118 protein-coding genes, 3 pseudogenes and 2 riboswitches (1 of these 123 running past the window's edge) are annotated in these 115,343 nt (G+C 36.9%); of the genes and pseudogenes, 94 read left to right on the top strand and 27 right to left on the bottom strand.

The window, feature by feature from the left end:
* The 3 genes from ACIP9W_RS10645 to ACIP9W_RS10635 form a co-directional block, all read left to right on the top strand.
* Nucleotides 1-37: the final stretch of a hypothetical protein gene (locus ACIP9W_RS10645; RefSeq protein ID WP_400788997.1), read on the top strand. 413 nt of this gene lie to the left of the window's left edge; 37 of the gene's 450 nt are visible here — the last part of the coding sequence; the start codon falls outside the window, past its left edge; it ends in the stop codon at nt 35-37.
* Nucleotides 38-92: 55 nt separating this feature from the next.
* On the top strand, nt 93-620 hold the full coding sequence (locus ACIP9W_RS10640) for a hypothetical protein (protein ID WP_400788994.1): 528 nt from the start codon (nt 93-95) through the stop codon (nt 618-620).
* 255 nt (nt 621-875) lie between these two features.
* On the top strand, nt 876-1,715 hold the full coding sequence (locus ACIP9W_RS10635) for a hypothetical protein (RefSeq protein WP_400788992.1): 840 nt from the start codon (nt 876-878) through the stop codon (nt 1,713-1,715).
* Between the two features lie 99 nt (nt 1,716-1,814).
* On the opposite strand, the gene ACIP9W_RS10630 is transcribed toward ACIP9W_RS10635, so the two are convergent.
* Together ACIP9W_RS10630 and ACIP9W_RS10625 are read right to left on the bottom strand one after the other, a co-directional pair.
* Nucleotides 1,815-2,267 (bottom strand): SRPBCC family protein, encoded by a 453-nt coding sequence (locus ACIP9W_RS10630; RefSeq protein ID WP_400788990.1) that lies wholly within the window; start codon nt 2,265-2,267, stop codon nt 1,815-1,817.
* Nucleotides 2,264-2,608 (bottom strand): MerR family transcriptional regulator, encoded by a 345-nt coding sequence (locus ACIP9W_RS10625; RefSeq protein WP_400788987.1) that lies wholly within the window; start codon nt 2,606-2,608, stop codon nt 2,264-2,266. Before ACIP9W_RS10625 ends, ACIP9W_RS10630 begins: the two co-directional genes overlap by 4 nt.
* 134 nt (nt 2,609-2,742) lie before the next feature.
* Here ACIP9W_RS10625 and ACIP9W_RS10620 point away from each other — a divergent pair, with 134 nt between their 5' ends.
* The 3 genes from ACIP9W_RS10620 to ACIP9W_RS10610 are packed head-to-tail and all read left to right on the top strand — an operon-like array spanning nt 2,743 to nt 3,546.
* The gene (locus tag ACIP9W_RS10620) at nt 2,743-2,991 is read left to right on the top strand and encodes a DUF6429 family protein (protein WP_400788985.1); all 249 of its coding nucleotides are present in this window, start codon (nt 2,743-2,745) and stop codon (nt 2,989-2,991) included.
* Nucleotides 2,984-3,376 (top strand): hypothetical protein, encoded by a 393-nt coding sequence (locus tag ACIP9W_RS10615; protein WP_400788983.1) that lies wholly within the window; start codon nt 2,984-2,986, stop codon nt 3,374-3,376. The genes ACIP9W_RS10620 and ACIP9W_RS10615 overlap by 8 nt, the downstream gene beginning before the upstream one ends.
* Nucleotides 3,377-3,381: 5 nt before the next feature.
* Nucleotides 3,382-3,546, top strand: coding sequence for a hypothetical protein (locus ACIP9W_RS10610; RefSeq protein ID WP_400788980.1), 165 nt, complete (start codon nt 3,382-3,384; stop codon nt 3,544-3,546).
* Nucleotides 3,547-3,697: 151 nt separating this feature from the next.
* Here the strand turns inward: ACIP9W_RS10610 and ACIP9W_RS10605 are convergent, their stop codons facing one another.
* Nucleotides 3,698-4,567 (bottom strand): LysR family transcriptional regulator, encoded by an 870-nt coding sequence (locus ACIP9W_RS10605; RefSeq protein ID WP_400788977.1) that lies wholly within the window; start codon nt 4,565-4,567, stop codon nt 3,698-3,700.
* 120 nt (nt 4,568-4,687) lie between these two features.
* Here ACIP9W_RS10605 and ACIP9W_RS10600 point away from each other — a divergent pair, with 120 nt between their 5' ends.
* The 18 genes from ACIP9W_RS10600 (at nt 4,688) to ACIP9W_RS10515 (ending at nt 24,610) form a co-directional block, all read left to right on the top strand.
* Nucleotides 4,688-5,569, top strand: coding sequence for a DMT family transporter (locus ACIP9W_RS10600; protein ID WP_400788975.1), 882 nt, complete (start codon nt 4,688-4,690; stop codon nt 5,567-5,569).
* An 88-nt stretch (nt 5,570-5,657) separates the two neighbouring features.
* Nucleotides 5,658-6,386, top strand: coding sequence for an alpha/beta hydrolase (locus ACIP9W_RS10595; RefSeq protein WP_400788972.1), 729 nt, complete (start codon nt 5,658-5,660; stop codon nt 6,384-6,386).
* A gap of 27 nt (nt 6,387-6,413) precedes the next feature.
* Nucleotides 6,414-7,802, top strand: a complete 1,389-nt coding sequence (locus ACIP9W_RS10590) for an aminotransferase-like domain-containing protein (RefSeq protein ID WP_400788970.1) — start codon at nt 6,414-6,416, stop codon at nt 7,800-7,802.
* Nucleotides 7,803-8,049: 247 nt separating this feature from the next.
* The gene (locus ACIP9W_RS10585; protein WP_400788968.1) at nt 8,050-9,270 is read left to right on the top strand and encodes an aminotransferase-like domain-containing protein; all 1,221 of its coding nucleotides are present in this window, start codon (nt 8,050-8,052) and stop codon (nt 9,268-9,270) included.
* An 88-nt stretch (nt 9,271-9,358) separates the two neighbouring features.
* Nucleotides 9,359-10,669, top strand: coding sequence for an MFS transporter (locus ACIP9W_RS10580; RefSeq protein WP_400788966.1), 1,311 nt, complete (start codon nt 9,359-9,361; stop codon nt 10,667-10,669).
* 127 nt (nt 10,670-10,796) lie between these two features.
* Nucleotides 10,797-11,027 (top strand): glutaredoxin family protein, encoded by a 231-nt coding sequence (locus ACIP9W_RS10575; RefSeq protein ID WP_282241823.1) that lies wholly within the window; start codon nt 10,797-10,799, stop codon nt 11,025-11,027.
* 157 nt (nt 11,028-11,184) lie between these two features.
* Complete coding sequence (locus ACIP9W_RS10570; protein WP_400788964.1) at nt 11,185-12,282, top strand: flavin monoamine oxidase family protein; 1,098 nt, start codon at nt 11,185-11,187, stop codon at nt 12,280-12,282.
* 332 nt (nt 12,283-12,614) lie between these two features.
* Nucleotides 12,615-13,754, top strand: a complete 1,140-nt coding sequence (locus ACIP9W_RS10565) for a YibE/F family protein (RefSeq protein ID WP_400788961.1) — start codon at nt 12,615-12,617, stop codon at nt 13,752-13,754.
* On the top strand, nt 13,751-14,524 hold the full coding sequence (locus tag ACIP9W_RS10560) for a YibE/F family protein (RefSeq protein ID WP_400788959.1): 774 nt from the start codon (nt 13,751-13,753) through the stop codon (nt 14,522-14,524). Before ACIP9W_RS10565 ends, ACIP9W_RS10560 begins: the two co-directional genes overlap by 4 nt.
* Before the next feature lie 240 nt (nt 14,525-14,764).
* Nucleotides 14,765-16,006, top strand: a complete 1,242-nt coding sequence (gene sstT, locus ACIP9W_RS10555) for a serine/threonine transporter SstT (protein WP_400788957.1) — start codon at nt 14,765-14,767, stop codon at nt 16,004-16,006.
* 354 nt (nt 16,007-16,360) lie between these two features.
* Entirely contained in the window at nt 16,361-17,539 is a 1,179-nt protein-coding gene (locus ACIP9W_RS10550; RefSeq protein ID WP_400788954.1) for a NupC/NupG family nucleoside CNT transporter, read from the top strand.
* Nucleotides 17,540-17,664: 125 nt separating this feature from the next.
* On the top strand, nt 17,665-19,266 hold the full coding sequence (locus ACIP9W_RS10545) for an ATP-binding protein (RefSeq protein WP_400788952.1): 1,602 nt from the start codon (nt 17,665-17,667) through the stop codon (nt 19,264-19,266).
* Nucleotides 19,267-19,284: 18 nt separating this feature from the next.
* Nucleotides 19,285-19,959 carry a response regulator gene (locus ACIP9W_RS10540; RefSeq protein WP_400788950.1) on the top strand — a complete coding sequence of 225 codons (675 nt, stop codon included), beginning with the start codon at nt 19,285-19,287 and terminating at the stop codon, nt 19,957-19,959.
* A 45-nt stretch (nt 19,960-20,004) separates the two neighbouring features.
* On the top strand, nt 20,005-20,973 hold the full coding sequence (locus ACIP9W_RS10535) for a tripartite tricarboxylate transporter substrate binding protein (RefSeq protein ID WP_400788948.1): 969 nt from the start codon (nt 20,005-20,007) through the stop codon (nt 20,971-20,973).
* A gap of 183 nt (nt 20,974-21,156) precedes the next feature.
* The gene (locus tag ACIP9W_RS10530; RefSeq protein ID WP_282241815.1) at nt 21,157-21,315 is read left to right on the top strand and encodes a hypothetical protein; all 159 of its coding nucleotides are present in this window, start codon (nt 21,157-21,159) and stop codon (nt 21,313-21,315) included.
* Nucleotides 21,316-21,460: 145 nt separating this feature from the next.
* A complete protein-coding gene (locus ACIP9W_RS10525) occupies nt 21,461-22,582 on the top strand; it encodes an AbrB family transcriptional regulator (protein WP_400788946.1) in 1,122 nt (373 codons plus the stop codon).
* A gap of 286 nt (nt 22,583-22,868) precedes the next feature.
* Nucleotides 22,869-24,176, top strand: coding sequence for a CitMHS family transporter (locus tag ACIP9W_RS10520; protein ID WP_400788943.1), 1,308 nt, complete (start codon nt 22,869-22,871; stop codon nt 24,174-24,176).
* A gap of 224 nt (nt 24,177-24,400) precedes the next feature.
* Nucleotides 24,401-24,610, top strand: coding sequence for a hypothetical protein (locus ACIP9W_RS10515; protein WP_400788940.1), 210 nt, complete (start codon nt 24,401-24,403; stop codon nt 24,608-24,610).
* A 396-nt stretch (nt 24,611-25,006) separates the two neighbouring features.
* Here the strand turns inward: ACIP9W_RS10515 and ACIP9W_RS10510 are convergent, their stop codons facing one another.
* Nucleotides 25,007-25,483, bottom strand: coding sequence for an Hsp20/alpha crystallin family protein (locus tag ACIP9W_RS10510; RefSeq protein ID WP_400788938.1), 477 nt, complete (start codon nt 25,481-25,483; stop codon nt 25,007-25,009).
* Nucleotides 25,484-25,946: 463 nt separating this feature from the next.
* Between ACIP9W_RS10510 and rpmG the strand changes: the two genes are divergently transcribed.
* From rpmG to cntE, 4 genes and pseudogenes are all read left to right on the top strand, one after another.
* Nucleotides 25,947-26,096, top strand: coding sequence for a 50S ribosomal protein L33 (gene rpmG, locus ACIP9W_RS10505; protein WP_142540081.1), 150 nt, complete (start codon nt 25,947-25,949; stop codon nt 26,094-26,096).
* Nucleotides 26,097-26,114: 18 nt separating this feature from the next.
* A complete protein-coding gene (rpsN, locus tag ACIP9W_RS10500; protein ID WP_400788935.1) occupies nt 26,115-26,384 on the top strand; it encodes a 30S ribosomal protein S14 in 270 nt (89 codons plus the stop codon).
* Between the two features lie 96 nt (nt 26,385-26,480).
* Entirely contained in the window at nt 26,481-26,822 is a 342-nt protein-coding gene (locus ACIP9W_RS10495; protein ID WP_400788933.1) for a hypothetical protein, read from the top strand.
* Between the two features lie 17 nt (nt 26,823-26,839).
* Nucleotides 26,840-27,388, top strand: a pseudogene (gene cntE, locus ACIP9W_RS10490) (staphylopine family metallophore export MFS transporter CntE); the annotation flags it as partial.
* 117 nt (nt 27,389-27,505) lie between these two features.
* On the opposite strand, the gene ACIP9W_RS10485 reads toward cntE, so the two are convergent.
* The 3 genes and pseudogenes from ACIP9W_RS10485 to ACIP9W_RS10475 form a co-directional block, all read right to left on the bottom strand.
* Nucleotides 27,506-28,435: a TIGR03943 family putative permease subunit gene (locus ACIP9W_RS10485; RefSeq protein WP_400788931.1), complete on the bottom strand. Its 930-nt coding sequence runs from the start codon at nt 28,433-28,435 to the stop codon at nt 27,506-27,508.
* A 9-nt stretch (nt 28,436-28,444) separates the two neighbouring features.
* Nucleotides 28,445-29,377: pseudogene (locus tag ACIP9W_RS10480) on the bottom strand (permease).
* A 107-nt stretch (nt 29,378-29,484) separates the two neighbouring features.
* Nucleotides 29,485-30,462, bottom strand: coding sequence for a CobW family GTP-binding protein (locus ACIP9W_RS10475; RefSeq protein WP_400788929.1), 978 nt, complete (start codon nt 30,460-30,462; stop codon nt 29,485-29,487).
* 398 nt (nt 30,463-30,860) lie between these two features.
* On the opposite strand from ACIP9W_RS10475, the pseudogene ACIP9W_RS10470 reads away from it, so the two are divergent.
* From ACIP9W_RS10470 to ACIP9W_RS10450, 5 genes and pseudogenes are all read left to right on the top strand, one after another.
* Nucleotides 30,861-31,787: pseudogene (locus ACIP9W_RS10470) on the top strand (Rpn family recombination-promoting nuclease/putative transposase).
* 75 nt (nt 31,788-31,862) lie between these two features.
* Nucleotides 31,863-32,414 (top strand): hypothetical protein, encoded by a 552-nt coding sequence (locus tag ACIP9W_RS10465; protein WP_400788927.1) that lies wholly within the window; start codon nt 31,863-31,865, stop codon nt 32,412-32,414.
* Between the two features lie 300 nt (nt 32,415-32,714).
* A complete protein-coding gene (locus ACIP9W_RS10460) occupies nt 32,715-32,918 on the top strand; it encodes a helix-turn-helix transcriptional regulator (RefSeq protein WP_400788925.1) in 204 nt (67 codons plus the stop codon).
* The gene (locus ACIP9W_RS10455) at nt 32,919-33,596 is read left to right on the top strand and encodes a DUF3169 family protein (protein WP_400788922.1); all 678 of its coding nucleotides are present in this window, start codon (nt 32,919-32,921) and stop codon (nt 33,594-33,596) included. It begins immediately after the preceding gene.
* A 39-nt stretch (nt 33,597-33,635) separates the two neighbouring features.
* Nucleotides 33,636-33,779, top strand: coding sequence for a hypothetical protein (locus ACIP9W_RS10450; protein ID WP_400788921.1), 144 nt, complete (start codon nt 33,636-33,638; stop codon nt 33,777-33,779).
* Between the two features lie 127 nt (nt 33,780-33,906).
* Here ACIP9W_RS10450 and ACIP9W_RS10445 read toward each other — a convergent pair whose 3' ends face one another.
* The 4 genes from ACIP9W_RS10445 to ACIP9W_RS10430 all read right to left on the bottom strand — a co-directional run bounded on the left by ACIP9W_RS10445 (nt 33,907) and on the right by ACIP9W_RS10430 (nt 37,922).
* A complete protein-coding gene (locus ACIP9W_RS10445; protein WP_400788918.1) occupies nt 33,907-34,191 on the bottom strand; it encodes a spore coat protein in 285 nt (94 codons plus the stop codon).
* A 19-nt stretch (nt 34,192-34,210) separates the two neighbouring features.
* Nucleotides 34,211-34,414 (bottom strand): hypothetical protein, encoded by a 204-nt coding sequence (locus tag ACIP9W_RS10440; protein WP_142540085.1) that lies wholly within the window; start codon nt 34,412-34,414, stop codon nt 34,211-34,213.
* 88 nt (nt 34,415-34,502) lie between these two features.
* On the bottom strand, nt 34,503-34,733 hold the full coding sequence (locus tag ACIP9W_RS10435; protein ID WP_400788916.1) for a hypothetical protein: 231 nt from the start codon (nt 34,731-34,733) through the stop codon (nt 34,503-34,505).
* A 156-nt stretch (nt 34,734-34,889) separates the two neighbouring features.
* Nucleotides 34,890-37,922, bottom strand: coding sequence for an efflux RND transporter permease subunit (locus tag ACIP9W_RS10430; protein ID WP_400788914.1), 3,033 nt, complete (start codon nt 37,920-37,922; stop codon nt 34,890-34,892).
* Nucleotides 37,923-38,268: 346 nt separating this feature from the next.
* Here ACIP9W_RS10430 and ACIP9W_RS10425 point away from each other — a divergent pair, with 346 nt between their 5' ends.
* The 9 genes from ACIP9W_RS10425 to ACIP9W_RS10385 all read left to right on the top strand — a co-directional run bounded on the left by ACIP9W_RS10425 (nt 38,269) and on the right by ACIP9W_RS10385 (nt 47,222).
* Nucleotides 38,269-38,745, top strand: coding sequence for an MgtC/SapB family protein (locus ACIP9W_RS10425; protein ID WP_400788912.1), 477 nt, complete (start codon nt 38,269-38,271; stop codon nt 38,743-38,745).
* 112 nt (nt 38,746-38,857) lie between these two features.
* On the top strand, nt 38,858-39,829 hold the full coding sequence (locus ACIP9W_RS10420) for a glutaminase (RefSeq protein WP_400789347.1): 972 nt from the start codon (nt 38,858-38,860) through the stop codon (nt 39,827-39,829).
* Between the two features lie 279 nt (nt 39,830-40,108).
* On the top strand, nt 40,109-41,722 hold the full coding sequence (locus ACIP9W_RS10415) for an ABC transporter substrate-binding protein (RefSeq protein ID WP_400788910.1): 1,614 nt from the start codon (nt 40,109-40,111) through the stop codon (nt 41,720-41,722).
* 11 nt (nt 41,723-41,733) lie between these two features.
* Nucleotides 41,734-42,726 (top strand): ABC transporter permease, encoded by a 993-nt coding sequence (locus tag ACIP9W_RS10410; RefSeq protein ID WP_400789345.1) that lies wholly within the window; start codon nt 41,734-41,736, stop codon nt 42,724-42,726.
* Entirely contained in the window at nt 42,723-43,586 is an 864-nt protein-coding gene (locus tag ACIP9W_RS10405) for an ABC transporter permease (RefSeq protein ID WP_400788908.1), read from the top strand. The genes ACIP9W_RS10410 and ACIP9W_RS10405 overlap by 4 nt, the downstream gene beginning before the upstream one ends.
* 18 nt (nt 43,587-43,604) lie before the next feature.
* Complete coding sequence (locus tag ACIP9W_RS10400; RefSeq protein ID WP_400788906.1) at nt 43,605-44,528, top strand: ABC transporter ATP-binding protein; 924 nt, start codon at nt 43,605-43,607, stop codon at nt 44,526-44,528.
* A complete protein-coding gene (locus ACIP9W_RS10395; protein ID WP_400788904.1) occupies nt 44,518-45,111 on the top strand; it encodes an ABC transporter ATP-binding protein in 594 nt (197 codons plus the stop codon). Before ACIP9W_RS10400 ends, ACIP9W_RS10395 begins: the two co-directional genes overlap by 11 nt.
* A gap of 616 nt (nt 45,112-45,727) precedes the next feature.
* Entirely contained in the window at nt 45,728-46,672 is a 945-nt protein-coding gene (locus ACIP9W_RS10390; RefSeq protein ID WP_400788902.1) for an NAD-dependent epimerase/dehydratase family protein, read from the top strand.
* Nucleotides 46,644-47,222, top strand: coding sequence for a GNAT family N-acetyltransferase (locus ACIP9W_RS10385; RefSeq protein ID WP_400788900.1), 579 nt, complete (start codon nt 46,644-46,646; stop codon nt 47,220-47,222). The genes ACIP9W_RS10390 and ACIP9W_RS10385 overlap by 29 nt, the downstream gene beginning before the upstream one ends.
* A gap of 44 nt (nt 47,223-47,266) precedes the next feature.
* Here ACIP9W_RS10385 and ACIP9W_RS10380 read toward each other — a convergent pair whose 3' ends face one another.
* Nucleotides 47,267-48,481 (bottom strand): NAD(P)/FAD-dependent oxidoreductase, encoded by a 1,215-nt coding sequence (locus ACIP9W_RS10380; RefSeq protein ID WP_400788897.1) that lies wholly within the window; start codon nt 48,479-48,481, stop codon nt 47,267-47,269.
* A 106-nt stretch (nt 48,482-48,587) separates the two neighbouring features.
* Here ACIP9W_RS10380 and ACIP9W_RS10375 point away from each other — a divergent pair, with 106 nt between their 5' ends.
* The 3 genes from ACIP9W_RS10375 (at nt 48,588) to ACIP9W_RS10365 (ending at nt 51,831) form a co-directional block, all read left to right on the top strand.
* Nucleotides 48,588-49,463, top strand: a complete 876-nt coding sequence (locus ACIP9W_RS10375) for a 5'-3' exonuclease (protein WP_400788895.1) — start codon at nt 48,588-48,590, stop codon at nt 49,461-49,463.
* Nucleotides 49,464-49,675: 212 nt separating this feature from the next.
* The gene (locus tag ACIP9W_RS10370; RefSeq protein WP_400788893.1) at nt 49,676-50,932 is read left to right on the top strand and encodes a GNAT family N-acetyltransferase; all 1,257 of its coding nucleotides are present in this window, start codon (nt 49,676-49,678) and stop codon (nt 50,930-50,932) included.
* A gap of 23 nt (nt 50,933-50,955) precedes the next feature.
* Nucleotides 50,956-51,831, top strand: a complete 876-nt coding sequence (locus ACIP9W_RS10365) for a GNAT family N-acetyltransferase (RefSeq protein WP_400788891.1) — start codon at nt 50,956-50,958, stop codon at nt 51,829-51,831.
* Nucleotides 51,832-51,878: 47 nt separating this feature from the next.
* Here the strand turns inward: ACIP9W_RS10365 and ACIP9W_RS10360 are convergent, their stop codons facing one another.
* Entirely contained in the window at nt 51,879-52,421 is a 543-nt protein-coding gene (locus ACIP9W_RS10360) for a C39 family peptidase (RefSeq protein ID WP_400788888.1), read from the bottom strand.
* 256 nt (nt 52,422-52,677) lie between these two features.
* Between ACIP9W_RS10360 and ACIP9W_RS10355 the strand changes: the two genes are divergently transcribed.
* The gene (locus ACIP9W_RS10355; protein ID WP_400788886.1) at nt 52,678-53,667 is read left to right on the top strand and encodes a 2-hydroxyacid dehydrogenase; all 990 of its coding nucleotides are present in this window, start codon (nt 52,678-52,680) and stop codon (nt 53,665-53,667) included.
* Nucleotides 53,668-53,821: 154 nt separating this feature from the next.
* On the opposite strand, the gene ACIP9W_RS10350 is transcribed toward ACIP9W_RS10355, so the two are convergent.
* A complete protein-coding gene (locus ACIP9W_RS10350) occupies nt 53,822-54,139 on the bottom strand; it encodes a thioredoxin family protein (protein ID WP_142540102.1) in 318 nt (105 codons plus the stop codon).
* A gap of 293 nt (nt 54,140-54,432) precedes the next feature.
* Here ACIP9W_RS10350 and ACIP9W_RS10345 point away from each other — a divergent pair, with 293 nt between their 5' ends.
* From ACIP9W_RS10345 to ACIP9W_RS10235, 24 genes are all read left to right on the top strand, one after another.
* Nucleotides 54,433-56,838, top strand: a complete 2,406-nt coding sequence (locus ACIP9W_RS10345) for a 3-hydroxyacyl-CoA dehydrogenase/enoyl-CoA hydratase family protein (RefSeq protein ID WP_400788883.1) — start codon at nt 54,433-54,435, stop codon at nt 56,836-56,838.
* 30 nt (nt 56,839-56,868) lie between these two features.
* On the top strand, nt 56,869-58,044 hold the full coding sequence (locus ACIP9W_RS10340) for an acetyl-CoA C-acetyltransferase (RefSeq protein WP_400788881.1): 1,176 nt from the start codon (nt 56,869-56,871) through the stop codon (nt 58,042-58,044).
* Between the two features lie 26 nt (nt 58,045-58,070).
* Complete coding sequence (locus tag ACIP9W_RS10335; RefSeq protein WP_400788879.1) at nt 58,071-59,852, top strand: acyl-CoA dehydrogenase family protein; 1,782 nt, start codon at nt 58,071-58,073, stop codon at nt 59,850-59,852.
* An 83-nt stretch (nt 59,853-59,935) separates the two neighbouring features.
* On the top strand, nt 59,936-60,298 hold the full coding sequence (locus ACIP9W_RS10330; RefSeq protein ID WP_400788877.1) for an arsenate reductase family protein: 363 nt from the start codon (nt 59,936-59,938) through the stop codon (nt 60,296-60,298).
* A 75-nt stretch (nt 60,299-60,373) separates the two neighbouring features.
* A complete protein-coding gene (gcvH, locus tag ACIP9W_RS10325; RefSeq protein ID WP_400788875.1) occupies nt 60,374-60,754 on the top strand; it encodes a glycine cleavage system protein GcvH in 381 nt (126 codons plus the stop codon).
* 76 nt (nt 60,755-60,830) lie between these two features.
* Nucleotides 60,831-61,181 (top strand): toprim domain-containing protein, encoded by a 351-nt coding sequence (locus ACIP9W_RS10320; protein WP_093269848.1) that lies wholly within the window; start codon nt 60,831-60,833, stop codon nt 61,179-61,181.
* 11 nt (nt 61,182-61,192) lie between these two features.
* A complete protein-coding gene (locus ACIP9W_RS10315) occupies nt 61,193-61,513 on the top strand; it encodes a thioredoxin family protein (protein WP_400788872.1) in 321 nt (106 codons plus the stop codon).
* A gap of 41 nt (nt 61,514-61,554) precedes the next feature.
* Nucleotides 61,555-61,659, top strand: a riboswitch (SAM riboswitch).
* An 89-nt stretch (nt 61,660-61,748) separates the two neighbouring features.
* Complete coding sequence (locus tag ACIP9W_RS10310; RefSeq protein WP_400788870.1) at nt 61,749-62,774, top strand: methionine ABC transporter ATP-binding protein; 1,026 nt, start codon at nt 61,749-61,751, stop codon at nt 62,772-62,774.
* Nucleotides 62,767-63,435 (top strand): methionine ABC transporter permease, encoded by a 669-nt coding sequence (locus ACIP9W_RS10305; protein WP_400788868.1) that lies wholly within the window; start codon nt 62,767-62,769, stop codon nt 63,433-63,435. The genes ACIP9W_RS10310 and ACIP9W_RS10305 overlap by 8 nt, the downstream gene beginning before the upstream one ends.
* Before the next feature lie 60 nt (nt 63,436-63,495).
* Nucleotides 63,496-64,305 (top strand): MetQ/NlpA family ABC transporter substrate-binding protein, encoded by an 810-nt coding sequence (locus tag ACIP9W_RS10300; RefSeq protein WP_400788866.1) that lies wholly within the window; start codon nt 63,496-63,498, stop codon nt 64,303-64,305.
* Between the two features lie 147 nt (nt 64,306-64,452).
* Entirely contained in the window at nt 64,453-65,412 is a 960-nt protein-coding gene (locus ACIP9W_RS10295) for a nuclease-related domain-containing protein (protein WP_400788864.1), read from the top strand.
* Nucleotides 65,413-66,233: 821 nt separating this feature from the next.
* Nucleotides 66,234-66,389 (top strand): YuzK family famiily protein, encoded by a 156-nt coding sequence (locus ACIP9W_RS22445; RefSeq protein WP_211356420.1) that lies wholly within the window; start codon nt 66,234-66,236, stop codon nt 66,387-66,389.
* Nucleotides 66,390-66,675: 286 nt separating this feature from the next.
* Nucleotides 66,676-67,455: a Fe-S cluster assembly ATPase SufC gene (gene sufC, locus ACIP9W_RS10290; protein WP_400788861.1), complete on the top strand. Its 780-nt coding sequence runs from the start codon at nt 66,676-66,678 to the stop codon at nt 67,453-67,455.
* Between the two features lie 18 nt (nt 67,456-67,473).
* Nucleotides 67,474-68,781: a Fe-S cluster assembly protein SufD gene (gene sufD / locus ACIP9W_RS10285; RefSeq protein WP_400788858.1), complete on the top strand. Its 1,308-nt coding sequence runs from the start codon at nt 67,474-67,476 to the stop codon at nt 68,779-68,781.
* Entirely contained in the window at nt 68,781-70,010 is a 1,230-nt protein-coding gene (locus ACIP9W_RS10280; protein ID WP_282241759.1) for a cysteine desulfurase, read from the top strand. Before sufD ends, ACIP9W_RS10280 begins: the two co-directional genes overlap by 1 nt.
* Entirely contained in the window at nt 70,000-70,434 is a 435-nt protein-coding gene (gene sufU, locus ACIP9W_RS10275) for a Fe-S cluster assembly sulfur transfer protein SufU (protein ID WP_142540116.1), read from the top strand. The genes ACIP9W_RS10280 and sufU overlap by 11 nt, the downstream gene beginning before the upstream one ends.
* A gap of 21 nt (nt 70,435-70,455) precedes the next feature.
* Nucleotides 70,456-71,853, top strand: coding sequence for a Fe-S cluster assembly protein SufB (gene sufB / locus ACIP9W_RS10270; protein ID WP_282241757.1), 1,398 nt, complete (start codon nt 70,456-70,458; stop codon nt 71,851-71,853).
* Nucleotides 71,854-71,976: 123 nt separating this feature from the next.
* The gene (locus tag ACIP9W_RS10265; protein WP_400788854.1) at nt 71,977-72,828 is read left to right on the top strand and encodes a DUF72 domain-containing protein; all 852 of its coding nucleotides are present in this window, start codon (nt 71,977-71,979) and stop codon (nt 72,826-72,828) included.
* On the top strand, nt 72,828-73,646 hold the full coding sequence (locus ACIP9W_RS10260; protein ID WP_400788851.1) for a sulfite exporter TauE/SafE family protein: 819 nt from the start codon (nt 72,828-72,830) through the stop codon (nt 73,644-73,646). The genes ACIP9W_RS10265 and ACIP9W_RS10260 overlap by 1 nt, the downstream gene beginning before the upstream one ends.
* A 69-nt stretch (nt 73,647-73,715) precedes the next feature.
* A complete protein-coding gene (locus ACIP9W_RS10255; RefSeq protein WP_400788848.1) occupies nt 73,716-75,083 on the top strand; it encodes a bifunctional metallophosphatase/5'-nucleotidase in 1,368 nt (455 codons plus the stop codon).
* Between the two features lie 39 nt (nt 75,084-75,122).
* Nucleotides 75,123-75,899 carry a sporulation protein YunB gene (gene yunB, locus ACIP9W_RS10250; RefSeq protein ID WP_282241752.1) on the top strand — a complete coding sequence of 259 codons (777 nt, stop codon included), beginning with the start codon at nt 75,123-75,125 and terminating at the stop codon, nt 75,897-75,899.
* A 47-nt stretch (nt 75,900-75,946) separates the two neighbouring features.
* Nucleotides 75,947-76,129, top strand: a riboswitch (Lysine riboswitch).
* A gap of 92 nt (nt 76,130-76,221) precedes the next feature.
* Nucleotides 76,222-77,790, top strand: a complete 1,569-nt coding sequence (locus tag ACIP9W_RS10245; protein ID WP_400788846.1) for a Na+/H+ antiporter NhaC family protein — start codon at nt 76,222-76,224, stop codon at nt 77,788-77,790.
* A 107-nt stretch (nt 77,791-77,897) separates the two neighbouring features.
* On the top strand, nt 77,898-78,833 hold the full coding sequence (lipA, locus tag ACIP9W_RS10240) for a lipoyl synthase (protein ID WP_142540122.1): 936 nt from the start codon (nt 77,898-77,900) through the stop codon (nt 78,831-78,833).
* A gap of 14 nt (nt 78,834-78,847) precedes the next feature.
* On the top strand, nt 78,848-79,189 hold the full coding sequence (locus tag ACIP9W_RS10235; RefSeq protein ID WP_400788843.1) for a YutD family protein: 342 nt from the start codon (nt 78,848-78,850) through the stop codon (nt 79,187-79,189).
* Between the two features lie 234 nt (nt 79,190-79,423).
* Here ACIP9W_RS10235 and ACIP9W_RS10230 read toward each other — a convergent pair whose 3' ends face one another.
* Nucleotides 79,424-79,690 (bottom strand): DUF3055 domain-containing protein, encoded by a 267-nt coding sequence (locus ACIP9W_RS10230; protein ID WP_093269763.1) that lies wholly within the window; start codon nt 79,688-79,690, stop codon nt 79,424-79,426.
* A gap of 85 nt (nt 79,691-79,775) precedes the next feature.
* Here ACIP9W_RS10230 and ACIP9W_RS10225 point away from each other — a divergent pair, with 85 nt between their 5' ends.
* Complete coding sequence (locus ACIP9W_RS10225; RefSeq protein ID WP_400788840.1) at nt 79,776-80,237, top strand: DUF86 domain-containing protein; 462 nt, start codon at nt 79,776-79,778, stop codon at nt 80,235-80,237.
* Nucleotides 80,224-80,988 (top strand): TIGR01457 family HAD-type hydrolase, encoded by a 765-nt coding sequence (locus tag ACIP9W_RS10220; protein WP_400788838.1) that lies wholly within the window; start codon nt 80,224-80,226, stop codon nt 80,986-80,988. The genes ACIP9W_RS10225 and ACIP9W_RS10220 overlap by 14 nt, the downstream gene beginning before the upstream one ends.
* Nucleotides 80,989-81,008: 20 nt before the next feature.
* Here the strand turns inward: ACIP9W_RS10220 and ACIP9W_RS10215 are convergent, their stop codons facing one another.
* Nucleotides 81,009-81,245, bottom strand: coding sequence for a YuzB family protein (locus ACIP9W_RS10215; RefSeq protein WP_142540127.1), 237 nt, complete (start codon nt 81,243-81,245; stop codon nt 81,009-81,011).
* 127 nt (nt 81,246-81,372) lie between these two features.
* Here ACIP9W_RS10215 and ACIP9W_RS10210 point away from each other — a divergent pair, with 127 nt between their 5' ends.
* The 3 genes from ACIP9W_RS10210 (at nt 81,373) to ACIP9W_RS10200 (ending at nt 85,854) form a co-directional block, all read left to right on the top strand.
* Nucleotides 81,373-82,440 carry an NAD(P)/FAD-dependent oxidoreductase gene (locus ACIP9W_RS10210; RefSeq protein WP_400788835.1) on the top strand — a complete coding sequence of 356 codons (1,068 nt, stop codon included), beginning with the start codon at nt 81,373-81,375 and terminating at the stop codon, nt 82,438-82,440.
* A gap of 948 nt (nt 82,441-83,388) precedes the next feature.
* A complete protein-coding gene (locus ACIP9W_RS10205) occupies nt 83,389-84,432 on the top strand; it encodes a hypothetical protein (RefSeq protein WP_400788833.1) in 1,044 nt (347 codons plus the stop codon).
* A gap of 30 nt (nt 84,433-84,462) precedes the next feature.
* Nucleotides 84,463-85,854 (top strand): putative sodium/potassium/calcium exchanger, encoded by a 1,392-nt coding sequence (locus ACIP9W_RS10200; protein WP_400788831.1) that lies wholly within the window; start codon nt 84,463-84,465, stop codon nt 85,852-85,854.
* Between the two features lie 210 nt (nt 85,855-86,064).
* Here the strand turns inward: ACIP9W_RS10200 and ACIP9W_RS10195 are convergent, their stop codons facing one another.
* Complete coding sequence (locus tag ACIP9W_RS10195; RefSeq protein WP_400788828.1) at nt 86,065-86,400, bottom strand: YuzD family protein; 336 nt, start codon at nt 86,398-86,400, stop codon at nt 86,065-86,067.
* 80 nt (nt 86,401-86,480) lie between these two features.
* Here ACIP9W_RS10195 and ACIP9W_RS10190 point away from each other — a divergent pair, with 80 nt between their 5' ends.
* Entirely contained in the window at nt 86,481-86,714 is a 234-nt protein-coding gene (locus tag ACIP9W_RS10190) for a NifU family protein (RefSeq protein WP_100353777.1), read from the top strand.
* Nucleotides 86,715-86,868: 154 nt separating this feature from the next.
* On the opposite strand, the gene ACIP9W_RS10185 is transcribed toward ACIP9W_RS10190, so the two are convergent.
* A complete protein-coding gene (locus ACIP9W_RS10185) occupies nt 86,869-87,564 on the bottom strand; it encodes a DUF2225 domain-containing protein (protein WP_400788825.1) in 696 nt (231 codons plus the stop codon).
* Between the two features lie 168 nt (nt 87,565-87,732).
* Between ACIP9W_RS10185 and ACIP9W_RS10180 the strand changes: the two genes are divergently transcribed.
* The 5 genes from ACIP9W_RS10180 (at nt 87,733) to ACIP9W_RS10160 (ending at nt 91,112) form a co-directional block, all read left to right on the top strand.
* Nucleotides 87,733-88,095, top strand: a complete 363-nt coding sequence (locus ACIP9W_RS10180) for a HesB/IscA family protein (protein ID WP_282241734.1) — start codon at nt 87,733-87,735, stop codon at nt 88,093-88,095.
* 230 nt (nt 88,096-88,325) lie between these two features.
* Nucleotides 88,326-89,537, top strand: a complete 1,212-nt coding sequence (locus ACIP9W_RS10175) for an NAD(P)/FAD-dependent oxidoreductase (RefSeq protein WP_400788822.1) — start codon at nt 88,326-88,328, stop codon at nt 89,535-89,537.
* Between the two features lie 68 nt (nt 89,538-89,605).
* Entirely contained in the window at nt 89,606-90,100 is a 495-nt protein-coding gene (locus tag ACIP9W_RS10170) for an NUDIX domain-containing protein (RefSeq protein ID WP_400788820.1), read from the top strand.
* A 464-nt stretch (nt 90,101-90,564) separates the two neighbouring features.
* Nucleotides 90,565-90,690: a YuiA family protein gene (locus ACIP9W_RS10165; RefSeq protein WP_282241731.1), complete on the top strand. Its 126-nt coding sequence runs from the start codon at nt 90,565-90,567 to the stop codon at nt 90,688-90,690.
* Between the two features lie 95 nt (nt 90,691-90,785).
* A complete protein-coding gene (locus ACIP9W_RS10160) occupies nt 90,786-91,112 on the top strand; it encodes a YuiB family protein (protein ID WP_188713353.1) in 327 nt (108 codons plus the stop codon).
* 31 nt (nt 91,113-91,143) lie between these two features.
* Here ACIP9W_RS10160 and ACIP9W_RS10155 read toward each other — a convergent pair whose 3' ends face one another.
* Nucleotides 91,144-91,620, bottom strand: a complete 477-nt coding sequence (locus ACIP9W_RS10155; RefSeq protein ID WP_400788818.1) for a divergent PAP2 family protein — start codon at nt 91,618-91,620, stop codon at nt 91,144-91,146.
* Nucleotides 91,621-91,740: 120 nt separating this feature from the next.
* Here ACIP9W_RS10155 and ACIP9W_RS10150 point away from each other — a divergent pair, with 120 nt between their 5' ends.
* The 3 genes from ACIP9W_RS10150 to ACIP9W_RS10140 all read left to right on the top strand — a co-directional run bounded on the left by ACIP9W_RS10150 (nt 91,741) and on the right by ACIP9W_RS10140 (nt 94,263).
* Nucleotides 91,741-93,243, top strand: coding sequence for a leucyl aminopeptidase (locus tag ACIP9W_RS10150; protein ID WP_400788816.1), 1,503 nt, complete (start codon nt 91,741-91,743; stop codon nt 93,241-93,243).
* 59 nt (nt 93,244-93,302) lie between these two features.
* Nucleotides 93,303-93,521 carry a hypothetical protein gene (locus ACIP9W_RS10145; RefSeq protein ID WP_400788814.1) on the top strand — a complete coding sequence of 73 codons (219 nt, stop codon included), beginning with the start codon at nt 93,303-93,305 and terminating at the stop codon, nt 93,519-93,521.
* 181 nt (nt 93,522-93,702) lie between these two features.
* Nucleotides 93,703-94,263 carry a DUF5366 family protein gene (locus tag ACIP9W_RS10140; protein ID WP_400788813.1) on the top strand — a complete coding sequence of 187 codons (561 nt, stop codon included), beginning with the start codon at nt 93,703-93,705 and terminating at the stop codon, nt 94,261-94,263.
* Between the two features lie 109 nt (nt 94,264-94,372).
* Here ACIP9W_RS10140 and ACIP9W_RS10135 read toward each other — a convergent pair whose 3' ends face one another.
* Nucleotides 94,373-96,232 (bottom strand): transglycosylase domain-containing protein, encoded by a 1,860-nt coding sequence (locus ACIP9W_RS10135; RefSeq protein ID WP_400788812.1) that lies wholly within the window; start codon nt 96,230-96,232, stop codon nt 94,373-94,375.
* A gap of 129 nt (nt 96,233-96,361) precedes the next feature.
* Entirely contained in the window at nt 96,362-97,597 is a 1,236-nt protein-coding gene (locus ACIP9W_RS10130) for an MFS transporter (RefSeq protein ID WP_400788811.1), read from the bottom strand.
* A gap of 286 nt (nt 97,598-97,883) precedes the next feature.
* On the opposite strand from ACIP9W_RS10130, the gene ACIP9W_RS10125 reads away from it, so the two are divergent.
* The gene (locus tag ACIP9W_RS10125; RefSeq protein ID WP_400789343.1) at nt 97,884-98,477 is read left to right on the top strand and encodes a peptidylprolyl isomerase; all 594 of its coding nucleotides are present in this window, start codon (nt 97,884-97,886) and stop codon (nt 98,475-98,477) included.
* Between the two features lie 16 nt (nt 98,478-98,493).
* Nucleotides 98,494-98,718 (top strand): hypothetical protein, encoded by a 225-nt coding sequence (locus tag ACIP9W_RS10120; protein ID WP_400788809.1) that lies wholly within the window; start codon nt 98,494-98,496, stop codon nt 98,716-98,718.
* Nucleotides 98,719-99,651: 933 nt separating this feature from the next.
* On the opposite strand, the gene ACIP9W_RS10115 is transcribed toward ACIP9W_RS10120, so the two are convergent.
* Nucleotides 99,652-100,818: a MalY/PatB family protein gene (locus ACIP9W_RS10115; RefSeq protein WP_400788807.1), complete on the bottom strand. Its 1,167-nt coding sequence runs from the start codon at nt 100,816-100,818 to the stop codon at nt 99,652-99,654.
* Between the two features lie 75 nt (nt 100,819-100,893).
* On the opposite strand from ACIP9W_RS10115, the gene ACIP9W_RS10110 reads away from it, so the two are divergent.
* Nucleotides 100,894-101,154 carry a DUF1871 family protein gene (locus ACIP9W_RS10110; RefSeq protein WP_282241722.1) on the top strand — a complete coding sequence of 87 codons (261 nt, stop codon included), beginning with the start codon at nt 100,894-100,896 and terminating at the stop codon, nt 101,152-101,154.
* 45 nt (nt 101,155-101,199) lie between these two features.
* Here the strand turns inward: ACIP9W_RS10110 and ACIP9W_RS10105 are convergent, their stop codons facing one another.
* Entirely contained in the window at nt 101,200-101,412 is a 213-nt protein-coding gene (locus ACIP9W_RS10105; protein ID WP_093269693.1) for a helix-turn-helix domain-containing protein, read from the bottom strand.
* 498 nt (nt 101,413-101,910) lie between these two features.
* Nucleotides 101,911-103,248 (bottom strand): sodium-dependent transporter, encoded by a 1,338-nt coding sequence (locus ACIP9W_RS10100; RefSeq protein WP_400788803.1) that lies wholly within the window; start codon nt 103,246-103,248, stop codon nt 101,911-101,913.
* A gap of 130 nt (nt 103,249-103,378) precedes the next feature.
* On the opposite strand from ACIP9W_RS10100, the gene ACIP9W_RS10095 reads away from it, so the two are divergent.
* From ACIP9W_RS10095 to yugI, 3 genes are all read left to right on the top strand, one after another.
* Nucleotides 103,379-103,936, top strand: a complete 558-nt coding sequence (locus ACIP9W_RS10095; RefSeq protein WP_400788801.1) for an RNA polymerase sigma factor — start codon at nt 103,379-103,381, stop codon at nt 103,934-103,936.
* Nucleotides 103,926-105,548 (top strand): hypothetical protein, encoded by a 1,623-nt coding sequence (locus tag ACIP9W_RS10090; RefSeq protein ID WP_400788799.1) that lies wholly within the window; start codon nt 103,926-103,928, stop codon nt 105,546-105,548. Before ACIP9W_RS10095 ends, ACIP9W_RS10090 begins: the two co-directional genes overlap by 11 nt.
* A gap of 77 nt (nt 105,549-105,625) precedes the next feature.
* Complete coding sequence (yugI, locus tag ACIP9W_RS10085; RefSeq protein ID WP_400788796.1) at nt 105,626-105,997, top strand: S1 domain-containing post-transcriptional regulator GSP13; 372 nt, start codon at nt 105,626-105,628, stop codon at nt 105,995-105,997.
* Between the two features lie 31 nt (nt 105,998-106,028).
* Here the strand turns inward: yugI and ACIP9W_RS10080 are convergent, their stop codons facing one another.
* Nucleotides 106,029-107,351: an AAA-type ATPase lid domain-containing protein gene (locus ACIP9W_RS10080; RefSeq protein ID WP_400788794.1), complete on the bottom strand. Its 1,323-nt coding sequence runs from the start codon at nt 107,349-107,351 to the stop codon at nt 106,029-106,031.
* Nucleotides 107,352-107,487: 136 nt separating this feature from the next.
* On the opposite strand from ACIP9W_RS10080, the gene pruA reads away from it, so the two are divergent.
* The 4 genes from pruA to ACIP9W_RS10060 all read left to right on the top strand — a co-directional run bounded on the left by pruA (nt 107,488) and on the right by ACIP9W_RS10060 (nt 112,984).
* Nucleotides 107,488-109,032, top strand: coding sequence for an L-glutamate gamma-semialdehyde dehydrogenase (pruA, locus tag ACIP9W_RS10075; RefSeq protein WP_400788791.1), 1,545 nt, complete (start codon nt 107,488-107,490; stop codon nt 109,030-109,032).
* A 180-nt stretch (nt 109,033-109,212) separates the two neighbouring features.
* Nucleotides 109,213-110,409, top strand: coding sequence for an ornithine--oxo-acid transaminase (locus ACIP9W_RS10070; RefSeq protein ID WP_282241714.1), 1,197 nt, complete (start codon nt 109,213-109,215; stop codon nt 110,407-110,409).
* Nucleotides 110,410-110,488: 79 nt separating this feature from the next.
* The gene (locus ACIP9W_RS10065) at nt 110,489-111,733 is read left to right on the top strand and encodes a Glu/Leu/Phe/Val family dehydrogenase (protein WP_400788788.1); all 1,245 of its coding nucleotides are present in this window, start codon (nt 110,489-110,491) and stop codon (nt 111,731-111,733) included.
* Between the two features lie 87 nt (nt 111,734-111,820).
* On the top strand, nt 111,821-112,984 hold the full coding sequence (locus ACIP9W_RS10060) for an iron-containing alcohol dehydrogenase (RefSeq protein WP_400788785.1): 1,164 nt from the start codon (nt 111,821-111,823) through the stop codon (nt 112,982-112,984).
* A 73-nt stretch (nt 112,985-113,057) separates the two neighbouring features.
* On the opposite strand, the gene ACIP9W_RS10055 is transcribed toward ACIP9W_RS10060, so the two are convergent.
* On the bottom strand, nt 113,058-114,047 hold the full coding sequence (locus ACIP9W_RS10055; protein WP_400788782.1) for a cation diffusion facilitator family transporter: 990 nt from the start codon (nt 114,045-114,047) through the stop codon (nt 113,058-113,060).
* 17 nt (nt 114,048-114,064) lie between these two features.
* Nucleotides 114,065-114,784: an MgtC/SapB family protein gene (locus tag ACIP9W_RS10050; RefSeq protein WP_282241711.1), complete on the bottom strand. Its 720-nt coding sequence runs from the start codon at nt 114,782-114,784 to the stop codon at nt 114,065-114,067.
* Between the last annotated feature and the right edge of the window lie 559 nt (nt 114,785-115,343).

Genomic DNA, 115,343 nt, shown 5'->3' with positions numbered 1-115,343 from the left:
CTTGAAAATACTACGGATACTTATGAAAAGAAATTAACGATTGTTTAATGCGCTGTAATGATTTGTCACCCCTTATAGAAAGGCTTAATAAAATGAAAAAAACAAATGAATATAAATCTCCTATCGCTGCTTTATTTTGGTCAGTCACGATGATTGGTTTCGGCCAAATTTATAATGGTCAATATATTTTTGGAGCATTCCTTGTTTTGTTTGAAATTTCTACGAACGGACTTTCTAGTTTAAATACGTCTATTGTCCATTCATTCCATGGCGATCACCAACTAGCACACGATGTGTTCAATCATCAATGGGGTTTATTCTATCCATCTGTTTATGGTTTTTCTATGTGGCAGGCTTATAACAAAGCAATCGTTATTAATTGTCAACGAGAGAAGAAAGATTATCCTAAAGAGACATATTTAACTGGTTTTTTTATATTATTTGTTATGGGAATGAATTTAGGAGTTTACTACCATGACTGTTTTTTAAATGGAAATCACTTTTTTTCATTTTTATCTAGTCCGATATTTAACGGATTATGCTGGGGGATTATCTTTGGTTTTGCTGGTCACTTAGCGGAGAAGTATATAAAGTCAAAAAGAAAAAAATTTAAAGAATAAGTTACATCTAATAAACTTTTTCCTAACTCTCAATTTTTCTTCTATCATATAGCAGAAGTTTCTAATGTGGTAATATTAGAAATTATAATAAAAAATGATGGAATAGAAATATAGAAAGAGTTAAAACACGACCTACCGTATGTTAGAAGGAACTTTACTCCAATCTGACGATTCGCATTATTCCGCATGAAAAAAAACTGTATTCTATATGTTTTTCAGATATAATATACTGTTTAACGAAAGGAGTGGTTAGGGTTGTTCAAAAGAATAAGTAAGGTAGTTCTGATAACTGTTTTTGCGTTGGGTATTATAAGCTTTAGTAACATACAAGTAGACGCATCCACTAACAAAGTTATGTGGGGTAAAACAGCATTAAAACAAGGACAAATTGGTAAGGTAACCATTCTAGCAGATACGAATTTAGTGAAAATAGGTTCAAATGGATCACTCAATAAAGTACGCACTTTGAAAAAAGGCGAAGAATATAGAGTTTATACGTATAAAGGAACAAATGGGGGTTTATATGGTTTAGGAGCAAGTAGCTACGTACAAAAAGGTGCTCAAGTGAAATATGAAACTCCATCTAAAAGCAAGCTTGCATTGCTTAATAAAGAAGTAATTGGTGATCTTACTCCAAAGGCTGGGATGAAACTTGAGTATTCCCCTAGCTTTACTGAGAATACACAAAAGGAATTTACTACGAATACTTCATATGATTCTGTATATGATATAACGAGAGCTTCTTTAATTTATAAAGGTAATTCCATAGATGGTTTTACTTATATTGAGTTAAAGGATCGTCTAGTATTTGGTGTAAGTCATACCGATTGGATATTACTCGATATTGCTTATCCATTGACGGAAGGAAAACAAACAAAGGAGTATTATCCAGTAGGTGACAACGGTGAAGCTTTTTATAAGGTAAATGTAGAAAGTACAACTAGCACAATTAAAGTAAAAGCGGGAACATTCGACAACGTGGTAGTTGTTCGTATTCAGAATGGGGATACGTATTACCTAGCACCAGGAATCGGTATTATCAAGCTTGTCGATAAAAACGGTACACTTAAAGCAGAATTATTATCTTTCAAATAAAGCAAAAACCAGACTACAAGCGATAAGCTAAGTCTGGTTTTCTTTTATGAATTTGTAACTTTGGATGCATTTTATTCCTCTCCTGTAGCTGTTTATGTTTTAAAGCTCCAATGCTTCTCGTTCCACTTTTTCCATAAATTCTTGGACCACTTTATTATTACTTTTTTCACTGCCCAATTTTAGCATCGCTCGCCCTACAAAATTCACTCCTTTATTTTGCCCCTCGTAAACGAATTTCGTCTGATTGTCGTCTATTTTATACAAGGTAAAACTAAACGTAATTTCAAAAGCTTTACCTAATACAAAGCTCACTTTTTTGTGTTTTTTCTCTGGTAGGTCTTCATAAGCTAATGTTTCCACGATATATGTCTCTACCCGTTTTCCTTCTCGGTAACTTTGCCGGTGTTTTGCACCTACCTCATTTTCCTGCTTTTCTATAAGCACGTGATCTTCTACTTTGTCCATAATTTTATAAATGTTTTTATCCAGAAATAAGCTCCATACTTTTTCAATATTAGCTTCTATTATTGTTTCTTCTTTCCACTTGATCAATCTGCATTCTCCCTTCCTGATTCAAGAAATTCATCTAGCTCTTCTAATTTCGTTGTTAGTTCATTTATTTGAAGTGTTATAGCATTTCTTTTTTGTTGCAACAGTTTCTCTAGATTAGCAAAAGACTCATCTTCCATTACTGAAATCATTTCTTGTATCGTAAATCCAAAGCCTTTCAGTTTCACTAAAAGCACAGCTAGAAAATAGCTACCATCATCGTAGTAGCGGTATTTGTTAACTGGATCAATGTAAGCTGGTTCCAGTAATTTTACTTCTGCATAGTATCGTAAGGTCTCCTTGCTTAGCCCTGTTAGCTCTGCAAATTCACTAATTTTATACATTCTGTGCCTCCCGTTTTTATTATAAACTGTGGGGTGCACCACAGAGTCAATCCATTTTGCTAAAATATATCTCATTGTATAATAGATATAGTAAATAAATCAGAGTACTTATTAAAGGTAGGTGTATGGAAAAAATGAAAAAAGAAATCGAAGAATTGACATTACTTCTACTGTATTTAACTTCTTGGAAGGAAGAAGATATTCCGGAAACAATGCGAAGAAGCTGGAAGGGCTATTCATTCGAAGCACTCGATCAATTAAAGGTTCAAGATTATTTACGTGGCGGCACCAAGTCAAAATCTGTTTATTTAACAGAAGCAGGGATAGAAGAAGCAAAGCAACTGATGGAAAAATATTTAGGGGGAGAGAGAAACAGTGAATAATTTAATCGTATTTAGTGAATTGCATCAATATTTTTCAAACTTTGACATGAGATTGACGATTGCTGAAAAGAACTTAATTATAGGTTATAAACCCTTTTCATATGCTGGTATGCAGCCGAAGTTCGCTACATTACATGGAAGTAAAAATTACCAGTGTTTAATCCTTCATGTAGCGCCAGGGGACAAAGAGACTGATTTAGGTGAACAACTTCAGCAGCAAATTCAGGAGCAGCTAGCTTTTGATATTGCCAAGCTAAGAAAGTTCAAATTGAAAAATAATGAATTATATATTCCTCTGGAAGTAGTGGACACGAAGGAAAAAATGAACATTTTAAAAGAGTTCATACTACAATGCTTTGAAGCAAGAAAAAAAAATGGAGGATGATGCTCATGAAATGCGGAGCAAGATGCTTTACTGTTCAAGCTGAAATAAATGGCAAGCTACAATCCATACCAGTGACGGCAAGGACCTCTGTTCAAGCACGGAAAGTAGCACGGCTAGAGTATGGAGAGCAGTTGAACATTATATCGGTGAAGGCTGATCCAGTAAATTAAAGATTATCTATTGTAGTAATCCTATGGGAAAGGGGGAGCCAGTAGCGGAATTCGAGGTTTTAAAAGTATCAATTATATCATTAAGCCATAAAAAATAACCCATACTTGAGTGCAGAGCTCAGATGGGTTAGAAATAAGGGATAAACACAAATCATTCTCTCCTTCGAAAGGATAAATATTCTAAAAATCGCTTAGCCGCAAGTGAAAGTGATTTTTGTTCTCTCATCCCAATACCGATATTTCGGTAAGCAGGCACTTCCAGCTCTTTTGCGATTATTTGGTATGGAATACGCTGTAAAATCAATTCTGGTAATATGCTGATTCCTAGTCCGTTTTCTACCATCGACATAATGGCATAGTCATCCCAAGTCGTAAAATGAATTTGTGGTGTGATTTCGTGTTGCGCAAAAATCTCGGAGATCTCCGCTTTTGCTCCCTTTTCCAATAGCATAAATGGACTGTTCGATAACTCTTTTATTGGAAACTTATCGCAATCCACGAGAGGATGATCTTCGGGAATTACTACTAACAAACGGTCTTGCTCCACAAAAATAGTTTCCATTTCCCCTTTTGTCGGGAGTCGTAAAAATCCAAAGTTGACCCGCCCTTCGATAATCCAATTTTCGATTTCTGTATAATCCCCTAATAATAATTCAAAATCAATCCCCGGATAATCTTTCCTAAAAATTTTAATGATGTTAGGTAACCAATGTGTCGCTACGCTTGAAAAGGTTCCAATCCGAATGATTCCAGTTTGTATATCGTGTAATTCCTCAATCTGTATCTGGAGCATTTCATGTTCGTTACAAACTCGTTTTAACTGAGGTAATAACTTTAAGCCATCAGACGTTAGAGTGATACCTCCGCGTCCTCTTTCAAATAGTAAAATTCCCCATTCTGATTCTAAATCGTTAATCATTCGACTGATCCCAGACTGCGTATAGTTTAATTCTTGAGCAGCTCTTGTAAAGCTCCCATATTCAACGGCTTTCACAAAGGCCATATATTTTTGGATATTCATATTCTTCACTCCTTTCCATGCGATTTTGTTATGTATAACATGACAAACATTTGATTTTGGAATACTTGTTAATATGCTAATCTACTACTACTAGAAAATCAAGTTGGAAAGAGGGAGCGTATGAAATCTAAGATTCAGTTTATATTATCGATGATAATTTTTGGCACCATTGGTTTAGTAGTTCGGTACATTGATCTATCGGCAAGTGAAAGAGCTTTACTAAGTAGTTTTTTAGGATGTTTATTTTTGCTACTAATCTTCATCCTAATGAAGAAAAAAATAGTCTGGACTGCAGTAAAATCGAATGCATTATTTTTAATTTTTTCTAGTATTGCATTAGGAGGAAATTGGATTTTTCTTTATCAATCATACGACCATACGACACTTGCCAATGCAACACTAGGTTATTACTTTGCTCCTGTATTTGTAATGATTCTTTCGCCACTTGTACTTCGGGAACCATTATCCATGAAAAAAATTGTGTGTATTCTCGTTGCAATTATAGGAATGGTACTAATTGTGGGGGAAGGGCTGAGTGCACCCGATTCAGAGGATCTTCTTGGACTTTCCTTTGGATTAATCGCTGCTGCATTTTATGCGGCGTTATTGCTTCTAAATAAATTTATTAAAGAGATAGGGAAGTTAGAGTTGACCATTATTCAGCTTGGAACGACTTCTTTACTATTACTACCATATGTTTTATTGACGGAAGGCTTTGGAATTTTTGCATTATCCAGTTCTTCGATTCCTTTTATCTTCCTATTAGGGATTGTCAATACAGGTATTGGATTTCTGTTGTTTTTCTCTGGTATGGAAAATTTAAAAGGGCAAAGCATTGCGATGCTAAGTTATGTAGATCCGTTTGTAGCTATCATGATTTCTGCACTTATTCTGCAAGAGCAAATGACAATCGTTCAAATATTCGGTGGTGTATTGTTACTAGGCTCCACATTTATTAGCGAAATTGGATTCAGTCGCTTTTCCAAACAAGTTATAAAGTGAATAGCGATAGACAATAATTTAAAATTTCTTCTTTAGATTTAGAATTAGTATAAAATAAAGAAAAGATATAGACATACGGGAGGTTAAAATGAAAATTCTACCAGCAAAAGAACTTTTTCTACAAGGAAATGAATCAGCGATATTGTTTTTACATTCTTACACAAGTCATACACGTGATATGAAAAAATTAGCTGAATATCTCAACGAACGTATTGGTTGCACATGTTATATCCCGCTATACAAAGGACACGGAGTGGAACCAGAAGCTCTGCTCAATTGTGATATTAATGATTGGTGGAAAGATGTACAAAAAGCTTACGATTTTCTACAGAAACACGGCGCAAAAAGGATTTCTGTTATAGGAATATCAGTAGGTGGTATCTTTGCATTAAAATTAGCTCAGGAAAAACCAATTGAACGACTTGTTGTAATGTCTGTCCCAAAAGAGCGGACACCAGAACGATTAAAACAACGACTCGTTGATTATGCAAAAGGATACAAGCAGCTCGAAGGGAAAACAGCTGAGGAGATTATAAATGAACTGTTGTCTTTTCAGGAAATGTCCCTACATTCTTTTGAGCTATTCCAACAGTTTATTCATCATACAATGGAGCAGAATTCTCTTATTACCGCTCCAATAGCAGTCTATTATGGAAATAGAGACGACTCTTTATATGAAAAAAGCGCAAATTTTATAGTGGAAAATGTCTCTTCAGTTAAAAAGAGAATAAAAGCTTTTCCAAATTCCACGCATTTAATGACTTTAGGGAAAGACAAGGATTCAATTTATGAAGAAGTGTTTTCTTTTTTAGTATAGAATAATTATAAAAAAGGGTTGAGTATCATGCCGGTTAATTCTTTTGAAGACTATCCAATGAGCTGGAAGCCATCGATCGATAAAACTAAAAAGCCGATTTATCAAGCACTCGCTGACCAATTGGAGCAAGATATTTTAAATGGGGTTTTACTACCTGGAACAAAACTTCCTCCACAACGAGAACTTGCGGATTATTTGGATTTAAATTTAAGCACCATTTCAAAAGCCTTTAAAGAGTGTGTGTTAAAGGGCTTGTTAAGTACATCTGTCGGAAGTGGCACCTTTGTATCGTATGATGCGTTATCGAATGCATATTTACTGGAAGATGCGAAGCCGAAGCATCTAATTGAAATGGGGGCAACACTACCAGATAATGCTTCTTTCGAGCCACTATTTCTCCAGTTGAAAAGTATGCTACAAGAGACAGATTACGAAAAATGGTTTAGTTATGGCCGAGCAGGAGAAAGCCTTTGGCAAAAGGATGCGGCTATAAAGCTAATTCGAAGAGGTGGGTTTGAAACAACGGTTGATCACATTTTATTTGCAAACGGGGGACAAAATGCCATGGCTGCCACATTGGCTAGTCTTTGTCAGCCAGGAGATCGCATTGGGGTTGATCAACATACTTACCCGGGATTGAAAACAGCTGCAGCAATGCTCAGTGTGAAAATAGTACCGATAAAATCAGAGAACAATGAAATGAGTCCAGCTGCCTTTGAATATGCTTGTAAAAATGAGCATATTAAAGGGATTTTCTTAATACCAGATTATCATAATCCGACAGCTAGCTGTATGTCTGTAGAAAATCGAAGAAAGATTGCTTCAATTGCCAAAAAGTATAATCAGTTCATTATTGAAGATGCTACGTATCATCTCCATAACAAAAAACCACTTCCGGCAATCGCATCCTTTGCACCGGAACGAGTCATACATATTGCAAGTTTATCCAAATCAATAGCTCCAGGGTTACGATTAGCCTATGTAGCGGTGCCGAGTCAATTTAAGGAGCTAATTTCAAAGGCACTTTATAATATAAATATATCAGTTTCCCCATTACTAGCAGAATTAGCAGCACGTACTATTGTATCGAATCAATTTGAGGTCTTAATTGAACGGCATCGGGAAGAAACAATTCGCAGAAACCAAGTCGTCAATCGATACTTGGAAGACTATACATGTTTAGGCCATGATGCTGGCATCTTTCGTTGGCTGTTATTACCAGGCACTATCACAGGAGCTGAGTTTGAAAAGTTAGCCGCCGAGCGCGGGGTACAAGTGTATGCGGCTGAACGATTTGTAGTTGGAAACAGTAGTCCAGAACGCGCTGTAAGGGTTGCTGTCTGTGCACCAGAATCACTTGAAGAGCTTGAGCAAGGATTGACTATACTTAAATGTTTACTAAATGATTTTATCTAATGTTGTGTTGCTATAATCAAGAAAATTATAATCGGAATTTTATGATAATATTGTTTGCCATACAATTTTAATATTGTTTGCCATACAATTTTAATGTTGTATGGCTTTTTTGTGCATGTTATCATGATTCAAATCTAGTAGGTGGATTAAAAGAAATGGATAAGGATACAGGCAGTTAGCTGATCATTAATTCTTCGGAAAAACAAAAGTAGCTATCCATATAATCATAAAAAAGGAAGGTTTATAAATGGAAAACAAATTTGCAAAGAGAACGCATTTAATAAAATCCTCGGAGACTCGTGAAATATTGAAAGTAACCGCAAGACCTGAAGTTATCTCTTTTGCGGGAGGACTACCTGCTCCAGAGTTGTTTCCTGTTGAAGCTCTTAAGGAAGCATGCAATGCCGTATTGAATGAAGCAGGTGCGGCTTCTCTTCAATATAGTACAACTGAAGGATATGTCCCTTTAAGAAAAGCTATTTGTGAAATGATGAAAGATATTGGTGTTAACTCTACTATTGAAAATGTTCTTATCACATCGGGATCCCAACAAGCAATCGATCTTACCGGAAGATTATTCATCGACGAGGGAGATACTATAATTTGTGAAAGTCCGACCTATCTTGCAGCGATTAATGTATTTAAGTCATACAATGCCAAATTCGTAGAAGTTGGTATGGATGAGAATGGCATGATGATGGAAGAGTTAGAGATAAAACTGCAAGAGCATCCTACAACAAAATTTATTTATACGATTCCTGATTTTCAAAATCCTACAGGCCGCACATTAAAGTTGGAAAGACGAAAAAGAATGATTGAGCTTGCCAATCAATATGATGTACTGATTATAGAGGATAATCCGTATGGAGCTATTAGGTTTGCTGGAGAGGAACTTCCCCCTTTGAAACATTTCGATACTGAAGGCAGAGTAATCTATTTAAGCACTTTCTCTAAAATCTTTGCTCCAGGACTTCGACTGGGATGGATTTGTGCAGATGATTCTTTAATTGAAAAGTATGTTGCTCTAAAACAAATAGCTGATTTACATACAGATAGTTTTGCTCAAAGAATTACAGCTAAGTATATGGAACTCTTTGATATCGCAGATCACATTCATAACATCAAAGCTGTTTATAAAGAAAGATGTACAACTATGCTCTCTTGTATCGAAGAACTTTTTCCCAAAAATATTTCTTATAGTAAGCCAGAAGGAGGATTATTTATATGGGTTGAGCTTCCTGAGGAGCTGGATGCAGCGCATGTATTTTCAGAGTGCTTAAGAAATAATGTTGCCTGTGTTCCCGGAACTCCTTTTTTTCCAAACGGTACAGAAAAAAATACATTACGCCTAAATTACTCCAATATGTCGAACGAGAAAATTAGGGAAGGTATGAAGCGTATGGGAGAAGTATTGCATCGTGAATTAGAAAAAGAAACAACCCTTCTTGATTCCAAGCTGACTGTCTGACCGGGATTAACATTAAGGTCAAATATGAAGTGGTACAAAACTAAAGGTTTATGCTTTTAAACAAAATTGGAGGAAGAAGGTATTCATTATGGTTAGTAAAATGAAAGACACAGCAGAAACGTACTTAAATAATCCAGAAAAACAAAAACAATTATATAAACGGACATTGCTGATTATCGTAATCTCCCAAATGTTCGGCGGAGCGGGATTGGCTGCCGGAATAACAGTTGGAGCATTGCTTGCAGCACAAATGCTTGGCACGGGAGCATTTGCAGGTATTCCTGCTGCTTTATTTACGTTAGGTTCGGCAGGAGCAGCATTAGTAGTAGGAAGACTTTCTAATCGTTATGGAAGACGCAGGGGTCTTTCCACAGGATTTATAGTAGGTGGACTTGGAGCAATAGGTGTTGTAATTGCCGCTGTCTTAAACAGTGTGATTTTATTATTCGCTTCCCTGCTCGTATATGGGGCAGGTACTGCTACAAATTTACAAGCACGTTATGCCGGTACTGATTTAGCAACCAAAAAGCAAAGGGGAACTGCAGTAAGTATAGCAATGGTTTCGACGACAATTGGAGCAGTTGCAGGTCCAAATTTAGTCGAGGTGATGGGAAGTGTGGCTCACTCTATCGGTGTTCCAGAACTCGCAGGTCCCTTCATTTTATCCGCAGCAGCATTTATATCCGCAGGGATTTTTCTCTTTATTTTTTTACGTCCTGATCCGTTCAAGATTGCATTACAAATAAATGCACATAAAGAAAATATGGAAACTAGCGAAGTTCCGGAACAGAATCCACTAAATAAAAAAGGAATTGCAGTTGGAGCTATCATTATGGTGCTTAGTCAAATTGTGATGATTTCCATTATGACGATGACGCCAATTCATATGGGACATCATGGTCACGCTCTAGGGGCAATCGGCCTTGTTATTGGTTTCCACGTCGGTGCGATGTACTTACCTTCACTTGTAACAGGAATTCTTGTTGATAAGATTGGTCGACCTGTCATGGCAATTGCTTCAGGAGTAACATTACTCCTTGCAGGAATTGTAGCATCGATAGCGCCAGGAGATTCTGTATTTTTCATGATCCTGGCCCTATCTTTACTCGGAATAGGATGGAATTTTGGATTAATAAGCGGTACAGCTTTAATTATTGATTCGACTGAACCTGCAACACGTGCTAAAACGCAAGGCACAGTGGATGTTTTTATAGCTTTAGCAGGATCTGCAGGCGGTGCCATGTCGGGTATGGTGGTTGCTGGTTCCAGTTATGAAATGTTATCACTTGCTGGTGGGATTTTATCCTTAATCCTTATTCCGATCGTTGTATGGTCTATTGGCAGTAAAAATAAACAGAAGCAGTATTTAAAGGAGTCTCCTTTAAAAATAAAGGGATAAAGACTTAGAGGGAGTTTGAGCTTTTGGCAAGGTGGTAAACAGATAAAAAGCTGATTTTTGTATTTGTAATACTAGTTTGGCTTTTAGGTGAAAGTACAAAACTAATATGAAAGAGGAGGATTTTTTGATGAATCAAATTAAAGTCTATACAACTAATACTTGTCCATATTGTACAATGATGAAAAATTTCTTAAACGAGAAGGAACTTCCTTTTGAAGAAGTAAACGTCCAGGAAGATCCGATTGCTGCAGACCGTTTAGTAAAAATGACAGGTGAAATGGGAGTTCCACAAACTGAAATAAATGGTCAATGGATACTAGGATTTGATCCGGAAAAAGTAATGCAGCTAGTTAAGTAAACTAAAAATTACTAATATCCTTAGCTGTTTAGTAAAAGTTATAAGAGAAATGAGGGTAGCGTTAGTTCTTCCTCTTTTCTCTTTTTAATGATAAAAGGAATAGCTGTTTCGTAAGTATTTTTAGACAGCTTACATATGATTGAAAAGAGGAAAGAAAATGAAAAATCCCATAGTCATTGTTGGAGCTGGTTTAAGTGGGCTTCGAGCTGCATCTCTACTCACTGCACAGGGCATCGAATGTAAGGTGCTAGAGGCTAGAGATAGGATTGGCGGTAGGGTCTTGAGTACTTCTGTTCCAAACAAACCTGAATTAGGCAAATTTGACCTTGGACCAACCTGGTTTTGGCCGCAGTATGAGAGCACGATTACTCGACTTGTTAAAGAGCTGGATTTAAAAACATTTGATCAGTACAACAAAGGGGCAATGCTTTCAGAACGTTCTCCAAACGCAGTACCAGAGCGCTATATACTGCCCGAAAATGCTGATGCAAGGTCCATTCGATTAGTAGGGGGTGTGCAATCTTTAATTGATGCTGTAGCAAAGACTATACCTTCAGAAACGGTCGAGTTAGATACACGAGTTACAGCAATCCGACTAGATAACAATTCTCTTATAGTAGAAGCAAATACTGCTGATGGAAAGAGAAAAAATTTTTCAGCAAGTGCTATTATCCTAGCATTGCCACCTAGGATTGTAGCTCATCAAATTGAATTTTCGCCCTCTCTCCCGCCAAATCTAAATGCTGATCTACTAAGCAAACCCACTTGGATGGGAGGGCAGGCTAAGGTAATTGCAGTTTATGACCGTCCCTTTTGGAGGGAAGCTGGGTTATCTGGTTTCGCAACAAGCTGGGTAGGACCCTTGCAAGAAATCCATGATGCTTCTCCTCATACAGGGGCTGGCGCATTGTTTGGTTTTTTCGGATTACCTGCAAGAATGCGCCGAACAATGGGTAAGGATGAATTTTTAAAATTAGTTATAGACCAATTGGTTATGCTCTTTGGACCCTCGGCTCAACAGGTAAGGGCTATCCTTTATAAGGATTGGGCTCAGGATACTGAGACGACTGTCGAGGAAGATTTAGATCCACTTAGAGATTTTCCGATTTATGGTCAACCACCAAATGCAGGAATTTGGGAAAAGAAAATTTATTTTGCTGGAACTGAGACTAATTCACAATTTGGCGGCCATCTGGAAGGTGCACTTCAATCAGCTGAACAGGCAGCTGCTGAGATTATTCAGTTAAAGAACTAGCCGTAATGATACATTTTATACTGGTCTAAAAAATAAAACAAACAAGAACACCTTTCGTTGAAAGTGGGTATACAATACCTAGATTATCAACGTGAAGGTGTTTTTTTCTATAGCGTAAAAAATCATTCTAATAAAAACAGAACTATAAGAAATATTATAATGACAACAATAATTTGGTAATATACTACAATAGGAATTTGCTCTTATCTTCTAATCCATACTTAAAAGAGTAGCAGTTTTTCTAATAGTTGTTTTCATATAATTTCCAAACAATATTCTGTAGAGCTATACTGAAATTATAATCTAGAAACATTTTTAGCGGAGGTCCTTGAATGAATTTGGTAGGAAGTATTTATAAAAAGATGAGCTCCAAAGATAAAGTAATTATTGCCATAGTTCTATGTTGTTTTATAGGTTCTGTTATTTTTGTTTTTAATAATTATTCCTTTTATGACAAACCTATAGCAAAGATTGTCCATACCAATATAGAAGATGTGGTCAAAGTAAGTGATATAAATGGTAATGAAGATACTTTATATACACAGCATATAATTGCAAAATTATTAAATGGAGAAGAAAAAGGAAAGGAGATTCATTTAACAAATGAATACTCCCAATCCAAAGCCTATGATCATGAGTTTCAGATTGGAAATGAGTTATTTGTTAAAATCGATCAAAGTGATAAAAAGGATGCAGATTTAACGGGAACAATTCAAGAGGTCAAACGGGATAAGTATTTGTTGCTGATTGGATGGGTATTTATCATTGTTTTACTGATTGTCGGGAAAAAACAAGGTCTATTCTCGTTTATTAGTTTAGTATTTAATGCCATCCTTTTATCATATGCACTGGATATCTATATTCATAATTCTAGTCAAAGTCTCTTATGGATTTGTGGAATAAGTGTTATTTTGTTTACGGTCATTTCATTGTTACTTGCGAACGGTTTAAATGAGAAAACATATGCAGCTATCATCGCGACCTTGCTTGGAACTTTTGTATCGCTATTGATTACATACCTTGTTTTGTTGGTAACTGGGGAAAAAGGACTTCGTTATGAGGAAATGCAGTTTATTACTCGTCCGTATCGCATGGTATTTATGGCAGGATTATTCCTTGGTTCTTTAGGTGCTGTAATGGATGTAGCTATAACGATGTCTTCTTCGATTTTTGGGTTATATGAGAAAAATAATTACATATCTGTAAAGGCACTCATTAAATCAGGAATGGAAATCGGAAAAGATATTATGGGCACGATGACAAATATTTTGTTTTTTGCTTATGTAAGTGGTTCGATTCCAACGCTTATTCTCTATTTTAAAAATGCTTCTCCATTTGGTTATACGATTTCCTTAACTCTTTCACTGGAATTGGCGCGTGCATTAGCGGGAGGAATAGGAATTGTGTTGACCATTCCGATAGGTCTGTATACGACCTTATTTTTCGTGAATAGAAAGAGGGCAAGACTATGAATGTATTAGTGCTATTAGGCGGTATCTTGTTTCTATTAATGACCATTATTGGAGGCAGAAAAGGGGTAAGGTCTTTTTTTGCTTTGTTTTTCAACTTTGCTGTCATTATAATAACAGTTATTTTGCTATGCTCCCCGGATATTGACCCAGTGATTGTAACTTTAAACGCCTGTGTAGTGATTAGCTGCATCAATCTTTTCTATATTAATGGAGTGAATAGCAAAACAAAAACCGCTTTTCTGTCCACGATTATTTGTATTGTTATCTTACTTTTATTTATTATCTTCGTAACGAATAAATCAATGATACAAGGATTTGGCGAAGAAGAAATAGGGGAGCTTGGAGCGTTTTCCTTATTAGTCGAAGTAGATTTTGTGAAAATTGCAGTGTCAGTGATTATTATGAGTACAATTGGAGCAATTACGGATACGGCAATAGCAGTTTCCTCTCCTATGCGGGAAATCCATTATCATCATCCGGACATTAGTCGAAAAGAGTTATTCCTCTCTGGATTGTCTATTGCAAGAGATATATTAGGAACTAGTGCAAATACACTGTTTTTTGCGTTCTTTGGGGGATATTTAGCATTACTCATATGGTTTAAAGATTTATCGTATTCCGTTGGGGATATCGTCAATTCGAAGATTTTCAGTGCCGAAATAATCACGATCCTTTGTGCTGGAATTGGAGTGACACTAGTTATCCCTATAACCACATGGATTACTGCTTATTTTTTTGTGAGGAATAAAGGAACAAATGAAAAAGTATGATAAAAAGGTTCATTACTATATATTTTCTAACCTTCAAATAATTATTTGGAGGTTTTCTTATTTGATACACAGCACCAATTAGAATAAGCAAAAAATAACAATATAACATTCGAAAAATTTGTGTTAAAATAAAATATCAGTCTATTTAATGATAAAATAAGTACATATTATTTCAACTGGGGAGAAGTGATTGTACTCTTTTATAATAGATGTGTGAAGAATATGTTGGGGGATAGTAGGATGAAAAATTTATTAATTAAATGGAACCAAATTAGCCTTGTAAAAAGGATTGTAGTCGGTATTATAATCGGTGTTATCTTAGCATTAACCCTTCCTAATGCCGCAAGTGGAGTTACGATTCTTGGTTCATTATTTGTTGGAGCACTAAAGGCAGTTGCACCAGTACTAGTATTATTCTTAGTTATGCACGCCATTGCTGGACATAAAAGCGGTAAGAAAACGAATATGAAGTCAATTCTGTTTCTTTATTTGCTTGGTACATTCTTAGCTGGTGCTGTGGCCGTAGTTGCAAGCTTTATATTCCCGGTCACATTAACATTAACAACAGGGGCTGAAGATCTTGCACCGCCAGAAGGTATTGTGGAAGTTGTTCAAACATTATTATTTAACTTAGTTGCTAATCCGGTTGATGCTATTATAAATGCAAACTATCTAGGTATACTAACGTGGGCAGTTGTACTTGGACTTGCCTTAAAGAGTGCAAGTCAAAATACGAAAGACATGTTAGGTAGTTTTTCAGATGCAATTACGAAAGTAGTACAATGGGTGATCAATTTAGCGCCACTTGGTATTTTGGGGCTTGTATTTGATGCAATTGTTACAAGTGGGCTTTCTGCTTTAGTTGAATATGGTAGATTGATTTTGATTTTAGTAGGATGTATGTTGTTTATCGCACTTGTCGTGCATCCATTACTTGTATTTATTTATACGCGAAAAAACCCTTATCCGCTTGTTTTCATGGTTTTAAGAGAAAGTGGTATTACGGCATTCTTTACACGTAGTTCTGCTGCTAATATTCCAGTAAATATGAAGTTATGTGAAAAACTTGGCTTAGATGAAGATACATATGCAGTATCCATTCCTCTAGGTGCTACTATTAATATGGCTGGAGCAGCGGTTACAATTGCAGTGCTAACGCTTGCTACAGTAAAAACGCTAGGTATTGAAGTCGATTTTGTCACTGCACTTCTGCTTTCCGTTGTAGCAGCTATTTCTGCAGCGGGTGCATCAGGTGTTGCAGGTGGATCTCTATTACTTATCCCTTTAGCTTGTAGCTTATTTGGAGTTCCAGCTGATATTGCGATGCAAGTTGTAGGGGTAGGTTTTATCATTGGTGTTATTCAAGATTCTTGTGAAACTGCACTGAATTCTTCTTCTGACGTATTGTTCACAGCAGCGGCTGAAGAAGCTAAAGTACGTAAAGAAAACAAAGTTGGTAAAGCATCTCCTGTTAATTCTTAAAAAGTACAGCCATAAAAGCTTTATAAGCTACTATTACCGAAGATAATTCGGTGATGGTGGCTTTTTTGTTTTAATTGGAGAAAGTTGAGGTAAATAAAGACTAGTCCTCTAAATAGTGGTGGAATTGAAAAAATAGTCACAAAGACATAAGTTACGATAATGGAATCGAATATATGCTTATTTCACTTTGTTTCTTTTATATGACGTGACCATAATATTCCAATATTTCTTTTGAAATCGGTAACATTTTATAAATAGTATTTGGACATAATGAGTAATAAATGTATACTTAGTAAGGAAGTTTAATGGTCAGACGTTTGACCTTCTAATAATACTATTTCGTGGAGGCATTAAATGAACTATTTAATCTCAATCTTAGGCTTAATTGTTGTGTTGGCTCTTGCCTGGGTTGCAAGTAATAATCGCAAAGGAATAAAGATCAGACCAATTATCCAAATGCTTGTTATTCAAGTAATACTAACTTTCTTATTACTAAATACGAAATTTGGATTGATACTTATTAAGGGAATCGCAGCTGGTTTTGAAAAATTACTCGAATTCGCGAATGAAGGAATCAATTTTGTCTTTGGTGGCCTTGCGAACGAAGGACAAGCTCCTTTCTTCTTATCAGCTCTACTTCCTATCGTATTCATCTCAGTTTTAATAGGAATTCTGCAACATATTAAAGTGCTTCCTTTCATTATGAAATGGATTGGCTGGGTCATCAGTAAAGTAAACGGCATGGGTAAGTTAGAATCATACAACGGAGTAGCATCTGCTATCGTTGGACAATCTGAAGTTTTCATTACGGTGAAAAAACAGCTTGGTCATCTATCTCCTCAACGTCTATATACACTTTCTGCATCAGCGATGTCTACTGTATCGATGTCTATTGTCGGTGCTTATATGACGATGATTGAACCTAGATATGTCGTAACGGCAATTGTGATTAACTTATTTGGAGGATTCATTATTGCTTCCATCATCAATCCTTACACTGTAACAGAAGAAGAGGATCTCCTTGTTATCCAAACAGAAAAACAAAGCTTCTTTGAAATGTTGGGTGAGTATATTTTAGATGGATTCAAGGTTGTCATTATAGTTGCTGCGATGTTACTCGGTTTCGTTGCCCTAATGGCAGGCATAAATACTTTGTTTGATATGATATTCGGAATTTCATTCCAACAAATTATTGGTTATGTCTTTGCCCCATTTGCGATTTTAATGGGTATCCCTGTTTCAGAATCAGTAACAGCAGGTGGTATTATGGCTACTAAATTAGTGACAAACGAATTTGTGGCAATGCTCTCATTAAATGAATTAGCGTCAGGCTTGAGTGAGCGATCAATTGGAATTCTTTCTGTTTTTCTTGTTTCCTTTGCAAACTTCTCTTCTATTGGAATTATTTCCGGTGCAGTAAAAGGCCTTCATGAAAAACAAGGTAATGTTGTAGCGCGAATGGGCTTGAAGCTTTTATACGGAGCAACGTTAGTAAGTGTATTATCAGCAGTTATTGTAAGCTTTATCCTATAATCTTAACAAAGAAGATTCGCTATTCGTAGCGGATCTTCTTTTTCGTATTACCGTCCTATCATGTAAATTTGTTGGAGAAATGCTAAAATTGAAAAGATAGTTATTTTAAGAAAAGAGTTTTGACCATGAATAAACTTAAAAATATTCCATTACAAACAAAAATATTAGGTCTAATTAGTACGTTAATTCTTTTAATCATTATTCTTCTCGCAAGCATATTTGCTTACCTTCAATCGGTCGATACTAGAAATCATGTGAAACAGCTGGCGTTGCAATCAGCAAAGTCGATTTCTCTTATGCCCGAGCTTAGGGATGCTATTGAACAAAAAGATATTGAGACTCACTTCCGACCAATTGCCGAGCAAGTAAAAGATCAGGTGCATGCGGCAAATATTATTATTGAAAATCGGGAGGGCATTATTTATTCACATACGAATCCAAGCCTGGTTGGTCAGAAGAGTTTAGACAATACCAGTTATCAGACGTTGGTATTTGGTGGTTCTAATAATTTTGAATTGCAGCGTGAGGAAGGCGCAGTTTTAATTGGGAAGGTTCCGATTATGGCGGATTATGGAGAATATACTCAAGTGATTGGAACAGTATCTGTCGAGTTTCTGGAAAGAGACATCTATGAGAGTATATATCAGCGAGTGAAAATTATTATTATCGCATCACTAATTGTATTGCTGTTAGGAATTACTGGCGGTATATTCCTAACAAAAAGTATAAGAAAAGATACGTTGGGGTTGGAACCACATGAAATTGCTGCATTGTATCGGGAAAGAAGTGCCATTCTTTTATCTGTTAAAGAGGGAATTATAGCTATTGATGAAAATGGATTTTTAACTTTGATCAATCATTCTGCAAAGTCTATGTTGAACCTTAACGAAAAAGATTTTATAGGTCAGCATATTCAGCATGTCCTTCAGGATATAAACATAGAGGATGCGTTACAGACAGGAAAGACTGCTCATAATGTGGAGGTCTTGATCAATGATAAAATGTTCATCTTTAATATAATCCCGATAATCGAAAGTGGAAATGTCACAGGCGTCGTTTCTAGTTTTCGAGACAAAACGGAGTTAAAAAAGTTGATGAATACAATAACAGAGGTACGTGACTATTCAGATGGACTTCGAGCACAAACACATGAGTACACCAATAAATTATATTTGTTATCAGGATTATTACAGTTAGAACGATATCAAGATGCATTTGAGCTTATTCAAAAAGAGTCTATTACTCATCAGCAGCAAAATGATATATTATTTAACCAAATTCATGATGCAAATGTCCAAGCTATTTTGTTAGGTAAGCTAGGAAAAGCATCGGAAAAGAAAATTAGGCTTGAAATTGATGCCGAAAGCTATGTAGACCCTTTACCAAGTCATATAGAGGTAACAGATATCATCACAATTATAGGAAATCTTCTCGATAATGCGTTTGATGCGGTTGCAGAGCAGAATGAGAAAAAAGTGACTTTTTCTATAATGGGACTTGGAAACGATATTATTATAGAAGTAATGGACAGCGGAAAAGGAATTTCAGACGACTTGTTGGCATCCTTGTTTACGCTAGGTTACTCCTCTAAAGGTGAAAATAGGGGGTATGGTCTATTTAATGTCAACCGCATTGTAGAATCGCTAGGTGGAACAATTGAAGTGAGTAATGAACCTAATGGTGGGTCTATTTTTACAGTCTACCTTCCTAAAAAGGTTTTCGGATAGAGTAAGGAGTGGGATAAAGTGATTAAAGTTGTAATAGTAGAGGACGATTTTCGAATTGCCCAAGTACAGGAACAATTTTTGCAAAAGGTAACGGGTGTAAAATTGGTCGGGAAGGCGTTAAATGCGAAAGAAGCGATGGAGCTTTTAAACGAAAATGAAGTAGATTTACTTTTGCTAGATATCTATTTGCCCGATAAGCTTGGTACTGATTTATTAGCTACAATTAGAGAGAGTTATCCAGCAGTTGATATTATTATGGTGACAGCTGCAACGGAACGAACAATGCTTGAGAAGACAGCCAGATATGGTGTATTTAACTATCTATTAAAACCAGTAACCATGAAAAAGTTTGTAGAAACCATTGAAGATTATAAAAGAAGAAAAGAATTATTAAGTAAGAGTGATGAGATAGATCAGACAATGATTGATAGATTCTTTGGAATCACCAACCAATCGACAATCCTGGAAAAGGATCTTCCTACTGGTGTTGATCGCCATACGTTAAAGAAAATAAAAGAAGTGGTGGAAGAGCTTAAAGGCGTCTCTATCGATGAAATGAGTGAGACGATGGGGGTATCTAGAACGACTGCAAGAAGATATCTAGAATTTCTTGTTTCAGAAAATGTCTGCATCGCAAAACATGAGTATGGAATTGTAGGAAGGCCTCAGCGAAAATATTACTTAATAGAATAACAAGTAATATTCATTCTATTTGAATCAATTAACGAGGGATAAACAATGAGGAAAAAAATAATAGTCATTGTGATGATTTTGGTGACGCTATTAACCGGATGTTCACCTAAAAAGAATCAAGAAGTCATTGCAAATGAAGTAACGATTATTGCCCCGAGTTCAATGGGTGGAGGCTGGGACTTAACAGCACGGGCAATGCAAGACGTTTTAATAAGTGAAAACTTAATAGACGAAGATATTCAAGTAATGAATAAAATAGGAGCTGGTGGAGAGTTAGGCTGGAAATATACAAAACAGCAAAAAAGTCATGTATTAGCTATTAATTCTAGTTTGCTCATTACCAATCATTTATTAGGCCAAAGTAAGATAACCTATAAAGACTTTACGCCAATCGCCACGTTAGCTACGGAATGGGAGGTTGTGATCGTTTCTAAGGATTCAACTATAAGCAGTGCAAGGAGCTTAATGAACAATATGAAAGAAGCCTCCCATAATTTTAAAATTGGTGTTTCTCCAAGATTAGGGAATGATGATCAGCTATCGTTTGTATTGGCGGGTAAACAAGTGGGATTAAAATCCGATGAGCTTGATTTTTATATATATGAAAACAGTGCTCAAGTAGTAGATGCCTTATTAAAAAAGCAAATAGATGTGGCAACCATGACCTTAGCAGAGGCTAAAAAATATTACGATATAAATCAAGTGAAAATGCTCGTTATTTCATCAGATAAAAGATTAAAAGAGCTTCCAGATGTTCCTACATGGTCAGAGGAAGGCATAGACTTAGTATTTGAACATTGGCGTGGTGTGATGGGACCGCCGAACATGACGAAGGATGAAATTCAATTTTGGGATACGACATTTGAAAAAATGGTGCAAACAGAAAAGTGGCAGCAAACGCTAGGGAAGTATATGTGGAAAGACTTTTATAAGAACAGTAGTGAAACTGCAAAATTTCTAGAAGAGCAAGATAGGATGTATGAGGCTTTAATGAATGTAAATAGGGAAGACTAATATGTCTATGAACAAAATAAACAAAATAGTTTAAATAAATTTAATGATATAATATTTCGTATTATTTACTTTTTACACTAATAGCTGTACGATTGGCAAAAGTACAAGACACTGGCTTGTTTCGAACCTAGCTACTGTCTTTACATCGTTACTTTTTAATATAACTATTGGAGGAACGGATAAATGTGGATTCTAACTGTTTATACGAATGATGGTAGTATTAAAATGTTTGAATTTGAGGACGAAAAAGAAGCAAGAGAATCAACTGAAAAGATAAAAGACAATAAAATTCTCTCAAATGTCGTCTATTTCAACGATCGTATTATAGAAGCTGTTATTTAAGAGGAATGTTATAATTACAAGGTTGACTCCAAGATCTATGTGTCAATATCTCCCCCTTTTCATACAAGAGGGGCGAGAGGTACTACATAATCTGAGACAGCCTTTTTTTTCGTATATAAGTGATTAGTAAGAACGGGAGGACATCATGACTTTAGTATCTGTTGTTAAGTTGATAAATAAAAGAAAACAAAGCCAGCTTCCATTTATAGAAACTTTACTATGTGGCATATTAGGTGGTTTGATATTCACATTATTAAAATTACCATTGTCGTGGATGTTAGGACCTTTAACCGCTGTTATAGTTTGGAAGTTATTATCCAAACGGAATTTATATTGGCCGGCAAGTTTTAAAAATGGAGGTCAAATGTTACTAGGTTATAGTATGGGCCTATCGTTTACGATTGCTAGTGCGAAACAGATTGTAGACCAGCTACCATCCATGGCTATTATTACTATTCTAATGGTAGTTGTCGGACTGGCAATTGCTTTTTTTGTTTCCAAATTAACTGGAATTAATATAGCAAGTGCGGTAATGGGGACGACACCAGGTGGGTTATCCCAAATGGTTTTATTGAGCGAAGAGATCAAGGGAGCAGATTCCACTGTTGTTATCTTCATGCAAACAATTAGAATGTTAACTGTTATCTTCATTGTACCTACACTGTCGATTCATGCATTTTCAAGTGGTGGAACAGTAGCCGGAACCCCTACTGTTGATGTAGTAACGCAATCAGAATACAGCAATTTTTTTCAAATTATTACGGTTCTTATCATTGTTCTACTTATCACTGCGTGTGCAGTTCGCTTCAAATTTCCAACACCATGGATTATAGGACCTCTACTATCATCCGCTATATTAACTGTGGCTGGCTTTGGAACATTTCCGTTACCTCACATACTTATCATACTTGCACAGCTTTGCTTAGGTGTTTATTTGGGTCTCGGAATAAAAATGGATATGCTGAAAAATTGGAAAAAGCTACTGCCCTTTTCGATTGTTTCTGGATTATTGATTGTTGGTTTTGCACTCGTTTTAGCTTATGGCTTACATATTGTCTATCCGATTTCAATGACTACAGCCTTTTTATGTATAGCTCCAGGTGGATTACCAGAAATGGGTGTTACGGCACACACCGTCCAAGCGGATGTATCAATGGTTACCGCCTATCAATTGTTTCGTGTTTTTTTCATATTGTTTATCGTTCCGATTTTTTTAAGGTATGTATTTGGTGGCCCGGATGTTTTAGAGAGTTCGGTAAAAGCTTAACTTATTCTATTTAAAGACTTACGACCTAATTTGTAACCTGCACTCCCATATATATAGCTCAAAAAACGCTTGGATTTACCAAGCGTTTGCCTATATCAATTCCCAATTTTCGAATAATAATTTTAATGTACTAAATAGCTATAAAGTATTTAAATAACTATATTTTGTAAACGTTTACATAGATGTTTTCCTCCTTTATATTAATTAAATAATATCTAAATTGTTTAATTATTTTCCATATTTGATAAATGACATTTGGGGAAAAGAAGTAGTGAGGGGGAAAAGTATGTTAGCACTTTTAGGTTTTTCAATGATTGCGGTATTTATGTACTTAATAATCTCAAAACGCATGTCCGCTATGGTTGCGTTAGTTGCGATACCGATTTTGTTTGCATTGCTCGGAGGATTTGGACCAGGCATCGGTGAAATGATGCTAGAGGGTATAAAACAAGTAGCACCGACTGGTGTCATGTTAATGTTTGCTATACTTTACTTTGGTATAATGATCGATGCGGGCTTATTTGACCCACTTGTTGCAAAGATTTTAGCGATTGTTAAAGGTGATCCGTTAAAGATTGTTGTAGGTACAGCTATTCTTGCAATGATTGTAGCACTTGACGGTGATGGAACAACAACATATATGATTACAGTATCGGCAATGCTGCCGTTATATAAGCGCATTGGAATGAACCCACTTATCTTAACATGTGTTGCGATGCTCTCATTTGGCGTTATGAACATGACACCTTGGGGTGGACCGACAGCTAGAGCGGTAGCAGCATTGCAGCTTGATGTAGCAGATGTGTTTACACCTCTTATCCCTGTTATGGCTGCAGGAATTCTGTGGATTTTATTTACGGCGTTCATTCTTGGGAAAAAAGAGCGTAAAAGATTGGGAGTTGCCAAAATCCAATATTCAAAGGAAGAGATGCTTGCTGTAAGTGAGTTAGCTGCAACTTCCACAGTAGAAGACTATAAACGACCAAAAATGTTATGGGTTAACCTTGCATTAACAGTTGCACTGATTGTTTGTTTGGTTACTTCTGTATTACCATTATCTACTTTGTTCATGATTGCTTTTGTTATAGCGCTAATGATTAACTATCCAAATCTAGAAGATCAGAAAGCTAGAATATCTCACCATGCAGGAAATGTACTTGCAGTTGTTGGATTAGTTTTTGCTTCGGGTATTTTCACTGGAATTTTATCTGGAACGGAAATGGTTGATGCAATGGCCAATAGCTTAGTTGCCGTTATTCCAGAATCTTTTGGTTCGAGTTTTGCTGTTATTACTGCGGTAACAAGTATTCCATTTACTTACTTTATGGCAAATGATCCTTACTATTTCGGTGTGTTGCCAATCTTGGCTGAAACTGCAGCAGCTTATGGGGTAGATCCAATAGAGATTGCGCGTGCTTCTATATTAGGTCAACCAGTCCATGCGATGAGCCCATTAATGGCTTCTGCTTACCTACTTGTGGGGATGGCTGGTGTAGAATTTGGAGATCATCAAAAGTTTATCATTAAGTGGGCATTAGGTTCATGTTTTGTCATGATTATAGCAGCAATTTTGTTAGGAGTTATAACTTTCTAATATAAAAAATCATCTCGGCTTTTTAGCTAGAGATGATTTTTTTGTGGTTCTGGGAGTTGGATGGCATGGAATTCGGTGGTGGAATAGTCAAAAGGCAAGTGATCATAATATTTACTAATAGAGGAATTTTTCAGTCTAAAACAGGAATGTATAAGTGATGGTACAATAGGAATTCAGGTAGATTATTGGTCTAATCGAATGTCAAAACTATTGGAGGTGTGAATATGAATAAAAAATGGACGATTGAACAAATACGAGATTATGTTGCGAAGAACTCAGATAGTGAATTACTTTCAAAAGAATATCTAGGTTTTTCGCAAAAACTACAGTTTAAATGTTCATGTGGAAATGAATTTGAAAAGACGTTTACAAAGTTTAAAGGTAGCAATCAGAAAAAATGTTCCAACTGTCAAGAAGCGAGACCTTCTCGTTAAAGTTTTTTAATAGAACCAAAAAGAAACCAGATCATAGTACTTAATCTATGTTTGGTTTCTTTTCGTTTCTGGCTTCTGAAATTATTGCAAGGAAATATATCCCGTAATATATTCCAATAAATGGTCTGACGAGACATAACAGATCGCGAACGCTGGCACTATTTACTAATCGGTATCCCCATAACCTGAAGATCTCCCTGCACTATTATCCAGTTAATGGTTAAGGGCAATCAATCAGTCATTGGAAGCAACCAATTCTATTCGGAAAGCAACTAAATCAGTATAAGAGCAACCAAATTGCCGATGAAAGCAACTAATTCTTAAAGTAGGATGTTTACATGGATTGACAACGATAACTTCCGCACAGTATCCCTACTATATGTGAAATCCCAATAATCATTGGTCATCAATTGTAAGGAATCTTCGCTGCACAGCATTCTTTGGAAAAGAGATTCTTAAAATTTCATTTTGAAAAGTGACTAAGGTGTCTTGTTCTGGGATTGTATAAGGGAGGGTAACCATTTGCTCTCTTCGCGAATAAAATTGTTTTCTACCTGTGTGCGTCGGGTATTGAATTTCTTCTTGAAGCGAGTCCTCCACACCTATCCTTATAACATTCCCTATAATATCCAGTTTTATTTGATTTCGATTGCAACCAGGTAATTTTGCTTCGACAATCACGTCCGTTGCAGTTTCATGTGTATCAATTTGAAATGAATTTAGGGGAAGATGATTGTCCAGATGGTTAAAAAATTGACTGAAAAGCGAATCCATTTGTTGCATCATATTCCATAGTGGTTTAAAACCAAATTCCGGTGCTTCCATGAAATGATCTTTTTTGTTTTGGGGAAGATTGCTATCGCCATAAGTCATTTTTGTTCCTCCTACCATTTTTAATACTCATGCATACATTATGTAGTAGCGAAAGAATGGTAGTGGGCTAAGTGAAATGATTTATGTACAAGCGAATAAAGTGAACCTTCAACCAGGGGGGGTTCGACGCACAGGACGTGCTAGTGGGGGCGTTGCGACATGGACGTCGGGCTTTTAGTCCCGTCATCCCCACTGATTGTTAGTTGTGTCCCACCCGATGTTGCGTACTTAGTCTGGGATCATTTCATCGGGCGCATGCCAGCAGTTGATCTCCCACTTATCTTTTCGCTTTTCTTAAATCTTGAAGTTACTGCCCGCTAATGCGGGATAAAATTTCCTTTACTTTTTACAAATGTTATGATTTAATTCATTATATCAACTAAATCGTAACCATTACTATTTATGGTGTATAGCTGATAATTTGTAAATTATAAGGAAATTATTACTAGGAGGAACAGCAAACATGAGAGTAAATATTACATTGGCTTGTACAGAGACGGGCGATCGCAATTATATTACAACGAAGAACAAACGGACCAATCCGGAACGTATTGAACTAAAAAAATATTGCCCCCGTCTACGCAAAGTAACACTTCATAGAGAAACAAAATAATAAAAGGGAGGTATTACAATGGCAAAAAAATCGAAAGTGGTTAAGGACAAAAAACAGCGAGAATTGGTTATTCGCTATGCAGAAATTAGGAAGGAATTAAAAGAAAAAGGAGATTATATTGCGCTCAGCAAGCTTCCGAAAAATTCATCACCTACGCGATTGAAAAATCGGTGTGAAGTGACTGGAAGACCAAGAGGTTATATGCGCAAATTCAATATGTCCAGAATTGCATTTCGAGAATTGGCACATAAGGGACAATTACCCGGTGTGAAAAAATCGAGTTGGTGATATAAATCAGGATTACATTAAATGCTTTAGTTCTCGTTTATAACACTTGAAGAGAAGGACATGTATCCCTTTCTTTTTTTACGCGAGGTGAGTAATTTGAATGAACGACTTGTAGAGTTTTTGTTTCGAAGTGAGGTAGCAAAGCTTCCGGATGACAAAAGAGAATTGTATCAATTTATTGTAAACATAGAAGATAGTTTGGCGGAAAAAGCAGAGAATGCAGAGGAGTTTTGCCAGCTTTTAATCAAATACTCACCAGTTAACTTGGCTGCTTCTCGCTTTAACCTATCTTACGATAAGGTTGTACAAAGAATAGAAGCAATAGATGCAGAGCTTCATGAAAAAATAGAAACCCGATGTCAAAGGGTAGAATGGATAGACTACACGAAACATTTTCCTTTAGTAGAGGGCAAACGCGTTTTTTTATTTAAGAACTAATTCTTTTAAGTTAATAGTTTCTATTTATGTGTAGTATATTAATGTTAGGATCTTCCATTATATTTGGTGCTATAACTACTTTTATTCCTTTATATACGGTTGAAGTGGAGGGTGGAAGTGCTGGGGTTTACCTTATGCTTCAAGCATTTACTGTAGTGCTTGCCCGTTTCTGTTTAAGAAAGAAAATACCTTCAGATGGTAAATGGCATACGTCCTTTATTATTGCAACGATGTCCATGCTTGCTGTTGGGACACAGTGTGTAAGCTTTGCAATAACAGGAGGGGCAGTGTTTTTATACATAGGAGCGATTTTAATAGGGATTGCTCAAGCTATTGTGTATCCGACATTAACGACCTATTTATCGTTTGTGTTATCTTCACAAAATCGTAATGTGCTTATTGGCTTGTTTATCGCCATGGCTGATTTAGGGGTATCGTTAGGTGGACTTTTAATGGGTCCGGTTGTGGATTTAGCTTCCTTTTCATTTATGTACAAGCTTTGTGCTATTTTAGGTTTAGGGATGGTCATCTTTTCTTATGTGCAGCGAAATACATATCTAGAGTAGAATTTGTTAGAAAGTTGAATCTAGTCATTTGGAAAATTATAAAAAAGCATGAGGCAAATTTGCTCATGCTTTTTATGGGGAATCATTTAATAGATGACTAAAACATCGTATAGACTATTAAGGCATATAGAGCTCATACACGTATGGATCTTCCGGTTGCTCTATTCGCTCAATTTTCTTTACTTCAATCATTGGCAGCTCGAAGCCGTCTACGGTTGTTTTGGATATAATGCCAGTTGTACGAATCCACTCATCTGTTATTACTGGATGGGACATATCAGTAGAGGCGATAATACCAAAAACTGTAGAGTCTGCGATACAACAAGAGATTGCAAATCTTGCGACAACAAATTGATCAGCTGCTAACTCTGGTTCTTTAAAAACAAAGCCTATCAGTTCTATTTCTTTACCAACGAAAGCGTTTATATTATTAACGATTATATCTAAAGAGTCTAAGTAATACTCATCCTTCACAACAACTTTGGAACTATTTAAAAGCTCCTTCTTTAACTCTTCTCTATTTTTATACTCCATACTTTCATCGTAGCCTTCATATAAGTTATTTTCGGCTAAAGGATCTACTACAATGCCGTTATCTCCTTCTAAGCCGACATTATTATACGTATTTTCAGCACTAAGGTAAGCGTCCTCTGAATTTTGTTCAGATAAGTTTGCCCCATAATTGATGCCCCTTTTTGCTGCAATGGAACTGTCTAAAACAGTATCTGGAAACCAAAAGCCAATCAGTAAAGGTGTAAGAAATAAAGAATAGATAAAAAAGCTGCCAATGAATGAGCCTGCGTTATTATGGTCAAAACCGCAATTACAAAACAAATCAGTTCGATTTTTAGACCCACTTCTCCATATTTGAATAACACCTAAAACTAGTAATATTATCACAGACAAATAAGAGAAAGGTATCATTTTAGGCGCTATAAAATTTTGAATATCGCCGGAAAGCAGCAGTTTAAAGAGAAGCAAGAAAAAGCCAATCAATACAACGCCCCTCAATAAGATATGAAACCTATAATCCGTTTCTTTTCGCATAATCCCACCTCACAATATAAAATGCTGAAATATTAAAATAGCTGCATAAACGGACATCGTTACAATGATCATATAGCCAATAACAAATTTAAATTTAAAATAGGCAAAGAGCATAAAGGAGCTTTTTAAATCTAACATAGGGCCAAATAGTAAAAATGCTAAAAGTGAGCCGGTAGGGAATGTATGGGCAAACGAGGAGGCTACAAATGCATCGGCCTCAGAGCATACAGACAATATAAAACCAAGTCCCATCATCACAAGTGGAGAGACAAAGTCATTAGAAGCAAGACTAACTAATGTCTCTCAATTGAAAAAAGTTTGAAATAAACTAGCTAATATAGTCCCAAATATTAAATATTTCCCCATATCAAAAAACTCATCGGTCGAATTAAACAATAGAAGTTTTAATTTAGAGCTCTTTTTCGTGTTGACCATATTTACATGACTATCTACAAATTCTGTAGTAGTCCATTTCAACTGATTCGTATTCCGATAGCAGAAAAATACGATAATACCTATAATAATAGCCAATATAAACGCTAGAATCATTCGCGCATAAGCAATACCTGGTGTTGACTGGAATGCATAGTACGTAGAAGCGAAAACAATTGGATTTAGTATAGGAGCTCCGATGATTAAAATAATCCCTAAATGCAAAGGCATTCCTTTTTTGATTAGTCTCCTCACGACTGGAATGATGGCACATTCACAAACCGGAAATAGTGCACTTAATAACGCTACTGGAACAATCGCAACTAGCGGATTTTTAGGAATCCATTTTTGAACAGTGCTTTCTGATACATAAGTTTGAATAAGGGCAGAGGCAAATACCCCTAAAAAAATAAAAGGTAACGCCTCTAAAACAATACTCAAAAATATAGTGCCCGCATTTAACCAAGTTTTAGAGATTTCAAAGGGTATTTCTATATAGTCAGCAACCATAAATGAAAAGACGATGACCCCAAAAATCAGGAATATAAAGGTTTCTTTCCACAAGGAGATCCTGGTCGTTCGCATGGATTATCCACTTCCCTTAACAAGTTATTCCTTTATAAAATACCTTCTAATAAGTGTTTACAATGTTCACTTATCGCTTCATTGTTTAGATCGGTCCCGATTAATATAATGATTGATTTTTTAGGAGTGGAAGCAGGTAGTCTGGTAAACGTGACTTTGTTAGAAGCATATTGAAAGTTTACTAGTTCATTTGTTTGTTCAATCTCAATATATCCCTTTGCTCTTAACACGTTGTTAGGAAGTCCTTTGAACCATTTTTCATATGATTTCATAGGAAAGGGTGGAACATCCTCTAGTTTAATCGCCTGTATTAAAGAGTGGTGATGATGTCCATGCTCTTGAACAATATGTGTATTTTGTGGATTCATCATAAAAGATTGAAACCGTTTTTCAAACAATATATTGTGAGCTACTTGGCCAAATTGGCACTGAATGATATTCGATTCGTCTCCGCCCATTTGTCTAATTTTCCGGATAACCTTTTGCAGCTCCGCAGGCCCGATAAGATCTGTCTTATTTAATAATAAGAGACTACCACTTATAATTTGTTCCTTCACTAGCTTTCGAACCTCGCTAGAACTAGCGAAAATACTCTGATACTCTCTAAAATGACTTGCATCAAGTACCGTAATAATCGACATAATTTCAAATTGCTCCACATAAGGATCCGTTAATAATACTTCTTGTATTTCTAACGGATTTGCGACACCTGTCCCTTCAATAAACAAAACATCTAAAGGATTATTATCCATTTCTGCAACTAAATCATTCATCGTTTCTTTCAGATCGTCTTGAATAGTACAGCAAATACAACCGTTTAGAAGCTCCACTACTTTTCTATCTTCAAACAAATGACCTTCTACGTTTTCTTGACCTAATTCATTTAGGATAATTCCTGGTTGTTGTCCGTTGTTTTTACAATGCTCCAGCATGTTTAATAAGACAGTCGTCTTGCCACTTCCAAGAAATCCACTCAAAATATATACAGGAATTTTCGTTTTATAGTCCATCTATTTCTCCTATCTGCTACAAGTATTTGAATATACCCTAAAAATGACGTTCATTAATTTATATGCTACATCATAAATCGTAATAACTACACTTTAGGTTAATATTCTACTTCTTATATTTCTGCACGTCAATGTAAAAAAAGTCCCGATGTTAGAAATAATTTAGAACAGCTTCATACATAGAGACATTGTAATTTTGGAACGAAAAAATGAGCCAAAATTAAATTTAGTGACTATTTAAGTGATGAAAATGAAATTGTTAAGATTTTAATACATTTATGACAATTTACTTCCAAATCTAGTTGTTGTATGGTGAAAGAAATAGATAATATAAATAATATAATGAGGTGAAACTTATTAATCGAAAAGAACTTAGTAGAATTCCTTTAGCTAAACTAATGGATTTAACTGTTGACTATGCTTTTAAACAAATGTTCGGAAGTGATAAAAACAAAAAAATTACAATCGTTTTTCTGAATGCTATCTTGCAACGAACTGGTCGAGATACGATTAAAGAAGTTGAATTTATAAGTCAAGAAGTAGGTGGCGAATATAAAAATGACAAACAATCACGGCTAGATATAATTGTTCGAACTCAGAAAGGAGAACTAATTAATATTGAAATTCAATTATCCAATGAACATAATATGTTCAAGAGGACCCTTTACTACTGGTCTAGGCTTTATGCAACTCAGTTGTCTAAAGGGATGGGATATCATTCACTATTACCGACCGTTACGATAAATATTTGTAATTTTACAGTTTTCGATAAGAATAATTATTATCACAATACCTTTCATTTATATTAAGATTCCACCATACATCGTATTAGCGAATATGATGATGTTTTGGAAATTCATTTCATTGAAATGAGTAAGTTTTTAGATATGTGGCGCCGAGAAGAATTAAACGCCCTTGACGATATTTTAGTTCGCTGGCTATTACTGCTAGGAATGGTCGATGCACGAAAAGAAAAAATTTACGATCAAATCTATTTTGAATTGGAGGAATTAGCGATGAAAGACGGTATTCTAGCCGATGCATTTTCCGCTTGGGAGGAACTAAGCAAATCCAAAGAAGATGTGCTGGCTTATGAATCGCGCTTGAAGTATATCTTGGATGAAGAGGCAAAACTAGAGGACGTAAAATACATGGCCGAAAAAAAAGGAAGAGAAGAAGGAAGAGAAGAAGGGATAGGAAAGGGTAAACAGGAAGAGAAAGAAGAGATAGCACGAAAATTGCTTACAGAGAAAATGGAGTTAGATTTCATAGTCAAAGTTACGGGTTTAACTGTCAAACAAATTAAAGATATTGCTTCTAAATGACATAAAGAATGCCAACTGAAATATTCATTTAAGGGATCAAATATATAATGAATATTACTAAAATGGGAGGTAGGGATGGAGGAAAACCAAGCAAAATTATTGGAGTCAAAACTAGTATTAGAAAATTTAGCGCATGGTATTAACCCGATAGATGGATCATCTATTGGTGCAGATCATTTGTTGAACAAGCCCCAAGTGATTAGGCATTTATTTGTTCTATTGAATTTTTTAGATAGTGAATTTGAGAAGACACAAAGAAAAAGAAGTAAAGGAAAACGTCCTAGTAAAGTGGTGCTTACTCTAGAGCAATTAGAGAGAGTGGAGTTACCAGAGGGACTTATTGGGATAAACGAGTTTGCACGTGCAGTAAATGTAGTTATTGATGAAACTGTTTCCAAAAAATTGAGTGGTGCTGTGATCAATAGAAAGTTGAAAGAAATAGGTGTTTTGAGCGAAGAAAAGTTACAGGATAATAAAACGCGTACGGTAGTAAATGATAATTCCATTGCATATGGAATTGAAAGTATCGAGAGTTACTACAATGGAAGACCATACAGACGCGTAGTTTTCAATGATCTAGGAAAAGAATTTCTTATGAAAAATATTGTTAACCTAATAAACTCGTAGAACCTTCTAAGCAATTATTGGGATATTTGACCGTTTGATGTGCAAACATCATTCGGTCTTTTTGGATTATGAAAATTATAAAATTCTATACATTTAAAGAAACATAAGTTATGCCACTAATTCTCTTCTATAAATAAAATGCAAGTGTAATTTGGTTGCTCTTAGCCATTTTCCGGATTTTTTACAATTACTCTTCACCATGATGTATCTATCCGTGTTGACCTGTTATTTAGTCAATTTGACAAAAATACTTGTCAAATTGACGTGTATTTGTTACTATCTTTACAGGGAGGATGTTATATGAAAACTCGACTGAAGGAATTAAGGGCACGAGATGGGTTAAATCAAACACAGCTTGCCAAGCTTACGAAAGTTTCAAGACAAACAATTAGTTTAATTGAACGGGAAGAATTTATTCCTTCGTTATTAATTGCTACTCGGATTGCACGTATTTTTAATGAACCTATTGAGCGTATATTTTTGATAGAGGAGGATGAATTATAAATGAAAACTGTAATACAAATTTTAATTTGTGCAGCCATTGGATTTATAGTATCAATATCGATGCTAAAAAATTTCACGTTTGACTTTTTCAAATATGCCGATATTATAGTTCTAACTTTGTTGATTATCATTTTCATATTGTTAGTTGTTAGCTTTATATTATTTAGACAAGTGAAAAAACTCCATCATACTGAGGCTGATGGAGATGCAGAAGATGAAGCAGACCTACTAATATATAAAAAATATACAGATTTCAATTTTTTCGTTCAATCTAGTATGGTACTTTCTGTGTTGGTTTTATGTACTACTCTTATTACATTACAAAATATATTTTTCGTAATTCTTGCCATCTTTACAATGATCCTAAGTTATTTGTTTACGATGTTCATGACAAACTTAATCCAATTAATATATCCTGAACGTCAGATTCCGAAAATTTCGGATTCCAATTATGCAGAAAAACTTTTAGATATCTCGGATGATGGCGAAAAACATGTTATGCTAATTGGATTCTACAAATCCTATCATTTATTGAATGTTGCTTTATTCATTGCTATCGTACTTTCTACTTTTTATTCAATCTCAACGAATCATTCTCAGCTATTTTCTATTATTGCGATGTGTATTGTACTAATCATTGTTAATGGAAAATATTGTTTTTCGATTCGGAATAAATGAGTGTCCTGTATTGATATGAAATTAGAGGGAGGGATATTTATGAAAAAGCGAGTGCTTCTCTATTTGTTAGGATTAGCGATGATTATTATTGGTTTTTATTTATATAAACAATGGACTATGATTGGTAGTATTGTTATTGTGCTTGGGGGAGGGACTTTAGTAATCGCTGCTTCATCTAAATAATCGATGTTGTATTCTTGCTGTGTTAGGGACGGATTTTAGAGAGTAGCAAATTATATAACATACAAAAAGCACTATCTCTCTAGGGATAATGCTTTTTCTAAATTATTCTTTGCGGTACCGACTTCTATCAGTCTGGATGCAGGTTATTTTGCATAAGTTCCTGTACTTTGTCAATCTGCTCTTGAGATGCAAGCTCGGTTTTATACCAGCCTTTGTTGCTCATTATTTCAAACAGCTGATAATGGTTTGAACTTGCATTTTCAAAGCATTGCTTATAAATTTCTCGTAGCTGTTGATGTGTGGTCTCTAATATAGTATTGCTGATATTTCGGCAGCGTCCTTTTTCAAGCTCTAAACAAAGCTGGAGTATTTCTCGGTCTGTTAGTCCGCGTTCTGCGATATTATTTGGCATACGAATCCACCTTTTGTTGTTATTGAATGTTATTTGTTTGGTTGAAATATTGGGAGAGCTCGATAATTTTTAGCTGGTGTTTTTCTGCCATCTGCTCAAGTGTTTTTCTTAGCTCTGGGTCTTTACATTGCGTTGCACACCAGTTCATCGTTTTTGCGGTGATCACCTCTGCACGAATTTCATCCTCCATAAATGCTAATTCTTTCATCGTTAGAACAGTCATCTCATTTCACCTCCAAAACTATAAGAAAGTCTTTTTCTCATACTCTTTCATACATATGGACAATTTATTGATAGCGGCACCAATAGAATTATTTATCGTTACCAGTGAATTTAATTGCTGGTATATTATTGTAGATGAAGCTTGGTGAAATTTCTTCATCATTATTTTCAGCATAGAACTCTTCTTGGATAGCGATATTGGCTTCCGTGGCTGAGGTAACATCTTTTTTGTAGGTAAGTTTTTTTTCCTCATTCATTTTTTCGTTCAACTCAATGTTTACTTCAGCTGCTTCCACTTGGGAAAACTTATCTTTTTTCATGTTCTTCACTCCTATTATTTTTAGTATGAAGCAAAAAGGAAGGAAAATACGAAACGTATAACAATGAATTGCCAATTAGAACTCAATTACCCTAAAAAGAAATAAATAAAACCAGACGATAGCATTGAACTAAGGTCTGGTTTTAAGAGGTACATATTATGAAGTTATTTCTCGCTCAGCTGACTGATTCATCCGCTGTTTCTTAGATTTTCTAAAATAAAGTAATTCATAAATACAAGGAATTACAATCAGTGTTAGTAATGTTGCCATTGCTAATCCACCTATAACAACAATAGCAAGGCTTTGTGATACTAAACTTCCTGATTCCGCTTGCTTCATGAGTAGTGGAAGCATAGCACAGATTGTCGCGATTGCAGTCATGAAAATTGGTCGCATTCGTGTTGCGGTTGCTTCGACAAGTGCATCGCGAATAATCATTTTTTGTTCATTTTGCTTCACACGATCTAATAGTACAATCGCATTTGTTACGACAATCCCGATTAGCATTAATGCTCCAAGAAGAGCTGTAATATCCACTGATATTCCACTAATAAGAATTCCAAGGATTGCTCCAATTGCTGCAAGTGGTAATGAGCATAGAATGGCAATTGGTGCTTTAATAGATTTAAATGTGATGACCATGATTAAAAATACAATTCCGATAGATACAAGCATTATAAGGAATAAATCTGTGAAGTCTTCTGCTTGTTGGCTGCTCGAACCACCGATCAGAACATCGACATTTTCGGTAATATCTAAGCCAGCTTTATCCTCTTTATCGCCAAAAATTTCGAGATTTATTGCACTCGAGATTTCTGATAGCTTTGCAGGATCTACGGAAGCTGTAACTCGAAGATAGGTATCTCCGTCTTTATGGAACTGGTTCGTTGATCGTTCCTCACTTTGTAATGTAGCAATCGATGATACTGGAACAAGACCTGTATCCGTCATAACTTGGATTTTTTCTAAGTCTTCTGTTGTTTTTGTATCGAGAAGTGGTTCCAAGAATACTGTTTTTTGTTTATCATTCACACTAATTGTTCCAATTGGTGTTTTATTTAACATGACACCTAACTGTTGTGCAATTTGTTCTGTATTACCTTTTGTCGGATCAACTACGAGAGAGTGTACTGTTTTCTTTTCGTCTTGATTGGTTGTTACTTCCTCTACACCTTCAATACTTTGTACTTTTTCTTTTATAGCTGATGCTACTTCTTCCAAATCACCTACATTTTCACCGACGACATCAATTGTAATATTCGTGCTTGCTCCACCCATCATAAAGGAGGCAGCCGATAATTCTAAAGTGGCATCAGGATAGTCCTCTTTTTTCTTTTTCATTTCTTTCATAATATGTTCTGTATCTTTTTTATCGTGCACTAAAATACTGAAGGATGCTTCAGTTGGCGATCCGACCCAGCCATATTGAGCTGCTTCTGCCGGCGAACCTACTTGAGAAAACACATGCTGCACTTCATCTATTGCTAGAATGGAGGATTCAAGCTCTAATGTTTTTTCCTTTACTTCCGCTATAGGTGTATCATTTGGGTAACTAAGTGTTGCCATGACATAGTCAGCAGAAGAATTGTCTACTGCTCCTTTAGGGATGACAAAATAAGTACCGATGGAACCGAAAATTAGAAGTATGGAAATAGTGAAGACAATCCATTTGTGGTTTAAAGACCACGTAACTAGTTTTGGAAAACGAACAGCTGGTTTATGTTCAGGCATCTTTGTATTTTTTAATAATCCTGCACTCATTACTGGCACAACAGTTAACGCTACGAGTAACGACGCAAGCAAGGAATAGGTAACCGTTAAGGCAAATGGTAATAGGAATTCTTGTAATCCACCATTTAATAAGCTCATTGGTAAGAATACGGCTACTGTTGTCAGCGTGGAGGCAGTGATCGCAACACCTACTTGCTTCGTAGCATCAATAACCATTTGAACGGAGAATTTCTCTGTCTGCATTTTGCGGAAAATATTCTCGATAACAACGATACTGTCGTCTACTAAACGTCCCACTGCAACAGCGACACCACCAAGCGTTAAAATGTTTAGTGTCACTCCTGATAATGATAGAAGGAATAACGTAAAACAAAGTGATAAAGGAATCGATACGATGGTGATAAAAGTAGAACGGATATTTCGTAAAAAGAGCATAATGACAATGGTTGCAAATAGTGCGCCAAGTAGCACTTCTTTTATCATCGTATGAACGGAGTTTTCGACTAAATCAGCGGAGGATACGTAAATGACAGATTCCTGCTGATTATATTTTTCATTGATTTCCTTTGTTGCTTTTTCAACTTCTTTACTAATCGTTACAGCATTCGATTGGCTGTCTTTCGTGATGCTTATATCTAAGCTGTCTTTTCCATTAAAACGACTGATAAAGTTTGTATCCTTTGTTTCTTCAATAGAGGCAATATCACTTACCTCAACATTTGGAGCTACTGTTAACCCCTTTAGTTTTTCTATGCTTGTGACATCGCCAATTACTTTGACATTGCTTGTTTTACCGTCTATCGTTTTTTCTCCGACAGCTACAGTAGTATTTTGACCTTGAAGTACTCCCATGACCGCTTGAAGAGGAATTTGATTTTCAGCCAATTTTTCTTCATCAATCTTGATAGAAATAATGGAATCCGTAATGCCATATACATCTACATTAGAAACACCTTTAATCTCTTGATAGATAGATTTAAGCTCTTCTCGTGCAAAATCCATATTTTCCGTAGTTAAACCTTCATCAAAAGTAACGGCAATGTTGACAATTGGAATCATGGACGTATTCAGCTGTGATATGGTAGGTTTAGCTATATAGGGAGGCAATGCCACACTGCTTATTGCATCCTGTACATCCTGTTTCGCTTGTTTCATATCAGACCCTGCTTCAAAAAATAGGTCTACTTTTGAAAAGCCATCCCCCGTTGTAGAATAAACAGATGTTTTTCCATTCAATCCAGTAACTGCTCTTTCAATTGGAATGGTCACTTCAGACTCCATTGTTTTGGAGTCAGTGCCATGACCCATAGAAATGATCGTTACTTGCGGATTATCCGCAGTCGGTAAAAATTCCATTGGTAGCCTAAAATAACTGACTATACCTATCACTAATATTAAAATCGTTAATACAGCGACAGCAGCCCTGTTACCAAAAGCCCATTTAGTAAACGTCGACATAGAAATAATTCCTCCTAAAAATTACAATTTTGCACTAATAAAATGCTAGCATAAACGAAAAGTAAAAAAACAGATTTGTAGATAACTTTAAAAATTTTACAAAAACTTAATTTCTAAAAGCTCCCTTCTATCGGTAAAGTCCCTATTTCATTTTAGAAAATAGAAAAATGTTCCACATTGAACCTTAGATTTAACTTTTTCTACGACCTAAGGCTTAGAAGGGGGGAGGTAACTGGCTGACGCTAATTATTAGGAATAACCTGGTTACGGTTATGGCTATAATGAACCATGGAAAGATGATTTTAGGAATATGTCTTGATATAAGTAAACTTTAAAGGAGTAATGCATGATGAATTTTATATCCTCATTATTTGATTCACATTTTGACTTATATATAAGACTGGTTGTAGCAACGATAGTCGGATTTTTTATAGGTTTAGAAAGGGCGATAAAAAATAAGCCCGCAGGTATTAGAACTCATATATTAGTATGTTTAGGATCGACATTAGCGATGTCATTATCTACTTTAAATCAGGGACCTTATATGGACCCGATGCGGTTGGCAGCTCAAGTAATAAGTGGCATTGGTTTTCTTGGAGCAGGTGTAATTTGGATAGATAAGGGAAATGTGAAGCGTGGACTTACTACTGCTGCAAATCTTTGGATTACTGCGTGTGTCGGTTTGACAATAGGCTATGGAGCATATGATTTAGCGATTATTACGGCAGTGTTAATGTTTATAGCGATGAACTTACCTAAGCTTGTGGTGAAAATAGGGATCTTGCCATCCAGAGAAAAAGATGATGATAGTGATGGGGAATAACCAAATAGTTTAAATAAGACGAATGAAGCAAAGACTACAATTATCGTAATGAGCGGTAATTGTAGTTTTTTTATGGTTATTTACTTCCAAGAAGTAGGTTATAGAATGGGGGATAAAAGCAGTGGAACAAACAAGTAACCAAAAGTTAATCGATGACTGGATTAAGCATTATCGCTCCTTTACTTCACAAGGAAAAAATGCCTCCTACATACCAGCTTTAGAAAAGGCAAATTCTTCTCATTTAGGCATATCCATCATAGAACCAGATGGAAGCATTATAAGGTCCGGTGATTGGGAAGTAGTATTCACTCTACAAAGCATTTCTAAAGTAATTAGTTTTATCGCAGCATGTATGCATCATGGAGTTCCTTATGTTTTGGAAAGGGTCGATTTAGAACCAACCGGTGATCCATTTGACTCTATCATTCGTTTAGAGATGCATAAGCTCGGCAAGCCACTTAATCCCATGATTAATGCAGGAGCTATTACGGTATCTTCCATCCTACCGGGGGAAGACTCAAAAACGAAGTTGGATTCCGTATTACTATTAATGGAGAAAATGGTTGGGAAACCATTTACCTACAATGAAGAAGTGTTCCTCTCTGAATGGAAAACGGCGAATCGAAATAGAGCGCTCGCTTATTATTTAAAAGAGACAGGCTATTTAGAAATAGAAGTAGAGGAAGCTTTAGAAGTGTATTTGAAACAATGCTCGATTGAAGTGACGACAGAAGATGTTGCTTTAATGGGGTTAGTACTAGCACATGATGGCTATCATCCTCTTCAGAAAGCCCAAATCCTTCCGAAAGAAGTTGCTAGATTGGCAAAGAGTCTTATGCTGACTTGTGGTGTCTACAATAACTCTGGACGATTTGCTGCATTCATTGGAATTCCGTCTAAAACAGGAGTTTCTGGAGGCGTTATGGCAGCAGTACCGCCCCGTGTGAGACAGGAGGCTTCTCCTCTACTCGAAGGATGTGGGATAGGTATTTATGGACCTGCTATCGATGAGTATGGAAGTAGTGTGGCGGGGGTTTTTTTATTGGAGAAAATAGCGAAAACATGGGATTTGAGTATTTTTTAGAACAAAAATATATAAGGCTTTCCTAGTGTTGTACATAAGGGAGGTCTTCTCTCTAAATACTGTCCTATTTAGTTGTTGATACCTTATAAAAACAGTCGTATAATACGTAATGGAATCACTAGCAAATTCTATCTATTTTATTCTGTTTTCTTCCACCCACTCTCTGGTAATCTTCCGCATTACCAAAATATGACCTTCGTCATGCCACAAATAATATTTCTTTCATTCTTTATTTTAAACCGGATCGATTTCAATTTATTAATAAAAGGAGTGCAGTAAATGACCAAAAAGTTTTTCGGTTTCATCGTTATAGCTACTCTAGCTGTATCGATAATATTAGCAGGATGTTCAACATCTAATTCACAACAAAATAATGATAAAAGTAAGGATGCTCCAAAAGATGAGCTTGTTTTAGCGTTTGGGTCTGAACCTGAAACTGGATTCGATCCAACGACTGGTTGGGGACGTTATGGTTCTCCTCTATTTCAAAGTACTCTATTAAAAAGAGATGACAAGCTTAATATTGTTAATGATTTGGCAACAAGTTATGAGGTAAATGAAGACGGCAAAGTTTGGACTGTAAAATTACGTGAAGATGTGAAATTTTCAGATGGCGAGCCTTTAACAGCACAAGACGTTAAATTTACTTTTGAAACAGCGATGAACAGTGGATCTGTTGTGGATTTGAATGGATTGGAAAAAGTAGAAGCAGTGGATAATACGACTGTTAAATTCATACTGAAGGAAGCACAATCTACGTTTATAAATAATTTAGTTGCAACTGGTATTGTACCGAAGCATGCATATAGTGAAAACTATGGAGAAAACCCAATAGGCTCCGGGCCGTATCAGCTCGAACAATGGGACAAGGGCCAACAGCTAATTGTTAAGGAAAATCCTGAATACTATGGCAAAAAACCTTACTTTAAAAAAGTTACTTTTGTATTTTTAAATGAAGACTCTGCCTTTGCGGCTGCTCAAGCAGGAACAGTTGATCTTGCCTATATCCCAGCAGCATATAGCAAACAGAACGTTCCTGGTATGAAACTTAAAGCAATTAAAACAGTAGATAATCGTGGGATTGTATTTCCTTATGTGAAGTCAGGTAACTTTACAAAGGACGGCTTACCAATTGGGAATGATGTGACAGCAGATCCGGCTATTCGTCACGCGATAAATATTGCGGTAGATCGAAAAGCATTAATCGACGGAGTGTTAGAAGGCTATGGTTCCCCAGCTTATACATCAGTCGATGGGCTACCTTGGTGGAATCCGGATACAGTGATAGAAGATGCAGATGTAGACGGAGCACGTCAACTATTAGAAGAAGCAGGCTGGAAAGATACAGATAATGATGGAATTCTTGAAAAAGGCAATATGAAAGCAGAATTTACTCTCTATTACGTTGCGGATGATGTAATCAGACAATCACTTGCTATTTCCGTTGCGGATATGATGAAACCACTTGGTATTAATATAAAAGTTGAAGGCGGCAGTTGGGATATTATCGGACAAAAAATGTATTCCGAAGCTGTTCTGATGGGATGGGGAAGTCATGACCCGCATGAAATGTATAATATCTATGGCGGTAATAATGCCGGAGTAGATTACTATAATACAGGATATTATCGAAATGATACAGTTGACGGATATTTTAATAAGGCTCTTCAAGCGAAAAGTGAAGCAGAAGCAATTGAGTTTTGGCAAAAAGCACAATGGGATGGAACGACTGGGTTAAGCGCTAAAGGGGATGCTCCTTGGGCATGGTTAGTCAACATTGATCACTTGTACTTAGTTAAAGAAGGTCTTGATATAGGAGAACAAAGAATCCATGTACATGGACATGGTTGGCCGGCAACAGACAATATCGTTGACTGGAAATGGAGTAAATAAACGTGCGTAAAATGCTTTTAGGAAAGCTAGGAATCTTTCTATTACTGAAAGGTTTAAGAATGCTTACATTATTAATAGCTATTTGTTTCATTTCGTTTTTGCTAGTAAAAAACTCTCCAATAGATCCCATTCAAGCATATATTGGCGCGGATATGTTAAAAGTGGGGCCGGAGCAACGAGAAAAAATAGCTGAGTACTGGGGACTTGATCAACCAGTTATGGTGCAGTTTTTGAATTGGGGATCTGCCCTACTTGCGGGTGACTTAGGCACTTCCATGATTTTTCGTCGACCGGTAGCGGAAATAATAGGAGAACGATTTGTAAACTCTCTTATCTTAATGGTAACTGCATGGGTTCTATCAGGAGTAATTGGTTTTGTTATGGGAGTTGTGTCTGCTATGAAGAAGAACACTTGGATTGATCGATTGATTAAGTGGTATTGTTATACACTTGCATCTACTCCTACTTTTTGGATGGGACTTTTAATGCTCATTGTATTCGCTGTTTGGCTCGGCTGGTTTCCAATCGGATTGGGCGTTCCAGCAGGGGTACTTGCAGCCGATGTGACCATTGCAGATCGAATAGAGCATCTTATTCTACCAGCTATTACACTAAGTATTATTGGTGTTGCCAATGTTGCGTTACATACGCGTCAGAAGCTAATCGATGTACTTGCTAGCGATTATGTGTTATTTGCCAGGGCTAGAGGTGAACGTGGATTTATATTGTTTTGGAGGCATGGATTACGTAATGTAGCTTTGCCAGCAATAACCTTACAATTTGCGGCGTTTGGCGAATTATTTGGAGGAGCTGTGCTAGCGGAGCAAATATTCTCTTATCCAGGTCTAGGACAAGCGACGGTAGAAGCAGGTCTTCGGGGAGATGTTCCGCTATTATTAGGATTAGTCATTTTTAGTACATTCTTTGTTTTCGCAGGGAATTTAATTGCTGATTTAATCTATTACGTTGTAGACCCAAGAACGAGGGAGAGTAGAATGATATGATTCAAAATCTCCATGTTCGAAAAAAAGAAGAAAATCGATTTTTGTTAAATCGAAGACAAAGGAAGCTCGTAACAAGTATTGTTGCGGCGATACTTTTGCTAGGTGTAGTAGTGGTTGGTGCTTTACTAGATGAGGATAGAATTGCGACTAATCTTATTGCTCGTAATTTAGCACCGTCTTTTGATCATCTTTTTGGTACAGATTGGCTAGGGAGAGATATGTTTGCCCGAACAATTATGGGCCTATCATTAAGTGTGAAAGTTGGATTGATTGGAGCAATTGGCAGTACGTCTATTGCGCTAATTCTAGGTATGGCAGCAGCGACAATGGGTAAAGTAGCTGATCGTATAATCTCATGGCTGATCGATCTATTCCTCAGTGTCCCTCATCTTGTGACCTTAATACTCATTGCGTTTACGTTAGGAGGAGGGTTTAAGGGGATTGTCATGGGGCTTGTTTTAACTCACTGGCCAAGTTTGGCCCGTGTTATTAGAGCTGAGGTTATGCAAATTCGATCAGCAGAATATGTTCAGATTTCCAAGCAACTGGGGAAATCTAGGGGGTGGATTGCAGTTCATCATATACTTCCCCACCTAACCCCGCAAATCTTAATCGGTTTTATGTTGATGTTTCCTCACGTGATTTTACACGAATCTGCCGTAACATTTATAGGTTTAGGGCTGTCTCCACACGAGCCGGCTATTGGCATTATTTTGTCAGAATCCATGAGGTATTTGTCTGCAGGTATGTGGTGGCTGGCTTTTTTCCCAGGCCTTTGTTTGCTTATGATAGTTCAGACATTCGACCGAATAGGAGAAAATCTTAGAATACTTTTGGATCCTACGAAAAGCAATGATTAATAAAAGGAGGGAGAAAAAATGCCTATCCTTGAAGTGGAAAATTTATCGATATCATTTAATCAATATACAGCTGGTTTGAGACGGAAAAACATACAAGTAATTTCAAGCCTGCATGTCACGCTTGAAGCAGGAGAAATATTAGCAGTTGTAGGAGCGAGTGGTTCAGGGAAAAGTTTGCTCGCTCATGCGATTCTTGGAATACTTCCCGATAATGCGCTCGTAAGTGGAACCATTAAATATAATGGGGAAGTGCTCAACGCTTCTACACAAGCATCACTACGTGGTAAAGAGATTGCACTTATTCCACAATCGACAAACTATTTAGACCCACTAATGCGTGTAGGAAATCAAGTTCGTACCTCCGTCAAAACTGGAGATGCTACTGTAGCCCAACGAGCGGTTTTTAAAAGGCTTCACTTACAACAAACGGTGGAGAAGATGTATCCCTTCCAGCTTTCTGGGGGAATGGCAAGAAGAACGCTTCTATCCACCGCAATCGTAAGCGATGCGAAGGTAATTATTGCAGATGAACCTACACCAGGTCTAGATCCAGTAGTTATGAAAGAAGCGTTAAATAACTTCAGAGAGTTTGCAGATAATGGATGTGCGGTTATGCTCATTACACATGATATTGAATCTGCTTTAACGATTGCCGATAAAATCGCTGTGTTTTATGCAGGTACGACAGTTGAGGTAGCTCCTGTAGAAGATTTTACGGGGAACGGCGAAGCATTACGGCATCCTTATAGTAAAGCATTATGGAGAGCCTTGCCTCAAAATGATTTTATTCCAATTCCTGGTTCGCAGCCTCATCCAAGTGCCCTGCCAACTGGTTGTTTGTTTGCACCGCGTTGTACAATGGCAACCCCTGCATGCAATGAGAAACAACCAGATATGCGGAATATCCGCGACGGAATGGTGAGGTGTATGCATGCGACTTGAAGCAAAAAGTATTGGATTTCGATATGGTAATGGACCATGGCTATTCCAACATGCAAACCTAACTGTAGAACCTGGAGAAATTGTCGGACTCACAGGACCTAGCGGACGTGGTAAAACAACTTTTTGCCGTATTTTATCGGGATATGAAAAGCCGTTAGAAGGAAATGTGACGATTGGTGGTTTGCCCATTGCTTCGAAAGGAGTCCACCCAGTTCAATTAGTTTTCCAACATCCAGAAAAAGCAGTAAATCCACGTTGGAAAATGGGGAAGGTGCTTAACGAAGGAGGAAGGCCCGACATAGAACTGCTAGATTTATTAGGAATTGAGCAGGAATGGTTAACTAGATGGCCGGGAGAGCTATCAGGTGGAGAGTTACAGCGATTTTGCGTAGCCAGGGCCCTAGGAGCTGGGACTCGCTTTCTTATAGCGGATGAAATGACTACGATGCTGGATGCAATCACACAAGCTCAAATTTGGCATGCAGTTATGGAAATTGCAAAAAAAAGAGAAATGGGCATCATCGTGGTAAGTCACGAAGCTAAATTGGTGGAAAGACTTTGTCACCGAGTAATTGAACTTTAGTACATTTGCTTGAATTTTATAATATTTAAAAGCCGTTCTAACAAAAAAATGTTGGAGCGGCTTATTTTATTCTAATCGTGATATTGGGAAATATGCGGTAATATCGGCGTCTCACTCCAAGTAAACTTGCTGTTTTAAGAATTAGTTGCTTTCATGGACCATCTGGTTGCTTTCACTAGTAATTTGGTTGCTCTTATGCTGATTTAGTTGCTTTTTGAATAGAATTGGTTGCCTTCATGACTGATTGATTGCCCTTAGCCATTATTTGGATAATATTACGGCGAGATACTTCTAACTAGGGGGATAATGCGTAGTAATAGTCGCTAGACTTCCCGCTTTTTCCAAAAGAGCATCCGCTAGATTGATATTGTCTCGTACTACCATTTACTAGGAAAATTTATACTGGATACTTTATTCAACTCATTACCGCGCAGATTCCTTATTATGTGCGCTATTCTATTTTATCCTACCCATGGACTGGTTCCGGTTCATTTTTAGTGACTAGCTTGAATATACTAAATCAGTAGGGTAGAGAAAAAATCGAGCGGATACACATTGAAATAATAGAATAGTAGCGAACAAAATAAAATTACTTAGCAGTATTGGAGGATATACTTTGAAAGTATTAGTAACCGGAGCGGCTGGTTTTATCGGTTCACATGTCGTACAAGCATTATTAGAACAGCAATTTACGGTTGTTGCAGTGGATAATCTATCGACAGGGATTAAAAATAGGATACCTACAGATGCAAAATTTTATGAAATGGATATAACAGATAATGATGTGGAAACTATATTTTTAAATGAACAACCGGATTATGTTATTCATTTAGCCGATCAAACATCTGCGTTTGAATCGACGTCAAACCCATTAAAAGAGTATCATGCAAGCTTACTTGGTACGCTTAATATTCTTCGCTTTTCTAATGAGTATAAAGTGAAAAAATGTATATTCGGATCTTCTGTAGCAGTCTACGGAAATTCCTCTATTTTACCAAGTAAAGAAGATTCGAAGCCTGCTCCTCTTTCATTCCATGCTTTGTGTAAACTTTCTGCTGAAAATTATATCCTATTATATAAAAAACTCTTTGGTTTAAACAGCTGTATATTGCGGTTTTCAAATGTCTTTGGTCCTAGGCAAACAAACGGAGTAATTATAAACTTTCTCAATCGTTTGTTGGACGGGGAGAGCCCGGTCATATTCAATGATGGCAACCAAACGAGAGATTTCATCTATGTAAAAGATGCAGCAGCAGCTTGCATGCAAGCATTGGTATCAGAAAGTACTGGAGTTTTTAATGTTAGTACTTCCACAGAATTATCGATTCAGCACGTGTTTGATGAGTTAACAAGGATCGCAGGTACTCAAACTAATCCAGTCTACGAATCATTACGTGGAGAAGAGATTAATAGAAGTGTTCTTTCCAATGAAAAGGTAATGTCCACTTTTGGTTGGTTTCCATCCTATAGCTTTGCTTTAGGTTTAGAAGAGACTGTCAGAGAAACAGAATTAACTCGGATGGGAGGATTGTTTGGAGCTTGTTCTGATAAAATCATATAAGCATTTAAGTATATATGAAAAAGATTGGTGTGCTATTTTAGAAGGAAATCAAAATAAAAACCCATTTATCGAATTCGACTTTGTTTATAATTGGTGGAAGCTAATTGGGGAAAATGAAGGAGTAGAGATATACGCAGTTAAAGAACATAATCGAATGATTGCATTTTTTCCATTTCAATTGAAAAAAGCTTTACTTGGTTATGTTGTTCAATTTTTAGCTTATAAAGATGCCTATTATATGGACCTGATTGCTTTAAAAAGAGACGTGAATCGAGTCATTATGTTCGTATTTGATGCGATTATAGATCAAAAAAAGAGTGCTGTTTTTCATTTGCATGGGTTAGTAGAAAGTAGTGGTACACCTGCTAAGATAACCAACTATTTGCAGGCAAGAAATATGAAGGAACAATATACACGAGCTGTAACTGCCACGAATGAATACGCAAGAAAAACTATATTTTCTACAAATACGATAAGAGCAAAAACATATCGTAACTTTTTATGGAGTAAAGAAGCCATTCATGCGAGAGGCGTTAATAGAAAAACTTAATAATTTCTTAAAACAACGAAGGAAGTAATATTTCCTTCGTTGTTTTAAGTTACTCCGTATTTACGATTTAGTTGGACGATTTCAGCATCCTCGTTTCTTTTGCCAGTGATTAAATCTCTTAAAATTTGAGATCCTAACATACTATATACCGTTCCATTGCCACCATATCCTAACAAATAATAGTGATTTTTTTTGGTAGGATGTTCTCCGATAAATGGTAAATTATCAATAGATTCTCCAAAGCTTGCAGCGTAGGCATAGTCAATTTTCATACGATAATTCGGAAATAGGGTTTCCGTTTGTTTTAATAATTTTTTAGCATGCATCATGATTAATTCGTCTGAAAGGGGAGCATCAGGTTTATCTTCATCTAATCCACCTGCTATTATTCTGCCATCTGAAGTTGAGCGGATGTAGAGATATGGTCGTTTTGTTTCCCAAATAAGTGCTCGTTTATACCAGTCAGATAAATCTTCCATTGGATTGCTTACAAATACATAGGATCGGTTAATATCTGCACCAATTCTATTGCCAACAGGTGTAGTTTCATAACCTGTTGTATAAATGATTTGTTTTGCATGGAATGTTTGTCCGGAAGTACGTAGCTCGAGGTGATCTTCTACATTAAATACATCTTGCACCTCCACATATGGAAAGAGATGAACTCCCATCGATTCGACTTTCTGTAGAAGTGCTTGTACAAATTTTAATGGGTTTACTTCTGCATCATTAAACGTAACTAAAGCACCTAATTTAGAAAATGGAAACTTTTCTTCTATATCCTTTTGCTCGTAATAGTCACATGGAAGTCCATACTTTTGCAAAGTAGCGTATTCGGTTTTTATTTTTTCCACGTCTTTTTCATCGCTCGCATAACAAATACTAGGTCTACGAATAAAATCTGCATCTATATGTAGTCGATTTACTGTTTTTTCAATGTCATCCACTGCTTCATAACAAAGCTGATAAAAGCGGACAGCCTCTAGTTCCCCTATTTGTTCGATCAATTCATGCAGCATAATATCATTGGAATACTGCAGCAAGCCCGTATTGGCACTAGTGCTACCAGTGCCAAGCGCCCTTTTATCTAATACTGCAACGGATAAACCAGCCTCTGCTAATGCAAGAGCAGTTAAAGAACCGGACATGCCGGAGCCGACAATTACTGTATCATATAGATCTAGCTTCTCGTAAAGCGTATTTGGAGTAAAAGGAGCGGTTGTTGTAGGCCAATAAAGTGAGCCATTATGTATGTTCATGCGTTGATTCCCCCGATTATATATTTCTATTAATATACCCCCTCCTAATAAGATTTAAGCCTATTCATGTTATACTAGATAATATTAACTTTAAAGGATGTTTGAAATGAATCAAGATAAACCACATGTACTAATAATAGATGGAATGGCCCTGTTATTCCGCTCGTTTTTTGCAACAGCTATGTCCGGAAACTACTTTAAAAATGAGAAAGGTATTCCAACGAATGCTGTACAAGGATTTGCACGCCATGTACTTGCAGCACAGAATTTAATGCAGCCGACGCATATGGCGGTTTGTTGGGATAAAGGGATGCATACGTTTCGCAATGAACTGTATGACGGATATAAAGCAAACCGTCCGAAACCAGCAGAGGAACTAATCCCCCAATTTGATATGGCACAAGATTTATCGGAGCATTTAGGCTGGATGAACTTTGGAATAGTTGGAATGGAAGCAGATGATACAATCGCTTCTATTACCCATAAATGGCAAGACGATGCGAGGTTCACAATCGTTAGTGGGGATAAAGATTTATTACAGCTACTTCATCCATCAACGGAAATCGCATTTACGAAAAAAGGATTTACAATCTATGATGTGTACAATGAAGCGCGTTTTATAGAAGAGTATGGAATTTCTCCTTTACTATTCCCTGATGTGAAAGCGTTCATGGGAGACACTAGCGATGGCTATGCAGGCGTAAAAGGAATTGGCCCGAAAACGGCATTGCAATTAGTGCAAACTTATGGCAGTGTGGAAGCAGTAATTGATTCCCTTCATTTATTGAAAGCAGGGCAACGAACGAAAATTGAGACAGATCTAGAAATGCTAAAATTATCAAAGGAACTTGCAACCATTAGAAGGGATGTCCCAATCGAAGCAGAATTAAATCATTTAGTTGTAAATGATATACCGGCTTCGAAATTCGATTATTTGTATGAACATGGATATACGATATTGGCAAGACAGCTTCAAAAGTAGAGCGATTTGTATGTTAGTTAAAGAGTTTTTCCTAATCCGTTGGGAAGAACTCTTTTTTAGTATATCAATTCTTAAGTAGGGAATTTAATCATACAATGACTAAGTTTTACTGACAAAAGAAAAATAGTAAAACTATTATCAAAACATAGAAAATAAAATATAATTACTTTATCTATAAGATGGACATGGTTTTTCGCAAGGGGGAGACTGATTTGATTCGACTTTTACAAAACAAAGACTTGGAAGCTGTAGCAGATATTGTTGCTTTTGCTTATCCAGGGATGAACATCCAAACATCAGAGAAAAAATTGGAATTTATAAGTCGTTTAACGAAAGAGCAAGAAGAACAAAATGGTATTCAGTATTTTGGGTATTTTAATGAGGAAGAAGAACTTCTAGGTATATATCGTCTGCATGATTTTGAATGTAATGTGAACGGTAAATTCCAGCGTATTTTTGGTATTGGAATGGTAGCGGTGCATCTGCTTCATAAAAAAGAAAAAATTGCATTTACACTTCTTTCTCATTTCCATCAATATGCTAGTCAAGAAAATGTATCGCTAGTATCACTTTACCCGTTTAATCCAAGTTTTTATCGCAATATGGGTTACGGTTATGGACCAATGAAATATGAATTTAAAATTAAACCGAATGCACTTGTTTCAAATGGTGAAAAAGGATTGGTCAAGTTCTTGTCTCCAAAGGATGAGGAAGCAATCGTTTCCCTGTATAACGACTATGCGCAAAAAAATCATGGAATGATTAAAAGAACGTGGACTGAACGACAACGAATTAAAAATGGGGTAACTAATTATGTCGGCGTGATAGAAAATGGACAGCTATTAGGTGCATTAGCATTCACTTTAGAAACGGTAAAAGATAGTCACTTTTTACATCAATATATGATTGTCCACGAATGGATATGGACTGATCCAATTGCCTATAAACAAATAGCTGCTTGGTTATATTCCCAACAAGATCAAGTGGATCGAATTATTTTTCGGACAAATGATCCATCCTTTTTATACACGCTTTCTAATCCATTAAACGGCTCCAATCATCTGATACCTAGTGTTTATCATGAAGTGGCAACTACTGGGGCGGGTTTAATGTATAGAATAACTAATGTCGTTGATTTCATACACGAAATGAATTTCCGGCAGCTCAGAAGACCAGATGAATATATCAGGTTATTAATAGAAATTGAAGATACATTCTTAATAGAACAAAACGGCTTATATGAAGTTATTTACAATGGTGATTTTTGGAATGCTACAAAAATATCGAATATAAATGAAGAAGCAACTATTAAAATAGGTATCCATGATTTGAGTTCCTGGTGGATGGGATGCATATCAGTTGAGGCGCTTCATAATTATGGAGTTGTATCTATTGGCGACATAGATATTAAGAAGCTTGATGAGTGGTTTAAACCGAAACAAAGTCCTATTTGTTTCACTTCGTTTTAAAGACTTATACAAAGGGGTATGAAATGATTACTTTTAAAACAATGGAGCATTTAACTTTTAAAGAAGCGCATGAACTTTTTACGAATGGTTTTGAAGGGTATTATATACCGATGAAGATGTCATTGGATGCTTTTGTTGCACGTTTCGGAAATGAAAATCTTTCACCAGCTTTGTCGATTATTATGTTTGAGGATAATAACCTGATTGGATTTGTTTTACAGGGCATTCGAGAAGTAGATGGTAAGAAAATCGCCTGGAATGGCGGTACGGGTATAATTCCTGCGTACAGAGGGAAGAAACTAGGTTCTCTACTGGTAGAAAAAGCCCTTCATCTATTAAAAGAGCAAAATGTAGATATTGCAACATTAGAAGCTTTGTCCATTAATCAGCCGGCTATTAAACTCTACGAAAAAGCTGGCTACAATGTAATCGACACCTTACATTTTTTAGAGGCAGATGGAGAGCTCTCTTTTGATGAAGAAGTTGCAGACGAATTTGCTATAAAAAGATTGCCTGCTTTACAAGTGATAAATACAGGGATATTTCCTTCTGTTGTGCCTTGGCAAGTGGATCCAACTAATACTCCAAGAGTAGGGGGTGAAGCAATAATTGCAACAAAGGAGAATGAAATTCTTGCAGCTTGTTTAGTAAGGACAAAGCAACAATATGGGGGAGAAATAGAAGGAGTCACGTTGTTTCAAGCAGCAATTGCTACAGAGAAAGAGGAAGGGGAGCGTGCACTCCAAGCGGTCCTCCAAGAAGGATTGTATTTTCAACACTCACTCAAAAGGACGACGTATAATTTATACGATCATACGAAAAAAACACTACCTTTTTTACAGAGCAAAGGCTTTAGAAATACAGACATTTCCCAAGTATTTATGGTGAAGGAATTATAGAGGAATATAACGAAGACTGTTCCTAGTGTAGAACAGTCTTTTTCACATTAATCTTGAGTATCAAGGGATTCTGGCGCTTTTTGCATTGGAGTGATTTGTATAAAAGTTAAAATAGAAGCATTTTGAGCATAGGATACTTTGCGAATTTTACTTTCTCGATTTCGTCCACCATTATCATGAATGAGTAAAAAAAGCTCATCGTCTTCTATTTCGTATCCGATAAGGGGTACCCAGTGATAAGCAAATGTCGCCTTTTTTCTCCAACGAAAGGAAAAGTATTTATCGAATTTGAGTGCAACAGGTCTACCGTTTTTAAGCTCGCCTAGTGCTGTATGAAGAGAACATTTTTCAATTTGCCAATTAGGACCAAGTATTTTGCGAAGATTACGGACAAATCGATGGGTAAATAATCCGATACGAGTACCACCAAGTTTTTCGTAAAGTGTGTTAGGTGTATCAGAAAAAGTATTTTCTTGTAAATAATTTAATAATAGAAATGCTGTCACTGGACCGCATGCAGAGGCTTGATAGTCTGTTCGAATCGATGAATCGTATTGAGATAAGCCTTGTAGTTGTAATTGGATTTTCATACGGACCCTCCATTTATTCTGCATTATCGGACAGTAAGCCCCTACTTCCATGCTGAGAGAATCTTTCCTTTCAATAGGAGGGGTTATTTATTATTTTATATAAACTCCAACTAGTTTGCACATTATCATAAACTATCGGGCATAAAAATAGAAATTTTAGAATATTTTATATATTTATTGATTGAGTTATTTGTTTGCCATACAATTAGAGATATATTAATAGGTAGAGAGCAAATGAATTAGGAGGAATCCAATCATGCAAAAAGTAATAGTTTATAGAAAAGTGGATCCACGTGTTTTAGATTATTTGCGCACAACATGTGAAGTTATTTATTTTGAAGAGTTAGATGAATCGATATATCCCGAGTTCATGTCTCATTTAAAGGATGCAGAAGCATTACTTGGTTCTGCTCTAAAAATCGATGAGGAAATTTTGGATAAAAGTCCAAAGCTGAAAGTAGTAAGTAATATTTCGGTTGGATATGATAATTTGGATTTAGATCTATTAACAAAACGGAATATAATTGCAACAAATACACCTAGCATTTTGAATGAAACTGTAGCAGATGCAGTCTTTGGTGTACTTCTTTCTGCAGCTAGAAGGATACCAGAGTTGGATGCGTATGTGAAACAAGGAAATTGGGATTCCATGATTGGAGAAGAATTATTCGGAACTGATGTGTATGGAAAAGTAATAGGCATTGTAGGAATGGGTGGAGTTGGAAAGGCAATTGCTACACGTGCAAAATTTGGATTTGGTATGGAAATTCTCTATCATAATAGAAGTCGTGATGAGGAAATCGAATCGACTTATAATGCACAATATTGCAGTTTTCAAGATTTGCTAAAACGTTCGGACTTTGTTTGTAATATGGTGCCACTAAGCGAGGAAACGAAAAATATGTATGGGGCTAGTGAGTTTAAGCTGATGAAGCAAAATGCTATTTTTGTCAACGGATCACGGGGTGCTGTCGTTGATGAAGATGCTTTAGTTGAAGCATTGAAGAATAAAGTAATTGCGGGAGCTGGATTAGACGTATATAAACAAGAACCAGTTAAGGTCGATCATCCACTATTGAAACTTGCGAACGTCGTCACTACACCACATATTGGATCTGCGACGGTAGAGACGAGATTTAAAATGGGGATGCTCGCTGCTGATTCTGTTTTACAGGTACTTAGAGGGGAAACCCCTACGAATGCATTGAACATATTAACCTCGCGTGATGCAATAACAAATGAATAGTGTGAAATAAAATATTAATGCCCTTTGAAACTTAAATTAGAGGTTTCAAAGGGCTTATGCATTTGCGATTATTTGTTTTAAGCATCTAGAAATTTTGTTACTTGCTCCTGCGAGAAGCTCGTCGCAGAGGAAAAAGCTAACCTCTTAATATTAATTAATTCTGAGCGTCTAAAAATTCTGTTACTTGCTCTGGTGATTTTGCGTTTGCACTGTGTAAATGTGCTTTTTTCTCGCCGTTTTGATAAATAAGAAGACTTGGAATTCCCATTACTTCGTATTTTTCTGCGATTTCCGGTAATTCGTCACGGTTTACTTCATACCATGTATATTGGTTGTACTTTTCAATGATTGGGTCGATGAACATTTCCATGCGTCGGCAATCGGGGCACCAACCAGCTTCGAATTTTACTAGTACTTCGTTGTCACCAGAAATGATTTCGTTGAATTGTTCTACAGTTGTAATTTTGTTCATATTAAAAACCTCCTATGATTTGTTTTCATATATAGGTTCCAGGCGACGGCCGCTTACGATCAAATGCCAAATTTCTGTATTTTATCAAGCTCCTCGGCGAAGAGCTTTGTCGTGGCTAAGCAGGTGCCTTTCACTTTTCTAAATTAGTTTACACTGTTTCAGAAAGACTAGAAAGAAAATTGCTCGTTTTTATTCATTTTATTATTGCGAAAATTTAAAAATTGTTCTAAACTAATAGACATAGAGAGTGTTCTATTTTTTTTATCTATAAAATGAATGAGCATTCATTCAAGATGAAGGGGAGGCTTTTGCACGTGACATTTCAAATTAAAAAAGCAGCTGTTCTTGGCTCGGGGGTAATGGGATCTGGAATTGCAGCACACTTAGCGAATATAGGTATTCCGACATTATTGTTAGATATCGTGCCAAAAGAAGTGAGTAAAGAAGAGGAAGCAAAGGGGTTAACATTAGAGCAACCAGCAGTTCGTAATAAATTTGCTCAGACTGCTTTACAAAAATTGCTGAAGCAAAAACCCGCACCTCTAACTTCTACAAAAAACTTACAACTCATTACTGCAGGAAACTTTGAAGATGATTTAGAGAAGTTAAAAGAGGTCGATTGGATCATTGAAGTAGTAGTGGAAAATTTAGATGTGAAAAAAAGTCTGTATGAAAAAATAGACACAGTAAGAAAAGCGGGGACAATAATTAGTTCCAATACTTCAGGAATTAGTATTAATGCAATGGTGGAAGGAAGATCTGAAGATTTTGCTAAACATTTTCTTGGCACACATTTTTTCAATCCACCACGTTATTTAAAGCTGTTAGAAGTGATACCTGCGAAAACAACCGATATCCAGGTAGTAGAATATATGAAGCAATTCGGTGAAGATATTCTAGGAAAAGGAGTCGTATTAGCAAAAGATACGCCTAACTTTATTGCCAATCGAATCGGCACATATGGTTTACTTGTGACTCTGCGTGAAATGCAGGCACGCGGATATTCTGTTGGAGAAGTAGATTCAGTTACTGGCCCACTAATTGGACGTCCAAAATCTGCAACGTTCCGCACTTTAGACGTAGTCGGATTAGATACGTTTGCACATGTTGCAAAAAATGTATTTGACCAAACGACTGGGGAAGAGCAGAAAGTGTTTGAAGTACCGGCATTTATGCATAAAATGCTTGAAAATAAATGGCTTGGTGCAAAAACAGGGCAAGGTTTCTTCTTAAAAGAAGGAAAAGAAATTAAAGAATTAAATACGGAAACACTTGAATATGAGCCAGTCAAAAAGCTAAAAACACCATCGATGGAAATGGCAAAACAGCAAAAAGGATTAGCGGCAAAAGTGAAAACGTTAACATATGCTAAAGACCGTACTGGAGAACTGCTGTGGAGCATTTTAAGCCCGACACTTATTTATTCCGCTGAGTTGCACGGAGAAATTGCAGACGATATCGTATCCATTGACCAAGCGATGAAATGGGGATTTGGCTGGCAGCAAGGACCGTTTGAAATATGGGATGCAATTGGTGTAAAAGAGTCAGTTGAAAAGATGAAAGCAGAAGGAAAGGAAATCCCTGTATTCGTACAGTTGCTTTTAGATAAAGGGTTCGAATCCTTTTATAAAGAAGAAAATGGCGATCTTTATTACTTTGATGGAAATGACTACAAAATCGTTTCTTTCAATGAAAAAGTAATTGACCTGAAGCGTTATAAGAAAAAACATGGTGTTATTAAATCTAATTCTGGCGCTAGTTTAATAGATTTAGGTGACGGAATTGCTTTACTGGAATTCCACTCTAAATCAAATGCAATTGGACTCGACATATTACAAATGATTAACTTTGCGATTGAGGAAGTGGAGAAAAACTTTAAAGGGCTTGTTATTGGAAACCAAGGGAAAAACTTTAGTGTTGGTGCAAACCTTGGGATGATTTTGATGGAAGCTCAAGACGATAATTTATTTGAATTGGATTATGTTATTCGAAGCTTCCAAAATGCAACGATGAAAATTAAATATTCCACTAAGCCAGTGGTTGTTGCACCATTTGGAATGACACTTGGCGGTGGTGCTGAAGCTTGTTTACCAGCAGCACATATTCAAGCAACGACCGAAACCTATATGGGGCTAGTAGAAGTAGGGGTTGGTCTAATCCCTGGCGGCGGTGGTAACAAAGAGTTATATATGAAGCATTTAAAAGGGCTTCCAAAAGGCGTCCAGGTGGACTATCAATACGTTGCCAATAAAGTATTTGAAACAATTGCAATGGCAAAAGTGTCATCATCAGGAGAAGAAGCGCTTGAAAATAACTTCTTAAACTTTGCAGATGGTATTAGTGTGAATCCTGATCATCAATTGTATGATGCAAAACAAGCAGCACTTAGTCTTGCAAATGCTGGATACAAAGCTCCATTACGAGAGAAGGTTCCTGTAACAGGGTCTCCTGGATATGCAACATTACTTTTAGGTGCTGAGGGTATGTTCTTATCTGGCTATATTAGTGAGCATGACTTGAAAATTGCGAAAAAGCTTGCCTACGTGATTGCTGGAGGAGAAGTTCCATACGGTACTTTAGTGGATGAGCAATACTTACTTAACTTGGAACGCGAAGCATTTTTAAGCTTGGTAGCAGATCCAAAATCGCAAGCAAGAATGCAACATATGTTAGTGAAAGGTAAGCCATTACGCAACTAATTGTGCGTAGGTGATAAAGGAGGAAAACTCATGCGTGAAGCAGTTATCGTAGCAGGTGCAAGAACACCAGTTGGTAAAGCGAAAAAAGGTTCTCTCGCAACTGTTCGTCCAGATGATTTTGGAGCATTAGTTGTGAAAGAAACATTAAAAAGAGCGGGAAACTATGATGGACCAATCGATGATTTAATATTAGGCTGTGCGATGCCAGAAGCAGAGCAAGGGATGAATGTTGCTCGTAATATAGGGGCTCTGGCAGGCCTTCCTGACTCAACACCAGCGATTACAGTGAATCGCTTCTGTTCATCAGGCTTGCAATCGATTGCATATGCAGCGGAACGAATTATGCTAGGGCATTCGGAAGCAATTATTGCAGGCGGAGTAGAGTCAATGAGTATGGTTCCAATGATGGGAAATACAATCCGACCGAATGCACACTTAGCAGAAACAGCTCCGCAGTACTATATGGGGATGGGGCATACAGCGGAGCAAGTGGCAAATAAGTACGGCGTGAGTCGCGAAGACCAAGATGCCTTTGCAGTGCGTTCTCATGAACTAGCTGCTGCTGCCATTGCTGCTGGGAAGTTTAACGATGAAATTGTTCCAGTAGAAGTAGTGAAGCATTTTGTAGACGGAAATAATAAAGCTCAGGAGAAAAGGTTTTTATTTGAAATGGATGAGGGAGTTCGGGTTGGAACATCTATTGAAACACTTTCCAAGTTACGTCCTGCATTTAACACCCGTGGTTCAGTAACAGCGGGTAACGCTTCACAAACTTCAGACGGTGCAGGGGCAGTTTTAGTGATGGACCGTGAAGTGGCGGAAGCACAAGGATTAAAACCAATCGCTAAATTCCGTTCGTTTGCAGTAGGAGGAGTTGCACCTGACGTAATGGGAATTGGCCCAATTGTAGCCGTTCCAAAGGCATTAAAAATTGCAGGTTTATCCATAGAAGATATCGACGTTTGGGAGATTAATGAAGCGTTCGCTTCTCAATCCATCCAAGTGGTGCGTCATTTAGGAATTGATCTAGATAAAGTAAATGTAAATGGGGGAGCAATTGCCCTTGGTCATCCGCTTGGGGCTACAGGTACTATTCTAACATTAAAAATGATGAGTGAATTAAAACGACAAGGAAAACAATTCGGTGTTGTAACGATGTGTATCGGTGGGGGAATGGGAGCTGCCGGAGTGTTCGAACTGCTATAACCAAACTTTTCAAGGGGGAATTTAACATGACGGAAGTAAAACAAATGATTAAAGGTGGAAGCTTTTTAGTAGAAGACGTGGATGCAAATCGTATTTTCACACCAGAGGATTTTACAGATGAGCAAAAAATGATTGCGAAAACTGCGGAAGACTTTGTCTCAAATGAAGTATTACCAGTAGTAGAAAAATTAGAAAATCACGAGTTCGAGCATTCGGTTCGATTACTTAAATCTGCAGGTGATCTAGGCTTACTGGCAGCAGATATTCCAGAAGAGTACGGCGGGATTGCATTAGATAAAATTTCTTCTGCACTAATTGCGGAGAAATTATCTGTAGCTGGTGGTTTTTCGATTACACACGGTGCCCATGTAGGAATCGGAACTTTACCAATCGTCCTTTTTGGTAATGAAGAGCAAAAACAAAAATACTTACCAAACTCTGCTTCTGGAGACAAAATTTCTGCATATGCACTTACAGAGCCAGGTTCTGGTTCCGATGCATTAGGAGCGAAAACTACTGCAAAGTTAAACGCAGAAGGCACGCACTATATTTTAAATGGAGAAAAGCAATGGATTACGAATGCAGGCTTTGCAGATGTATTTGTTGTTTACGCAAAAGTGGATGGGGACAAATTCTCTGCTTTTATCGTAGAGCGTGAATTCCCAGGCGTTTCTGTTGGAGCAGAAGAAAAGAAAATGGGGATTAAATCGTCTTCCACTCGCACACTTATTTTACAAGATGCCCAAGTACCAGTAGAGAACTTACTAGGGGAGATTGGCCGTGGTCACGTCATTGCCTTCAATATTTTAAATATTGGTCGTTATAAACTAGGAGTTGGAACTGTTGGAGGTTCTAAACGTGCACTAGAATTAGCAATTTCTTATTCTAATCAACGTCAACAATTTAAAACGCCTATTTCTTCTTTTAATTTAACGAAACAAAAATTAGCGACAATGGCTTCGAAATTATATGCGACAGAAAGCTTAATCTACCGCACTGTGGGATATTTTGAAGAGCGTATGAGTCAGTTGAGTGTAGAAGAACAAAAAGATGGCAAAGCGATTGCAGCATCTATCGCAGAATACGCAATTGAATGCTCTATCAACAAAGTAGTAGGTTCAGAAGTATTGGATTATATTGCGGATGAAGCTGTGCAACTACATGGCGGATATGGTTTCATGCAAGAATACGAAGTAGAGCGTATTTACCGTGACTCCCGTATTAACCGTATTTTCGAAGGAACCAATGAAATTAACCGACTAATCGTTCCAGGCACTTTCCTTAAAAAAGCAATGAAAGGCGAATTACCACTTCTTCAAAAAGCACAAAGCTTACAGGAAGAGCTACTTATGATGATGCCTGAAGAGGTAAGTGATGCGCCATTAGCGCAAGAAAAAGTATTAGTAGCAAATGCGAAGAAAATTGGTTTGCTAGCAGCTGGTCTTGCAGCACAGCGTTTTGGTACTAAACTAGAAGCAGAACAAGAAGTACTTGTGAACATTGCAAATATCGCAAATAACTTATTTGCAATGGAATCGGCTCTTCTACGTACGGAAAAAGCGATTGCACGTAATGGAGTAGAAAAAGCGAACCAAAAACTGCTTTACACACAAATTTTCTGCCAAGAAGCATTCGAAGCAATTGAAAAGGATGCGAAAGAAACGCTCATCGCATCTGTAGAAGGCGATACATTACGTATGATGCTTTCTGCACTTCGTAAACTAACACGCAACACACCTTACAATGTTATCGCTAAAAAACGCGAAGCATCCGTTAAATTGATTGATGCAGAGAAATATGTCGTTTAATTAGCACCATACAAAAAACGATGGACGCAAAGTGCGGTTCATCGTTTTTTTTGATATGATAAAAAGAAAAAAGGTGAGAAGTAATGACAATACAATTTTTTGGTTATCCTAAATGTAGTTCATGTAATAAAGCGAGTAAGTGGTTGAAGGACAAAGATGTAGAATTTACATATCATCACATTGTGGAGGACCCTCCCACAAAAGAATTAGTAAAAGAAATACTAGAAAAAACGAATATCGAATTAAAGAAACTTTTTAATACGAGTGGTACAAAATATAGAGAGTTACAATTAAAGGAAAAGTTACCGAATATGACAGAGGCAGAACAAATCGAAACGCTAGTATTCGATGGGATGCTTGTGAAACGACCACTTGTTTTTGATGGTAAGCAGTTGACGCTTGGTTTTAAAGAAGAAGAGTTTGAACAAATTTGGTCAAACAACTAAAGTAGCTTGTTTTTACTATAAAAATGTGTGAATATTATAGATGAATATATAACTTATTTGAGAGGGGTATAATTTATGAGCACACCAAAAGATTTGAAATACTCAGAAGAACATGAATGGGTAAAAACAGAAGGTGGAAATGCACGTATCGGTATTACTCATTTTGCGCAATCTGAGCTTGGGGATATCGTGTTTGTCGAGCTTCCACAAGTGGGAGACGATATTAAAGCAGGAGACCCATTCGGTAGTGTGGAATCAGTAAAAACTGTTTCAGAACTTTATGCTCCAATTAGCGGAAAAGTGGTTGAAGTGAACAGTGAGCTAGAAGATAGCCCTGAATTTGTAAACGAATCTCCGTATGAAAATGCATGGATGATCGTTGTTGAGCCATCAAATGCTTCAGAAATCGATGGTTTATTAACTGCTGACCAATATGAAGAATTAATTTCAGAATAATAATTAAAACGCCGGTTAATTGTCGGCGTTTTTTTCATATACTGAGTTAACGATGAAGATTAGGGAGAGAAGCTAATTGGCTAATGTATTTAGTGAAAAAGTAATTCTCGTCGAAGGAAGGTCGGATAAGCTTCAGCTTTTGCGACTTCTTGATGAATCCCCAGAAATTATTTGTACAAATGGTACAATCTCCAATGTAAAGCTAGAGGAAATCTTAAGCCCATATGATGACTTGCCGATCTATGCTTTTTTAGATGCAGATAAATCAGGTGAGCAAATACGTTCAATCGTCCGAAAAGAATATCCAGAAGCAATTCATCTATACACAAATCCGATGTATTGTGAAGTCGCAAATACCCCTTTCAAAGTTTTGGCTTCTATATTGAAACGTGTTAATATTAAAGTGAAAAAAGAATTTTTACTTTAGGATGATGTTTTGTGAATGAATGGACGCGTGAACAATGGGAGCATTACAAAAATAACAACGAGCTTTCATTATTCTATCTTTATACACCGATGTGCGGTACATGCATGGTGGCAAGCAAGATGATGCAAGTGATCGACGTATTAGTGCCAAATCCAGTAGGCCAAGCAAATATAAATTACCTCGAAAGCCTGGCAATGGAATATGAAATAGAAAGCGTCCCATGCTTACTGATCGCCAAAAAGGGACGCGTATATAAAAAAATATATGCTTTTCAATCCGTTCCTTTTCTGCTAGAAACAATAAAAAATATTGACGATCAAGCGATCATGTGATAGTATACTTCTTACTGAGCTTTACCAATTAAATAGTATTACTCTTATTAAGAGTGGTGGAGGGAAGTGCCCTACGAAGCCCGGCAACCGTCATGTAAATGAAATGGTGCCAAATCACACAAAGCAAACGCTTTGGGAAATGAGAGAATGGATAAGTTCTTTTCGATGGATAACTTACTTCCCTTCTGCTCTTTTGCAGAAGGGATTTTTTAATATTGGAAGGTGTGAGATTTACATGATAAGTTTAAAAGATGTTTCGAAGAAGTTTAAAACGAAACTAGGTACGATAATTGCTGTTGATGATGTAAATCTTGATATAAAGCAAGGCGAAATTTTCGGCATTATTGGATATAGTGGTGCTGGAAAAAGTACAATGATCCGTTTGCTAAATGGATTAGAGAAACCAACTGCTGGACAAATTATTGTGAACGGAAAAGAAATTACATCGATAAATGAGGAAAAGCTTCGTCAAGTTCGACATAAGGTAAGTATGATTTTCCAACATTTTAATCTGTTATGGTCCCGAACAGTTGCAGAAAATATTGCATTCCCGCTTGAAATTGCTGGGGTTCCAAAGGATCAACGAGTAGCGCGTGTTAATGAATTGATTGAACTTGTGGGATTAGAGGGAAGAGGAAATTATTATCCTTCACAACTATCAGGCGGGCAGAAACAGCGTGTAGGAATTGCTCGTGCATTGGCAAATCGTCCAGAAGTTCTACTCTGTGATGAGGCGACATCTGCACTGGATCCAGAAACAACGGACGCTATTTTAGATTTATTAGTTAGTATCAACGAGAAACTTGGTTTAACCATTGTATTGATCACTCACGAAATGCAAGTCATTCAAAAGATTTGTAATCGAGTGGCAGTTATGGAAGGTGGACGAGTTGTAGAAGAAGGGGATGTGCTAGAAGTCTTCCAAAATCCACAACGACCTATAACAAAACGATTTGTTTCGCAAGTTTCTGAACCGACGCAAACAATGCAAACGATACAAAATTTAGTGGATATATATCCAAACGGTAAGTTAATCAAACTCACTTTTGTAGGAGAACAAACAGAGCAACCAATACTTTCTAGGCTAATCAAACAATTCGAGCTAGAAGTAAATATCGTGCAAGGAAATATTTCGCATACAAAAAGTGGTGCATTTGGGACATTAATTCTTCAAATAGATGGCGACGCATTAGCCGTCGATGAAGCAATACGATTTATACATGAACAGAAAGTAAGTACAGAGGTGATCAACAATGATTAATACGCTTTTTCCGAATGTTGATTGGCCTAAAATGTGGGAAGCAGCACTAGAGACATTATATATGACAGCAGTTTCCACTATCTTAACTGCAATTTTTGGTTTAGCACTTGGGCTACTATTATTTTTAACAAGTCCACATCAAGCATGGGCAAATAAATTAGCGAATTGGTTAACAGGGGCTATAGTTAATATTTTCAGATCTATCCCTTTTATTATTTTAATCATTTTGCTTATTCCTTTTACGAAATTACTACTTGATACAATTCGTGGCCCAAACGCAGCTTTCCCAGCTCTAGTAATTGGAGCAGCTCCGTTCTATGCACGAATGGTATTAATCGGTTTACGAGAAATTGATAAAGGTGTTTTAGAAGCGGCAAGATCAATGGGGGCAAAGACTTCTACTATTATATGGAAGGTTCTCCTTCCTGAATCATTGCCAGCCCTAGTTTCGGGAATTACAGTCACTTGTATTTCGCTCGTTGGCTATACAGCGATGGCAGGAATAATTGGTGCCGGTGGTTTAGGAACACTCGCGTTTCTAGATGGCTTCCAACGAAATAGAACGGATGTCACCTTAATGGCTACGATTTTAATATTAATTCTTGTGTTCATTATTCAATGGATTGGAGACATGGTGACGACGAAGATTGACAAACGTTAGGTGTTTACGGGTCTACCCGATCACATATAAAAATGGGGACAATAGAAGGAGAGAATACAGATGAAGAAGTTTTTAGCTGGAGCTTTATTATCCGTAAGTGCGCTTGCGCTAGCAGCTTGTGGAGGAGAAGAAGAAAGCAATAAATTGGTAGTAGGTGCTTCCAACACACCACACGCTGTCATTCTAGAAGAAGTAAAACCAATCTTAGAAGAACAGGGAATTGAATTAGTTATAGAATCTTACCAAGACTACGTATTACCAAATAAAGATTTAGAATCCGATGAACTAGATGCAAACTATTTTCAACATATTCCATATTTAGAGGATCAGATTAAACAATTTGGTTATGATTTCGTGAATGCTGGTGGAATTCATATCGAGCCAATCGGATTATATTCTAAGAAACACAATTCTGTTGAAGAGCTTCCAGAAGGCGCTACAATCTTAATGAGTAACTCAGTTACAGACCACGGTCGTGTTTTATCTATGCTTGAAAGTGAAGGATTAATCAAGTTAGCAGAAGGTGTTGAAAAAACAACTGCTGAAATTTCTGATATTGTGGAAAATCCGAAAAATCTTCAATTTGATCCAAACTATGAACCAGCATTAATGGTTCAATTATATGAAAATGACGAAGGCGATGCGCTACTTATTAACTCAAACTATGCAATCGACGCAGGGTTAAATCCAATTGAAGACTCTATCGCAATTGAAAACTCAGATTCACCATACGTAAATATCATTGCAACAAAAGCTGGTAAAGAAAACGATAAAAATATCAAAGCACTAGTAGATGCATTACACTCAAAAGAAATCCAAGACTTCATCCAAAAAGAGTGGGGCGGTACAATCGTTCCAGTAAATGAATAAATAATATGATTAAGCAGGCACTCATACGTAGTGTCTGCTTTTTTATGTGCGAGATAATACACATAATCCTACATAAAAGAACACGGTAAAAATCGAATGGATTTAACGTTCTATTCATGCTATTCTGATATAAAGGGGGCTAATTAATTGATCATAAAAAAGTTTTCTAAATCTGTTCACATAGAAGGAATGGAATTACTCTTAAGAAGATTACATGTAGATCATCCTTTATATGAAAAAGTAAGAAAAGATATTCATGCAGCTAGTGCAGGGGATTTTGGAGAGGAGATAATATTAAAAGAAATTGAACAACTGAGACTACCATATGATATTCATATTTATCACAAATTATTATTACGGTCAGAAAGCGCATTTGAATTAGACATTCTACTCATTACCCCTTTTGGAGCCATCATACTGGAAGTTAAAAATATCGTAGGAGAATTAGCGTTTCAAGAGAACCCCTCACAAATTATACAAAGAAAAGAAAATGGCGAGATAAACAAATATCCATGTCCAGCTACTCAATTAAACGATTATAAATATCAACTTTTCCAATTTTTTAACGATCATAACATACCTATCCCAGTTGACGGTGCAGTTATTTTTGCATCTCGAAAAAGCTTCGTTAGCACCTCTACCAATAAAGCAAAAATCCTCTATAAAAACGAAATCCGACCATATCTTCGAAAAATACAAATCCAAAAACAACTATTGACTGCGGAGGAAATGGAAAGAATTAGGAGAATTATTTTAAGGAAAAATGATCCTTTTACCTACTTTCCACTTACAAAGCATTTTTCGATTAATCCTAATGAGCTTATAAAAGGTGTAGAATGTCCAAAATGCAAATTTATTGGCATGAAAAAAATAAAGCATACTTGGGAATGTCCTAAATGTAAAAGGAAAGATCAAACTGCATATCGCGGAGCAATAGCAACCTATTTATTGTTGTACAAGGATTCTATTACTAATAAAGAATGTAGAGATTTTCTGAAGTTAAACAATCGGCATGAAGCAAATCGAATTTTAACTAATAGTGATTTAATAAAAGTTGGTAATACAAGGTCTGCATTTTATAGAATGAAACCCTTCAACCAAAGTTGAGGGTTTCATTTGTTAATAAACAGAAATTTTTTGCCTGGGAGTAATCATCTTTTCTATCTGAGTGATATTGTCGTAATACGTGCACTGCCACAACAAGTGCGTAATGATTTTTGTAACCGAGCAAAGTCGGTGGCGCGCGCAATGAAAGTCGCATCCCGAGCAATGCTTCGCTCTAAAGTCGCAACTCGAGCAATGCTCCGCTCAAATGGCGCATAAATGCTCGTAAGCCGAGCAAAGTCGCTGCTCCCGCGCAATGAGAGTCGCATCCCGAGCAATGCTCTGCTCTAAAGTCGCATAAATGTTCGTAACCCGAGCAAAGTCGCTACTCCCGCGCAATGAGAGTCGTAACCCGAGCAATGCTCTGCTCTAATGGCGCATAAATGCTCGTAACCCGAGCAAAGTCGCTGCTCCTGCGCAATGAGAGTCACAATCCGAGCAATACTCTGCTCAAATCGCGCATAAATGTTCGTAACCCGAGCAAAGTCGGTGCTCCCGCGCAATGAGAGTAGCAACCCGAGCAATACTCTGCTCAAATCGCGGATAAATGTTCGTAACCCGAGCAAAGTGGATGCCCGTCAGGCTCTAGAATTTCAGCGCATTCATTTTCTTACATGTGCCGCGTTCCATGGGGGGCCTTGACTAATAAGAGGATATAGTGGTTTTCAACAGTCGCTGTTTATATCTCTATTAAAAATGATAAAAATTATCAAAAGAAAAAATGTTTAATAACAAAATACTTGGGTATGTACCATAGTGTAGGTGTAAAAAATCGAAAGGAATGATTCATTATCAATTCAGAGGGATTACCTTACACGGAACAGATGGACCACGCATTCAGGGGAGTACACGGATTCGGATATGACGAATTACGGAGCAGTCAAGCTTTACGAATGAAAGTGGAAAAAAGAAGACAACGAGATTATGAGAAAAGCGTACAAGTTGTTGCGAGAATTGATGCGAAAGCATTTAGAGGCTAATAAGATGAAATCCATGAAGACATGTTCTTCGTGGATTTTTTTGTTAACACTATCCTTATAGTGAAATCGATTCTCAATTAGAGATTCGTATTGAAAATATCAACTTATTCCAATTTCCCATAGAGTTTAAGGGAAAAGGTATTAATATCAAGATTTTTCTATGTTTTATATATTAAATAAGAAACTGTTTCAAAAGATTTGCCAGAGACTTCAGTTTGGGTTAAGATTAGAATGATAATAAATTAGAATGGTTATGCATTCATAGTTACTTAATGGAGGGTATTCAATGTCAACTTTAGTGATTAAGGATTTACACGTTGCGATCGACGGTAAAGAGATACTTAAAGGTGTTAATTTAACGATTAATACAAATGAAATTCACGCTATTATGGGTCCAAATGGTACTGGTAAATCTACTTTAGCTTCTGCTATTATGGGCCATCCAAAATATGAAGTAACTTCTGGTTCAGTGGAATTGGACGGGGAAGATGTATTAGAAATGGAAGTAGACGAGCGTGCACAAGCGGGTCTATTTTTAGCAATGCAATACCCAAGTGAAATTACTGGAGTAACAAACGCAGACTTTTTACGTTCAGCTATTAATGCGCGCCGCGAAGAAGGCGAAGAAATTTCTTTAATGAAATTTATCCGCGAATTAGATAGTAAAATGGAATTTTTAGAAATGGACGTAGATATGGCACAACGTTATTTAAATGAAGGATTCTCAGGTGGAGAGAAAAAACGTAATGAAATTCTTCAATTAATGATGTTACAACCAAAATTCGCTATTTTAGATGAGATTGACTCTGGTCTTGATATCGATGCGCTTAAAGTTGTTTCTAAAGGAATCAATGAAATGCGTGGAGAAGGATTCGGAAGCCTTATCATCACTCACTACCAACGTCTTCTTAACTACATCACACCGGATCATGTGCACGTAATGATGCAAGGTCGCGTTGTAAAATCAGGTGGTCCTGAGCTTGCGCAAAAATTAGAGGCACAAGGATATGACTGGATTAAAGAAGAGTTAGGAATTGAAGACGAGACAGTTGGACAAGAAGCATAAGAAAGGGGACGAATAAGCATGACGGTTGAAACAAAATTGGCATTAACCGAGCAAGATATCCGCTCCTTTTCAGAAGGTAACCAAGAACCAAGCTGGATGACGGAACTTCGTCTTAAAGCATTAGGTGAACTGGAGACACTTCCAATGCCAACACCAGATAAAACAAAAATTACAAATTGGAATTTCACTGAATTTCCTACACATACTGTAGAAAGCAATGCTTACACTTCTCTTGAGGAACTTCCAGAAGAAGTAAAAGCAGTTGTGCATGCAGAAGAACAAAAAAACATCTATATTCAGCATAATAATACACCTGCTTTTGTATCTTTATCAGCAGATTTACAAGCTAAAGGTGTTATTTTGACAGATATATACACAGCTCTACGTGAGCATAGTGATCTTGTTCAAAAATACTTTATGACTGACGGTGTAAAAGTAAATGAACACAAACTAACTGCACTTCATGCAGCACTTTTAAACGGTGGAGTATTTGTATACGTACCGAAAAATGTTGTAATCGAAGAGCCAGTTCAAGTTATCTATTTACACGATAATGATTCAGCATCTCTATTCAACCATACCCTACTTGTTGCGGATGAAAACAGTGCTGTAACATATGTAGAAAATTATTTATCTACTGTAGAAAAAACAACAGGCCAAGCGAATATCATTTCAGAAGTAATTGTAAAAGATAACGCGAAAGTAACATTTGGTACTGTAGATGTATTAGCAGAAGGATTTACCACTTATGTTAACCGCCGCGGAGTAACTAGTCGTGATGCAGTGCTTGAATGGGCACTTGGCATGATGAACGACAGCGATACAATTTCTGAGAATGTAACGCATCTTGTAGGTGATAACTCTGAAGGTCATGTGAAAATGGTTGTTGTAGGTCGCGGGAAACAAAAACAAAACTTTACAACAAAAGTTATTCACTGGGGTAAACATACAGAGGGACAAATCTTAAAACACGGTGTGATGAAAGATGAAGCTTCTTCTATTTTCAATGGTATCGGGAAAATTGAATTCGGTGCAACTAAATCGAATGCAGAACAAGAGTCTCGTGTCCTAATGTTAAGTGAAAAAGCTCGTGGGGATGCAAACCCAATTCTATTAATCGATGAAGATGATGTAACAGCAGGTCACGCAGCTTCTGTTGGCCGAGTAGATCCACTTCAGTTGTACTATCTAATGAGCCGTGGTATTTCAAAACACGAAGCAGAGCGTCTAGTTATTCATGGATTCCTTGCTCCAGTAGTGACTGAATTACCAATCGAAGGTGTAAAGAAACAGCTGACGGAGGTTATTGAAAGGAAAGTTCGCTAATGCTCAGTAAAGAGATTCGAAGCTATTTTCCCATCTTAAACCAAGAGATTAACGGGCATCCACTTGTCTATTTGGACAGTGGTGCTACTTCTCAAAAGCCAGTGCAAGTAATTGAAGCAATTAAAAAGTATTATGAATTTGAAAACTCGAATGTTCATCGTGGTGTTCATACACTAGGGAATCGTGCGACGGAAAGCTATGAAGGAGCACGTGAAAAAGTTCGTAAGTTCATAAATGCTAAGTCCACTAAAGAAATTATTTTCACTCGTGGTACAACGACTTCTCTTAACACAGTTGCCCAAAGCTACGGCCGAGCAAATGTAAAAGAAGGCGATGAAATTGTTATTACACATATGGAGCACCATTCGAATATCATTCCTTGGCAACAACTTGCGAAAGAAACTGGTGCAACACTGAAATATATCGACTTAGAAGCAGACGGGACACTATCTTTAGAAAAAGTTCGTGAAACTATAACTGATAAGACGAAAATCGTTTCCATTGTATACGTTTCAAACGTACTTGGTACGATGAACCCAATCAAAGAAATTACACAAATTGCACATGAACACGGAGCTATTATGGTTGTGGATGGAGCTCAGGCTGCGCCACACTTAAAGTTAGATGTTCAAAACTTAGATTGTGATTTCCTTGCCTTTTCAGGTCATAAAATGTGTGGACCTACAGGAATTGGTGTACTTTACGGAAAACAAGCATTGCTAGAAGAAATGGAACCAATTGAATTCGGTGGAGAAATGATTGACTTTGTAGGTTTGTATGAATCTACATGGAAAGAGCTTCCTTGGAAATTTGAAGGCGGCACACCAATCATTGCAGGTGCGATTGGTCTTGCGGCTGCAATCGATTTCCTTGAAGAGATTGGATTAGATGAAATTGAACAACATGAGCATGAACTTGCTGCGCTTGCGATGGAGAAAATGTCTACGGTAAATGGTCTATCTATATATGGACCTGTAGATCCATCTAAACGAGCAGGAATTGTAACATTTAACTTGGATGATGTGCATCCACATGATGTTGCGACTGTGCTCGACATGAGTGGTATTGCTGTTCGTGCCGGTCATCATTGTGCACAGCCTTTGATGAAATGGTTACAATGTACGGCAACTGCAAGAGCTAGTTTTTATCTTTATAATACTGAAGAAGATATTGACAGACTTGTAGCTGGACTGCGCACTGCAAAGGAGTATTTTAGCGATGTCTTCTAATTTAGATCAACTATATCGACAAGTAATAATGGACCATTATAAAAATCCTCGCAATAAAGGAAGTATTGAGGATGGCGCTTTGACAATTGATATGAATAACCCGACTTGCGGTGACCGAATCCATCTAACACTTCAAGTAGAAGATGGTGTCGTTCAAAATGCCAAGTTTGACGGGGAAGGTTGTTCTATTTCCATGTCATCTGCATCGATGATGACACAAGCGATAAAAGGAAAGAAAATTGAGGAAGCACTTCAATTATCTCACATCTTTTCTGACATGATGCTTGGGAAAGAATACGACGATTCCATTGATCTCGGTGATATTGAAGCATTAAACGGGGTTGCCAAGTTTCCAGCACGTATTAAGTGTGCAACATTAGCTTGGAAAGCAATGGAAAAAGGCGTTTCTGAAGAACAACAATAAAAGTAGAACGGAGGAATTACGATGGCAAAAAAAATGCCTGAAATTGGTGATTATAAATATGGTTTCCACGATAAAGACGTATCCATTTTCCGTTCAAAACGTGGTTTGACTAAAGAAATCGTAGAAGAAATTTCACGTATGAAAAGTGAACCACAATGGATGTTAGATTATCGTTTGAAAGCATTAGAAATTTTCTATTCTAAACCGATGCCACAATGGGGTGGAGATTTAGGAGCATTAGACTTTGATGAAATTACGTATTACGTAAAACCATCGGAAGCTACACAAAAATCATGGGATGAAGTGCCAGAAGAAATCAAAGCTACATTTGATAAACTAGGTATCCCTGAAGCAGAACAAAAATACCTTGCTGGTGTATCTGCACAATATGAATCAGAGGTTGTTTACCACAACATGAAAGAAGAGTTAGAAGATATGGGGATTGTATTTAAAGATACAGACTCTGCACTTCGTGAAAACGAAGATATCTTCAAAAAATATTGGGGAACAGTTATTCCTTCAACAGATAATAAATTTGCAGCACTTAACTCAGCAGTATGGTCGGGCGGGTCATTTATCTATGTACCACCAGGCGTAAAAGTGGATACACCGCTTCAAGCATACTTCCGTATTAACTCTGAAAATATGGGTCAATTCGAACGTACGCTAATCATAGTAGATGAGGGCGCTTCTGTACACTATGTAGAAGGTTGTACAGCTCCTGTTTATACAACAAACTCACTTCACTCTGCTGTAGTTGAAATTATCGTTAAAAAAGATGCTTATTGCCGTTATACAACAATTCAAAACTGGGCGAACAACGTTTATAACTTAGTTACTAAACGTACAGTTGTTGAAGCAAACGGAACAATGGAATGGATTGATGGAAACATCGGTTCTAAATTAACGATGAAATACCCAGCATGTATCTTAAAAGGTGAAGGTGCACGTGGTATGACCCTTTCAATCGCAATTGCTGGTAAAGGGCAACACCAAGATGCTGGTGCGAAAATGATGCACTTAGCACCAAATACGTCATCTACAATTGTTTCGAAATCGATTGCGAAACAAGGTGGTAAAGTATCATACCGTGGTATCGTACACTTTGGACGTAAAGCAACAGGTGCTCGTGCGAACATCGAATGTGATACGTTAATCATGGATAACCAGTCTACTTCGGATACAATTCCATACAACGAAATCTTGAATGATAATATTTCTCTTGAGCATGAAGCAAAAGTTTCTAAAGTATCAGAGGAACAATTATTCTACTTGATGAGTCGTGGATTAAGTGAAGAAGAAGCAACAGAAATGATCGTAATGGGCTTCATCGAGCCATTCACAAAAGAACTTCCAATGGAATATGCGGTGGAGATGAACCGTCTTATCAAGTTCGAGATGGAAGGTTCAATCGGGTAATTCCTATATTTTCTTACCGAAAAGCAACAGGGTGAATGCATATTTCACCCCTGTTGCTTTTTTTGTATAAACAGCTGTCATAATGTTATGATAAAATAACTTGAACAGTGAGGTGACAAACATATGATTAAAATTGGCTTAACTGGTTGGGGAGATCATTCTGACTTGTACGTATCAACGGCAAAGGATAGATTGAAAGATTATAGTGCGCATTTTCCGGTCGTTGAATTAGACACAGCTTTTTATGCGATACCTCCTATCAAAAATGTTTTGAAATGGATAAAAGAAACGCCAGATAATTTTCAATTTGTCGTAAAGGCGTATCAAGAAATAACCGGACATTTACGCGGGGAGTCCCATTACGAATCAATGGAAGAGATGTTCGAGCGTTACCGAGAGTCCATTCAACCTTTTAAAGAAGCAGGAAAACTTGCGATGGTGTTGGTGCAATTTCCCCCTTGGTTTACATGTGTCAAAGAAAACGTAGAATACATACTTAAGGTGAAAGAAGAATTGAAAGATTTCGAGCTAGCGATTGAATTTCGCCATCAATCTTGGTATTCTTCTAAATTCCAAAAAGGAACACTAGATTTCTTAAAGAGTCATCATCTTCACCACACCGTGTGCGATGAGCCACAAGCTGGAGAAGGTTCTGTTCCGCTGATACCAATCGCCACTTCTGATAAAGTACTTGTTCGATTACATGGTCGAAATACATATGGTTGGAAAAACCCAGGTAATAATGAAAAATGGCGTGAAGTACGTTATTTATATGATTATAATAAAGAGGAGCTCACATTTATCCAAAACAAAGTGGAGCAATTGCAGAAACAGGCAAAAGAAGTAGTTGTATTATTTAATAATAATTCTGGAGGGCATGCGGCAAAAAATGCGAAATCCTTTCAAAAAATGCTCGGCATTGAATTTGAAGGACTTGCTCCCAAACAATTAGACTTATTTGAAGGTGGGATATAATGGAGTGGGTATTACTAGTAGTTGCTGGGTTATTTTCTGGTATAGTGGGAGCATTAGTAGGTTTAGGTGGTGGAGTCATTTTAGTTCCAGCTGTGTTGTTTTTTGGGACGACACTTGCATTAATTCCTAATATTACTCCTCAAAGCGTTGTGGGACTTTCTGTCATCATGATGATCTTTACGGGTCTTTCTTCTACGTTATCGTATATGAAGTCAAAGACGGTGGATTTTAGAAGTGGATTTATCTTTTTTATCGGAAGTATTCCTGGAACTATACTTGGTGCATGGGTGAATAAGGGATTGGATTTACCGTCATTTAATTTGTATTTTGGTATTTTACTTATTGTTTTATCTACCCTTTTACTTGTGCGTGATCATTTGAAGCCAGTGAGATGGTTTGTGGAAAATGGGAAGAAGCGAACGTTTAAGGACGAAAAAGATACGTATGTATATGGATATCCTATATGGTTTGCTTTGGTATTAACATTTGGTGTTGGATTTGCATCTGGTTTATTTGGGATCGGTGGAGGTTCAATTATCGTACCTGCCATGATCTTATTATTCTTGTTTCCTCCGCATGTCGCGGTTGGAACATCCATGTTTATGGTGTTTTTATCGGCGATAGTAAACTCGGCAACACATATTTCACTTGGTAATGTGCCTTGGCTTTATACAATACCAGTTGTTCCAGCTGCATATATTGGTGCGAAAATCGGTGCCAAGTTAAATAAAAAACTAAATTCAGATTCACTTGTTTTGGCACTTAGAATTGTGCTGTTATTATTAGGTGTACGCTCTATTATTGATGGGTTGTTTTAATAACTTTATTTAGCCTTGCTCTCTGCGCAAGCGAGGCGTATTTGATCAAATAGAAGAGGTGTATGAAAGGTGAGAGAAACAATCCATATTTATCACACAAATGATTTGCATAGCCATTTAGAAAATTGGCCGATGATTCATCAGTTTCTCTCGGAGCGTCATAAAAGCCATGGACCGACTGACTCCTATTTAACACTCGATATCGGAGATCATATAGATCGTTCCAATGTTTTTACTGAAGGAACATTGGGGAAAGGAAACATCCAATTACTGAATGAAGCGGGTTATGATTATGTCACCATTGGTAATAATGAAGGAATTACGCTTAGTCATGATGATTTAAACACATTGTATGAAGCTGCCAACTTCGAAGTTATTGTGTCCAATTTTACTGATTTAAGCGGAAATATTCCTTCGTGGGTGCTTCCTTATAAAATTCATGTGACACCGACGGGTATTCGGATCGGTATTGTAGCAGCGACCGCAGATTTTGGATTGTACTATGAGCAATTAGGCTGGCATATTCAACCGCCGCTTGATCGATTGAAAGAAGTTTGTAAGGAAATAGAAAAAGACGTGGATGTGCTTGTTTGTTTATCTCATTTAGGCGTGTCACAGGATGAGATCATGACAGAGAAGATACCAGAAATCGATCTTATTTTAGGATCCCATACGCATCATTTCTTTGAAGAAGGCAAAATGATAGGTAACACTTTACAAGCTGCTGCAGGTAAGTATGGTGCATATGTTGGGCATGTGACAATCGATTTTGATCATGAGACAAAAACAATCATATCGAAGCAAGCCATGCTGTATGCCACAGATACTTTAGCAAAGCCGAAAGATCTTGATCTGCAACTGAAAAAGTGGGAAGCTCTTGGTAACGAGGAACTTTCTGAAGCTGTTCTTCAGAATGAGACCTTTTTGCACAAAGATTGGTTCGGTCCTTCCGATATGTCTAGATTTTTCGGTAATGCTTTGCTTACCTTTACGAAAGCTGATTGTGCGATGTTTCCTGCTGGGATATTTTTAACAGACTTACAGATTGGTCCTATTAGTGCTAGCGACTTACATCGATGTTTGCCACATCCGATAAATCCATGTGTTATCACATTAACAGGAGCGGAATTATTGGAAATTGTGGAGCAATCTAAAAATGAGAAATGGCCACACTTAGAGGTAAAGGGGCTCGGGTTTAGAGGCAAATACTTAGGGGCTATTATTTTCGAGCAATTGATGGAAGATGAGCATGGGGATGTATTTATTGGTGATGAACGATTGTTACTTGAAAAAGTGTATACATTGGCGACACTTGATATGTTCACATTTGGTTATTTTTTTCCTTCCTTTAAATTTGCAACGAAAGAATACTATATGCCGGAGTTAATACGTGATGTAGTTAAGTGGTACGGCAATCAGTTACTGAGTCAAGCATAATAATCCTTCTTATTACATAATAGTAATAAGGGGGATTTTTTGCTATTCTATCGTAAAAAAAAGCGTTTTCCTTTTTTTTCTGCTCAGCGAAAACTAGCTATACTAATAATGTTATTTATCTTATCAGTTGCAGGCGTATTTTATTTCGTTAACAACCAATTGACTCCAACTTATCTGGATTATGCGGAAGTACAAACCAATAAAATCGCATCAATGGTTATTAGTAAAGCAATTAACTCAAGGACAGCGAACGTTTTAGATGTAAACGATATTATCGAGGAAGTACCATCAACAAATGGTAGCACCAATATGGTAACGACGAAATTTAATACAGAAATTATTAATCGTGTCTTATCGGATACGAACAGTTTGGTGCAAGCCCATCTAGAACAAGCAGAAAAGGGAAATCTATCGAGTTTACCTTATCTAGATGATATTGAATACGATAAAACAACGATGGAAGATCAAGGCGGAGTTGTATTTTTTGTGCCGATGGGGCAGGCAACGAATATACCGCTAATCGGTAATTTAGGACCTAAAATTCCTATTCGGTTTCATGTGATTGGAAATGTTCAATCTACTGTTGTACCGACTATCGAAAACTTTGGTATTAATAATGCGTATGTAGAAGTGAGTATTCATATTAAAGTAAATGTCCAAGTTATTGTACCGCTTGCTAGTAAAATGAGTGTTGTCGAACAAAAGATTCCCGTAGCCATGGGATTAGTGCAAGGGCAAGTGCCACATATTTATACTGGAGGAGATGGTTCTGCTGCTCCGTCTGTTGAGGTGCCGATTCCGTTACCTGAAAAATAAAAATTCCAGAGAAAACAGAAACAACTGTTACAATAGAGAAAATGAATATAATAGGTAGAGGCTGCAGAGCTTAATAGTACTATACAGGAAGATGACGCTTATGATCGTATACGAAAGGAAGTTTTGCCGAAGCTAAATATAGTCCGTCAAACGATATTTAGTTGGGGTTATTCTAAAAAAGAATAACACTGTCATTTATATGAAAATATAAATGGTGAGCTACAGATGGTAAATAATCGTTTTTATGCTTAAATTCAATAGTGGAAGCCAACCTATATACATATGTAGGTTGGCTTTTTATATTTTTGAGGAGGAATAGGTTTTGGAAAATACGATTTTTTCTTTATTGCCACCGTTACTTGCAATCATTATGGTGCTTGTAACGAAGCGAGTTATTTTATCTTTAGGGGTTGGAATTGTATCTGCAGCGCTTCTGGTAGAAAATTTTGCTCCAGTGGATTCGTTGCTATTATTATGGGAATCATTTAGAACTTCTTTTTGGGAAGAAGGGTTAAATGCTTATAATATTTATATTTTGCTTTTTATATTAATGCTTGGTGTTGTGACAGCGTTTGTAAGTTTATCAGGCGGTAGTACAGCATTTGCGGCATGGGCGATTAAAAAAATTAAAACTCGCCGTGGCTCGAAATTATTAACAGCTTTTTTAGGGATACTCATATTTGTAGATGATTATTTTAATGCGTTAGCAGTTGGTCAAATTGCCAGACCTATTACTGATTCGCATCGCATTTCACGTGCGAAGCTTTCTTATTTTATCGATTCTACTTCTGCTCCTGTTTGTGTAGTGTCACCCGTTTCAAGTTGGGGTGCGTTTTTAATCAGTCAGTTAGGAGTTATTTTTGCAACGCATGCAGTAACTGCTTATACGCCACTTGAGGCATTTGTGTTAATGGCACCTATGAATTTTTATGTGCTTGCGACTTTAGCGATTGTTTTTTTCCTAGCATGGACAGACTTTGACTTAATGGAAATGAAAAAGCACGAGAAGAAAGCGATAGAAACTGGGGAGCTTTTTGATTCGTCTAAACCAAACCCAGGAAATCTACAAGGAAATTTCCCGGAAAATAATTATGGTAAAGTATTGGATTTAGTGTTGCCGATTGTATCGTTAATTGTAGTGACGTTATTTGCCATGTTTTGGACAGGCTATAGCCTTTCTGGTTATCAGTTAAATTTATTTGTTATTTTTGAAAATACCGATGTGCCATTTTCTTTATTTATTGGGGGATTGGTAGCGACGATTTTGGCTATTGCCCTGTATGTGCGACAATTTAATACTAATCCAGAAGCGAGCGTTAATTTAGTGTGGAAAGCTATCGTGACAGGGATTCGTTCCATGCTTCCTGCTATATTTATTTTAATTTTTGCATGGTCTTTATCCTTCTTGATCAATGCATTAGAAACAGGTGTATTTTTAGCTAACCTTGTAACGGATAATAATATTCCGGTCGGCGTTATTCCAGCATTGCTCTTTGTATTAACGGCATTTATGGCATTTGCTACTGGATCTTCTTGGGGTTCATTTGGTATTTTATTGCCAATTGGTGCTAGTATTATTATGGCGATAGAACCAGAGTTATTGTTGCCAGTACTTGCAGCGGTTCTAGCCGGAGCAGTATTTGGAGATCATTGTTCACCGATTTCGGATACAACCATCATGTCAGCTACTGGAGCTGGGGTTAATGTAATCGATCATGTTATGACGCAATTACCATATGCGATTATTAGTGCTATTATAGCGGCGATAGGCTATTTAGTTCTTGGTTTAACAGATTCCATTTTAATAGGACTTGTTTCGGTTATAGGTATTCTTATTGTATTGTTTGTTGTTTGGAATGCAAAAAGTAAGAAGGAAATGGAAGCAAATTAATAATCCATTTTGGCTCTGAAGAGTTAGTTCAGAAGGTTGTTTGAATTCTAATAATATGGTACATTGACAACAGTGTAGTCAGTTTATGAAGAATGGAGTAGGTATGAATGACATCGTGTAAACCAACGAAATCAGAGCATCAACGCAAACCAGATTGGTTAAAAATAAAGCTTAATACGAATGAAGACTATAAAGGTCTAAAAAAATTAATGCGCGAAAATAATTTACATACAGTTTGTGAAGAGGCAAGATGTCCGAATATACATGAATGTTGGGGTTCTCGAAGAACTGCTACTTTTATGATTTTAGGAGCAGTTTGTACTCGTGCTTGTCGTTTCTGTGCGGTTAAAACAGGTCTACCAAATGAACTAGATTTAGCAGAACCAGAACGTGTTGCAGATTCTGTTGTTATCATGAATCTAAAACATGTAGTAGTGACAGCGGTAGCTCGTGACGATTTAAAAGATGGCGGTTCAGAGGTCTTTGCAGAAACTATTCGTGCAATCCGTCGTAAAAATCCGTTTACAACAATTGAAGTATTGCCTTCTGATATGGGAGGAATTGAACAAAATATCCAAAATATTATGGATGCAAAACCAGATATTTTGAACCATAATATTGAAACGGTGCGTCGTTTAACTCCAAGAGTTCGAGCTAGAGCTAAATACGATCGCTCACTTGAACTACTACGTCGAGCAAAAGAAATGCAACCAACTATCCCAACGAAATCTTCCTTAATGTTAGGTCTAGGGGAAACTCATGAAGAGATTTTAGAAGTAATGGACGATCTTCGCGCTAACAATGTAGATATTATGACGATTGGTCAATACTTGCAACCTACGAAAAAGCATTTACCTGTGTTAAAATATTATTCACCTGCTGAGTTTGGAGAGTTACGCAAAATTGCAATGAGCAAAGGTTTCTCACATTGTGAAGCTGGACCACTTGTAAGAAGTAGTTATCATGCTGACGAGCAAGTAAATGCTGCAGCGAAACAAAAACAAGCACAAGGTGAGGAACTTCTAGCTACTCAAAATAGCTAATGGATGGTGATGGAATGATTGTTGCAGAAGGTTTTACATATGAAATTATAGAAAATTACCGAGATGCATATAAAGAAGAAGCTTTTTTGGATCGCTATAGTGAAATTCTCTCAAAGTATGACTATATAATGGGGGACTGGGGATATGGTCAGCTTCGTCTAAAAGGATTTTTTGAAGATCGAAATCATAAAGCGACCTTCGATACGAAAATAAGTACGATGAAAGATTATTTGTATGAGTATTGTAATTTCGGCTGTGCTTATTTTCTTATCAAAAAAACGGGAGTTGCCCCGAAAGTAAAAGTAAAAGTAGTGGATGAAACCATACAAGAAAACCTAGAGCAGGATCATTTATGATCTTGTTCTAGGTTTTTTCTTGGGTAAGAAAGAGTTTTAGTTGGAAAATTTGCGAATTTAGTTGGAATTTTTGAGGTGTTAGTTGGAATTTTACTGCTGTTAGTTGGAAAAATGGCCGCTTTAGTTGGAAAGCTGTGGTTCAAGGGAGTTACAGACAATCGATAACCATAAAATTATAGAAAAGAGAGGAAGAAAGTGTATTGCCACCTTCTACCTCTCTTAAAAAGTAATTTCTCAGTTTAGTAATTCTCTTAAGTAATCTCTTAATTCTTCCGCTTCTACTTCTGTTCTATTATAGACATGCTCTAAATAGCCTGGTTCTTCTAAATCATCTGGTCCCAGTATTGCTGCTCTACCGTATTGGATATCCATTACAAGCACTTTACCAAAAAAACGAGAGCTTTGTAAGATCGCTAAATCATATCTTTGGGAATCTCCTGTAAAACCAACGAATCTCGTTTTTGTATCTTCCACATCATCGTATAAAAAAAATCGCTCCATTTGGTGACACTCCTTCCTAACTACGAATTATGGTACTATAGAAAAGAGGTATATATCAACTGAACATGACTCAGGAGGCTTTCCAATGTATTTTGTAGATCGAAAAAAAATAGCTGAGACAATTGCACACATGAACAAGTTAATAACACTGATCGAAGGTAAAGTAGATTGGCACTCAGATGAACAATCTAAATTAGCTTTAGAGCGCGTAGGACAAAATATCATCGAATCCATTATTGATGTAGGAAATTCAATGATTGACGGTTTTATTATGCGTGATCCAGGTGGTTATGATGATATTATCGACATTTTAACAGATGAAAAGGTTATTCCAGCAGAAATGGATGCACCATTAAAAAAGGTAATTGAATTTAGAAAAGAATTAGTACGACACTTTTATGCAGTTGACCATAAGCAATTAGAACAAATACTTATTGACAATTTAACTTATTTAAAACAATTCCCTGGATATGTAGAAAATTATTTGCTTCATGAATTAGGACCGGTCTCCGCATTTTTACCGGAGGATTCCAATGTTAAATTATAAGGCCTATTGTTTAGATTTGGACGGAACAGTGTATAGGGGGAAAACTCCTATTAAAGAAGCGGTGGACTTTGTACATTATTTACAAAACCATGGTATCGAACCTTTTTTTGTAACGAATAATTCTTCCATGACTCAAAAACAACTGCAAGAAAAAATTGCAAAGATGGATATTCATGTAGAAGTGGACCATATTATTTCTTCTTCCATTGCCGCAGCTAATTATATTGAGGAACATTATCCAAACAAATCGGTGTTTATGATTGGAGAAATTGGATTACAAGATGCGCTGGACGCTAAACAAGTAGTTCGGACAGAAGGTATTGCGGATGTAGTAGTGATGGGGATTGACCGTGCGATTGATTATGACAAGCTCGCAACTGCATGTCTCTCCATCCGAGCAGGCGCAGCATTTATATCGACAAACAGCGATCATGCATTTCCGGATGAAAGAGGATTGATACCGGGCAACGGTGCTTTTACAAAATTAGTCGAGTACTCTACTGGTGTAGAGCCAATATATATGGGGAAACCTCAAGCATTTATGCTGGAGTTTATTCAACAGAAATATGGGTATAAAAAAGAAGAGATGATTATGATTGGAGACAATTATTCAACGGATATTTTAACTGGGATTCATATGGGCATTCATACGGCCCATGTGAATAGTGGGGTCAATCGTACAGAGGAAGTTCAAAGTAAAGCTGAACAACCGACGTATTGTTTAGAAACACTACATGATTGGATAAAATAAAAAAAGAAGAAAATCCACTATTAGAATAGAGGATTTTCTTCAATATATGCATATATTTTTTTCACAAGATCTTCTGGGGAATCCCCTTCGACAACATCTCCGTTTACGATTGCGAGTAAAGTTTCGGAGCATAAGGAACAATGACTGAGGCAGCCATATTCTAGTACATCTAAGTTAGGATCTTGTTCTAATATGTCAAAAGCTTCTTGAGAACCATTTGCAAGGTTGCTTATACAAAATTCAACCATAGGATTCATAGCTGTCACCTCACTACAACGTCATGCTACTCCTTTTTTCGCTATCCGTCAATGCAGAAGCTCCCTTGTGAAAAGCATCACAATCATTTATAATTTTAGATGACATTCAAAGATGAGGGAGATAATTATGCGAAAATTAGTATTATTAGGTGGAGGATACGGTAATATGCGAATTTTGTCGCGCCTGTTGCCAAATAATTTACCGCTTGATGTAGAGATTACTTTAATAGACCGAACACCATTTCATAGTTTAAAAACCGAGTTTTATGCGTTAGCAGCTGGAACATCCTCTGATCATGAAGTTCGAGTAGGGTTTCCAGAAAGTGGAAAATTAACGATTAAGTATGGAGAAATTACGGAAATTGATGTAGAAGAAAAACAAGTACTATTAGCAGACGGTGGAGCAGTCTCTTATGATGATTTAGTTATTGGGTTGGGCTGTGAAGATAAGTATCACGGGGTACCTGGTGCAGATGAATTTACGTATAGTATTCAAACCATCGGTCGTTCTCGTGACACATACGCGAAACTTGGAGGACTTCCTGCTGGATCAATCGTTGGAATCGTTGGCGCAGGTTTAAGTGGAATAGAGTTAGCTAGTGAACTTCGTGAGAGTCGTCCAGATTTAAGGATAAAACTATTCGACCGTAGTCCACGTATTTTAAGAGATTTCCCAGAGCGATTGAGTAATTATGTGAAAAAATGGTTTGATTCAAACGATGTAGAAGTAGTTAGTAATTCAAACATTACTAAAGTAGAACCAAACAAATTGTATAATCACGAAGAGGTTATCCCTGTAGACGTGGTTGTTTGGACTGCGGGTATCCAACCAGCAGCTACAGTGCGTGCATTACCAGGTGAAAAAGATAGTTCTGGACGAGCTATACTAACACAATATCATGATTTACCAAATTACGAGAACGTCTTCGTTGTAGGAGATTGTGCATCTCTTCCTTTTGCACCAAGTGCGCAATTAGCGGAGGAGCAAGCGGAGCAAATAGTTAAAGTGCTACAAGCCCGTTGGAGAGGTTTACCGCTTCCTGAAAAAATGCCAGAAATTAAGTTGAAAGGCTTTATGGGTTCTCTTGGAAAGAAACAAGGATTTGCTTACATGGCAGATATTTCAGTAACTGGCCGTATTGCAAGACTGATGAAATCGGGATTGCTTTGGATGTATAAAAGACATAATGGTTAAATAACCTTAGAAACGTTGTAATATCAGCGTTTCTAAGGTTATTTTTTGTCCTCTTTAAGAAATTTATGTGGTGTATATCATTTTCTCTAAATAATTCGGCAGGCGTTAGGGAAACTTCGACTTAGAGAGCTTGAAGAAAGTGAACGCTTGGATTTAGCACGGGGGCGCTTCGCTTTCCGCGGGCGAGCGACGAGCCATTCCCTCCGCTTAGGGCGTCGTTGGAATGTCTCATTAGCCCACGAGGAACTAAGGCTAAGAACGCCACATCGTGTGGCAATGCCTTTGAAACCAACATCCTGTTAGCCTCGGCAGGAGTTGCCGCCTACAGTAAAAATCAGTGGTAATTTCTTTTTTATTTATGAACGACTTGTTAAAAACAAAATCATAAATAGTATTTAGCGTTTGTAAATCCAATAAATGGCTAAGGGCAACCAACCAGCTGTTGAAAGCAACCAGTTCTAGTCTGAGAACAACCAAACGTCTGTTAAGAGCAACTAGCTCTAGTCTGAAAGCAACCAAATTACTCTGGAGAGCAACCAATTTTCAGAAAATAAGTTTACTTGGATTGAGACGCCGATGACTACCGCGCAATATCCCTATACTGCGTGAACTACCCATGAAAAGTAGTTGTTACTATATACACAATAAATATTTGGAACGCAAAGTTTAAAGGTATATAATCGATAGTTCCTTTTTGTAAAGTCTCATTACTATGAGTTTGCAAATAAATATCTGACAGGAGGTTTAATTTTTCTATTTATAGGAAATATAAAACTTGTATTTGTAATAGTGATAATGTGACAGGAAAAGTTGAAATGCTTTTTTATTGTGTAGTGTAAGGCACTATATATGAAAACTATTGATAACTAACAAGAGAAATAGTTTCCACACGTATCAAAAATAGACGGTTACTGCTCTTTTTGAAGTGAGAAGGAGGTGAATGACGATATGTATAAGAGAGTAGTACAGGCGGCTATTATGTTTGGGATGTTAAGTGTACCGACATTTGCATCAGCGGATGGTGGATTATTAGGAAATACGTTAAACAAATCTTCGAATCTAATAGAAACGGTGACAGACGGAGTGACAGATTCGGTTTCGGAAGTGCAGCTAACTGAAAAAGTTGCCGAAACGGAAGAACTGATCCAACCTGTTAGGACAGTAGTGAATACCCTAGATGAGACTAGGGAGAAGCTAACGGAAACTGTAAAAAGTGAAAAGCCGATAGTTGACTTAAATGTTTCTCCAAACCCTTCTATAGGAGTTAACCTGGGCATTGTGGAAGCAGAAGTATCAAAAACTCCAACTGTAAAGGTAGATACGTCCATTGTGAGAGTAGAAGTAGATGATACAGTAAAAATAGAAGCTGATTTGTTGGAGGCTAATACTCAGGAATTAAATAAGAAACATCCACAAGTCAGTGTAAAAACTCCTATTGTAGATGTGGAAACTCTAAAAACTGAACAATCTACTCCAAATACAAATTCGGATTTACCTAAAACAGCTACTGCGCCATCTCTGGTAGAACAGGATAACGTAGCGCAAAAGAAAGAAACCGTTATCCCTGAAATAGAGCAACCCATTCAACATGAACAGCCTATTTTAGTGGATGAGCCAGGAACTGGTTTTGAATCTGAGGATCTACAGAAATCGTATTTAGATACAGTGATTACTAAACCAATGGATACTACTTCAAAACAGGAGATAAAGAAGAAAAAAGAAAAGCGACCAGAAACGTTTCCGAAGATACCTTCTGAGGATTACAATCAATTAAAAGTAGTGCCTACTTTTCAATCAGGCCCATCCACTCCAACACAAACTGGTGGATCAGGAGGACCCATGTCATTCGCAACCATGAATGAAATGGAAATGGTCTTTGAAAGTAGGGGTGCAAATTTTCCAACCATGACACGACTATTATACGACCAGTGGTTGAATGCACCGCCGTTCCAACCACCTCGACAATCTCTTTTTTCTATAAGTAGCATATAAAAAACTTATATTAAAAGGAGAGAATAAAAAATGAAAAATGTACTCAGAACTTTAACAATTACAGGTGGATTGGCAGCTAGTTTATTAATTGGAGCAGGAGCAGCTTCTGCAGCAGGATATGATAATTCTTTGTTGAATGGTGATCATGATTTATTGGAAAGATTAAACTTTTTGGGATCTGAAGATGAAGATAATAGTAATCTCGTAATTGATTCACAGAAAGATGCAGATTCGAATGTGAATGTAGAATCTACTGAAGATGCATATCAGTCGAATTTAGATGCAGATGCTGAAGGTTCAGCCGAAGCAACATATGAAGGCGAAGACGAAACTGCTTCAGTTGAAGCCGATGGAGACGCTGGAGTAATGAATGAAACAGTAGTAGATGAAGAAAATGACATGTACTCATCTACGACAGAAGCAGATGCTGATGGTTCAGTCGAAGCAATGTATGTAGGCGAAGACGAAACCGCTTCAGTAAATGCGGATGGAGATACTGAATTAATGAATAGAACAGTAGTAGATGAAGAAAATGATATGTACTCATCTACAACAGAAGCAGATGCTGATGGTTCAGTCGAAGCAATGTATGAAGGCGAAGACGAAACCGCAACAGTAAATGCGGATGGAGATACTGAATTAATGAATAGAACAGTAGTAGACGAAGAGAATGACATGTATTCATCTACAACAGAAGCAGATGCTGATGGTTCAGTCGAAGCAATGTATGAAGGCAAAGACGAAACCGCTTCAGTAAATGCGGATGGAGATACTGAATTAATGAATGAAACAGTAGTAGACGAAGAGAATGACATGTATTCATCTACAACAGAAGCGGATGCAGAAGGAAAAGTCGGAGCAATGTATGAAGGTGAAGACGAAAGTGTTTCAGTTGATGCTGATGGAAATGCTGGGGTCATGAATGAAACAGTAGTAGATAAAGAGAATGACACTTATTCTTCTGCGACAAAAGGTGCGTTTGATGGTAGCTTAAATTCTATGTTCGAAAATGAAGATGATTCTTCATATTTGAATGCAGATAACAACACTACTTTCGTGAATGTTATTGAAACAGACGACGAAAATGACTCATCTACATTTGCTCTTGGAGCTGATTCTGCTTCTTTCTTAGCTTTAGGTTCTGAAGACGATGAAAACGAAAATCATGCAAGTTTCATGTCAGCTTTATCTGCATGGATCAAAGCTGAGCAAATGGAAGACTCATCTTATCTTGGGACTGAAGTAGATACTACATCTATGTTAGGCTTAGAATCAGAAGAAGAAGACTCTTTCTTCTCTATGTTAGCTGCTACAGCAAATCTTTGGGTAGAATCTACAGAAAATGAGGAAGAGAATGATTCAAACGAATTAGGATTAAATCTTGATCTTGGCTTGTTAGCAAGCTCGGAATCAAACAACTAATAACTTAAGCTCAACTTATACAGTGTATAGACACACCTGACTGCAGACATCCTTTAGAGGTTGTCTGCAGTTTGTTTATTGAGAGCATATTAAAATACATTTATAAAAAAGCTATCAGAATATGAGTACGTCCTTTTGTGCTTTTGTTTATGATTCAACATAAAAAACTTTGAAACAATGTTAGTGTGTTGTCTCAAAGTTTTTTGATTGTTATTCTTTTTCGCTCACATACCCATATTTCTCAAGTGCTGCATATACTGGTTTTAGCTGAATATAACCTTCACCGATCATCTCTTCATTAATCATAACAAGTGGATAGAAAAACTCATCTTCTGCGATGCGGTTTGCGATATCTTGCTGGCTTTCATTCTCAATTGGCTGCTCGATATCAATATACGTAAATGTAATTTCGTTTGTTGGGAATTTACGGTTAATCGCCGCACTAAGCCATTCGTAAGTATCCTTAGAGGATGGTGCATTTACGCAACTGGCGCACACTATATCGGCACCATAAATTTCTATATGTAACGCTTGAGGTTTTGTCATTGTTTAGCTCCTTCGAATTCTTTATTGGATTTTTTCCCTTACTGATATTATAATGATTATAATGAAAGGAGTCGATAGATATGACTGATACAATGAATGAACAAGTTCAAGAAGTTTTAGATAAATTGCGCCCATTTTTACTACGTGATGGGGGAGACTGTGAGCTTGTTGACGTAGAAGATGGTATTGTAAAGTTACGCCTTCTTGGAGCTTGCGGAACTTGCCCAAGTTCAACGATTACATTAAAAGCAGGTATTGAACGCGCTCTTTTAGAGGAAGTACCTGGAGTAGTGGAAGTAGAACAAGTATTTTAACTTCATTCAGCAGGGCCCACAAACCCTGCTAAATGAAATTAAAGCCTCCGAGGATGTCACAGATTTTCAATGGAATTTATCGAGCGAGCTCGATAAAAATCGAGACGCAAATACGGCAAGGCGAATTTGATTTAAATAAATAAAAAAGAAGCCATTAAACATAGGCTTCTTTTTCTTTTTGTTCTCGTATTTCATGCCAACGTTCTTTTGCCATTTCTACAATTTTAGGCTCAAAAGAGGTACTTTGTTTTTCAATTACTTTCGAAAAGTAACGTGTAGCGTATTCCACGTCTCCAATTCTTCGGGATAACTCTGCTATCAAATAGAGAACTTTCGTTTCAGACATTTGTGTTCCACTATAATCTCCATACGAATAGGAATCTACATAGCGATCCCTTGCTATTTCGATGAAGCGCAGTTCATCCGTCTGTTTCTGCTGCAGACGGTATAGCCAAGCGGTTCGTAGTGCCAATCCCGCGATATTGATAAATTTCTCTTTTTTTATTGTTCCAAAAATAATTCCTAGTTTGTAGGTGTTAATACCTACTTCTATACTTCTTTCATTTCCATATGAACGTGGAACCCATTTGTTTGCAATCTTTTCTTGAATTTCGTCCTTAATACCAGGAGCAAAGTATTTTGAAAACTCTTCTGTAAATGAAGCTCCGCAATGTTCACAAACGAATATATTATAGAGTAAAGGGTTTACCTCTTTGTTTTGGTATATTGGTTGGAAGTCAGAAGCATAAGATTCTACTTTGACAAATTTAGACCGGACTTTAGTCGTTATAAATTGTTTTTTACAGTGTAAGCATTCGATGCTTTTTTGATAATAAGGAGAAATTTCCATAAAAAACCCTCTTTTCAGCCAGTTTGTTCCTAGTTCTATTATACCCTATAATTCTCTTGAAAGCGAAATAATTAATTTTTTGTTGGATGTAATTGATTCAAGTAGTTTTCCTTGTCTAGATAGTAAAAACACTGCTATTATATACAAAAGGAAGGAATGGTGATTCAGATGACAGAAGTAGTAATTATATCTGAAGCGGCAGCTTACCGCGTAAAAGAAATGATGACGCATAATGGCGAAGAAGGAGCTATGCTTCGCGTTTCAGTAAATGGTGGTGGATGTAGCGGTCTTTCTTATGGAATGGGTTTTGAACATGAAAAAAAGGAAGATGATATAGAGCTTTTACAGCATGGGATTGATATTGTAGTGTCGAAAGAGGATGCTCCCATTCTAAATGGTACGACGATCGATTACAAAGAATCCTTAATGGGTGGAGGCTTTACAATCGAAAATCCTAACGCTATCGCTTCCTGTGGATGCGGAACTTCATTTAGAACAGCTCAAAAAGCTGGGACTCCTGAGAACTGTTAAAAAGTTAGAGAGAGCATTTTCTACTAGTAGGAAATGCTCTCTCAATATTTGTTGTCTGTAAATTCTAAACTAAACAATCCTTTAACAATGTATTGAAATAGCGTGATAAAAGGGATAATATAAGAGATAAGAGGTTTTTGTCGCAAATTAGACAAAAGAAAACGTTAAGATGACGAATAATTTGTGTCATAAAGGTCTTCTAAAATATATAAAAGGTGGTTGTGATTTTCTTGAAAAGACCAACAATTCTAGTATTAGGTGCAGGTTATGGTGGATTATCCACTGTAGTCAACCTTCAAAAATTAGTAGGAACAGATGAAGCAGACATTATTCTAGTGAATAAAAATGATTATCACTATGAGTCTACATGGTTACATGAGGCTTCAGCAGGTACTTTACGTCCAGATCAAGTTCGTTATGATGTAAAGAGTGTTATTAACCAAAGCAAAGTAACTTTTGTTAAAGCAACAGTTGATGCAATCGATGTTAATACAAAAAAAGTCGCAACTAGTGCTGGTGAGTATACATATGACTACCTAGTAATTGGTTTAGGTTTTGAAGGGGAAACTTTTGGAATTCCTGGCTTAGATAAGTATGCGCTTTCGATTGCGAATGTAAATGCAGCACGTCAAATTCGTGATCATATTGAATATCAATTTGCTAACTGGTCAACAGACGATGTGCAAGACGATACTCGTTTAACAATCGTTGTAGGTGGAGCAGGATTTTCTGGTATCGAGTTTTTAGGTGAATTAGGAAACCGTATACCTGAACTTTGCAAAGAATACGACGTACCGAAAGAAAAAGTACGTGTAGTATGTGTAGAGGCAGCTCCAATGGTACTTCCTGGTTTTGACCCAGAACTAGTGGAATATGCTGTAAGACGATTAGAGTCAAAAGGAATTGAATTCTCTATTGGAACACCAGTAGTAGAAGCGACTCCAGAAGGCGTTAAGATCAAAAAAGGCGAAGACGAGTTTGAATTCATCACAGCTGGTACTGTTGTATGGGCTGCTGGGGTTCGCGGAAATCGTTTAATCGAATCTTCAGGCATTGAAAATATGCGTGCTCGTGTTAAAGTAGACAAAGATATGCGTGCTCCTGGTTTCCCAGACGTTTTCATCGTTGGAGACTGTGCACTTATGATTAATGAAGAGATTAATCGTCCATATCCACCTACTGCACAAATTGCTATGCAACAAGCTGTTACAATTGCGAAAAATATTGTTGCTCTAATGAAAGGCAATGATACAGAAGAGTTTGTACCTGCACTAAAAGGAACAGTATGTTCACTTGGAGAGCATGATGCAATCGGTGACGTAATGGGTAGAAAACTTACTGGAACAAAAGCTTCCATCATGAAAAAAGTAATTGATAACCGTGCACTTTACATGATCGGTGGAGTTCCACTTGTAATTAAAAAAGGTAAATTTAGTTTATAATAAATAAAAATTTGCAGCTCCCCCTAATTTAAAGGTGGGAGCTTTTTTAAAGGGGATGTTGTTTATATATGACTAAAAAAGATCGGGGAAATGTCTGGCTAGGGGTAGCCGGATTAGTTATCAACGAGATCGGTGAATGGCTTGTAGTGAAAAAAAGATATGGCGGACTTGATGGGAGATGGTCGCTTCCAGCTGGTTTTGTCAATAATGACGAAACGGTAGATGAAGCAGCCTTAAGAGAAGTTAAGGAAGAAACTGGAGTAGAATGTCTAGTTCAACATATGATTGGTTTTAGAAGTGGTGTTATCCAAAATAAGATTAGCGATAATATGGCTATTTTTCTATTGCGCCCCATCGAAAGAGATCCCATTCTGCAAGCGCAACTATCGGAGCTTTATGAAGTAAAATGGATTCATCCTTCTAAATTATTGCATGATGAAAATGCTTCCGTTATGATCCGTGAATTAGCAGAAAAGAAATTTGAAGATGGCTTTAGCACACTTGATGGTATAAACCCCGGAGATGTATTTGGTTATACGAGTTATAAATTATTCATTAAGTAATTTTGTGTTAACAGCATATGTTCAATCAACTTATTTTGCTATGGACTTGAATATTTGGAAAAACATATATCGAGGTTTTAACTGACGGGGGATGCTAATACTACTAGCATCCCCCAACAGTTTTTTTGATTAGTCACATATGTATCTTAAAAGGTAATTAAACAAAATATAAAAGCATAAGGTTAAGGAGGAGATTATGGCTTTATAGCGCTTCTTTCAAGGTTTAGCTTTTACTTGAATTTCTTTACCGATACTAAAGCTAGATATCCGCCACAGGATTATCGTATAAAGTGTCTAGGGGACCTCTACACACAAGTCACTATTTATGGTAGAGCGATTATTTAATCCAAGGCTAACTGAAGAAATTTAATTGTGAGCCAATGTATTTCACTTTTTTATTTACAAATAACTCTATATATGATATATTATCAGAATATTAAAATAATCATTAAGGGGCTGTTGGAATGGAAAAGGTAAAACAAGAAGTGGTTACTAGAAACTGTCCATATTGCAAAGGGGAAGGCTATTTTCAATTACGCTTAGGCGGTTCTGAAACTTGTAATTGTTGCAATGGTTCAGGGAAAAAATAATTCCTTTATGACAAATAGGTGAAAATACACAAGTACATTGAATACTCTCCTCCGTTAAGGTAAACTAGTAAAAGATGCTACGGAGGTAATAGATTATGGGAGATTTTATGCTTGTGCAAATGATCATTTCGGTGCTCATATTTTTTGTCATGTTTTTTGGAATCGCTTTTTTACTTAATATGCTACTTAGAATGACATGGTTTATGGCAATTGTTTATCCAATCGTTGTCATATTTATAATTGATGAAGTTGCTTTTTTTGATTATTTCACAAAGCCAGGAATTGCTTTCTCAGCACTTGGGGAAAAGTTAATGTCATTGCATGCAGCAGATATTATTATTTTGTCTAGTGGACTTGTAGGGGCAATTGCAGCTGGGTTTGTTATTAAATACTTAAGAAAAAATGGATATCAAATGTTCTAAAAGGATGACTCACTTAGAGTCATCCTTTTTCTCATACTATTGCCGTATAAATAATGATAGAAATCGCAATTCCAGTTAAAGCACCCATGAATACTTCAATCGGTTTGTGACCGAGTAAGGTTTTTAACTCTTCAATTTTCTCTTCGCTTTTCATATGAGACCATTCTTTTGTCTGTGCAACAAAGTTTTGAAAGTCTAGACGCATTTGGTTAATGACTACTGCTTGTTTACCAGCTTGGAAACGAACACCAGTCGCGTCAAACATCACAATAACAGCAAATACGGTTGCAACAGCAAAGAGGTTAGAATCCATTCCTGTTTCATACGCAATTGCGGTACAAAGCGAGGTTACAGCAGCAGAGTGAGAACTAGGCATTCCACCAGTAGAAGTGAATAGTTTCCAATCTAATTTTCTTGTTACGAGAAAATGAATAGGAATTTTCACAAATTGAGCAAAGAAAATAGAAAAAAGTGCAGCCATTAATGGTGTGTTTTGGAGGATTGCCAAAGTAGACACCGCCTTTCTGTTTAACTTAAGTAAGTACAGTATAACACATTCATACAATTCGAAAAATGAATCTTCTTCCTATATAATAAGAATGAATCCGAATGAGTAGGGGGAAAAATAATGATTATTAGTACAAATGAAGTATTATTCGATGAAATTCAATCTGAAACACTAGTTGTAGCTGTTTCAAAGCATGCGGAAAATACAAGTAAATGGGAAGCGTTTCTAAGCAGTTTTGGAGAACATATTACAGAATGGGTGAAGAGCGGAGACATTTCATCAGAACTTAAAAAGCTTGTAAAAGTTCCTGTAGCGAATAAAGAAACAGTTAAAAGAATTGTTTTTGTAGGAATTGGCGAACGTAAACAATTAACTCAAGAAAATATTCGTGAAGTTTTTGGTCTTGTTGGAAAAGAATTATTGGCAAGCAAACCAGAATCATTAGCAATTTGGATTCCATCCTTTAGCACTGAGTCTATTTTGGACGGAGATATCGCTTATTTAGCTGCGGAAGGACTTACAATGGGGTCATTTGTATATGAAGGATACAAAACGTCTTCCAATGTTCCGGACTACTATTTACCGGCAATTGAACTTTTAACCGATGAGGATAGCGATGAAATAGTTTCTTATTTTGAAGTAGGGACAGTTTATGCGGACGCAGTAAATGAAGCTAGAATTTTAGTAAATACTCCGGGCAATGTGCTTACTTCTACACAACTGGGAGAGTATGCAAGAGAACTAGGCAGTACATATAATTTTGAAACAGAAATCTTAGGTAAGAAAGAAATAGAAGAGCTTGGGATGGGTGCTTTACTCGCTGTTAACCAAGGATCCGTAGAAGAACCAAGGTTAATCGTTTTAAAATACCAAGCTACTGAAAAATGGGAAGATGTTGTGGCACTTGTTGGTAAAGGAATTACGTTTGATACGGGTGGTTACTCGATTAAAACAAAAACAGGTATTGTCGGGATGAAAGGCGATATGGGTGGAGCAGCTGCAGTGTTAGGTGCGATGCAAATCATTGGTGAGCTTCGTCCTAACAAAAACGTCATTGCAGTTATTGCATCGACAGATAATATGATCTCTGGCAATGCTTTTAAACCAGATGACGTGATTACTTCGATGAGTGGTAAAACGATTGAGATTTTAAATACGGATGCAGAAGGGCGTTTAGTGCTTGCTGATGCAGTAACGTATGCTAAACAGCAAGGGGCTAATTACATTGTAGACGTTGCCACACTAACAGGGGGAGTTATTACGGCACTTGGTTATGATAAAACCGGAGCGCTTACAAATAATGAAGAATTTTTCGAGACGTTCATGGAAGCCTCACTTGAAACTGGAGAGTTTACTTGGAGATTACCTTTAACGGAAAGCGATAAAAAACGTATCCGTAAAAGTGATGTAGCGGATCTAAACAACTCACCAGGTAGCGATGGTCATATGATTTTTGGTGGTGGATTTGTCGGAGAGTTTGTAGAAGAGACGCCATGGATTCATTTAGATATTGCTGGTACTTCTGATACGAAAGCCGCATATGATTTCGGACCAAAAGGTGGTACTGGTGTTATGGTAAGAACTCTTGCTACATTAATCGAACGAATGGCTGACGAAGAGTAGGGAAAACGCACAGCCTATTACTCCTAAACCGCATACACTGTTGGGAAAGGAGGAACAGCATGGTACGATATAATAGAGGTGGCTTTGGTGGAGGCTTTAGAGGTCCTGGCTTTGGATTTGGAGGTATTGGTGGTCCATTTATAGGAGGTTTAGTTGGAGGTCTTTTAGGTTCTTCATTTGGAGGATACGGTTATAATAGATATCCATATTATCCACCTTATCCACCATACCAACCATATCCATATTATCCTTATTACCCTTATTACGGTGGTTTTTAATAATAAACAAAAAGCTTTTGCAACACGTGAATTTTTACGGTTGCAAAAGCTTTTTATGCTTTTGCAAATCATATGGGCAAGTAAAGTATTTATTTTGACGAAAAAATTGACAGCCACTTGCGGAATACATCTTCCCTTCGTTATGATAATACTGAATACTTTATAGAATAAGAGGATAGTTATGAAAAACCCATATGTGTTTGGATTTTTACCGTTAATAACGATTTTATTATTTAGTTTAACTTTCTCTGTTTATACGATGAATAAAGCGATAGCATTGTTTAAAGTTATAGGTGTATATAGTGGTATGCGAGAATTCTTATCTGATTTAGAGCTGAAACTATTTTTACTCATTATTTTAACACTAGTTTATTTTATGCTGTTTTCCGCTTTGAAACTGATTGCGGAAACAATACATGAGATTGGGATGTTATTTTTTTCAAAGGATTTTGAAGGGAAGACTATTTCACAAGCTCGTGGCGGTTACGTGATCTTTTTTGTAGGAGCAGTAATTTCTGCTGTTGGTTTACAGTCCCTTCAATTATTGCTGCTCATTTTTCTTGCAACTGCATTTATCTATTTTATATATGTTGTATTTAAATTGAGTAATTCGATGAGTTTATTGGGGACAGTAGGGTTAATCATGTTCGAGATTATTATTTGGAGTCTATTTCTAGCGTTAGTAATTTATGCAATCATCAAGCTATACAATGGGGTCATAGCAAGCTTACCTTTATTGTAAAAGACAAAAGAAGCTATGGTTAAGTAGCTTCTTTTGTCTTTTTGAAAAGTATAAAGCTCATGATAACTTTTTACTGGAATTCTTCATCCAGCTTCAAGTACCTTACACTTTAGTTCTTTTTCATTATTTGATTGAAGATGGAATGGTGAAATTTTTTCGATTCGATTGGTTTCATATTTTTAGGCAAATCATAGCCAATCCAAACAGTAGACGTATACGTATCCGATAATCCTGCTATCCAATAATCCACATATTCATTCGTTGTACCTGTTTTAGCACCAATATACGATGATTGAACTGAAATGCCTTTGCCAGTTCCATTTGCGACTACATCATGTAACAAATTACGCATCGTTTGTACGGTTTTTGGTGACCAAACTTCTTGTTTTTCCTCATTCCATTCATATAAGATCTCGCCATTTTTTTCTACCACTTTACGAATTGCATGTGCAGGTTTATACATACCGTTTATAAAGCTTGTATATGCATCAGCCATTTCTAACGGCGTGACTCCTTTTGTCAGCCCACCTAAAGCGGCTGCATAGGAATGATCTTCGTTTACTATATGGTTGAATTGAAACGGTTCCAGTTTATTAAATGCCGTTTCGATACCGGTCGTTTGCAATAAGCGAACAGCAGGTGTGTTGTAGCTAAAACGAAATGCTTCTTTAAGCGTGACATTCCCATAAATTGCTCCTCCATAATTTTGAGGACAGTAGGTACCTATGCAGAACCTTCCTGCATTTATCACATTTTGAGGTGTTAAAGAAGTCGTTTCAAATAAGGGGGCATATACAAGTAAAGGTTTAAATGCTGAACCTGGTTGACGAACTGCTTGGTATGCTCGGTGAAAGTCGTACTTTTTATAATCTTTTCCTCCGTATAGACTTATAATTTCCCTCGTTTCATTATTAATAACAACAGATGCCGCTTGGAGGCCGGGAGTTTTAGTTAGAAGATTATTGATATACTTATCGTCTTTTAATTGCTTCGCTGGATCGAGTGCAGTATATATGGTGATTCCTTTTGTACTGATGTCACTGACTCGAGATTGAAGCTCTTTTTCGAAAAAATGTTTTTGGTGTTCGTTTTGAGCAGCAGCTATTTTTTCTAGAAAACCTTCTTTATAAGCGATTAGATTTTTTAATTCTTCCATTACGTAAGTGCTATAGGCTGGATATAGTTGTGTTTTCGTTTTTATATGTAATACAATTGGCATTGCTTTTAAAGCATCACCATCAGCAGCATTTATCTTGTTATTTTTGACCAATACATCAATGAGTAACTCTTGTCTTTTTTTCGTTGCATCGAAATGGACTAAAGGATCATATAACATTGGGTTATTTGGAATAGCACTTATAAAGGCGAGCTCGGCTTCTGTTAGCTCGTTTAACGGGCGGCTAAAATAATAAGTTGCGGCAGCCCCTATTCCATAGACTTGGTTTCCGAAGTAGATTTCATTTAAATAATTGGCTAGTATTTCCTCTTTTGTGGATTTCTTTTCCATTTCATAAGCATATAATAATTCCGTTACTTTTCGTTCATATGTTTTTTCAGTAGTCAAATAACGCAATCGGACAAGTTGTTGTGTGATAGTACTTGCACCTTGTTCTTTTGAATTGGCAATGGCGTTTGCAAAAACGGCACGAAAAATCGCACTAAAATTAAATCCAATATGGTTATAAAACTCTACATCCTCACTTTGTATAAATAATTCTTGTGCAAATAGAGGGATAGATTCAAGTGGTAGAGGTTCTCGCCATTCAACATAATCCTCTGAAAAAACTTGCTCCTGATTATCAAGGAGAACAATAGGTGAAGAAATTGATGGACTCGATATTTGAATAGACTTTGCGAGATTATCTTTATATGAACTAGCTACTAGTATTTCTGTATGTATAAAAGAATATAAAATCCATATGAAAGGAAAACAAAGTAATAAGATGATAAAACCGATTGCTTGGCGCATTTGTTGTACTCCATTTCATCATTATAAAGATCGATTACATCTAAGTGGAATTGCGTCCAGATTATCAGTATCCTTGACAACTCCTTGTTAAAAGAATAGCACACTTTCTAGTGGAAAGTGTGCCAGTTTTTACGTTGTTTTTGCATGAAGTTCTTCTTCTAACAAAACATCTTCAAAGTCCTGCACTGGTTTCTTCCGTGCAAAATAAATAATGAAGAAGGCGATTAAAAATAAACTGCCAGTTACAAAAAATACAGAAGAGATGCCAATATATCCACTTATAAAACCACCAAACATAGGTCCAATAATATTTCCTAAAAAACGGAAGCTTGTGTTATAACCCATTAATTCCCCTTGTACTTCGATCGGTGCTTCTCTTCGAATCAATGCTGTCGTTATTGGTATGAGACCACCAGATGCAATTCCAAATAAGAATCGTAGGACGATCAATTGCCATAAATCAGTAACGAATGCTTGTGGAATGATAAATATAAACGCGATGATTAGTAAAGCGGATAATATTTTTTCGTATCCCATCGTATCTCCAAGTTTCCCCCAGGTTCTAGCAAAAAGTAAACTGCCGACCCCTGTTGCACTAAACGTAATACCTGCGAGTAAGGCTACTTCGGTTGAATTTGTTAAATGCGAAACATACAAAGAGAGAAGAGGCTGAATACTAAATAAACCGATTTGAACAATCGACGTTATTATTAATACATTTAAAATAAGTCGATGGTGAAAAATACCCGAAATAACTGTTTTTCTGGAAAATTCATGGTCGCTAATTTTCTTCTCTTTTTTTATTTCTCGTATACCGAAAATAACGAGTAATGCAGCGAGTGAAACAGCGGAAGAGGTAATGATAAAGGTATACTGAAAACCGAAAGTATCTGCTAAGAAGCCACCCATTACCGGGCCGAATAGTGTACCGGATACACTTCCCATTTGTAGTGTCCCCATCGTTTTTCCAGCTATATTTCTTGGTGTTTGTGCGCTTATGAAAGCTAGTGAAGTAGGGATAAATCCAGTAACAATCCCCATAAATAAACGAAGGATAAAAAATGCTTCTACAGAATGAACGAAGCCCATTAATAAAACACTTGTTGCAATGCCAAAACCATTAATAATCAGTATAGGTTTGTACCCATATTTGTCCGCAATTCTTCCCCAAACTGGAGACATTAAAAAGGCGGTCACAAACGTAACTCCAAATACTAACCCAGCCCATTTTTGAACGTAGCTTTCAGAAAAGTCACCCATACTGTTAATATATAATGACAAAAAGGGCATAATCATCGTCATTGTGCCCGAGACGAGAAAGTTAGAAAACCACATGATCGTAAAATTTCTCTTTTGTACGCTCACCGTAATCCCTTCTTTCTTTTTTTGTTGCGTACTTAATAGTCACATACTAGTATAGAACATTTCGAGTGACTAAGAAAGTTAGATACTTTGTCACTGAAATTGAGATACGAATATGGTAAACTATTTTGGGGTGAATAAATTCGTGAAAAAAATAATTTTATTCTTAATTATAAGTACCGCGCTTATCTTAAGTGCATGTGGAACAACGGCTAAAGAAGCACCGAAAGAAGAAAAAGTTCCTGAAAAAGAAACAGCTGTAAATACTGATACCCAACAACAAGGAGAGATAACCATGTATCCACAACTGAATGCAGAAGTTGCTTCTAATGAAGCATTAGTTATTATGCATACTTCTATGGGAGATTTGAAGATCAAACTATTTCCAGAATATGCACCAAAAACGGTCGAAAACTTTTTAACGCATGCGGAGAACGGCTATTATGATGGCATCATTTTCCACCGTGTTATTCAAGATTTCATGATTCAAGGTGGCGACCCGACTGGAACTGGAATGGGTGGCGAAAGTATTTACGGAGAAGAATTTGAGGATGAATTCTCGATGAACCTTTTTAACATAAGAGGCGCATTATCTATGGCAAATGCCGGCGCGAATACGAATGGTAGTCAGTTCTTTATCGTTCAAGCAACTCAACCACCAGCAACTGTAGAGCAATTAACAGAAGGTGGATGGCCAAAAGAAATTGCGGAAGCATATGCGAAGAACGGTGGAACGCCACATTTGGATCAAAAGCATACTGTTTTTGGACAAGTAATAGAAGGAATGGATGTTGTTGACCAAGTAGCTGCGGTAGAAACTGGTGCACAAGACAAGCCGGTAAAAGATATAACAATTGAATCCATCGAGATTATTGAAAAATAAGTAAGGAAGTGTAGATATGTTTACTTTTTTACAGCCAGCGTTCCTTTATTTGTACTTTCCAGAAGATAAAACGGAATATATTCCAGTAGTCATCGAATTTCTTGTATTATTGGTAATTTGTATATTTGTTTTCAGATGGTTCAAAAAGAAATCAGCAAGAGACGCTGAAAAAGCAAAAGTATTAGAAGAAAAAATCATGCGAATGAGAAAAGAAGAACTAGAAAAGCAGTCATCTCAATGAGATGACTGCTTTTGCGTTCTATTGGTATGCTCCTTGTTTAGGGAAACTGCGAAGTAAATTAAATTGCTCTATGAGTGTCCGTTATGATTTTTACTGCAGTCGTACGCTTTCCGCCGGGTGAGCGATGAGCCATTCCCTCCGCTTGGGGCGTCGTTGGAATGTCTCATTGGCCCACGAGGAACAAAGGCTAAGAACGCCACATCGTGTGGCAATACCTTTGAAACCAACATCCTGTTGGCCTCGGCAGGAGTCGACGCCTGCAGCAAAAATCAATGGTAAATCCTTTTTTATTTTTGATCGACTTGCTAAAAACAAAAACAAAAACATCAACAGTTTTTTGACTAGGTAAATCCAATAAATGGCTAAGGGCAACCAAACAGCTGTCGAAAGCAACCAATTCTAGTCTGTGAGCAACCAAATCACTGTTGAGAGCAACTATTTCTAGTCTAAAGCAACCAAATTACTTCTAAGAGCAAACAATTTTCATAAAACAAGTTTACTTGGTGTGAGACGCCGATATGGATGAACGTTATTAAGGATTACTTTATAAAAAGCTTCCGCTTGCTTGGCTTTGTCGCGCTCGCACCGTGCTTTGTAGCGTTCAAAGGCCAGTTTGTCATGTTCGCAGCTCATTATGTCGCGTTAAACCATTTATTGGCATTTATTAGTTGGAGAACATCTGAATAGGTTTCATTTGTTAAACAGTGACACTGATTAGATAGCGTTATCCTCCATAGACTGTAGCGAAAGGGCGTCGACTCTAGCCGGAATAGCTTGAGCTGAAGACCCTGGACAGAGCGTAGCGAAGGAAGCGACTGAAGCCAAGCCGGCGGAAAGCATACGCCCTGCAGCGGAAATCTTGGCGGATTCTTCATTCCATTCACTACGTCGCAGTTTTCCTATACTACGTAAGTAAAAGAACATAATAGCTGATTATTCTAGTGCTCTAGTAAATCGGGCGACACCATCTTGAATCGTTTCGAACGGGCAAGCACAGTTCATCCGTAAAAAACCATCACCAGCTTCTCCGTACTTAGTCCCTGGCTCTAGCGCTAGTCTTCCTTTCATTAACAGCCGTTCCATTATATCTTGTTCAGAAAGTCCGGTACCTCGGTAGTTGATCCATAACAAATACGTTCCTTCTGGTTTCGCTACTGTTATTCCTTCAATTTTGGATAAATGCTCTACAGCGTAGTCCATATTAACGGAGAGAACCTCCATTAATTCCTCTAGCCATAGTCCACCTTCTTCATAAGCTGTTTGCAATGCCGTTAAAGCAAAAATATTTAGACCCATTACTCCACGAGTCATAGCAAAATGCTCCAATGTTTTTCGTTTTTCTTCATCCGGTACAATAGTAGCCGCTGCTTGAATTCCTGCGATATTAAATGTCTTAGTAGGTGCAAAGAATGTAATAATATTCGAAACATCTTCTGCTGCATTTAGCAAAGGAGTATGTTGAAAAGGTTTATATGTAAGGTCTGCATGGATTTCATCCGATAGAATTATTACATTATATTGTTTACATAGTGCTGCCATTTGTCGAAGGTCTTCTTTGCTCCATACCTTTCCACCTGGATTATGCGGATTGCATAATACAAATACTTTTATCCCTTTTTGTAAGCACTCTTCAAAAAGTTCAAAATCCACTTCATATCCGTTATTTTTTTCTGTCAAACGGCAAGTGATGACTTCTCGTCCTAAATTTTGAGGAATACTTGTGAATGGGGGATAAACAGGTGTGTGTATTAATACTTTATCACCTAGTTCTGTAAAAACCTCGATTGCTTCTGCCATGGCTGGAATAACACCTTGGCGAAATAAAATCCATTCGTTATCAATCGCTAATTGGTGCTTGTTTAATACCCAACTAGACAAAGCTGTTTTAGCTTCTTCTGGTGTAATGGCATAACCAAAAATTGGATGTTCCATTCGTTTATGAATGGCATCTCTAATAACTGGTGCAATAGCAAAATCCATATCTGCAATCCACATAGAGAGCACGTCTGATGTATCCTCCAAAGAATAAATTTGATCAAGCATGTCCCATTTAACAGAGAAGGTATTTCTTCGATTATAAATAGTAGAAAAATTAGACAAAATAATTTCTCCTTTCAATTTAAGATTATTATGTTATTATATCCCTAACTAATAAAACTAGTAAGGTGAAACTAAATGGATACAATTGAAATGAATAGAAAAGCAATTTGGACTCTACAAGAGTGGGATCCATTCAATTTAGGGGTAGATGGTTACGAAACAGAAACAGCAGATGTTGTAGCAGATTTACAGAACATCGATCATCCTTCTGAACTGGCGAAACGGATTCAGGAAATTTATGAGCATTCGTTCGAGCAGTGGATACCACTTGAAAAATGTGTAGAAATTTCATATAAGTTGATTGCCTTAAAATATGAAATGAAATGTATTATTTAATAAAAAAAGCTTTCGGTTTCAGTAGATCCCGAAAGCTTTTTTGTTTTATGCATCTTGTAAGCCATCTAATAAATTGGATGCTGGTACTTCCAATGCGTTCGATAATTTTAAGATGGTTTGGACAGATGGTGTTTCGTTGCCTGATTCATATGCCTCTAGTTTTCCTGTACCAATTCTTGTTTTTAAAGCAAGTGTTTCTAAAGAAATATTACGCTCTTCTCTTAGTTGTCGTAATTGTTCGTGCAATTCTTTTTTCATAAATTCATCCACCTCTTTAAAAGTCTTAATTGTTACTATATTATAGCACAATTCTTTTTAGAACAGCTTTGAAGTATTGACAGAAAAAGTACTTTTATCCCGCATTAACGGGCAGTAAGACTCCCACTTCAAGATTAAAGAAAAGCGAAGAGATAAATGGGAGATCAACTGCCCGTAAAAGCCCGATTGGTTCAACTAACAATCAGGGGGGGAAGAAAACCCCCCACTGATTGAAGTTTCACTTTATCCCGCATTAACGGGCAGTAAGACTCCCGCTTCAAGATTGAAGAAAAACGAAAAGATAAGTGGGAGATCAACTGCTGGCATGCGCCCGATGAAATGATCCCAGACTAAGTACGCAACATCGTGCTGCTCCTGCGCAAAGCTCGTCGCAAAATAAAAGAGCGTTTGCAACATCTGTGTGTCCCACATCATGTGGGGCATAACTAACAATCAGTGGGGGATGAAGACCCTCCTACTGATTGTAGTTTCACTTTATTACAAAAACAATTTAATGATTCCTTGCACAAAAATAATAATGATTGCGATAGGAGCAGCAAGACGAACGATAAAATACCATGTACTAAACAAGGAATGCCCTAACTTTAACTCATTGGAAAGTTCTGCCTTCGTTAATTGATAACCAGCAAATAAGGATATGAAAAATGCACCTAAAGGTAATCCAAAACTGCTGGTGATAAAATCCGCAAAGTCAAAAACAGTCATTCCTATAATATGTAGATCAGAAAGTACTCCAAAAGATAATGCGCTTGGAATTCCTACTAAGAAGATAATTATGCCGTAAATCCAAGAGGCTTTTCTACGGCGGTCATAATTAGAACGAATTCCAATAGATACAGATATTTCTAACATCGAGATAGACGATGTCAGAGTAGCGAAAAGCAGTAAGATAAAGAAAATAATCATAAAAAATGCACCGAAAGGTATTTGTTCAAATACTGCAGGTAAGATAATGAATGCCAAACCAGGTCCTTGATCGGGAGTGTACCCTAGTGCGAAAACAGCAGGGAATATAACAAGTCCAGCTAATATGGAAACTCCGATATTCATCAGGGATACATTTAACGCAGAACTTCCTAGTTTTTCTTCTTTTGATAAATAAGAAGCATATGTAATCATCACGGCTACTCCAACGCTTAGAGAGAAGAAAGCTTGTCCAAGTGCCAGCAGAATTGTTTTTCCGTTAAAATAAGACCAATCTGGGACAAACAAAAATTTAATCCCTTCCATTGCGCCATCAAGTGTTAATGATCGTATGACAAGTGCGATAAAGAAGACAAATAAAAGAGGCATCATCCACTTACTAGCACGTTCAATACCGCCTTTGATACCACCTTGTACAATCCAGATGGTTAAGAGCATAAATGCTCCTTGTGCAATGATTACTTCCCAAGGATTTTGGATAATAGAACCAAATAACTCACCGAAGTAATTTTCGCTTCCGCCTTTCAGTTTAAAAAATATAGCTCGGACTAGATAACTTAAGATCCATCCGCCTACAACGCTATAAAAGGATAAAATAATAGATGAAAATATTAATCCGGACCAACCTAACAGATACCATGGTTTTCCTGGAGCCTGTTTTTTGAAAGAAGTGACAGGGTCTGCTTGTCCACGTCTTCCGATTACAAATTCTGCAAGTAAAATAGGAAGACCAATTAAAAGTGTACTAATAATGAAAAGTATAAGAAAGACACTACCACCATTAGTTCCTGCCATATACGGAAACTTCCAAATAGCCCCTAAGCCGATTGCACTTCCGGCCGCAGCTAATATAAATCCAATTTTCGATCCGAAACGATCTCTTTTTGCCAAAAATAACTCCTCCTTCAGGTAGAACGGTCTTATTGTACACGAGGTTAAAGAGAAAATGTAGACTTATTTTGAAACATTCTAGAATTATCTTTCGTATCACCTATACAACAAGAGAGAGTGAGGGGGAGCAATGCATAATAGTGAAATGATTGAGCGTGCGCAAAAAGGAGATAAAAAAGCATATGCGGAGCTAATTCAAATACATCATCGAACGGTAGAAAAGTTTGCTTATCAATGCGGAGTAAAAGCAAATGATTTACCAGATGTTACACAAGAAGTATTTGTTAAGCTATATCGTTTTTTGCCTCAATTTAAGCATGAACGTTTTACGACGTGGTTATACAAAATAACATTAAACGCAACAAGGGATTATTACCGTAAGGAAACAAGAGAAAAGGCGAAAGAAGAAAAACTGACGCGTAATGTAACTACATCCTATTGCACAAAATCAGCAGAAGATAGAATTTTAGTATTTGAAGAAGATCAAGAATTACATAAAGCAATTCAATCGTTAGATGAAAAGTATCGACACCCAATCATCCTTTTCTATTTTCATGAATTATCCTATGTACAAATAAGTGAAGTACTAAATGTTCCAATTTCCACGATTAAAATAAGGTTACTTCGAGCAAAAGGTCATTTGAAAACTGCCCTAGAAATGAACGGAGGTACTGAGCATGGACGATAAACGATTAGAAGAACGCTTGCATTTATTGAAAGATTCATATGAGCGAATCCCATCGGAAATGGATGTAGATGCCATATTAAACAAGATAGAGGAAGCACCGCAAGTAAATGAAAAGAAAAACAAAGGAACGAAATGGCAACGAGTAACAGTTTGGGCTGTGAGTATCGCTAGTGTTTTTATCATCGGAGTGTTAAGTGCAGATTATTTGGAAGGTGGAGGGATAAAAAATAGTCAAAACAAGCAAGAAGAACTGGAGCAAACGGATGATTTGATAGAATATGCAAAAAGTTTGAAGGATCAATACGAAAAAGAAAGAGAAAAAAGACGTCTAGTACTAGATATACCAGCTAAGGATTTTAAAACACTATCTTTTGTTCAGCAAGCAGATGGGTTTGCATCATCTATAGATTATTTTTCAAAACAAACATATGAATCCAATTATTACACTTCTAAAGATCGATACAAGGAGTTGTTTGGAAAAGCGGTTAATAATATTCATCTACCTTCAGAAATGGTGGGTGATATATTAAAACAGCAGGAAAAATTAGATGAAGCAAAGACTTCGCAGTTTTTTAATTCCTATTACTCGAAAATTATAGATTTAAAGATTTATTTTAATAAAAAGCAAAATGTAACCAAAAAACAAGTTGTTTCTCTTGAAGGGGAAGGTTTATATTTAGAGAATGGGGAATTCCATTTTAATGGTAATGATGATTATCTAGCGCTCAAAGCATTTTTAGTTCCAACAGTTGCGGGATATTTAGAAATGCTTGAGCAAGAACCATATACTTATGCAGGAGAGCTTGTTTATTCCCTAGAGGATTCGGTAGCTGCTATGATGATGTTTGAGAATAGTTTATTAGAAAGCTTTGATTACTATAGTAATATATCAACGATGAAAGGATATTACACAGAAATCTTTCATGCAGTTGTAAAAGGCACTAAGGATCAATCTATTTATGGTGATGATGGAAAAGTGAAGGAAGAATATCGTCAGTTATGGAAAGCAATGATGTCACAAACTAGCAATTCACCGGTCAATTATATTCTACCTCCAATTGTAAAAGAATTTGAAGCAAGTAATTGGAGGAAATCTGATAGTTGGGAAAGCCTTAATTATGGAGATATCGATGATGCACTTCATTTAGCAATCAATGGAGACTTAGGACCATTTATAGAAAATCTGCCATCTGGAAAAAACGAAACATCTGTGGATGACAATTTTGTTCAAAGAGTTCATGCGTTATATAAGTTATTCGCAGGGGCTCATGATCAAACAGTTTTAAAAGATGCTAAACCAGAAGAAATAGTTGGGCTATATTATTACTGTGCTCAACTAGGTGATAAAGAAACGAAATATGAACTGTATATTAAAGATGATCAGTATCAACAAATTCCCAAAGAAGAATATATGAAGCCTCCGCATCAAAAGATAACAGATTTTCGCAAGGAGTTTTCTTCGCTACATTTTGAACAACGTTCTGATAAAAAGGGGTATGTAGTATTAACGCTTCATCCTGATCGTACTCTTTACATGCACGACGAAGTAATTGGTTTTGCGGTGATCCACACAGAAAACGGTTGGCGAGTTGCATTCATGCCCACTCAGTGATTTTTGCTAGTCGGTATACCGATATGTTATAATTTACCGTGACTATAACGTATATAAAGAAAGTAGGAACGGGTATTATGACAAAAATTTATAAGGTAGGAGATGTGGTCACGGGCAAAGTAACGGGTATTCAGCCTTACGGAGCATTCGTTGGTTTAGATGAACATACACAAGGACTAGTGCATATTTCTGAAATAACCTATGGATACGTGAAAGAAGTTGGGGAGTTTTTAACAGTTGGCGAAGAGGTGGATGTGAAGATTCTTGAAATAGACGACGAGGCGGGAAAAATTAGTTTATCCATCCGTGAGCTTCAAGAAAAACCAGTCGTTCCTAAAAAAGAAGATAAGCCACGTAAAACACTACAAGCCCGTGTAGATGAACATGACGTGGAAGGCTTTAACACACTAAAAGAAAAATTAGGCGAGTGGATTAAAAAATCGATCTAATCGTCCTTTGATTAAAAAATGGAAGCAGCTCTTATTGAGGAGTGCTTCCATTTTTTATTTTACGTAATCGATATTGTAGGTTTTGTCTGCTCATTCCTAAAGCTTCCGCAGCCTTAGTCACATTCCCATCATGTTTATCCATCGCTTTTTGTAAGTAATAAGCTTCGGCTTCTCTCAAATACTCATCCAATGGCAGCAAGTCCTTATCAGAAGAGATAACAAAGTCCTCTGCTTTTTTCGATGATTCGTTGAAATCTTGTACTTTTAACTTAAAATGTAGAGGCAGCATATCAAACTTCAATATTCTTTCCGTAGTAATCATCGAACTAATCTCATCTAAAAGTAACTCTAGTTCTTTGAGATTTCCTGGCCAGTCATAACTTAATAGCGCTTCGATAACATCTTCTTCTATTTCTTTAATGGTAGAGCCATACCGATTTAAATAACGATGAAAATAATCTTCTACAAAAGGTAATATATCTTCCATTCGCTCTCTGAGTGGCGGAATATTAATCGTGACAGTTGTAAAATAATAATACAGTTCCTTGCTTAATTGTTTCTTTGCGATTAGATCGATTGGGTCTAATCCGATACTTGCTATATACAAATTTTTACTATTGCTATTTGCATTTAAAATATCTAACAGCTTAATTTGTAAATCGATGGATAATAAATCGATTCTTTCACAAAATATAGTGCAGTTCGATAGAGATCTAAGCTCTTTTTCAAATTTGTCTATTAAATGTTTATCCGAACTATGACAATACAAGCTGATAAATTGTTCATTCGGAGGGGAAAGCTGATGGTGTATAGCTTCAGCGATTAGGTCTTTCCCAGTGCCGGCTTCTCCGGTAAGTAGTACGGGCATTCGTACATGGGCAGCTTTAATAGATCGTTCCTTTACATCCTTCATAAGTTGAGATGCTGCCGTAATAGTGGAGAGGGTAATCGCTTCATTATACCTTTTTAGAGGCTGGTATATTAGCCGTTCCAATGTTGTAATATCTCGGGAAAATTCAATCGCACCAATCAGTTTACTATTTTCGAAAATAGGGTATGTATCGTTGATTGTGGTTATTTCTTGCCCATTTCTATTCCAATACGTTTGTTTAACACGTAAAACAGGTTTTTCACTGTGCAATACTTTTAACAAGGTACTTTCTTGTTGCTCAAATTGAAAAAGGTCCAAAATGGATCGGTCGACTACATCTACTGAATCTAGACCTTCAATTTCTTTCATTTTTTCATTATAAATAATCGTTTTTCCTGTTATATCAACAGCATGAATTCCTACAGATACATGCCCTGTAGCAAACTTATAAAAAGGGAGAAGCTTACTCAATTGGTCCTTCATCTAGCTCACCTCAAAAATTTTTTTAACATTTTAAAATTTAATACTTGAAAAACGCAACAATCTTTTGCATTATTATATATGTAAATGATTTATAAACGCAAATTATTTTTGCACTAACAATTAAAGGAGGATTTACATGTTACCTTATAAACACGAACCATTCACAGACTTCTCCAAAGAAGAAAACAAAAATGCGATTAAAGAAGGATATAAAGTAGTTGAAGCATATTTAGGTGAAGAGTATCCATTAATCGTTGGTGGAGAGCGTATTACTACTGAAGGTAAAATCACTTCTTATAACCCAGCAAAGAAAGAACAAGTGGTAGGGATTGTTTCAAAAGCGACGAGAGACATTGCTTCTAAAGCGATGGACATTGCAGATGAAACATTTAACACATGGAAAAAAGTTAAACCAGAAGTACGTGCAGATGTACTTTTCAAAGCAGCAGCAATTATGCGTCGTCGTAAAGCTGAATTCTCTGCATTATTATCAAAAGAAGCGGGGAAAACATGGGTTGAAGCTGATGTAGAAGCAGCTGAAGCAATCGATTTCTTAGAATATTATGGTCGCCAGATGTTACGTTTAAAAGATGGTGTTCCAGTTGAAAGCCGTCCAGGCGAATATAACCGTTACGACTATATTCCATTAGGAGTAGCAGTAGTTATTTCTCCATGGAACTTCCCATTTGCTATTATGGCTGGTACTACAGTTGCAGCAATGGTTGCTGGTAATACAGTATTATTAAAACCTGCATCGACTACACCAATCGTTTCTTATAAATTTGTAGAAGTATTAGAAGAAGCTGGTATGCCTGCTGGCGTAGTTAACTTCATCCCTGGTTCAGGTGCAGAAATTGGTGACTTCTTAGTTGAGCATCCACGTACCCGTCTAATCAGCTTCACTGGTTCTCGTGATGTTGGTTTAGGAATCGTTGAAAAATCATCTAAATTGGCAGATGGTCAAATTTGGATTAAACGTACGATCCTTGAAATGGGTGGTAAAGATACAATCGTAGTAGATAAAGAAGCAGACTTAGAACTAGCTGCTCAATCTATCGTAAAATCTGCATTCGGTTTTAGTGGTCAAAAATGTTCGGCATGTTCTCGTGCTGTAATTGTGGAAGATGTATATGATCAAGTAGTAAATCGAGTAGAAGAGTTAACAAATGCATTAACAGTAGGAGTTCCTGATAATGACGAGCACTTCGTTGGTCCAGTTATCGATGGTTCTGCATTCAATAAAATTATGGAATACATTGAAATTGGTAAAGGAGAAGGCCGTTTAGTAGCTGGTGGTACTGGTGATGATTCAGAAGGTTATTTCATCCAACCAACAGTTATTGCAGATCTATCTCCAACTGCGCGTATTATGCAAGAAGAAATCTTCGGTCCAGTTGTTGGGCTTACAAAAGCAAAAGATTTCGACGAAGCAATTGATATTGCGAACAATACGGAATACGGTTTAACTGGAGCAGTTATTACAAATAACCGCATGAACCTGGAAAAAGCTCGTGAAGATTTCCATGTTGGTAACCTTTACTTTAACCGTGGATGTACAGGTGCGATTGTAGGATACCAACCATTTGGTGGATTCAATATGTCTGGTACAGATTCAAAAGCTGGCGGACCAGATTATATTGTTCTTCATATGCAAGCAAAAACAACTTCTGAAATGCTTTAATACTATATAACACTAAATAGGTAGGCACATCTTTGGTGGGTCTACCTATTTATAAAACAAAAGAGAAAGTAAATACTTTCTTATTTTTATTTAAGTATCGATGGATATACAGTGCTTTGCCTCTTGTGGGCAGATATAGGCGGCTTGCGCTTTTCTAACTAAGAAACGGGGGAAATGAAGATGACAAACTCACAACATGTGATTGATCAAACAGATAAATTTGGTGCAAATAACTACAATCCACTTCCAATCGTTATTTCGGAAGCAGAGGGTGTTTGGGTAAAAGATCCAGAGGGTAATAAATATATGGATATGCTTTCTGCATACTCTGCAGTGAACCAAGGGCATCGTCATCCTAAAATTATTCAAGCGTTAAAAGACCAAGCAGATCGTGTTACTTTAACATCTCGCGCATTTCACAATGACCAATTAGGACCATGGTATGAAAAAGTGAGTGAAATTACAGGAAAAGAAATGGTATTGCCAATGAACACTGGAGCAGAAGCGGTAGAAACTGCATTTAAAGCTGCTCGTCGCTGGGCTTATGATGTAAAAGGAGTTGCAGAAGGCCAAGCGGAAGTCATCGCATGTAATGGAAACTTCCATGGTCGTACAATGACAGCCGTATCTCTATCATCGGATCCGGAATATAAACGTGGCTTTGGACCAATGTTACCTGGTATTAACTTAATCCCTTACGGAGACTTAGAAGCACTTAAAGCAGCTATTACACCAAATACTGCGGCATTCCTAATCGAACCTATTCAAGGGGAAGCAGGAATTCTAATTCCACCAGCTGGATTTATGAAAGCAGCTTATGAACTATGTAAAGAAAATAATGTGTTGTTTATCGCAGATGAGATTCAAGCAGGTCTTGCGCGTACTGGTAAAATGTTCGCTTGTGAATGGGAAGATGTAAATCCGGATATGTACATCCTAGGTAAAGCACTTGGTGGTGGGGTATTCCCAATTTCATGTGTAGTTGCTGACCGTAGTGTACTTGAGGTATTCAATCCAGGATCACATGGTTCTACATTTGGAGGAAATCCTTTAGCTTGTGCAGTATCCGTTGCTTCATTAAATGTATTAACGGATGAGAAACTTGCAGAACGTTCATTAGAGCTAGGTGAATACTTCATGAATGCATTAAAAGAAATCCAACATTCTTCTATTAAAGAAGTTCGTGGACGTGGATTGTTTATCGGTATGGAACTAACAGAAGAGGCTCGCCCATATTGCGAGCAGTTAAAAGAACTAGGATTATTATGTAAAGAAACACATGACACGGTGATCCGTTTTGCACCACCTCTAGTGATTTCAAAAGAAGACCTAGATTGGGCAATCGACAAAATAAAAAAAGTATTTAGCAATCAATAAATCATAGACAAATAGGAAGTAATGTATGTTACAATGATTCCGAAGAAATAATTATGAATTAAAGAGGCGAAATAATCAAATGGCTGAAAATTTAAACCTGTTCACATCAACCCAGGCTGTCATTAAAGAGGCACTGCAAAAATTAGGTTATGACGAAGCAATGTATGAGTTACTGAAAGAACCACTTCGCATGATGGAAGTTCGCATTCCAGTAAGAATGGATGATAATACAGTAAAAGTATTTACAGGTTACCGTGCTCAACATAATGATGCAGTTGGACCTACAAAGGGTGGAGTACGTTTCCATCCAGCAGTAACGCAAGAGGAAATGAAAGCACTTTCTATGTGGATGACACTGAAAGCTGGAATCGTTGATCTTCCATATGGTGGAGGTAAAGGTGGAGTAGCTTGTGATCCACGTGAAATGTCCATGGGAGAAATTGAACGATTAAGTCGTGGTTATGTACGTGCAATTGGTCAGATTGTTGGACCAACAAAAGATATTCCAGCTCCAGATGTGTTTACAAACGCACAAATTATGGCATGGATGATGGATGAGTATAGTCGTATGGACCAATTCAACTCACCAGGTTTCATTACTGGTAAACCACTTGTACTTGGCGGATCACAGGGTCGCGATCGTGCTACTGCACAAGGTGTTACTATTGTTATTAATGAAGCAGCAAAAAAACGTAATATCGATATGCAAGGTGCACGTGTAGTTATCCAAGGTTTTGGTAATGCTGGAAGCTTCTTAGCTAAGTTTTTGAGTGATCAAGGTGCAAAAGTTATTGGTATTTCTGATGCTTACGGAGCTTTACATGACCCTAACGGTTTAGATATCGATTATTTATTGGATCGTCGCGATAGCTTTGGTACAGTTACAACACTATTTGAAAATACAATTTCTAACCAAGAACTGTTAGAGTTAGATTGTGATATATTGGTTCCAGCAGCAATTGAGAACCAAATTACTTCAGAAAATGCTCATAATATCAAAGCTACTATTGTAGTAGAAGCGGCGAATGGGCCAACAACTTCTGAAGCTACTAGAATCCTTTATGATAGAGGTATTCTATTAGTTCCTGACGTATTAGCTAGCGCAGGAGGAGTAACGGTTTCTTATTTTGAATGGGTACAAAATAACCAAGGTTATTACTGGACAGAAGACGAAGTAAACGAAAAATTAGTGAAAAAAATGGTAGAAGCTTTTGATAATATCTATGAAGTAGCATCAACTCGCAATATCAATATGCGTCTAGCTGCTTACATGGTTGGGGTACGCAGAACAGCAGAAGCATCACGCTTCCGTGGTTGGGTATAATAAGTTAGTCATACATAAAAACCGCTTGTAAAATACAAGCGGTTTTTATTATCATTAAAGTAGATAGAATTAAAGGAGGAAGTTTCAATGAATGCATTCTCATTTTATAATCCTGTAAAATTAATATTCGGAAAAGGGCAATTAGAGAAATTACCGAATGAGCTTGCCAGTTACGGTCAAAAAGTTCTTGTAGTATATGGTGGTGGTAGTATAAAGAAAAACGGCCTATATGATCAAGTGATGACAGCTTTAAAAGAAGCGGACATGCAAGTATTTGAATTACCGGGAGTTGAACCAAATCCAAGACTTTCTACAGCAAAGCGCGGAGCAGAAATTTGTAAAACAGAAGGAATTGACGTTGTACTAGCAGTTGGTGGTGGTTCCGTTATCGATTGTACGAAACTAATCGTAGCTGCTGCAAAATATGATGGAGACGCATGGGATTTAGTGACCCGTAAAGCAGTACCAAAAGAAGCGCTTCCATTCGGGACGGTCTTAACATTAGCGGCGACAGGTTCAGAGATGAATTCAGGTTCTGTTATTACAAATGAAGACACACAAGAAAAATACGGATGGGGAAGTCCGCTCGTATTCCCGAAATTTTCAATTTTGGATCCAGTACATACGTTTACAGTTCCTCTGGATCAAACGGTTTACGGTATTGTCGATATGATGTCTCATATGTTTGAACAATATTACAATGAAGCGACAAATACTCCTGTGCATGATGAAATGATTGAGGGTGTCCTTCGTGCTGTGATTGAAACGGCACCGAAGTTAGTGAAGGATTTGGAAAACTATGAGCTGCGAGAAACGATTTTATACGCAGGTACTATGGGATTAAACAACTTCTTACGAATGGGTTACATCGGAGATTGGGCTAGTCATAATATAGAGCATGCTGTTTCAGCGGTATATGATATTCCTCATGCTGGAGGACTAGCTATCATTTTCCCAAGATGGATGCGCCATAATGTTCATGTAAATCCAGAGCGCTTTGCAAAGTTAGCAGAAAAAGTTTTTCAAGTGGATCCAACCGGTAAATCGGCAGAGGAAGTCGCACTAGAAGGAATTGATCGATTAGTATCGTTTTGGTCTTCGCTCGGTGCACCGACGAATTTAGCTGACTATAATATAGATGATTCTCAAATTGATCTAATGGTAGAAAAAGCAATGGTCAACGGAGAATTCGGTAATTTTAACAAGCTGGATGCAGAGGATACAAAAGCAATCTTAACTGCATGTCTATAAAAAAATGCAAGCATTGGTTTATGCTGAGTAAAAAGTTAATATATAAAAAGAAAACACATGAGGGAGCAACTGCTCAATCATGTGTTTTTAATATTGTATGTTGGTCTCGATGAGTGGTCCACGTTCTAATGCCGTCATCTTCATCGAATGAGATGGTGACATCTGTTACACCTTGCTGATTTAAAATAAGTTCTTTCAATACATCATGAATATCATCTACTTTGGCGAACGAAAGTGTTGGATCTATTTCTGCAACTAAATTGACGTGCAAAAATTCACCTTCTTTGATTACTTCTAATTCTTTAATATCCTTTACATTGGGGTTTTCGGATATAACATGTGCAATATGTACAAGCATTTGCTCATCTGTTTCCCCTAGAACACCCCTAGCATTGTCTAAAAAGACCTTACCTACTACGTAAAACATCATGACCCCAATGAGGATGGAGGCTATCCCTTCAGCTTGTAGAAATCCTGTAAAATGTGAAATTAATACTGCGATAAATGCAAGAATTCCACCAGATGTAGCTACTAAGTCTTCCATAAAAACGAGTTTCGTCGCAGGCTTTGCCCTATTGAGATTTGCAAAACTCGTCGTAAGTGGTGCAAGAAAGCCACCTTTTATATTTACTTCGTGCAAAATTTCTTTACCTGCTTTGTATAAAACGGCAAATTCTAAAATAATCGAGATTCCCAAAACGATCAAACTAATAACAAAACCACTAGCAGCAACCGGATGCTGAATATGATGCCATCCTTCTTTAATAGTCTCGTAAGAAAGAATTCCAACTAATAATACGGCTCCTAAACAGACAAGATTAACTAAACGACCAAATCCATTGGGAAACCTTGGAGTAGGGGCTTTCTTTGATAGGGCAGAACCGATAAATACGAAAAATTGATTCGCCGCATCCCCGATGGAGTGCATCATTTCTGCGAACATGGCTACATTACCAGTTAAGAAGAATGCCCCGGCTTTTAAAGCTGCAATAATGGTATTGACAATTGCAGCAGTCAAAGAAGGGATATTTCCCCCTTTTAGTAACTTAAAAAATCCTTTCATACGAATGACTCCTCCTGTCAGATAGATTCTACTTCCACAGTTTCAATAAATTTCTGTTTTTTGATTGTATTATAGAATTCTACCGTATTTTTTTTAGTGACTATAGATAACCGTAAATCGATTTCATGCTTGATGATATTATTGTCTAAAACAACATCTTTTATCCGAATACTTTCTATATAAAGACCGCTAGCTTGAAGAAAATCATATACTTTCGCAATGCTTTCTGTATTTGAAACTATTACAATTAGTGACAATTCTTTTGATCTCAATCTTTTAGGTCCTATTTTCGCCATTAACGGGGGAATTATCTCAATACCGATTAAGACGATACATACACTTAGTGCTGCCTCAAAATAAAATCCTGCACCAACGGCAATACCAATTCCACCTGCGCCCCAAATCATAGCAGCAGTCGTTAAACCAGTAATACTATCGTTACCTCTACGAAGAATAACCCCTGCGCCAAGGAAACCAATACCACTTACAATCTGAGCGGCTAAGCGCAGAGGATCCATTGTTATGTTAATACCTTCATGTGGGTGAGCTTTGTATGCGGATTCAATCGATATGTATGTCAGCAGGCAACTAAATGTAGCGATAACGATGCTAGTTTTTAACCCAACTGGTTTCTTTTTTAGTTCCCTCTCTATACCTATTATTAAACTTAATAATGCGGCAATAGCTAATTTAAATATGATTTCAGCGCTACCGCTTATATCTGGCAACCATTCCATTATGTATTCCCCCTATATTTTTAAAATGATAAGTTGAGTATTTATTATATATATGAGGAAAAATATCGACGTATATCATAATTGACTCTTTAGAGCTTTATTGATATGTAATACCCATTATTAACGGGTTTAATCCTATTTGGATTTTTTCCGCTTTCTTAATCCTTGGGTATTTAAATTAATTAGGATTGAGAGGTTTAGAAGTAGTAATAATAAGATAGAATAAATTTATTGAAGTTTTTTTAGAAAAAGGGTTGCTTTTTTATTTATAAACAGGTATATTAATACTTGTCCTTCGGAACGACATTCAAACGATTTGAAATATTTCAAAAAAATGTTTGACATCTAATCCGAAAGAAGTTATACTAATAAAGTCGTCAAAACGAGACGGCAACATGAACATTGAAAACTGAACATGCAAAACGTTAAGATATAAGCTATTCAGATTAACTTGTTAGTCTTATAGCAAAACAATTATGACATCATTTAATGATGATGCCAGCAAAACAAAATGAGCTTTTTAAGTTCTCTATTATGGAGAGTTTGATCCTGGCTCAGG

It is taken from the genome of Psychrobacillus sp. NPDC093180 (assembly GCF_044754065.1).
Lineage (GTDB): Bacteria > Bacillota > Bacilli > Bacillales_A > Planococcaceae > Psychrobacillus.
Note: the sequence above shows the minus strand (reverse complement) of the source record. Positions and strands in the feature narration are given on the sequence as shown.

Excerpts from the sequence above, each read along its gene's own strand:
- ACIP9W_RS10610 (WP_400788980.1), top strand. The coding sequence starts at position 3,382 with ATGAAATGCGGAGCAAGATGCTTTACTGTTCAAGCTGAAATAAATGGC.
- ACIP9W_RS10600 (WP_400788975.1), top strand. The coding sequence starts at position 4,688 with ATGAAATCTAAGATTCAGTTTATATTATCGATGATAATTTTTGGCACC.
- yugI (WP_400788796.1), top strand. The coding sequence starts at position 105,626 with ATGACAAAAATTTATAAGGTAGGAGATGTGGTCACGGGCAAAGTAACG.
- ACIP9W_RS10150 (WP_400788816.1), top strand. The coding sequence starts at position 91,741 with ATGATTATTAGTACAAATGAAGTATTATTCGATGAAATTCAATCTGAA.
- ACIP9W_RS10095 (WP_400788801.1), top strand. The coding sequence starts at position 103,379 with ATGCATAATAGTGAAATGATTGAGCGTGCGCAAAAAGGAGATAAAAAA.
- ACIP9W_RS10060 (WP_400788785.1), top strand. The coding sequence starts at position 111,821 with ATGAATGCATTCTCATTTTATAATCCTGTAAAATTAATATTCGGAAAA.
- ACIP9W_RS10135 (WP_400788812.1), bottom strand. The coding sequence starts at position 96,232 with ATGCGCCAAGCAATCGGTTTTATCATCTTATTACTTTGTTTTCCTTTC.
- ACIP9W_RS10165 (WP_282241731.1), top strand. The coding sequence starts at position 90,565 with ATGGAAAAGGTAAAACAAGAAGTGGTTACTAGAAACTGTCCATATTGC.
- ACIP9W_RS10625 (WP_400788987.1), bottom strand. The coding sequence starts at position 2,608 with ATGTATAAAATTAGTGAATTTGCAGAGCTAACAGGGCTAAGCAAGGAG.
- ACIP9W_RS10400 (WP_400788906.1), top strand. The coding sequence starts at position 43,605 with ATGCCTATCCTTGAAGTGGAAAATTTATCGATATCATTTAATCAATAT.
- ACIP9W_RS10465 (WP_400788927.1), top strand. The coding sequence starts at position 31,863 with ATGGAGGAAAACCAAGCAAAATTATTGGAGTCAAAACTAGTATTAGAA.
- ACIP9W_RS10140 (WP_400788813.1), top strand. The coding sequence starts at position 93,703 with ATGAAAAACCCATATGTGTTTGGATTTTTACCGTTAATAACGATTTTA.
- ACIP9W_RS10360 (WP_400788888.1), bottom strand. The coding sequence starts at position 52,421 with ATGAAAATCCAATTACAACTACAAGGCTTATCTCAATACGATTCATCG.
- ACIP9W_RS10230 (WP_093269763.1), bottom strand. The coding sequence starts at position 79,690 with ATGGAGCGATTTTTTTTATACGATGATGTGGAAGATACAAAAACGAGA.
- ACIP9W_RS10160 (WP_188713353.1), top strand. The coding sequence starts at position 90,786 with ATGGGAGATTTTATGCTTGTGCAAATGATCATTTCGGTGCTCATATTT.
- ACIP9W_RS10375 (WP_400788895.1), top strand. The coding sequence starts at position 48,588 with ATGAATCAAGATAAACCACATGTACTAATAATAGATGGAATGGCCCTG.
- ACIP9W_RS10455 (WP_400788922.1), top strand. The coding sequence starts at position 32,919 with ATGAAAACTGTAATACAAATTTTAATTTGTGCAGCCATTGGATTTATA.
- ACIP9W_RS10395 (WP_400788904.1), top strand. The coding sequence starts at position 44,518 with ATGCGACTTGAAGCAAAAAGTATTGGATTTCGATATGGTAATGGACCA.
- ACIP9W_RS10215 (WP_142540127.1), bottom strand. The coding sequence starts at position 81,245 with ATGAATCCTATGGTTGAATTTTGTATAAGCAACCTTGCAAATGGTTCT.
- ACIP9W_RS10265 (WP_400788854.1), top strand. The coding sequence starts at position 71,977 with ATGATTAAAATTGGCTTAACTGGTTGGGGAGATCATTCTGACTTGTAC.
- ACIP9W_RS10445 (WP_400788918.1), bottom strand. The coding sequence starts at position 34,191 with ATGCCAAATAATATCGCAGAACGCGGACTAACAGACCGAGAAATACTC.
- ACIP9W_RS10525 (WP_400788946.1), top strand. The coding sequence starts at position 21,461 with ATGACTTTAGTATCTGTTGTTAAGTTGATAAATAAAAGAAAACAAAGC.
- ACIP9W_RS10205 (WP_400788833.1), top strand. The coding sequence starts at position 83,389 with ATGTATAAGAGAGTAGTACAGGCGGCTATTATGTTTGGGATGTTAAGT.
- ACIP9W_RS10070 (WP_282241714.1), top strand. The coding sequence starts at position 109,213 with ATGACAAACTCACAACATGTGATTGATCAAACAGATAAATTTGGTGCA.
- ACIP9W_RS10190 (WP_100353777.1), top strand. The coding sequence starts at position 86,481 with ATGACTGATACAATGAATGAACAAGTTCAAGAAGTTTTAGATAAATTG.
- ACIP9W_RS10515 (WP_400788940.1), top strand. The coding sequence starts at position 24,401 with ATGAATAAAAAATGGACGATTGAACAAATACGAGATTATGTTGCGAAG.
- ACIP9W_RS10145 (WP_400788814.1), top strand. The coding sequence starts at position 93,303 with ATGGTACGATATAATAGAGGTGGCTTTGGTGGAGGCTTTAGAGGTCCT.
- sufC (WP_400788861.1), top strand. The coding sequence starts at position 66,676 with ATGTCAACTTTAGTGATTAAGGATTTACACGTTGCGATCGACGGTAAA.
- ACIP9W_RS10595 (WP_400788972.1), top strand. The coding sequence starts at position 5,658 with ATGAAAATTCTACCAGCAAAAGAACTTTTTCTACAAGGAAATGAATCA.
- ACIP9W_RS10170 (WP_400788820.1), top strand. The coding sequence starts at position 89,606 with ATGACTAAAAAAGATCGGGGAAATGTCTGGCTAGGGGTAGCCGGATTA.
- ACIP9W_RS10090 (WP_400788799.1), top strand. The coding sequence starts at position 103,926 with ATGGACGATAAACGATTAGAAGAACGCTTGCATTTATTGAAAGATTCA.
- sufD (WP_400788858.1), top strand. The coding sequence starts at position 67,474 with ATGACGGTTGAAACAAAATTGGCATTAACCGAGCAAGATATCCGCTCC.
- ACIP9W_RS10430 (WP_400788914.1), bottom strand. The coding sequence starts at position 37,922 with ATGTCGACGTTTACTAAATGGGCTTTTGGTAACAGGGCTGCTGTCGCT.
- sufB (WP_282241757.1), top strand. The coding sequence starts at position 70,456 with ATGGCAAAAAAAATGCCTGAAATTGGTGATTATAAATATGGTTTCCAC.
- ACIP9W_RS10080 (WP_400788794.1), bottom strand. The coding sequence starts at position 107,351 with ATGAAGGACCAATTGAGTAAGCTTCTCCCTTTTTATAAGTTTGCTACA.
- ACIP9W_RS10485 (WP_400788931.1), bottom strand. The coding sequence starts at position 28,435 with ATGCGAAAAGAAACGGATTATAGGTTTCATATCTTATTGAGGGGCGTT.
- rpsN (WP_400788935.1), top strand. The coding sequence starts at position 26,115 with ATGGCAAAAAAATCGAAAGTGGTTAAGGACAAAAAACAGCGAGAATTG.
- sufU (WP_142540116.1), top strand. The coding sequence starts at position 70,000 with ATGTCTTCTAATTTAGATCAACTATATCGACAAGTAATAATGGACCAT.
- ACIP9W_RS10105 (WP_093269693.1), bottom strand. The coding sequence starts at position 101,412 with ATGAAAAAAGAATTGCACGAACAATTACGACAACTAAGAGAAGAGCGT.
- ACIP9W_RS10380 (WP_400788897.1), bottom strand. The coding sequence starts at position 48,481 with ATGAACATACATAATGGCTCACTTTATTGGCCTACAACAACCGCTCCT.
- ACIP9W_RS10350 (WP_142540102.1), bottom strand. The coding sequence starts at position 54,139 with ATGAACAAAATTACAACTGTAGAACAATTCAACGAAATCATTTCTGGT.
- ACIP9W_RS10435 (WP_400788916.1), bottom strand. The coding sequence starts at position 34,733 with ATGAAAAAAGATAAGTTTTCCCAAGTGGAAGCAGCTGAAGTAAACATT.
- ACIP9W_RS10440 (WP_142540085.1), bottom strand. The coding sequence starts at position 34,414 with ATGACTGTTCTAACGATGAAAGAATTAGCATTTATGGAGGATGAAATT.
- pruA (WP_400788791.1), top strand. The coding sequence starts at position 107,488 with ATGTTACCTTATAAACACGAACCATTCACAGACTTCTCCAAAGAAGAA.
- ACIP9W_RS10225 (WP_400788840.1), top strand. The coding sequence starts at position 79,776 with ATGTATTTTGTAGATCGAAAAAAAATAGCTGAGACAATTGCACACATG.
- ACIP9W_RS10415 (WP_400788910.1), top strand. The coding sequence starts at position 40,109 with ATGACCAAAAAGTTTTTCGGTTTCATCGTTATAGCTACTCTAGCTGTA.
- ACIP9W_RS10065 (WP_400788788.1), top strand. The coding sequence starts at position 110,489 with ATGGCTGAAAATTTAAACCTGTTCACATCAACCCAGGCTGTCATTAAA.
- ACIP9W_RS10640 (WP_400788994.1), top strand. The coding sequence starts at position 93 with ATGAAAAAAACAAATGAATATAAATCTCCTATCGCTGCTTTATTTTGG.
- ACIP9W_RS10605 (WP_400788977.1), bottom strand. The coding sequence starts at position 4,567 with ATGAATATCCAAAAATATATGGCCTTTGTGAAAGCCGTTGAATATGGG.
- ACIP9W_RS10510 (WP_400788938.1), bottom strand. The coding sequence starts at position 25,483 with ATGACTTATGGCGATAGCAATCTTCCCCAAAACAAAAAAGATCATTTC.
- ACIP9W_RS10210 (WP_400788835.1), top strand. The coding sequence starts at position 81,373 with ATGCGAAAATTAGTATTATTAGGTGGAGGATACGGTAATATGCGAATT.
- ACIP9W_RS10310 (WP_400788870.1), top strand. The coding sequence starts at position 61,749 with ATGATAAGTTTAAAAGATGTTTCGAAGAAGTTTAAAACGAAACTAGGT.
- ACIP9W_RS10055 (WP_400788782.1), bottom strand. The coding sequence starts at position 114,047 with ATGAAAGGATTTTTTAAGTTACTAAAAGGGGGAAATATCCCTTCTTTG.
- ACIP9W_RS10585 (WP_400788968.1), top strand. The coding sequence starts at position 8,050 with ATGGAAAACAAATTTGCAAAGAGAACGCATTTAATAAAATCCTCGGAG.
- ACIP9W_RS10120 (WP_400788809.1), top strand. The coding sequence starts at position 98,494 with ATGTTTACTTTTTTACAGCCAGCGTTCCTTTATTTGTACTTTCCAGAA.
- ACIP9W_RS10340 (WP_400788881.1), top strand. The coding sequence starts at position 56,869 with ATGCGTGAAGCAGTTATCGTAGCAGGTGCAAGAACACCAGTTGGTAAA.
- ACIP9W_RS10355 (WP_400788886.1), top strand. The coding sequence starts at position 52,678 with ATGCAAAAAGTAATAGTTTATAGAAAAGTGGATCCACGTGTTTTAGAT.
- ACIP9W_RS10345 (WP_400788883.1), top strand. The coding sequence starts at position 54,433 with ATGAAGGGGAGGCTTTTGCACGTGACATTTCAAATTAAAAAAGCAGCT.
- ACIP9W_RS10195 (WP_400788828.1), bottom strand. The coding sequence starts at position 86,400 with ATGACAAAACCTCAAGCGTTACATATAGAAATTTATGGTGCCGATATA.
- ACIP9W_RS10260 (WP_400788851.1), top strand. The coding sequence starts at position 72,828 with ATGGAGTGGGTATTACTAGTAGTTGCTGGGTTATTTTCTGGTATAGTG.
- ACIP9W_RS10335 (WP_400788879.1), top strand. The coding sequence starts at position 58,071 with ATGACGGAAGTAAAACAAATGATTAAAGGTGGAAGCTTTTTAGTAGAA.
- ACIP9W_RS10550 (WP_400788954.1), top strand. The coding sequence starts at position 16,361 with ATGAACTATTTAATCTCAATCTTAGGCTTAATTGTTGTGTTGGCTCTT.
- ACIP9W_RS10570 (WP_400788964.1), top strand. The coding sequence starts at position 11,185 with ATGAAAAATCCCATAGTCATTGTTGGAGCTGGTTTAAGTGGGCTTCGA.
- ACIP9W_RS10305 (WP_400788868.1), top strand. The coding sequence starts at position 62,767 with ATGATTAATACGCTTTTTCCGAATGTTGATTGGCCTAAAATGTGGGAA.
- ACIP9W_RS10425 (WP_400788912.1), top strand. The coding sequence starts at position 38,269 with ATGATGAATTTTATATCCTCATTATTTGATTCACATTTTGACTTATAT.
- ACIP9W_RS22445 (WP_211356420.1), top strand. The coding sequence starts at position 66,234 with ATGGACCACGCATTCAGGGGAGTACACGGATTCGGATATGACGAATTA.
- ACIP9W_RS10560 (WP_400788959.1), top strand. The coding sequence starts at position 13,751 with ATGAATGTATTAGTGCTATTAGGCGGTATCTTGTTTCTATTAATGACC.
- ACIP9W_RS10300 (WP_400788866.1), top strand. The coding sequence starts at position 63,496 with ATGAAGAAGTTTTTAGCTGGAGCTTTATTATCCGTAAGTGCGCTTGCG.
- ACIP9W_RS10050 (WP_282241711.1), bottom strand. The coding sequence starts at position 114,784 with ATGGAATGGTTGCCAGATATAAGCGGTAGCGCTGAAATCATATTTAAA.
- ACIP9W_RS10620 (WP_400788985.1), top strand. The coding sequence starts at position 2,743 with ATGAAAAAAGAAATCGAAGAATTGACATTACTTCTACTGTATTTAACT.
- ACIP9W_RS10475 (WP_400788929.1), bottom strand. The coding sequence starts at position 30,462 with ATGGACTATAAAACGAAAATTCCTGTATATATTTTGAGTGGATTTCTT.
- ACIP9W_RS10405 (WP_400788908.1), top strand. The coding sequence starts at position 42,723 with ATGATTCAAAATCTCCATGTTCGAAAAAAAGAAGAAAATCGATTTTTG.
- ACIP9W_RS10460 (WP_400788925.1), top strand. The coding sequence starts at position 32,715 with ATGAAAACTCGACTGAAGGAATTAAGGGCACGAGATGGGTTAAATCAA.
- lipA (WP_142540122.1), top strand. The coding sequence starts at position 77,898 with ATGACATCGTGTAAACCAACGAAATCAGAGCATCAACGCAAACCAGAT.
- ACIP9W_RS10520 (WP_400788943.1), top strand. The coding sequence starts at position 22,869 with ATGTTAGCACTTTTAGGTTTTTCAATGATTGCGGTATTTATGTACTTA.
- ACIP9W_RS10180 (WP_282241734.1), top strand. The coding sequence starts at position 87,733 with ATGACAGAAGTAGTAATTATATCTGAAGCGGCAGCTTACCGCGTAAAA.
- ACIP9W_RS10450 (WP_400788921.1), top strand. The coding sequence starts at position 33,636 with ATGAAAAAGCGAGTGCTTCTCTATTTGTTAGGATTAGCGATGATTATT.
- ACIP9W_RS10200 (WP_400788831.1), top strand. The coding sequence starts at position 84,463 with ATGAAAAATGTACTCAGAACTTTAACAATTACAGGTGGATTGGCAGCT.
- ACIP9W_RS10565 (WP_400788961.1), top strand. The coding sequence starts at position 12,615 with ATGAATTTGGTAGGAAGTATTTATAAAAAGATGAGCTCCAAAGATAAA.
- ACIP9W_RS10535 (WP_400788948.1), top strand. The coding sequence starts at position 20,005 with ATGAGGAAAAAAATAATAGTCATTGTGATGATTTTGGTGACGCTATTA.
- ACIP9W_RS10590 (WP_400788970.1), top strand. The coding sequence starts at position 6,414 with ATGCCGGTTAATTCTTTTGAAGACTATCCAATGAGCTGGAAGCCATCG.
- ACIP9W_RS10365 (WP_400788891.1), top strand. The coding sequence starts at position 50,956 with ATGATTACTTTTAAAACAATGGAGCATTTAACTTTTAAAGAAGCGCAT.
- gcvH (WP_400788875.1), top strand. The coding sequence starts at position 60,374 with ATGAGCACACCAAAAGATTTGAAATACTCAGAAGAACATGAATGGGTA.
- ACIP9W_RS10575 (WP_282241823.1), top strand. The coding sequence starts at position 10,797 with ATGAATCAAATTAAAGTCTATACAACTAATACTTGTCCATATTGTACA.
- ACIP9W_RS10330 (WP_400788877.1), top strand. The coding sequence starts at position 59,936 with ATGACAATACAATTTTTTGGTTATCCTAAATGTAGTTCATGTAATAAA.
- ACIP9W_RS10110 (WP_282241722.1), top strand. The coding sequence starts at position 100,894 with ATGGATACAATTGAAATGAATAGAAAAGCAATTTGGACTCTACAAGAG.
- ACIP9W_RS10220 (WP_400788838.1), top strand. The coding sequence starts at position 80,224 with ATGTTAAATTATAAGGCCTATTGTTTAGATTTGGACGGAACAGTGTAT.
- ACIP9W_RS10545 (WP_400788952.1), top strand. The coding sequence starts at position 17,665 with ATGAATAAACTTAAAAATATTCCATTACAAACAAAAATATTAGGTCTA.
- sstT (WP_400788957.1), top strand. The coding sequence starts at position 14,765 with ATGAAAAATTTATTAATTAAATGGAACCAAATTAGCCTTGTAAAAAGG.
- ACIP9W_RS10235 (WP_400788843.1), top strand. The coding sequence starts at position 78,848 with ATGATTGTTGCAGAAGGTTTTACATATGAAATTATAGAAAATTACCGA.
- rpmG (WP_142540081.1), top strand. The coding sequence starts at position 25,947 with ATGAGAGTAAATATTACATTGGCTTGTACAGAGACGGGCGATCGCAAT.
- ACIP9W_RS10185 (WP_400788825.1), bottom strand. The coding sequence starts at position 87,564 with ATGGAAATTTCTCCTTATTATCAAAAAAGCATCGAATGCTTACACTGT.
- ACIP9W_RS10280 (WP_282241759.1), top strand. The coding sequence starts at position 68,781 with ATGCTCAGTAAAGAGATTCGAAGCTATTTTCCCATCTTAAACCAAGAG.
- ACIP9W_RS10530 (WP_282241815.1), top strand. The coding sequence starts at position 21,157 with ATGTGGATTCTAACTGTTTATACGAATGATGGTAGTATTAAAATGTTT.
- ACIP9W_RS10410 (WP_400789345.1), top strand. The coding sequence starts at position 41,734 with ATGCTTTTAGGAAAGCTAGGAATCTTTCTATTACTGAAAGGTTTAAGA.
- ACIP9W_RS10580 (WP_400788966.1), top strand. The coding sequence starts at position 9,359 with ATGGTTAGTAAAATGAAAGACACAGCAGAAACGTACTTAAATAATCCA.